This is a genomic window from Rhizobium sp. 268 (assembly GCF_036571585.1).
GTDB classification, from domain to species: Bacteria; Pseudomonadota; Alphaproteobacteria; order Rhizobiales; family Rhizobiaceae; genus Rhizobium; species Rhizobium redzepovicii.
In genome coordinates, this window is sequence record NZ_JAPPSO010000007.1 from 56,973 (window position 1) to 172,315 (window position 115,343).

The following is a 115,343-nucleotide window of genomic DNA, read 5'->3' on the forward strand; positions in this document are numbered from 1 at the left end:
CTCGGTTCCGCCGTGCCGATGCCGAGCGGCGATTGCGCATGGGCGAGGCTTGCCGCCGCCAGTAGCGCCAAGACCGAGGCGGCAAGGATGAACGGCAGGCGCTTCGTCAGCATGTGACCTCCAGCCGGGTGGCGAAGAGTTTGGACATGTTGGTGCCGGTGGGATCATTGAAGAAGGCGTCGGTCAGCGACTGTTTGTTCTGCGAGATCACCTGGTCGGCATCCGGCCGCACCACCTGATGCTTGCAGGCCTTGAAGCCGTCGCCGACGATTGCCAGTTCGTTGTCGGTGGGAAAGTCGATCGAGGTATACAGCGTCGGGTCGTAGACGCCGAAGCTGAGCCTGCCTTTCAGCGGCATCTTCTCCACCGGCTTGACCGCGAAGAACATCAGCAGCTGGCCATCCTTGTAGTCGACGTGGATGATGTCTGGCTTCTGAACGGTGACGTTCTTCCCGTCGATGGTCAGGTTCATGTAGTAATCATATTCGGCAAGCGACTGCTTTACCGTTTTTCCGACCTCGGCGAGCTCGTTCGGCTCCAGCTTCAGATCGGTGTTCTTGTCGAAATCCATGACGACCGAGGAGGAGAAAACCTCGTCGAAACGCCAGACATTGCGCAGTTCCTCGACGCTGCCATCCTTGCCGGCCACGACCTCGAGGCGCGCCTCCACGAAGATGTGCGGATGGGCAAGGGCGGCGGCCGGCGCCAGCGAAACAAGCGCGGCCATCAGTATCGTCGAATATCTCATTTGTTCCGCTGCCCTGTTCGGTGACCCTGACTTCTTGCCAGAAATTGGGACGGAATTGGGACCGGATTCCGCATTGGATTCAGAGAGCCGTGGGTTTGCGCGGGGCGCGATGTCGCAGCCGCAAGAGCGGCGCTAGGGATGTTTCTTGAACCAGTTGTTGAGATAATCGACGAAGATCCTCACCTTGGCCGGTAGGTAGCGGCGGTGCGGATAGACGGCATAGATGCCGCGGTCGGTCGGGAGATAATCATTGAACAGCGTCACCAGCTCGCCGCTCTCGATCGGCTTGCGGGCGATGAAATCTGGGATGAGGGCGATGCCGATGCCGGCGAGGGCTGCGCGCAAAGTCGCATGCGGACTGTTCACCTCCATCGGGCCGGAGACGGCGACGGTGAATGAGGTGTTGTCGGGATTGTGGAAGCGGATGCTCGCCTGGGTGCGCGAATTGGTATCGACGATGAAAGGGACGTTGGAAATGTCACTCGGATGGGCAAGATCGGGATGGCGTTCGAGGAAATCCGGGGTGGCGCAGAGGTGGACGCGAAAATCGGAGATTTTGCGGGCGATCATGCCGGAATCTTCGAGCTTGCTGATGCGAATCGCCACGTCGAAGCCTTCCTCGATCAGGTCGACAAACCGGTCGTCGGCGGCGATCTCCAGCGAAAGATCCGGGTTCTCCCTGGAGAAATCGATCAGCGACTGGCCGACATCGGCATCGACGAAAGTGCGGGGCACGGATATGCGCAGCCGTCCCTTCAGCTGCGCATTGTTTTCACGCACGAGGTCGGCAAGGTTATCGATCTCCTTGAGGATATCGGAGGCGCTACGGTAATAGGTGTGGCCGGCCTCGGTCATGGAGAACTGCCGGGTGGTGCGGTTGAGCAGCAGGGCGCCGAGTTCATCTTCCAGCTCGCGCACATATTTGGAGAGCAGCGCCTTGGAGCGGCCGGTGCGCCTGGCGGCGGCGGAAAAGCCTTCGGCCTCGACGACATCGATGAAGGCGCGTATGCGGGTCAAGGTATCCATGGCCATCCCTTAAACTGTTTCGGAATGTTGAACAAATCGGCTCCTCCTGTTCAATTATTTTTTTGACCCCAAGATCAAAAAAAACGCTTGATTATGAAGGCGAATATTCTTATTTCCACCTCAGCCCAAAGTCGCACGTGCCCATGGGTGTCCGCCGAACCCTCGAATTGGTGAGGAAATCGGTAAGGTACCTGGAATTAACCCCTCCAGTCGCTATTCCGGCCAACCGGAAAATGCGAGGACGCCTGAAGCAACGACGGTGCGGGCCTTTTTGTTCTCTCCCTGCTTTCCATCAGCGGGGGTTACTGAAGAGGCACACCATCATTGCCGGAAGTGCGGTTGGGATTCTCCCTCCAATCCATGGCAGACAAAGCCGAACTTACACCGCATCGCGGCGTTGGTTCACTATCTGCGCATCGAGCGCTTGCTATGGTTCCGGGGTCTCCACCGGCTGGTTCCAATGCGAGTTCTCGTATGCCCTTTGTCCTCCGGCTGATGCCGGAGCTCTGGAATTGGAAGAGGGAACGATATGACCACCCAGCGCATCCGCGACTTTCTCGCAACCCGACGTCCCGACGGTCCCTGCCTCGTGGTTGACCTCGATGTCGTTCGCGACAATTTCCATGCCTTCCGTCACGCCATGCCGGACAGCGCCATCTACTATGCCGTCAAGGCCAACCCGGCCCCTGAGGTGCTGAAGCTGCTCGCAGGGCTCGGCTCCAATTTCGATTGCGCATCCGTTGCCGAAATCGAAATGGCGCTGGAAGCCGGTGCGACCGCCGCACGCATCTCCTTTGGCAACACGATCAAGAAGGAACGCGACGTTGCCCGCGCGCACGCGCTCGGCGTCAGCCTCTTTGCCGTCGACAGCCACGAGGAAGTCGAGAAGATCTCGCGCGCCGCACCCGGCGCCCGCGTCTTCTGCCGCGTGCTCACCGATGGCGAAGGCGCCGAATGGCCGCTGTCGCGCAAGTTCGGCTGCGTTCCGCAGATGGCCGTCGACGTTCTCGTCTACGCCCATCAGCTCGGCCTTCAGTCCTATGGCGTCTCGTTCCATGTCGGTTCGCAGATGACCAAGGTCGATGCCTGGGATTCGGCGCTCGCCGATGCCAAGCGCGTCTTCGTATCGCTTGCCAAGCAGGGCATCCACCTGCAGATGGTCAACATGGGCGGCGGCTTCCCGACCAAGTATCTGCGCGACGTTCCGTCCGCAGAAGCTTACGGCAAGTCGATCTACCAGGCGCTGCGCACGCATTTCGGCAACCAGATCCCGCAGACGATTATCGAGCCGGGCCGCGGCATGGTCGGCAATGCCGGCGTGATCAAGGCGGAAGTCGTGCTGATTTCGAAGAAGTCGGACAATGACGATGCCCGCTGGGTCTTTCTCGACATCGGCAAGTTCGGCGGTCTCGCCGAGACGATGGACGAAGCCATCCGCTATCCGATCCGCACGGAGCACGACGGCGACGAGATGGAGCCCTGCGTCATCGCCGGCCCGACCTGCGATTCGGCCGATGTGCTCTACGAGAAGAACCTCTATCCGCTGCCGATCTCCCTTTCGATCGGCGACGAGGTCCTGATCGAAGGCACCGGCGCCTATACGACGACCTATTCGGCGGTCGCTTTCAACGGTTTCGAGCCGCTGAAGGCTTACGTCATCTAAGGTCGTTTCCGCCGGCCCCGTAACCAGCCGGGGCGGCAATTTCACAATTTTCGTTCATCGCCGCTGATAACGGTATTGGGTACGGGAGGCCAAGATGGCCGCTGTTCTTGATTCTGTCCGCGCATTCTTTGCGCCTACCACTTTCGCCATCGACGCCGAAAATCCGTCTGACGTCGTTGCCCGTGAAAACCTGCTCGACCGGGTCATGGGGCCTGACCGCCGCAAGAAGTCGTCGGAGAAGATCCGCCGTAACCGTGTTCCGGCCGAGGGGCTGGCGCTCGTCGCGCGCGATCGCGACGGTCATGTCATCGGCTCGGTACGGCTCTGGAACATCGAGGCCGGCGTCAATGACGAGGGCACACCGATTGATGCGCTGCTGCTCGGTCCGCTCGCCGTCGCGCCGCATCTTGGCGGCAAGGGCATCGGCTCGGCGCTGATGCGCGCGGCGATCCTCGAAGCCAAGAAACGCGGGCATGGCGCCGTCCTGCTCGTCGGCGACGCCGCCTATTACGAGCGTTTCGGCTTTTTTGCCGAGAAGGCCCGCCATCTTGTCATGCCAGGCCCGTTCGAACGCTCGCGCTTTCTGGCGCTCGAGCTCACGGAAGGCTGGCTTGACGGCGCGGCCGGCATGATCGTCCCCTCGGGACGCATGCTGGCCGGCGCGCCGCTTCGCCGCGCCGCCTAGCAATCGGCCGGCCGGGGTTGAGCGTCCTTACCCCGGCCGGCAATATCCGCGCCGCTTGACCATGGAGGCAGGCGGGCCTGCCGTGGTTGCGGCGCGGATTGTTTTTTCGGGTGGCGGGTGGATTCACCGGGATGCCTCACGCACTTAAAGCGCGTCGCGTCAAACTTGATTCATGCGACGCGCTTTAGCTCTTTGTTTCTACGCATATCGTTGCCGGAAAACGGCTGCACACTTTTGCGCGACATGCTTTAGCAACACAATCGCGTGAAATGTACTGCCGGCCCGCGACCATGCCAGGCTGATATCCTATCTTGCGCTGCATGATCCGCGTTCTCTCTCTTCTGGTTCTCTTCAGTTTGCCGCTTGCCGCGACGATGCCGGCCGCTGCCCAGAGCACGGCCCGCACCTTCACCGGGCTTAATCCCCTTCTCGATCGGGCGGCTGGTGACCCGGCGATGCGGCCTCTCAAGACGGTGATCGTCGCACGCGGCGGACGGTTGCTCGCCGAACGCGGCTTCCACGGCCATTCGCCGTCGGAATCCACCAATATCAAATCCGCTTCGAAGTCGGTCATTTCGGCGCTGGTCGGTATTGCCATCGGCAAGGGCCTGCTGGCAGGCCCCGATCAGAAGATCGCGCCAATCCTGAAGGCCGATCTCCCCGCGGCGCCGGATCCGCGCATCAACGATATCACCATCGGTCATCTTCTCTCCATGCAGGCCGGGCTCGATCGCATGTCGGGCCCGAATTACGGCCGCTGGGTCTCCTCGCGCAACTGGGTGCGTTTTGCGCTCTCCCAGCCTTTCGTCGATCAGCCCGGCGGGGACATGCTCTATTCCACCGCATCCACGCATCTGCTGTCGGCCATTCTCACCAGGGTTAGCCGGCGGTCGACGCTGGCGCTCGCGCGTGAATGGTTCGGCCCGGTCGACGGTTTCCGCATCGGCGCATGGGAGCGCGATCCGCAGGGCATCTATCTCGGCGGCAATCAGATGGCGATGAGCGCCCGGTCCCTGCTTGCCTTCGGCGAACTCTACCGCAATGGAGGGCGCACTCGGGAAGGGGAGCAGGTCGTGCCTGCCGACTGGATTTCCCAGTCGTGGCAGCACCACACAAACTCGCATTTTTCCGGCGACGAATATGGCTATGGCTGGTTCACTCGGCAGATCGGCGGTGAACAGGTGCATTTCGCCTGGGGTTATGGCGGGCAGATGCTCTACATCGTCCCGTCGCTGGATCTGACGGTCGTCATGACGTCGGAGGAAAGCGGCCCCTCGGCGCGAAACGGATACCGGGATCTGTTGCACACCCGTTGGCAGATATCATCGGCACGGTGCGGGCCGCCTGAAAAAACGGTGATCGTTAAATTTCTAGCGAAGCCCCCAATCAAACCGCAAAACGCTTGCTGTATGGTCCGCGAGAATTTCGGGAAAGCGTCATGCTGCTGGATCTCAGGACGATCTATTTCATTGTTGCCGTGAGCTGCTTCGTGCTGGGCATCCTCCAGCTCGCAGCCTATGCGACCGGCCGCTTCGAGAGATGGCCGCTCTGGTGGGGCTTGAGCAACCTGCTTGTCGGCGTCGGTTCCTTCCTCGTCGCGCTGCGCAACCTCGTTCCCTATTCGGTCTCGGTCGACGGCGGCAATATCGTGACCATTGCCGGCTACATGCTGATGTTCTTCGCGGTGCGGGTCTTTGCCGGCCGGGCCCTTGACCAGCGCTATTTCTGGCTGGCCATCCTTCTCGTCAGCGTGCCTGTCGCACTTATTGTCAGCGATCCCTCGGCGGTGTCGGCGAGGCTCCTCTATGTCTCCGTCATCTGCTGCCTCTGCGATCTTGCCGTCGCAAGGGAGGCAATCGGTATTGCCCGGCGTGAGAAGCTTTATTCGGCCGGCCTGCTCGTCGGCCTCTATGTCTGCACTGCGATGATCTTTGCGGCGCGCAGCGTTCTTGCGGCGACCGGCGAGATCGGCGGGCCGGATCCTTTCGGCGGCAGTGTGGCCCATAGCTGGATGGCGGTATCGGCGGTCGCATTCATCATGCTGCGCAGCATGGCTATGGTGCTGATGGCCGCCGAGCGCAGTCGAAATCAGCTGACCGAACTCGCCCACCACGATCCGCTGACCGGCGCGCTCAATCGCGGCGGCCTTGCCCAGCGCCTGCCGGCCCTCGGTTCTCAGCCGGTATCGCTGCTGATCATCGATATCGATCACTTCAAGCAGTTGAACGACCGGCATGGCCACGCCGCCGGCGACGATATCCTGCGGCTTTTCGCCAGCGTCTCGCGAGGCATCATGTCCTCCCACGATCTGCTCGCCCGTCAAGGCGGGGACGAGTTCCTGGCGGTGCTGAAAAACATTTCCCGGGAAGAGGCGGTGGCAATTGCCGAGCACATCCGTCTTGCCTTTGCCGCGGCCGTTATGCAGCGGCCGGATCTGGCCGTCTTTCCGACGCTGAGCATCGGCGTCGCCACGCGTGGGGAAAGCGGTGGAGATTTTGAACAGCTGGTAAAGAAGGCGGATGAGGCGCTCTATCGGTCGAAGCGCGAAGGCCGCAACCGGGTCGAAGCCTTCGGAGAAAATCAGCAGGCCGCGTAACGGACGGGGTTTGTTTTACGCAATTCCGGACGCAAAACCGCTTCACGCTTTTGCTGGAATGGCTCTAAATATTCTGGTCCATCGTCTCGGCGGGGATTTCGTCGGCGCGGTGGACACGCACCAGCGTTGCCGGCACGCCGGCGACCGTGCAATGTTCGGGAACCGGCTTCAACACGACGCTGCCGGCGGCTATCTTGCTGAAGGCGCCGATTTCGACATTGCCAAGGATTTTGGCGCCGGCGCCGATCATCACGCCATGGCGGATCTTCGGATGGCGGTCGCCGGTTTCCTTGCCAGTGCCGCCGAGCGTGACATTCTGCAGGATCGAGACTTCATCCTCGATCACCGCCGTTTCACCGATGACGATGCCCGAGCCGTGGTCGAGCATGATGGAGGCGCCGATCCGTGCGGCCGGATGGATATCCGGGCCGAAGACCAGCGAGGCGAGATTGGCGAGCCAGGTGGCGATCTCCGAGCGGCCGGCATTCCAGAGCGCGTGGGCGATGCGGTGCGTCTGCAGTGCATGAAACCCCTTGAGGTTCAGGAGCGCGTGAAGAAATGTCGTGCAGGCCGGGTCGCGTTGGCGCACGGCGACGAGATCGGCCTCGATCGCCCGCATGATATCGTCGTTGAGTGTGGACAGGATGAGATCGAACAGATCGCCCGTTTCCACCTGCGTCGCAACAAGCCGTGCGGCGAGCACGCGGGCGATGATCTCATTGCTGCCGGAGGTGGCCGTTATCTGCGCGGCGAGCAGCCGTTGCAGGATCGGTTCGCGCGCGGCAAGCTCGATTGCCTCGGCGCGGATCACCGCCCAGACGAATGCATTGTCCAAGGACTGCGGCTGTTGCGCGGCCAGACCAAGGCCGGTCGATTTCGGCATTCCTGTTTCCTCTGTCGGCGACTGCGCAGCCAATGCCTGCGCGGATTCATGTTTTGCCCGGGCAAGGCTTTTGACAAGCCCTGATTTTAGCCGCCAGATGGTCGCAGGCCAGGCGTCAACTCCGGAAGCCGACGCCAATGATAGCGCACATCAGCTTCTTTTTCCTCATTGTCGGCGCCGTCGGTCTCTTCCTCGATGGAAAAACCGTGCCGCTCGTAGAAAGCCCGGGCGCCGATATTGCGTTGGAACGTCCAGAGCCTGATTTCATCCATCTCCTCCTTGGCGCAGCCAAGAAGCAGGGAGCCGATGCCCATGCCCTGGAAGTCAGGCAGAACGTAAAGCTGCTCTATCCAGTCGTCGCCATAGGCGATGACGCCGACCAGCCGGTTTCCCATGGCGGCGCCGAGGATCGTGCAATTCGGCAGCAGATGCATACGCCAGTAATGCTCTTCTTCACCAGGTGTATGCAGATCCGGCAGCCAGGGCAGCCGCTGCCACAGCGCCACGCGCCTGATCGTTGCGGCCGCCTGCATGTGGTCGGCGCCGAGCACCACGATTGCCGCTTCCGTCACGATGTCGTCCTGGCCAGCAATAAGGCTCAAGCCGAAATATCGATGACGCCGCAATCGCCGGCTTCGGAGGCGAAGGCGAGCAGCTTGCCGTTTTTGCTCCAGCTCATCGCCGTGACCGCGCCCTTGCCGGGGCGGCGCAGCAGCGCCTCCTTGCTGTCGGCGATGCGCACGGCGAGGATCATGCCGTCGATGAAGCCGATGGCGAGGATATCTTCGAGCGGATGGAACTTCACCGCGGTCGCCATGATGTTGGCGCGGGTGCCGAGCTCGAGCGGCGCCTTGCCCATCGGCCCGTCCTTGCCCTGGAAGGGCCAGACGATCGCCGCCGGCGCGCCTGACGAAGCGAGCCATTTGCCCTTGACCGACCAGGAGAGTGATTTCACTTTGGTGGGGTAACCGGTCATGCGCATGTGGCGGGCTTCAGCGCCGGGCTTGCTGTCGAGTTTCCAGCCGTGCAGCGCGTTTTCCTGCATGGAGGTGACGAGGAAATTGCCATCGGGCGAGAAGGTGACGCCGGTATGCGCACCCTTCCATTCGAGGTCGATCGGCTTGGCGTTCATACCGATCCAGTGCAGCGACACGCCGTTATAGCGCGCGGCTGCGATGCGCAGGCCCTTCGGCGCGAAGGCAAGGCCTTCGACCGTGCGCTCCTCGGCAAATTCCTTGGTCGTGCCGTCAGCAAGGCGCACGAGCGAACTCTTGCCGTAGGAATAAGCAATGGCGCCTTGCGGGCCGGCCGCGACCTGCGAGATCCACTTGCGCGGCGCGCTGGCGAGTTCGCTGACGCTGCCGTCGGCTGAGGTGCGCAGCACCTTGCCATCCTCGCCGCCCGAGATCAGGCTCTCGCTATGGGGATCGCGGATGGCGGTGAGCATGCCTTGGTGGGCTTCTGAAACCCTGTCGCCGCCATCCAGCCGGTGAAACGTGCCGTTGGCGCTGGCAAAGAAGGGGACATCACCTAAAAATTCGACGGCCAGAACGTGGCCGTCGAGATCAAGCGGTGCAACTGTCGGCATCAGGCGACTGCCTCGCAGGCCTTGAAGGAGGTTTCGAGCTTTTCGCGGTCGAGATCGCGGCCGATGAAGACGAGACGGCTTTCATGCTTCTCGCCTTCCTTCCACGGCCGCTGGTGATCGCCCTCGATGATCATGTGCACGCCCTGGACGACGTAACGCTCGGGATCGTCCTTGAAGGCGATGATGCCCTTGAGGCGGAGAATGTTCGGCCCCTGCGTCTGGGTGATCTTCTGGATCCAGGGGAAGAAGCGTTCCGGGTTCATCTGACCGCCCCGCAGCGATACCGATTGCACCGTCACATCATGGATCGCCGACATGGCACCATGTTGATGGGCGCCATGGTGATGATGCTCGTGCCCGTGGTGATCATGCTCATGATCATGATGGTGGTGGTTGTCGTGATCGCAATCCGGGCCGCAGACATGGTCGTCATGGCCGTGCTCAAGGAAATGCGGATCGTTTTCCAGCGCGCGCTCCAGGTTGAAGGCGCCCTGATCGAGCACGCGGGCGAGGTCGACGCCGGAGCGGCTGGTCTTGTAGACACGCGCGGCCGGGTTGATGGCGCGGACGATGTCTTCGATCACATCGAGCTCTTCCGGGGTCACCAGGTCGCTCTTGTTGATGACGACGACGTCGGCGAAGGCGATCTGGTCTTCCGCCTCGCGGCTGTCCTTCAGCCGCAGCGGCAGGTGCTTGGCGTCGACAAGGGCGACGACCGCGTCGAGCTCGGTCTTGGCGCGCACGTCATCGTCCATGAAGAAGGTCTGGGCGACCGGTACCGGATCGGCAAGGCCCGTGGTTTCGACGATGATGCCGTCGAAGCGACCGGGACGGCGCATCAGGCCTTCGACGACGCGGATCAGGTCGCCGCGCACCGTGCAACAGACGCAGCCATTGTTCATCTCGTAGATTTCTTCGTCGGACTCGACGATCAGGTCGTTGTCGATGCCGATTTCGCCGAACTCATTGACGATGACCGCATATTTCTTGCCGTGATTTTCGGAAAGGATGCGGTTGAGCAATGTCGTCTTGCCGGCGCCGAGATAACCGGTAAGCACGGTGACGGGAATGGGCTTCAGCGTGGAGATCGCGTCGGTCATGAGAACCTCTAGGATTAGGCGTGCGGCCGAGCGGTTTGGATCGGCTGCTTCAAACGGTTGGTCTCATATAATGGCATGGGCGCGGCAGTTCAAAGGGTTTTATAATGTTATAAGATCACATCGTCTGCACCGCTCGGATGCCGATCTTTACCGGAACAGCGTGATGTCGAAGGCGTCGACATCACGCAGCAATTCCACTAGTCCTTTCACCGCATGGGCAATCAGCGCTTCGCCCTTTTCAGCCGTCGCAGCCGCGGCGTTTCCTGCCGCGCCCTGCGGATTGAGATCCGACATCTTCCAGCCGAAAGCATGCGGCCCGTAGGCGCGCAGATGTTTGAAGCGCCCGGCAAATTCGCTCTGTCGGGATGGGAAGTCCGCCGCCTTCGCCATATCGACCTTGTCGGGATGAAGCGCCAGCATCACCGAGGTTTCGATATCGCCGCCATGGATGCCGATCGTCTTTTCCTCCGGCGCGATCACGCCATCGGGCAGGCCGAAGCGGGTCCAGCTTGTCGCCACGGCAAGCATGGCGAAGCGGATCCGTGCCTCGGTGGCGACGATCGTCATCAGGGGCGAATTGCCGCCATGGGCGTTCAGCATCACAAGTTTGCGGATATCCTGCTCGGCCAGGCGCTTGGCGATGCCGAGCCAGCGGTCGACCGCTTCGTCGAAGGCGAGCGTCTTCGTTCCTTCAACATCCATATGCTCTATGGAATAGCCGACAGGTTCGGCGCGCAGGAAGGTGACCGGCAGGCCGGCTGATAAGGCCGCCTTCAATCGTCCGGCAATGCCTTCCGCAATCAGGGTGTCGGTTTCGAAGGGCAGGTGCGGGCCGTGCTGTTCGTAAGCGCCGAGCGGCAGTACGGCGATCGGGCGGCGCCCGCCGCGGGCGGAGACCGGGTCGCTATCGTCGAAGCGGGGCGAAGGCGTCATCATCCGGTCGTTGCCTCTTGTTTATGACGAGATCCTGGGCAATGTCATATCGCAGCGGCGCCAGCGCTTAAAGATCAAAGGGATGGCTATGGGAAAGAAGCATAAGGACGGTAAGAAGAACAAGTCCAAGAAGAAGGATCAGACCGAGTATACGCTCGTCGACCTTTCGCCGGCGCTAACCCAGGCGGCTCGTTCCATGCGCACGGTGCTCTCTCGCAACCTGCTCGAAAGCGGCCTCTATGCCGGCCAGGACGGTGTCATCCTCTCGCTTGCTGAGAGCGACGGCATGACGGCCGGCGGGCTTGCGCAAAAGCTCGGCGTCAAGGCGCCGACGATGACGCGCACGATCGGCCGCATGGAGGCGCAAGGTTTTCTCGAGCGCAAACCCGATGCCGAGGATGCGCGCCTTACCAAGGTCTATCTCACCGAGCTCGGGCGCGGCAGCGTGCAGGGGATAGAAATGGCGGCCTCGGCCTGCGACAGGCTGGCGACGCAGGCATTCTCCGAAAAGGAAATCCGCAATCTCGTCCGGCTGCTAAAGGCGATCGACGGCAATCTGCAGGCCGAAGCCCTTCATATCGAAGAACCGGACGAAGACTGAAAATACCCTGAAAGACGAATTGCTTCCGCCGGTTAAATCTTTTAATTAAACATTTTAAGGGGGCCGCGCCGGTTAGCCGGCGTGGTCTTGCTGTCTTGCGTGCTGCCTGGAGGAGGACACGTGGTCCAGAAGATCAAGCTTTCCACAATTGCCGAAACACTCGGCATTTCAACGGCGACGGTATCGCTTGCCTTACGCGACAGCCCGCTCGTCGCCGGCAATACCCGGGAAAAGATCAAAGAACAGGCGCGCGCGCTCGGCTATATCTACAATCGCCGCGCCGCCAGCCTTCGCACTTCGCGCTCCGGCATCATCGGCGTCGTCGTGCATGACATCATGAACCCGTTCTACGGGGAAATCCTGAAGGCGATCGAAAGCGAACTCGATCGCAGCCGCCACACCTTCATCCTTTCCAACCATTACGACAATGTCGAAAAGCAGCGCACCTTCATCGAGACGCTTCTGCAGCTCGGCGGCGACGGCGTCATCATGTCGCCGGCGATCGGCACGCCGCCTGAGGACGTGCAACTGGCGGAAGAAAACGGCATGCCGGCGATCTTGGTCGCCCGTTCGATGGAGGGCCAGGACCTGCCGACCTATCGCGGCGACGACAGTTACGGCATCTCGCTTGCCACCAACCACTTGATCGGCCTCGGCCACCGCTCGATCGCTATGATCGGCGGTACGGATCAGACATCCACCGGCCGCGACCGCTATCAGGGTTATGTGAACGCGCTACGCAAGGCCGGCATCGAGGTCGATCCGAACTTGCGCATCCCCGGCCCGCGCTCGAAACAGGGCGGCTTCGAGGCGGCGGTGCATTTCCTGTCGCTGCCGCAGAAGCCGACGGCCGCAGTCTGCTGGAACGACCTCGTGGCGATCGGGTTGATGAACGGGATTGCCCGTGCCGGCCTGGTGCCGGGACGCGATATTTCCGTCACCGGTTACGACGACCTCGAGGAGGCGTCGATCGCCACGCCAGCGCTGACGACCGTCTGGAACGGCCAGACCGAGGTCGGGCGCCTGGCGGCCCGGGCGCTGCTCGACCGGCTTGCCGGTAGCCACGAGCCTGACGGCATGCATCTGATCAAACCGGAAATGCGCATCCGCCAGTCGACCAGTCCCCATCGGCCCCGCGCCTGAATCAAGACCGTATCCAAGAGGAAAAGCCATGTCCCGCATCGCCATTCTCGTTCCTGGGAAGATACACGAGCGTGTTCTCGAAAGTTTGAAGGATCGTTTTGACATCATCGCCGTCGCGCGCGAGGAAAAGCTTGCGCTCGACGCCGAGACCGCCGGCCGCATCCGCGGCGTCGCTGTCTCCGGCGCTTTCCCGGGTGCGTGGATGGACCAGCTGCCTGCTGTCGAGGTGATTGCCAGTTTCGGCGTCGGCTATGACGGCATGGATGTGAAGCGCGCCGCCGAAAAGGGCATCGTCGTCACCAATACGCCTGATGTGCTGAACGACGAAGTCGCCGATACGGCGATCGGCCTGCTGTTGAACACGATCCGCGAATTGCCGCGGGCCGAGGCGTGGCTGCGCGCCGGCAACTGGAAGCCGGGCGCGACCTATCCGCTGTCGCGCTTCTCGCTCAAGGGCCGCCATATCGGGCTCTACGGCCTTGGCCGCATCGGGCTCGAAATCGCCAAGCGGCTGGAGCCGTTCAAGGTGAAGATCAGCTATCACACGCGCTCGCGCCATGCCGATGCACCCTATGATTATCACCCGACGCTGAAGGGGCTGGCGGAAGCGGCGGATACGCTGATCGCCATCGTTCCGAAGACGCCGCAGACCCATAAGACGATCGATGCCGATATTCTGGCAGCCCTTGGTCCTGACGGTATTCTCGTCAATGTCGGCCGCGGCTGGACGGTGGACGAGGAGGCGCTGAGTGCAGCCCTTGCTTCCGGCGCGCTCGGTGCCGCCGGTCTCGACGTCTTCTATGACGAGCCGACCGTGCCGGTCGGCCTGCTGGAACCGGCCAATGCGGTGCTCCTGCCGCACGTCGCCTCCGCCTCGGTGCCGACCCGCAACGCCATGGCCGATCTCGTCGCCGACAATCTCATCGCCTGGTTCGAGAAAGGTGCCGCGTTGACGCCGGTGCCCGAGACGCCGCAGAAGGCCTAGCGACTGTGCGCTCCGTCAGGCGATCGCCTGCGCGGGGGTGACCGGCAGCTTGCCGGCGGCGTAGGTGCGGACGGCGTCGCCGAAAGCTTGAAATAGCTGGTTCGAAGGCTTGTCGGTTTCGGCCCAATATTCCGGATGCCATTGCACGCCGACAGCGAAGGCCTTGGCGTCGATGACAGAGACGGCTTCCACCGTGCCGTCCTCGGCGACCGCTTCCACCTGCAGGCGTGGGGCGGTCCTGGCGATCGCCTGCCGATGCAGCGAATTCACGCGGACCTCTCCGGGGCCGAGAATGCTTGCGATGCAGGAGCCTTCCTTGACGTGGACGCTTTGGCGAATCGCATACATGCCGTCGCGGTCGACACCGTCCGGCCGGCGATGGTCCCAAATGCCGGGCTGCTCCTGGATCTCGCTTGCCAGCGAACCGCCGAGCGCGACGTTCAGCTCCTGGATGCCGCGGCAGATGGCGAGCAGCGGGATGGCGCGGTCGAGGGCGCGGCGGACCAGCGGCAGGCTGGTGGCATCTCGGGCGGGGTCGAAGGGGCCGTCCTTGTCATTAGCCTCGGCACCATAGAGCGAGGGGTGCACGTTGCTGGCCGAGCCGGAAACCAGGAGGCCGTCGACGCGGTCGAGGATCGCGTCGGTATCGTAGCCTGCCTCGAAAGCGGGGATGATGAAGGCCATCACGCCGGCCGCATTCAAGGCGGCACGCAGATATTGATGCTGCACGGCATGCCAGGTCGCGCCGTCAAAGCTGCGGATATCGGCAGGAATGGCAACGATCGGTTTCGTCATATCAACCCCGGTAAAAATCTTTCAGCACAGCGTTTCTGGCGCCAGAACGGCCCTTAAGTCAACGCTTGGCTGTGTCAGGTGGCCAAAATACGGCCGAAGCAGCCCCCTGGCTCCCGGCTTCGCTGCTAAGCCGCTGATTTTGATAGGCGCACTCGTATTCGCTAGTTGCCGTCTTGATGCCAAAGGCTAATAGACTAAAGCTTGAATCGCGGCCCCCGCCATGCTTAGGTTTGCGCCGGCTGCGGGTGGGGTGAAGATTGGCCGCGCAGTGCCATCCATACGGGAGGTTTTTGATGGATCGTCGTTCGTTTTTCAAGAAGGCGGGAACCGCCAGCGCCGGCGCGGTCGCCGCAACGGCATTGGCAGCGCCTGCGATCGCGCAGGAGAATCCAAAGATCGCGTGGCGTATGACGTCGTCGTTTCCGAAGAGCTTGGATACGATCTATGGCGGTGCCGAGGATATCGCCAAGCATGTCGCCGCTGCGACAGACGGCAATTTCACGATCCAGCCTTTCGCGGCTGGTGAAATCGTGCCCGGCCTGCAGGCCGTCGATGCGGTGGCCGCCGGCACGGTTGAGGCAGCCCACACGACCTCCTATTATTTCGTCGGCAAGGACCCGACCTATGCCATCGGAACGGCCATTCCGTTTGGCCTGAACAGCCGCCTGACCAATGCCTGGTTTTACGAGGGCAACGGCAACAAGCTGATGAATGAATTTTATGCCACACAGGGCATGTATGCGCTGCCTGCCGGCAATACCGGTGCGCAGATGGGCGGCTGGTTCCGCAAGGAAATCAATACGCTCGATGACCTCAAGGGCGTCAAGATGCGCATCGCCGGCCTTGCCGGCCGCGTCATGGAGAAGGTCGGCGTCATCCCGCAGCAGATTGCCGGCGGCGACATATATCCGGCGCTGGAAAAAGGCACGATCGATGCGGCCGAATTCGTCGGCCCCTATGACGACCTGAAGCTCGGCTTCCACAAGGTGGCGAAGTACTACTACTATCCGGGCTGGTGGGAAGGCGGCCCGACGGTGCATGGCTTCTTCAACCTTGAAAAATGGAGCAACCTGCCGAAGCATTATCAGGCAGCGCTGACTGATGCCTGCGCCTTCGCCAACACCAACATGCTGGCAAAGTACGACTCGAAGAACCCGACCGCGCTGAAGCAGCTCGTTGCGGAAGGTGCGACGCTGCGCCCGTTTAGCCAGGAGATCATGGAAGCCTGCTTCCAGGCGGCGACCGGCATCTACAGCGAAATCTCGGGCACCAACCAGTATTTCAAGAAGATCTACGACGACCAGACCGCCTTCAAGCGGGACGCCTATCTCTGGATGCAGCTTTCGGAATACACTTTCGATACGTTCATGATGATCCAGCAGCGGGCAGGAAAGCTCTGAGGGCTTCCATCGGCGCATGACATCTACGCATAGCAAAACCCCGGATCGCTTGATCCGGGGTTTTGTTTTGGCTCTGTTATTTGGCGGGGTTATTTGGCCGGTGGCGGCGGCGCTCCCGGCAAGCCGAGTGGGGGCAGGGTCAGGCCGGGGATCTGCGGCGAGCCGTTGCCGCCGCCGATCGGGGGAAGGCCGAGCTGGCCGCCGAAGCCCGGGACTTCGATCTTGATCGAGTTCGGGTCGACCTTCGGGCCGTGATCCAGCCAATAGGTCACCGATTGCGGCCAGAAGATCACGATCGCCACCAGGATCAGCTGCATGCCGACCCAGGGGAGGGCGCCCATGTAGATATCCGAGGTCTTGACGTCCTTGCTGGCGATCGAGCGCAGGTAGAACAGCGCGAAGCCGAAGGGCGGGTGCATGAAGCTCGTCTGCATGTTGACGCAGATCAGCACGCCGAACCAGATCAGGTCGATGCCGAGATGCGAGGCGACGGGGGCGAGCATCGGGATGACAATGAAAGCGATCTCGAAGAAATCGAGGAAGAAGGCGAGCACGAAGATGAAGATGTTGACGAAGATCAGGAAGCCGACCGGCCCGCCGGGAATGCCCGACAGCATGTGCTCGATCCAGCGCGAGCCATCCATGCCCTGGAAGACCAGGCTGAAACAGGTGGAGCCGATCAGGATCATCACCACCATTGAGGTGATGTGGGTGGTCGATGTCATCGCCTCGCGGATCAGCGGCCAGGTGAGGCGGCGATTCATGGCGGCGAGCGCCATGGCGCCGACGACACCAAGCGCACCGGCTTCCGTCGGCGTTGCAAGGCCCATGAAGATCGTGCCGAGCACCAGGAAGATCAGCACGATCGAGGGCACCATGCCCATCAGGACTTTGGCGAGCAGCGCCCAGTTGAAGTCGCCGCGCACCTCCTTTGGCAGCGGCGGCATCGATTTCGGCCGGAAGATCGACATCACCAGGATGAAGAGCACGAAGATCGACACCTGCAGGATCGAGGGGCCGATCGCGCCGAGATACATGTCGCCGACCGACCTGCCGAGTTGGTCGGCGAGTACGACGAGTACGAGCGAGGGCGGGATCACCTGGGTGATGGTGCCGGAGGCGGCGATGACGCCGGTGGCAAGGCGAGGGCTGTAGCCGTAGCGCAGCATGATCGGCAGCGAGATCACGCCCATGGTGATGACGGAAGCGGCCACCGTGCCGGTGATCGCGCCGAGGACCGCGCCGACGAGGATGACGGCATAGGCAAGGCCGCCGGGTATGCCGCCGAAGAGTTTGCCGGTGCCTTCGAGCAGGTCTTCGGCCAGCCCGCAGCGCTCCAGCACCGCCCCCATGAAGGTGAAGAAGGGGATGGCGAGCAGTAGGTCGTTGGAAAGGATGCCGAAGAAGCGAAGCGGCAGCGCCTGCAGGAAGACTTCGCCGAAATGGCCGGTGACGATGCCGATGATGCCGAAAAACAGGCCGACGGCGGCCAGCGAGAAGGCGACCGGAAAGCCGTAGAGCATGAAGATGACCATGCCCAGGAACATCGCCGGCGGGATGATACCGAAATCAAACAAATCCGTTTCTCCCCGGGAGCGCTATTGCAGCGGCTTTTCGTATGTCGTGTCGATCTGGATGTGGCCGGTCAGGGCGGCGATCCGCTTGATCAGCTCGGAAATGCCCTGAAGGGAGAGCAATGCGAAACCGGCGACCAGGATCAGCTTGACGGGCCAGCGGATCAGCCCGCCGGCATTGCCCGATATTTCTCCCTGCTGGTAGGACAGCGTGAAGAAGGGCCAGCAGATCCAGGTGAGGAAGACGCAAACCGGGATCAGAAAGACGATGAGGCCGACGATGTCGATCCAGATCTTCGCTTTGTCGGACACGGAACCATAGATCAGGTCGACGCGGACATGCTCATTGTTGCGCAACGCATGCGAGGCGCCGAGCATGACGACGAAGGCGAAGAGATACCATTGGATCTCGAGCCAGCCGTTCGAACTGTAGTTGAAGGCGTAGCGGACGATGGCGTTTCCGGCGCTGATCAGACAGCAGAACAGCACCATGTATTCGGAAAGTTTGCCCATGATCCGACTGACCGAATCGATCAGCCGGCTTGCCGCCAGAAGTCCCGACATTCGTTTCCCTTGTTCTTGTCCTGCCGTTTCTCCGGCAGCTTTCCCTCTTGCAATCGATGTAGACCACGGCCTTCGAAATTGGAAGGATAAATGCCGCGGCTTGGAGTATAGTCTTAGATGCGCTGACCGGACCGTGTGACCATATAATAATTAGACAACCCTGGCGTGGATAAAAAATTTCAATAATCTCGCCAAGAGGCTGCATTGACGCGTGTAAGCTGTAGGGTTCATCCTCTGGTTTTAGAAAATTTGACCAAATGTTTGATTCCATTGAAATCAATTTTTAAAGGGTTGGGCTTAGAATTCCCGCGCACAGGGAAAGTGTGGATGAAGCCAGATAACCCGAACAGGGTCCCTTTAGATGTGTATCTGTCGTTTGTGAGTTCCCTGTCCGGGAACCGCATGACGCTTCTTGCTGGCGTGATCGTGCACGTCGCGACATGCCTGGCCGTCGCCGCCAAGACCCAATCCTTCGTCTACATCCTGCTGGCCGCCGCCTTCCTCCTGGTCTTCTGCGTCCGCATGTTTGTCTTCCGGCGGTTCGACCAGGTCGACAAGGAGCGCCTGTCGCACGCCGGGATCGAGCGTTGGGAGCGGATCCTGGTTGCCGGTGCGGCCTGCACCACCGCTCTGCTCGGCCTCGCCAGCGGCTACGCCATCTTCGTCGTGCACGATTCCTTTGCCGAGCTTGCCTGCATTGCCGTCACCATGGCGACCATGGTTTCCGTCGTCGGCCGCAACTACGGTTCGCGCCTGGCGGTCGACCTGCAGACCTTCTCCTGCTGTCTGCCGATGATCGTCTGCAGCCTGATGGCGCTGGACTTCTATCGTGGCCTGCTGTCGATCTTCCTCATTCCCTTCTGGCTGACGACGCGGGCCATGGCGAACGGCGTGCGCGAGTTCCTTTATGAGAATGTCATCGCGCGCCGGGAGATCACCATTATCGCCGACCGTTTCGATACGGCGCTGAACAATATGCCGCATGGCCTCGTCATGGTCGATGCCGAAAACCGGATCCAGGTCGTCAATCGCAAGGCCTGCGAGCTTCTGAAGATCGGCGCGCCGGAGCGGTTAAAGGACCGCGACCTCGGCGCCGTCCTGCGTTACGGCGCGCGCTACAGCTTCATGGACGCCTCGCAGCCGGAGCTCATCCTGCGTCAGCTCACCCAGGTCGCCGAAGGTAACCTGTCGCGCACGCTCGTTCATTTTCCCGAGGGCCTGTCGCTGGAATTCTCCGCCAGCCGGAGAGCCGATGGCGGCGCCGTACTGATCTTCGAAGACGTGTCGAGCCGTGTCAAGGCGGAGCAGAAGATCATGCACATGGTCCGCTTCGATGCGCTGACCGGTCTGCCGAACCGGGAATATTTCGGGCAGCTGGTGCAGGACTATCTCGCCAAACATCAGAGGAAGTCCGGGCCGCTCGGCTTCATGGTTCTCGATATCGACGAATTCAAACATGTCAACGACATGCGCGGCCATGTCACCGGCGACCATCTGCTCTGCGCTATCGCCGCCCGCATCAAGCAGGCTTCCGGCAACGCCATTCTCGGCCGGCTGATGGGCGACCAGTTCATCCTGTTCTTCCCGCATGCGAAGGAGCCGGCCTCGCTCGACATCGAGATCCGCCGCGTACACGCGGCGATCCAGGGTCATTATGAGGTCGATGAGCTGACCTTCCTCGTTTCGCTCAGCGCAGGTTACGCCATCCTCGAAAGCACTGCCTTCGCGATGGACGAATGGAGCGTCAAGGCGGATCTTGCCCTGTTCGAAAGCAAGTCGCGCTTCAAGGGCGGCATATCAGGCTTCGAGCGGGAGATGGACGGCCGCTACATCGAACAGCAGAAGCTGAAGGCGGATCTGCGTGACGCGGTTTCCGCGCAGGCGCTGCATCTGGTCTTCCAGCCGATGTTCCGGGCCGACGGTTCACGAATCGAATGCGCCGAGGCCTTGGCGCGCTGGGTGCATCCGGAGAAGGGATCGATCCCGCCCGATGTCTTCATCCGGCTTGCCGAGGATATGGGCATCATCTCCGACATCACCCGCTTCGTCCTGTTCAAGGCCTGCAGCGAATGCATGAACTGGCCGGACCATATCGCGGTCTCGGTCAACCTCTCGGCTCGGGACCTCAGGGATGCCGACATCCTCCAGCTGGTCGCCGACGCGCTTGCTCATTCCGGCCTCGATGCGGCGCGGCTGCATCTCGAAGTCACAGAAAGCTGTCTGATCGACGAGCCGGCGGCCGTGCGTGCCATCCTGGCGGAGCTCAGGGCCCGCGGCATCACCATCGCCATCGACGATTTCGGGACCGGCTTCTCCAGTCTCAGCTATCTCGACACGCTGCCGCTTGATATCGTCAAGATCGACCGCTCCTTCGTCCGCAATATCGTCGAGGATACCCGCCGCCTCAAGCTGCTGCGCGGCACGGTCCATCTCGCCCGTGAACTGGGGCTGAAGATCGTCATCGAGGGTGTCGAGACCGAAGAGCAGCTCGCCCTGCTCAACAAACACCGCAGCACCGATCTGGTGCAAGGCTATGTTTTCTCTCAGCCGGTGCCTTCCCAGAATATCCCGCTCTTGCAGCAGGGCATCGGCCGCCGACCCGTTCAACGCCGACGCAACAAGGTCGCCTGAGCGCTCCGCTACGGCCGCTTTTCCACTGGCACTCCTCCGCGCCGTTAACCTTAATACTTTATAAACGGGCCGAATTATCGGATTTCCTTGCCTAAATCTCGCCGGCATATGATTAATGATCCGTTAACGAGCGGATCGAGAGAATGTCAGAGACACTGTTCAAGCGTAGCGATTTCAGCGCGAAAATTTTGGAAGTTTTGGATCATGTCGAGTATCGTCGCGTCGAAAGCAGCGAAGACATGGAGCAGGTGGAACGCCTGCGCTACAAGGCCTACAAGGCTCACGACGTGCTCGCGCTCGCCCCGAAAGGGCTGCTGGACGATAGCGATTTCGACAGTCACGCCTATATCTTCGGCCTGTACTATTATGGGGAATTGGTCAGCACCATCCGGGTTCATTATGTGACACCGGAGCATCGCCTCAGCCAATCCGGCGGCGCCTTTCCGGAGGCGATGGATGAGCTTCTGGATGCGGGGCTGACACTGATCGATCCGGCGCGTTTCGCCGCCGACCCCGAGCTCACCGCCGATCTGCCGTGGGTTCCCTATCTGACGCTGCGGCCGACCATCGTGGCAGCGGCGTATTTCCGCGCGGACCGCGTTCTTCAGTTTGTCCGGCCGCCGCATGCGGCCTTCTACAAGCGCGTCTTCTATGCCGATACGGTCGTGCCCGGCCGGCTGGCGAAGAATTACGGTATCGACATGACGCTGATGGCGACGAATGTGATCGAGGTCGGGCGCAAGCTGCTGACGCGCTATCCCTTCTTCATTTCCAGCGCCAGCGAGCAGCGCATGATGTTTTCACGCAATCCCAACGACACCTTGCCGCCGCTCACCATCATTCCGACAGCGCGCTTCGTGCCGCAAGGCGAACTCGGCACCGACCTGCCGCTCTGATTTCTGTTCTCTCACCGAGAGAGCATCAGAGTGAGAACAATGAGGGGCGACGACACTATCCGCAGTCGTCGTCCCTCATGCTTTTTTCGCCTGGGAATAGGTGGTTTTGAAGCCTAAAAGCGCGTCGCATCAAATCTGATTCATGCGACGCGCTTTAGCCCTTTGTTTTGATGCATGTCGTTCTTCCGGAACCGCTGCACACTTCCGGGCGACATGCATGAGCTGCGGCATTCTCATGGATTGCGCTTTCGGCTGTCATTGTGTAATTCCTGCAAGCAGGGATTTCCCTCGCCAGCCGAGGGAATCAGGCAGCGCAGAGGCATTTCAGGGAGACGATATTTTTATGGCCGAACATCATACCGGACCGGTCGAGACCGGCGCGCCGATGGATTACAAAGAACATGAAAAGACCTACGACATGTTCATCACTGCCACCAAATACGGCTCGATGCTTCTCATCGTCCTCCTGCTTGCGATGACCGCCGGTTTCTTTGGCGGCGCTGGCCTTCTCGGCGGCCTCCTCGTCTTCATCATTCTACTCGCTGTCGGCGTCTTCCTGTTCCGCTGAGCGCGGCAAAAGGGAGGGCTTCGCCGAAGCTTTGTGACTGAAGCGCGTTGCGATCTTTCAGATTGGCTCTTCGCGCTTCAGGTCTTTATTTTCTCGCATATCGTTATCGCAGGGCTGCCAGACAGTTTTGCACGACATGCTTTAGGTGCTTGGCCTGCGCAGGGAAGCCTGCGGCGGTCTGGCTGACCCGGAGGAGGGGGCAGTTGGGCAATATCGTTTTCGTTGCAAGGGAAATTGCGGGCGAGGAGACGCGTGTCGCGGCCTCCGCCGAGACCGTGAAAAAAATGAAGAGTTTCGGCTTCGACGTCGTCGTCGAAGCCGGTGCCGGTGCGGCGTCGCGCGTTCCGGACGGAGAGTTCGAGGCAGCCGGCGCCAGGATCGGCAGTTCTGCCGATGCAGCCTCCGCCGACGTCGTGCTGAAGGTGCGCCGCCCGACCGCACAGGAAATTTCAGGCTATAAAAGCGGCGCCGTGGTCATCGCCATCATGGATCCCTATGGCAATGACGAAGCGATCGCCGCTCTTGCCAGCGCCGGTCTTTCGGCTTTTGCGATGGAACTGATGCCGCGCATTACCCGCGCCCAGTCCATGGATGTGCTGTCGTCCCAGGCCAATCTCGCCGGCTATCAGGCCGTCATCGAGGCGGCGGCGGTTTATGACCGTGCCATGCCGATGATGATGACGGCTGCCGGCACCGTGCCGGCCGCCAAGGTCTTCGTCATGGGTGCCGGCGTCGCCGGTCTTCAGGCGATCGCCACGGCGCGGCGCCTGGGTGCTGCGGTTTCGGCCACCGACGTACGCCCGGCCGCCAAGGAGCAAGTCGCCTCGCTCGGCGCCAAGTTCATCGCCGTCGAGGATGAGGAGTTCAAGGCGGCGGAAACGGCCGGGGGTTACGCCAAGGAAATGTCCGCCGACTATCAGGCAAAGCAGGCAGCGCTGGTGGCCGAACATATCGCCAAGCAGGATATCGTCATCACCACCGCGCTGATCCCCGGCCGCGCGGCGCCTCGGCTCGTTTCGCGCGCCATGCTCGCTGCGATGAAACCCGGCGCGGTCGCCGTCGACCTTGCGGTCGAGCGCGGCGGCAATATCGAGGGCGTCGTTGCCGGCGAGATCGCCGATGTCGACGGCGTCAAGGTGATCGGTTTTGCCAACATGCCGGGCCGGGTCGCGGCCAGCGCTTCGGCGCTCTACGCCAAGAACCTCGTCACCTTCCTCGAGACCATGGTCAACAAGGAGGGCCGGAGCGTGGTCGTCAACCTCGACGACGAACTCGTCAAGGCGACGATGCTGACCTATGCCGGCGACGTGGTGCATCCCGCCTTCGGCGGCGCGAAGAAGGGAGATCTCTGATGGCCAGTGAAGCAATGGACAAAGCGCTGGAGCAGCTCGACCAGGCGGTCACCGCTGTCGTCACGGCGGCGGCCCATGCACCGGAAGCGGCCAGCGCTGCGACCGGCGGGGCGATCGATCCCTTCGTCTTCCAGCTGGCGATCTTCGTCTTGTCGATCTTCGTCGGTTATTACGTCGTATGGTCGGTGACGCCGGCGCTGCATACGCCCCTGATGGCTGTCACCAATGCGATCTCCTCCGTCATCGTCGTCGGCGCGCTTCTGGCGGTCGGCATCTCGACAAGCGGGCTTGCGACCGGCTTCGGCTTCGTCGCCCTCGTGCTCGTCTCGGTGAACATTTTCGGCGGTTTCCTCGTGACGCAGCGAATGCTCTCGATGTACCGCAAGAAAGACCGGTGAGGAACCGATGACCAATATCGCAGCCTTCCTCTACCTCGTCTCCGGAGTTCTCTTCATCCTGGCGCTTCGGGGTCTCTCGCATCCAGCCACCAGCCGCAAGGGCAATCTCTACGGCATGATCGGCATGGGGATCGCCATCCTGACGACGCTGGTGCTGGCGACGCCGAATTTCGGCGGTTTCGTGCTGATCATCCTCGGCCTTGCCATCGGCGGCAGCGTCGGCGCCTATGTCGCCCGCACCATCGCCATGACCTCGATGCCCCAGCTCGTTGCCGGTTTCCATTCGCTGGTCGGTCTCGCGGCCGTCTTGGTCGCGGCCTCGGCGCTCTATACCCCCGCCTCCTTCGGCATCGGCGAGATCGGCCAGATTCACACCGAAGCGCGGGTCGAAATGGCGCTCGGCGTCGCCATCGGTGCGCTGACCTTCACCGGTTCGATCATCGCCTTCCTGAAACTTGACGGGCGCATGTCCGGCAAGCCGATCATGCTGCCTTACCGGCATGTGATCAATGCGGCGCTGCTGGTGCTGATCGTGCTGTTCATCATCGGGTTGGCCGCCACCGAAAGCCATTTCGATTTCTGGGCCGTGGTGGCGCTGTCGCTGGCGCTCGGCGTTCTGTTGATCGTGCCGATCGGCGGCGCCGATATGCCCGTCGTCGTCTCGATGCTGAATTCCTATTCCGGCTGGGCTGCGGCCGGCATCGGCTTCACGCTCGGCAATCTCGCACTGATCATCACCGGCGCGCTTGTCGGTTCGTCCGGCGCGATCCTCTCCTACATCATGTGCAAGGGCATGAACCGTTCCTTCGTCTCGGTCATCCTCGGCGGTTTCGGCGGCGAGACGGCGTCCAGCGGCCCCGACACCTCAGACAAGACGGTCAAGCTCGGCTCGGCCGAGGATGCGGCCTATCTGATGGCCAATGCATCGAAGGTCATCATCGTGCCGGGATACGGTATGGCGGTCGCCCAGGCCCAGCATGCGCTGCGCGAACTCGCCGACAATCTGAAGAAGAACGGTGTCGAAGTGAAATATGCGATCCATCCGGTCGCCGGCCGCATGCCCGGCCATATGAACGTGCTGCTCGCCGAAGCCAATGTTCCCTACGACGAGGTCTTCGAGCTCGAGGACATCAATTCGGAATTTGCCCAGGCCGACGTCGCCTATGTCATCGGCGCCAACGACGTCACCAATCCGGCGGCGCGCGACGACAAGACCTCGCCGATCTACGGCATGCCGATCCTCGACGTCGACCGGGCAAAGACCTGCCTTTTCGTCAAGCGCTCGCTCGGCTCCGGTTATGCCGGCATCGACAATACGCTGTTCTATAAGGACGGCACGATGATGCTGCTCGGTGACGCGAAGAAGATGACCGAGGATATCAACAAGGCGATTTCGCATTGATCACCTCAGAACAGCCGCCCCTCGGGCGGCTGTTCCGTTCAGGTCGGACGGGGCCGCTTTGCTCAGGTCTCGCCCGGCACCAGCGTCATCTTTTCGACGCCGATGGCGAGATTCAGCCCTTCCTGCGCCTGGACATTCAGCGGCTGCAGCATGAAAGCTTTGTTGGTGCCCCCGGCAATCACCTTGGCTCCGGCCCCTGCACCGACGCTCGCATCCGCACCGATACCGTAATATTCGCCGGCCAGCGCGAATTGCGGTATATCCGTGCCGGTTTTCGCCAGCACCTGCCAGATCATCACGCTCTTGCCGGTCTGGCCGATGTCGAGACCGAACTTCTCGATTTTGCCGGCATAGACCGCTTTGGCGCCGCCTGACGCCGGCGTATAGGTGCAGATCAGGTTCTTCTGCGAGGTAATGATCAGGCCCTGGCCACCATCCGATCCGCAGACCAGGCGGCCAAGCGTCACATAACTTTCCGCGCCCGCCTGATCTGCCCAGGCAGCGGCCGTCAGAGCCGCGGCGGCGATCATCGTTTGCTTGAACATGGTCTTTCTCCTTGGGAACGACCTGTTCGAAACGGGTAGGGGTGGCGATTGTTCCTGACTTGGATGTTTAGTCCCGTTCCAGCATGGCGCGCTGCGCCGTCAGCACCCACAACAGGCCCTCGGGCCGGAAATCGACCTGCACCGTGCCGCGGAAGGCGGAGGCGGCATGGGCCTTGATAACGGTCGTGCCGAAACCTGAGCGGGTTGGCTCTGCCACAGGCGGGCCGCCGCGTTCCTCCCAGGTGAAGCGGAGCAGGGCATCCGGCTTGTCTTCCTCCCTGACATCGCGCCATTCGAAGCGGACACGGCCTTGCGGGACGGAAAGCGCACCGTATTTGACCGAGTTGGTGGCGAGTTCATGCAGGGCAAGGCCGAGATTTTGCACCGCATCCGGCTTCAGCACGAAATCTTCGCCGGTGATTTCAATCTGTTCGCGCGATTGCGGGAAGGCCTGCAGGTGGATGTCGACGACCCGCCGCAGCGACACGCCTCCCCATTGCTCGCTGGTCAGCAGCTCGATCGAACGTCCCAGCCCCTCGAGGCGGTCGGCGACGGCGGCCTGGAAGGTCTCGACGCTGTCGGCCTGTTTGGCGAGCTGGCGCATCATCGCCTGGGCAAGCGTCAGAAGGTTTTTGGTGCGGTGGACAAGTTCGTGCATGACGAAGCGCAGCCGGTCCTCGGTCTGGCTGCGATCGAAGGAGGCGTTCGAAAGCGCGATCGCCACCTGGTTCGCCTCGATGACGCTGGTCTCGACCGGCGAGACGATATGGCCTTCGCCCATACGGTTGGCCATTTCGGCAATATCGCGGATGGTGGTGCGCACCTGCCGTGCGACGGCATAGGCGCCGAGCACGGCGACGAGCACCAAGGCTACGCCGCCGATGATGAGGAAACGCCAGGTGCTGAGGATCGAAGCCTGGGCGATCGGTCCCCAGATCACAGTTTTCCACGACCAGCCGGGAATCCTGGCATAGCCAAGCAGCATGTGCGGCAGGATCTTCTCGTCCTGGAAGACGCCGCGTGACGCGGTGAATGCCGGCAGGATGCGCGGATCGAAGAGCGTGCCGGGTTCGAGATTGGCGGGGCCGGCACCAGCGACCACATGGCCGCTTTGATCGATGATCGCGGCCGACCAGCCGGGGGCAAGGCCCTCGGTCGTCACGAGCTTGCCCAAATCCTTGGCATCCTGGGTGATGATGAGCGCTGCGACGGGATCGTCTGCCCGCGGCAGGGTGACGTTATAGACCCATTCGCCGCTGGTCCGGCCGCGGAAGACGTCCGATGCCTCGATGCGACCGGAGGCCATGACCGCTTCGAGCGCGGGCAGGTTCGCCGTCTTTCCAAGCGGCGTGCCGAACGCCCGGCGCGTATTTAACAACTGCTGACCGGTGCGATCGACGGCGATGACGAACAGCGTATTGTCTCTGAGGGCCGTTTCCGTGCGCTCGTGGAAGGCGGCGAGATTGCCGTTTTCGAGCTCCGGCGAGCTCGAAAGCAGCCGCAGCGTCGTTGCCATATCCTGAAGCTGACGGTCGATGATGCGCGAAAGCGCAAGCGCATCCTGGGCCGTCTCGCGCCGCAGCGTCGAACGCTGGTTGTCCTCAAGCTGCAGCAGAAGCAGTGTTACAAAGGCGAAGATGGGCAGCGCGATCGCCACCGCCATGGCGACGAGATAGGTGCCTATGGAGGCCTTGGGAAAGAACAACGCGACGATCTTCATCTGTTTCGCCACGTCCCATGCGCTGGCCGGCAAGGGTTTTTGCGAGCGGTCAGGAAAGCAAAGATCCGCATCTCTCGCAAGCCGCCCTCAAACTGTTTCGAACACCTGATAGCAAGCTATCGAAGCAGCGCCATGTTAGGGGGAGCAAGAGCAGGTTGCAACATACTATGATATGTCATCGAGGACGACATACCGTGCGGCGGCCGATATTTCGGCCGCCCAACTGATATCCTTAGCCGGCTGAGGCGCCGACGCGAGCAAGGCCGTCGCGAGCCGGCTGATATTTGGGATCGAGGCCAACGGCGTGGCGATAGGACCGGGCGGCCTTCGCCTTGTCGCCGCGCCGCTCGTAAACCAGCGCCTGGTTGGCCCAAGATTCGGCAATGTTGCCGTTAAGTTCGATCGCATGGTTGAAGTCGGCAAAGGCGTTATCGTTGTCGTTCAGCGCGATATAGGAAATGCCGCGGCCGTTATAGGGCTCGGGCGAATTCGGCGCGAGCGAGATCGCCTTCGAGAAATCGTCGATCGCCTTATCCTGCTGATTGCGCTTCTGATAGATCAGGCCACGATTGTGATAGGCGCGGCCATCGGTGGTGCCAAGCTGGATCGCCTTGTCGAAATCGTTGAAGGCCTGGTCGTCCTGGCCGGCCATGCGATAGACGTTGCCGCGGCCGATATAGGCGACGTCGTAGCTCGGATTGATCTGCAGCGCGGCATTGTAATCACTGATCGCCTGGGCCTGCTGGCCCATGTTGCGATAGACTAGGGCGCGGTTGGCATAGGCCTGGAAAAACCGCGGATTGATCTGCAATGCGGTGTTGAAATCGTTCAGCGCCTGGCGGAACTGGCCGCCGCGGCCATAGGCGGAACCGCGGACGTTGTAGCCTTCCGGATCCTTGGGATTGGCGTTGATGACCGCCGTCAGAGAGGCGATATTCTCTTCCGAACCCTGCGCCTTGTCGATGCGGATCACGGCATCAGTTGTGTTTGTCGTCTCACAGCCGGCAAGGCCGAACATTGCCGCCAGCGCCAAAGCGGGCAGGAATGCGGTTTTCTGCAGGCGCCAGGCGCGGGACGGATTGAAGGTGTTGACAGCCATTCGGGCTCGCTTTCCCCATGCGGCATACCCGATACTGGGATATGCGATCTTCAGCGGCAAACTAAAAAAGGCGGTGGCGAACCCATCGCCCCCGCCACAATGCATCTGAAAACGTCGAAAAAACGACGGCAACGCTCAGCGTGCGACCAGACCTTCGCGCTGGGCGCGCTTACGGGCCAGCTTGCGAACGCGACGAACAGCTTCGGCCTTTTCGCGAGCACGCTTCTGCGACGGCTTCTCGTAGTAGTCGCGCATCTTCATTTCGCGGAAAATGCCTTCGCGCTGCATCTTCTTCTTGAGAGCGCGGAGAGCCTGATCGACATTGTTATCGCGGACAAGTACCTGCACGAGAATCACGTTCCTTTGGTTGGTTGATGCCGGCGGCGGCGCAGCGCCAGGGGCAAAAATATAACGTTCGCGCGGCCGCAGCCTTGCGATTGGTGATGCGGGATATCAGATCGGGTATAGGAAGTCCAGATGCATATGGAAAGCAGGTGGAAAAATCACGCTTGCCCCTGTCCGGTCACGATCCGGCTGCCCCGGGCGCGGTTTCATCAAGCGCGGCGATCGCCTCCTTGAGAGCCGTCCTGACCCGGAGGCGGTCGGCCGGCTCCAGCCTGCTCATATCCAGATGCAGGTCGAGGCCGGCGAGGTGTTCGCTGAGCACGCGGCTCTTGTGGTCCGCTCCGAGGGTCAGGCCATCCACCGCATAGGGCACGATCTCGCGCTGGATGCCCTTCATGGTGATTGGTGGCAGTGGGTGGGCGTCGACGATCTCGTTCACCAGCGCATAGGTTTCGTAGCTGATGACGATTTCTCCTCCCTGGGCGATCGATTGCAGCCGGGCTGCAAGATTGGCCTCCGCCCCGATGATCGTATAGTCCATGCGGTCGCTGCTGCCGAAATTGCCGACGTTGCAATAACCGCTATTGATCCCCATGCGGACGACGAAAGGCTCTTCGGTGCCGTTTCTGCGCCATCTGTCCTTGAGTTCGCCGAGACGGCGCTGCATGTCGACGGCCATGCGCAGACAGGCTTTGGCGTCTTCCTCCGGACCTCTGGTTTCCGGGTCGCCGAAAAACACCAGCATGGCGTCACCGATGAACTTGTCCACCGTGCCGCCATGTTCCAGGGCAATGTTCGACATCTCAGTCAGATATTCGTTGAGCATCGCCGTCAGCGCTTCCGGCTGCAGGCGCTCGGTGGTGGCGGTGAAATCCTTGATGTCGGAGAAGAAGATCGTCAGGCGTTTGCGCTCGGTATGGACGACAACATCCTTCTGCCCGCTGAAGATGCTTTTGTAGATCTGCGGCGAGAGATAGCGCGAAATCTTCAGGGAAACGCTGGCCAGAAACTCGTTTGCCGTTTCCAGATCCCGGTTGGCGCTATGGATCGCGCGCGCCTGCTGCCGCTGGAGGAGAATGAAGCTGATGCCGATGATGGCAACGAACAAAAAATAGCAGAGCAGGTATTTGAAGGCGAAGATGTTGCTCGCATAGGGCTGCCGGATGATGACTTCCTGAATGCCGCGCACATCGCCCACTTTCCAATCGGTCTTCGGGCTTTCGGGATGGGTATTGTGGCAGGCAACACAAGCCTGGCCCATGACGACGGGGGTGATGAAGCGCAAGGTATCGGTCAATCCGACACGAGTGAGATCGTTCAGCGTCTGCTGCGGATTGGCGCGCAGTGCGGCCAGCGCATTCTTTTCGAAATCGTCGAGCTCGTGGGATGCGCGACTCTTGAACGGCAGATCGGAAACGAAGCGGTAGGTGATGTTGGCCTGCTGCTCCTTGATGACATCGCCGAGCTCCAGGGAAAGCGTCGCCGGCAGCGGGATGGCGCCAGGAATATTCGCGTAGTTGTGGGAGACGACCGTGCCTTCGGTCAGGCCGCTGGCATGCGCGGCCAGGACGCGCCCGACGACATTGGCGGAATAATAGGAACGGATGCTCGAGATCAGCGAGCTCATGTCGCGTGCTTGACGCCGCAGGGTATTTCCCGAGAGATCGCTGATATCGAGCCAGACGGCCAGCGGCAGTCCTGCGAGCATTGCCAGCACGACGACAATCAGCCAGTAGCCGCTCCGACGCGCGGCGGTTTCGGAAATCACGGCGACCCCTCGTTCTTCTCTGGAAGGCATTCGACTTTCGATCGCTACAAGAACATTTCGCCGGCTGCCCGGCAAGATCGAAGCCCTGCCATATAGCCAAAAGCCGGCCCAATCTGGATGTGTAGTGCGGCCCATCGAAAGAGAGGATCCGGACGGCATGTGCGAATGGCGTTTGGACCGAAAGCGGCGTAGCCTGCGGCAGGTGCAGGCCGTTTCTGCGGGCCGTGGAGGGACACCGGTGAGATCATGACGCGCGTCCAGCAAATCGGTGTCGTTATCGGCCTCGCGATCGTGGCTCTGCTCACGATCCTGCGGGCCGACGATCCCGGGATTTTCAAGCTGATCCGCGGCGTGACCTTCGATGAATATCAGCGGCTCGTTCCGAGGACCTTCGAGCCGATGCCGGTTCGCGTGGTCGACATAGACGAGACATCCTTACGCGAATTCGGCCAATGGCCCTGGCCGCGGGACCGGATGGCGCTGCTGGTGGACCGGCTTTCCGCGATGGGCGCTTCGGCCATCGCCTTCGATATTCTTTTTGCCGAGCCGGACCGGCTGTCGCCGCGCAACGTTGTCGCCGAGGTCGAAGGCGTCGATCCTTCGCTGGCCGAGAAACTGCCTGACAATGATGAGATATTCGCCCGCGCGATTGCCGAGAAGCCCGTCGTGCTCGGCTTCGGCCTTTCCAACGTGGGCAATTACCGGCCGCCTGTGAAGGCGGGTTTTGCCTTCACAGGCGAAAGCCCCGTTTCCGCGCCGCCCTATCTCGGCGCCTCAACACCGCTCAGGCCGCAATTGGAGGCGAATGCGGCGGGGCTCGGCCATATCAGCCTTAACCCTGGCAATCCTTCGCCGGTGGTGCGGGCGGTTCCGCTGTTTTTGACCGACGGAGAGCAGCTCTATCCAAATCTCGCCATCGAGGCGCTGCGCGTTGCGCAGGGGGCGTCGACCTATGTGCTGTCGGGCGCGCCAGATCGCGCCGGCATCATGACATCGGCGAAGATCGGCGATTTCGTCGTGCCGCTGACGGCGGCGGGCGAACTCTGGCTCTATGTCAGCCCCGATCGGGCCGAGCGGTACATATCCGCCCGGCAGGTGCTTGCGGCCGAAGGGGCCTCTCCCGAGGTTGCGGCTGCCATTAACGGCAGCATCGTCTTCGTCGGCACATCGGCCGCCGGCCTGCAGGACATCCGCGTCACGGCGCTCGGCGAGAACGTTCCCGGCGTGTCGCTGCATGCCCAGGCCGTCGAGCAGATCCTGTCCGGCCATTTCCTGTCGCGGCCTGACTGGGCGGACGGGCTGGAAATCCTGACGATTGCCGTGCTCGGAAGCCTGCTCGTCGTCGTGACGACCTTCGTCAGTCCCGCCGTCGCCCTGATCTGCGGCCTGCTGATCACGGCGATGGCGCTCGTAGCCTCCTGGTCGTCGTTTCTGTATGCCGGGCTTCTTTTCGATCCGCTGGCGCCGATCGTCAGCGGATCGATCATCCATTTTGCCGCAACCTCGTTCAAAATCCTGGTGATCGACCGGGAGCGGCGGGCAGTGCGGCGCGCCTTCGGGCATTATCTTTCGCCATCGCTGCTCCATCGTATCGAGCATACCCGTGATCCTTTACGCCTCGGCGGTGACGACCGCGAACTGACGGTCATGTTCGTCGATGTCCGAAACTTCACCGAGATCAGCGAGCGGCTGGCGCCGACGGATGTCGTGGCCTTCCTGAACACGCTGCTCGATGCGCTGAGCCGCCACGTGGTGGCCAATGAAGGCACGCTCGACAAGTTCATCGGCGATTCGATCATGGCGTTCTGGAATGCGCCCGTCGATGTGGCCGATCATGAAACCAAGGCGGTTCGCGCAGCACTTGCCATGCGCGAGACGCTCGCCGAATTGAACGCCGGCGACGCTTTCGGCTTCGGACCCGGACAGCAGGTCGGGATCGGCATCGGCATCCATACCGGCCTTGCCTGCGTCGGCAATATGGGCGCCAAGACGCGCTTCAACTATTCGGCGGTCGGCGATGCCGTCAATGTCGCGGCGCGCCTGGAATCATGCTGCAAGGAAGTCGGTTTCGATATTCTGATATCCGACAGTACGGCAAGGTCGGTGCGGGGCATGGCGCTGCTCGAGGCCGGCGCCATTCCGCTCAAAGGAAAGAGCAGCCGAACGCAGATCCTTGCCGTCGTCGGCGACGAACGGGTTGCCGCATCGGCCGAATTTTCAGCCCTTGTCGTTACTCACCAGCAGCTGATGCAGGCCCTGTTTGCGCATTCGAAGAACACCCGCAAGCTCATCGGCACGGCAAAGCTCAGGGCGGCGGGAGTGATCGACGGCCTGGCGGAATTCTATCAGCGGGTATCCGGCAGGACCGATCATTTTCGCGAGGCGAATGATCGATTCGAGAAGAGCGCGGCCGACTGAACGGGTCAGCGGTTGTGATTGAAACCGTCGCGCCTGTTGTGGTGCCGATCCTTGTCGTGATCACGATCGCCATCGTGGTCGCGATCGTGTTCTTGATGATCCCGGTCATTTCCGTGATGCTGGTCGTGGTGGCCGGTCCGGTCGTGATCATCATGCCCGTCATGCTTGTCGGGACGATCCGGCTTATCATGATGCGGCCTGTCGTGATCTGGCCTGTCGTGATGGGGCCTGTCATGATGCGGTTTGTCGTGATGCGGCATGTCCGGCTTGTTCGGCCGCTCCTTCTTCGGCTCGGCCCGCCTCTGAGGCGGATCCTGCCTTTGCGGAACAGGTGTAATCGCCGGCGGAGGCGGTTTTCTATCTTTTCTTTCCGGCGCGGCCGACGCCATATTGCAGCCGCCGATCATGCCAATGCCGCCTGAAAACCGCTGATTGCCGGAGAGAAAGGGCAGCGCGCGGGGATTTCCGAGCGTATCGAGAATGCTGGGATCGACCCGGCGCGCCGCCGACATATTGCCATTCGGCTTGGCGACCACGCAATCGCAGCGCTGCTGCAATTGCCGGCAGCCGCCCGGGCCGCAAAACCGGGCCGCGCCATTCAGCAAGACGACGGCGGTCGTGCCATCGGGGCCGACATAGAAATCGAAAGCGGTGCCGCGCACGCCGATCGTGCCGGCGGGCGTCAGGATCTGGTAGGCGGAGGAATTGGAGTTGCCGCTTACCCAGCGGAACGTCCCCTTTGCCGCTCTGATGGTCAGCTTCTTCACCGATTGGGAATCATCGAAGACATATTTGTCGATCACGACCGACGAGCCCCAGCCCACCGCGAGTTTCGTGCCGTCACGAAACAGGAATTGGCCAAGCCCCGATGGGGATGTCTTGATGCGTTCGTTGCGATGGACGCTGCTGTCGACTTCGATTGGGCCGCTCTGTCCCGTCACCTCCGTCTTGATGACGACAGCTTGGCCGACTGGCTCGGCGGCGAGAGCCGGCTGCGCGACGGCAACCACAATGCAAAGTGCTTGGAGTAATGAACGCCGACCCCACATGATACACGGACCCCGGAAACACGGGGAGAATTAACATTTTAGTAACTGCTTGTCTTCTCGCCCACTTGGGCTACGACCGGGCGGCGGCCCCTGGGAAAGGCCGATTTTGCCTCGTCCTGCCGAACGGCCTCGGAAGCAGCGGACGATGTCGCGCGAATACTGCGCAGTTTTCGGCATCATGTCGCTGAGTGTCAAAAGCAAAGCGCTCGACTGTCGCAAAAGAACCGTTGTGCCGCATTTGGATTTGCGATTTGTATGGGCGCGGAGAACAGCCCTTTCCCATAGGAGAACAAGGCGGATGCGGAAATATTCGGTTTTTGCCGTGGCGAGGGAGGCCCTTCGGGGCCATAAGGGCTGGGAGAAGCAGTGGACTTCGCCTGAGCCGCGCGCCGAGTACGACGTCGTCATCATCGGCGCCGGTGGTCATGGGCTGGGTGCAGCCTATTACCTCGCCAAGGAGCACGGCATTACCAATGTGGCGGTGATCGAAAAAGGCTGGCTTGGCGGCGGCAATACCGGGCGCAACACCACCATCATCCGCTCGAACTATCTCTATGAAGAGAGCATGCACATCTACGAGCATTCGATGAAGCTCTGGGAAGGGCTTTCTCAGGAGCTCAACTACAATGTGATGTATTCGCCGCGCGGCGTGATGATGCTCTCGCACAATATTCACGACCAGCAGTCGTTCAAGCGGCATATCCATGCCAACCGGCTCTACGGCATCGACAATGAATGGCTGACGCCGGAGCAGGCCAAGGCTTATTGCCCGCCGCTCGACATTTCGGCGAGCGCCCGCTACCCGATCAACGGCGCGGCGCTGCAGCGGCGCGGCGGCACGGCGCGGCACGACGCGGTTGCCTGGGGCTATGCCCGCGCCGCCTCGGACCGCGGGGTGCACATCATCCAGAATTGCGAAGTGACCGGCATCCGCCGCGGCCCCGATGGACGCGTGACCGGGGTCGAGACCTCGCGCGGCTTCATCGGCGCCAAAAAGGTCGCCGTGTCGGCCGCCGGCCATACGTCGACCATCATGAAGATGGCCGATGTGCGTGTGCCGCTGCAATCGAGCCCGCTGCAGGCGCTGGTCTCCGAGCCGCTGAAGCCGATCTTTCCGTGCGTCGTCATGTCGAACACGGTGCATGCCTATATCTCCCAGTCCGACAAGGGAGAGCTCGTCATCGGCGCCGGCACCGACCAGTACAACTCATACTCCCAGACCGGCGGGCTGCAGATCATCACGCACACGCTCGATGCCATCTGCGAGCTCTTCCCGATGTTCCGGCGCGTCAAGATGATGCGGCAATGGGGCGGCATCGTCGACAATACGCCGGATCGTTCGGCGATCCAGTCGAAGACGCCGGTTCCCGGGCTCTACGTCAATTGCGGCTGGGGCACCGGCGGCTTCAAGGCGACGCCGGGCTCGGCCAATCTCTTCGCGCATCTGATTGCCCGCGACGAACCGCACAAGTTCAATGCCGGGCTGACGCTGGAGCGTTTCCGCAGCGGCCGGCTGATCGACGAGGCGGCGGCGGCGGCGGTGGCGCACTGATGATGAATGCTATTTGGATGTTCGCACCTTTCGTCGCTCACCCCCTCATCCGCCTTTCAGGCGCCTTCTCCCCATTGGGGAGAAGGGGAGGAGAAGGAAATCACACATGCTGCTGATCCATTGCCCCTACTGTCAGGAAGAGCGCTCGGAGCTTGAATTCCGCGGCGCCGGTGACGCGCATATCGTGCGGCCTGCCGATATCGCCTCGGTTTCGGACGAGGAATTCGAGGCCTATTTCTTTCTGCGCGACAATCCGAAAGGCCTGATCTTCGAACGCTGGCGGCACATCCATGGGTGCGGGCGCTTCTTCAACGCGGCGCGCGATACGGTAAGCGACAAGTTCATCGTGACCTACAAGGCGGGTGAGCCGAAGCCTGAGATTGGCGCGGCGGCCGAGAAGCACGCGCCTGTCGAGACATATGAAGCCGTGGAAGGAGAGGCGCAATGAGCGGCGTGAACCGTATCGTCGGCAAGGGGCGCCTGACGCCGGCCAAAACCGCGCGCTTCAGCTTCGACGGCGAGACCTATACCGCGCTGGAAGGCGATACCGTCGCCTCGGCGCTGATCGCCCACGGTGTGCATCTTTTGGGACGTTCGTTCAAATACCACCGGGCTCGCGGTATTCTGTCGGCCGGCGCCGAAGAGCCGAACGCGCTGATCGACGTCGCCCGCGACAAGGCGCGCAAGCAGCCGAACGTGCGCGCCACCGTGCAGGAAGTCTTCGACGGCATGATCGTCAACTCGCAGAATCGCTGGCCGTCGCTTGCCTTCGATGTCGGCGCGGTCAACAATCTGATGTCGCCGTTCTTCGCCGCCGGCTTCTACTACAAGACCTTCATGTGGCCGCGTGCCGCCTGGAAAAGCGTCTACGAACCGCTCATCCGTCGCGCCGCCGGCCTCGGTGTCGCGCCGACGGAAGAAGATCCGGATCATTATGCCAGCCGTTATGCCCATTGCGACGTGCTGGTGGTCGGCGCCGGCGTTGCCGGACTTTCGGCGGCCCTGGCCGCGGCCGGGACCGGTGCCAAGGTGATCCTCTGCGATGAGCAGGCGGAAGTCGGCGGCGCATTGCGCTACGATGCCGGCGTGACGATCGACGGCCAGGAGGGTTATGCTTGGGCGCAGAAGGCCGTGGCGCGGCTGAAGGCGATGGACAACGTCGAAGTGCTGGTCCGCACGACCGCCTTCGGCTACTACAACCACAATTTCGTCGGTCTCGCCGAGCGCGTGACCGATCATATCGCCAAGCCTTCTCAAGATCTGCCGCGCGAGCGGCTCTGGCAGGTGCGGGCCAAGCGAGTAATCCTCGCCAACGGCGCGATCGAGCGGCATATGGTATTTCCGAACAACGACCGGCCGGGCATCATGCTGGCTTCGGCGGCGCGGATGTATCTCAATCACTACGGCGTCGCCGTCGGAACCAAGGTCGGCATCTATACGGCGCATGACTCGGCCTATGAGGCGGCTTTCGATCTGAAACGATCAGGTGTTTCGGTCGCTGCCATCGTCGATTGCAGGCAGGCGCCGGGAGCGGCGGTGCTGGAGGAGGCACGTGCGCTCGGCATCGACGTCCTGACCGGGCAGTCGGTGATCAACACGGCGGGGCGGCTGCGCATCTCGTCGATGACGGTGGCGCGCAACGGCGGCGGTTCGCCGCGCAAGATCGCAGTCGATGCTTTGCTGGTTTCGGCCGGCTGGACGCCATCGGTGCATCTGTTCTCGCAGTCACGCGGCAAAGTGGCCTTCGATGCCGAAAGTCAGCGTTTCCTGCCTGGCTCCTATGCACAGGACTGCCTTTCGGTCGGCGCCTGCAACGGCACCGACGATCTGCAGCGGACGATCGAAGAATCGCTTGCCGCGGGCGAGCTGATGGCGCAGGCCACCGGCAGAAGCAGCGGCGAGAAGATCGCCATTTCGGCCGAGCAGGCCTATGACTGGACGGGCGGCATGATCGGTGCTGCCGAAGGCGCCGGCCCGAAGACCAACGCCAAGGCCTTCATCGATTTCCAGCACGACGTCTGCGCCAAGGATATCCGTCTTGCCGTGCGCGAGGGCATGCATTCGATCGAGCACATCAAGCGCTTCACGACCAACGGCATGGCCTCGGACCAGGGCAAGCTTTCCAACATGCACGGCCTGGCGATCGCCGCCGAAATGCTTGGCAAGGAAATCCCGCAGGTCGGTCTCACCACCTTCCGCGCGCCCTATACACCGGTTACCTACGGCACGCTGATCGGCCATTCGCGCGGAGAGCTGTTCGACCCGACGCGCAAGACGCCGCTGCACAACTGGGAAGAAGCGCATGGCGCCGTCTTCGAGGATGTCGGTAACTGGAAGCGTGCCTGGTTCTATCCGCGGGCGGGTGAGAGCATGCACCAGGCGGTCGCCCGCGAATGCCGCACAGCCCGAGAGTCGGCCGGTATTTTCGACGCTTCGACGCTCGGCAAGATCGAGGTGGTGGGGCCGGATGCGGCGAAGTTCCTCAACCTCATCTATACCAATGCCTGGGACACGCTGAAGCCGGGCAAGGCCCGCTACGGCATCATGACCCGCGAAGACGGCTTCGTTTATGACGACGGCGTCGTCGGGCGCCTGGCCGAGGACCGTTTCCATGTGACGACGACGACCGGCGGCGCGCCGCGCGTTCTTCACCACATGGAAGATTATCTGCAGACGGAATTCCCGGATCTGAAGGTGTGGCTGACCTCGGTGACCGAGCAATGGGCGGTGATTGCCGTGCAGGGCCCGAAGGCGCGCGAGATCGTCGCGCCCCTCGTCGAAGGGCTCGACCTCTCGAACGAGGCCTTCCCGCATATGAGCGTTGCCGAGTGCACGGTCTGCGGCGTGCCGGCGCGGCTGTTCCGCGTCTCCTTCACCGGCGAAATCGGTTTCGAAATCAACGTGCCCGCCGATTATGGCCAGTCGGTGCTCGAAGCCGTCTGGGCCAATGCCGAGCCGCTTGGCGCCTGCGTCTACGGCACAGAGACGATGCACGTGCTGCGCGCCGAGAAGGGCTACATCATCGTCGGCCAGGATACTGACGGCACGGTTACCCCGGATGACGCGGGCGTTGCCTGGGCCGTTTCGAAGAAGAAGAAGGACTTTGTCGGCATTCGCGGCCTGCAGCGGCCGGATCTCGTCAAGGAAGGGCGCAAGCAGCTCGTCGGCCTTGTCACCAAGGATCCGAAGCTGGTGCTCGAGGAAGGCGCGCAGGTCGTCGCCAACCCGAACGAGCCCAAGCCGATGACAATGCTCGGACACGTCACCTCGTCCTACTGGTCGGAAAACTGCGGCCGGTCGATCGCTTTCGCGCTTGTCGCCGGCGGTCGGGCGAGGATGGGCGAAACGCTCTACGTGCCGATGGCGGACCGGACGATCGCCGTCGAGGTGACGGATCTGGTATTCTTTGACAAGGAAGGAGGCCGCATCCATGGCTGATGTCGCAATTCGCAAACCGGCGCTTGCCGGCCGTCTCGGCGGCTCCGCAACAGTACGGCTGACGACGGCGCCGGCAGCGAGCCGTGTGGCGCTACGCGCCCCGGCGGAATCGCTTGCAGCACTTTCCTCCGCGCTCGGTCTGTCCGTGCCGACCGCCCCGAAAACATCGGGCCGGGCCGGCGCCCGGTCGGTGCTCTGGATCGGGCCGGACGAATGGCTTGCCATCGACGAGGACGGCGCCGATCTGATGACGGTGCTTTCGGGCGTGGGCGCCGTGCATTCGGCGACCGACGTTTCTCACCGCAATCTGGCGATCATCGTCTCGGGACCGGGTGCGGAAAAGACGCTTGCCGCCGGGTGCCCGCAGGATCTGTCCTTGTCTTCGTTTCCGGTTGGAGCCGCGTCGCGCACGATCCTCGGCAAGGCGGAAATCGTGCTTCTGCGCACCGATAAAGACACGTTCCGGGTGGAGTGCTGGCGGTCGTTTTCCGATTACGTCTTCGGGCTGCTCGACGAGGCGGCTCATGATGCCGGCCATTGAAGCCGGACCAATCCGGCTGCGTAAGTCTCATTCGAGGAATAGGTGAATGCTGCACCATGCCTCCCTCGGCGTTTCCGATATCGAACGATCGGCGGCATTTTACGATGCCGCCCTAGCCGCGCTCGGTTATGTCAGGGTCTGGGATGACATCCGGCCGGGGCAGACGGGACAAGCCGTCGGCTACGGTCTTCCCGGTGGCGGCGACAAGCTGGCGATCAAACATAGACCGGAGGGCCAGCGCCCGGCCGGCCCGGGTTTTCATCTGGCGTTCGCCGCTCCGAGCCGCCAGGCGGTCGATCGGTTTCATGCCGCGGCGATCGCCCATGGCGGCGGTGACAATGGTGGTCCAGGCTTACGCCCACACTACGGCGAACATTATTATGCGGCGTTCGTGATGGATCCGGACGGACACGCACTCGAAGCCGTCTGCAAGTCGGCCGCGTAGCAAGCGGCGTTTTGCTCAAACGTCCTCGGGACGGTCCTTCGGGTCGAATTGGATGATGGTGATCCATTTTGCCGTGAGGGCCGGCTTCTTCTCGTTCTCGATCTCGATCGATACATCATAGGTGGTCATCAGCATGCCGCCGCCGCGGAAGCGGGCGTCGGAGAGCAGGAAGCGGCCGCGGACGCGGGCGCCGCTCTTCACCGGCGTCATGAAGCGGACGCGATCGAAACCGTAATTGATGCCCATGGTCTGCTCGCGCACTTTCGGCAGGCAGTTGTAGTTCATCGTCGACAGCAGAGACAGCGTCAGGAAGCCATGGGCGATGGTGCCGCCGAAGGGGCTTTCGGCCGCGCGCTGGGGATCGACATGAATGAACTGATGGTCGTCGGTCGCCCCTGCAAAGGCGTCAATCATCGTCTGGTCGACGGTGATCCAGTCCGAAAGGCCTGTTTCCATGCCGATCAGTCCCCGCACGTCGGAGAGTGAAATTTCCGTGACCATGAATTCCTCGTGAAATGGGCCGCCGGCCAAAGCCTTATCGTGCATTAATGACGATTGCGACAAGGATTTGCGCAAGCGAGGGGAGGCGGTCACTTTTCTACGAAAAAGGCGACGGAGCGTGGCTCGACGGTGACGCGGGCGCCGGTTTTCTTTGCTCCTTCCGGTGTCAATTGACGCCAGCCCGGTTCGGTTCCGGACGGGAGCGTGAAAAATTGGCGGTCGCCCGAACGGTTGAAGAGCACGGCAAGGCGGGTCTGCCTGCCGCGCGCCGAGCGGTCACCTGTGGAAAGCAGCATGCCGAGGGTCGAAAGCGACGGTGTCTCCCATTCGGAAACGGTCATCGGCTCGCCGGAGAGCGAAATCCATTCGACATCGCCGTTGCCTGCCAGGAAGCCGGTTTCGGAAAAGACCGTGAAGCGGCGGCGCAGCCCGGCGACGAAGGCGGTATGGGCGATGAGATCCTCGTTCAGCGCCTTCCAGTCCAGCCAGGTGATCTCATTGTCCTGGCAATAGGCGTTGTTGTTGCCATGCTGGCTACGGCCGCCCTCGTCGCCCGCCGTCAGCATGATGCTGCCGCGGGTGGCAAAGAGTGTCGATATCAACGCCATCACATCCTCACGGCGACGCTTGCGGATCGTCGGATAGACGGTCTCCCCCTCGACGCCGTTGTTCCAGGAGTGGTTCTCATTATGGCCGTCACGATTGTGCTCGCCATTGGCGTCGTTGTGCTTTCCCGCATAGGAGACGAGATCGGTCAGCGTGAAGCCGTCATGGGCGGCGAGGAAATTGACGCTGCGCGTCTCTTTGCCGTCGTTGCGGGAGAAGATGTCGGATGAGCCGGCGAGTGCGGTGGCGAGCGCCCCGGTCTTCCAATCGTCGCCGCGCCAGTAGCAGCGCAGATCGTCACGAAGCCGGTCGTTCCATTCGAGGAAAGGCGGCGGGAAATTGCCGAGCTGATAACCACCCGGGCCGATATCCCAGGGTTCGGCAATCATGATCCGGTCGGCGAGCACATTGTCGGCGAGGATCGCGGCTAGCGTTCCGCCATCGCGCTCGAAGCCTGTCGCGGTGCGGCCGAGCACCGGGGCGAGATCGAAGCGGAAACCGTCGACGCCTGAATTGAGCACGAAATGGTGCAGGCTGTCGATGACGAGACGCCGCACCTCGGGATGATCGCAGGCGAGCGTGTTGCCGGTGCCGGTGTCGTTGACGAGTTCGCCCGGCATATTCCGGGCGTGGCGATAATAATGCAGGTTGTCGAGGCCGCGCAGCGATAGAGTCGTGCCGTAACGGTCGCTCTCGCCGGTATGGTTGAAGACGAGATCGAGGATGACGGCGATGCCTTCGGCATGGAGGGCCGCGACCGTCTGGCGCAGTTCCGTCATGCCGCCCGGCGCCAGCCGCGGATCGAGGGCCATGAAGGCGACCGGATTGTAGCCCCAGCCGTTGGTGAGGCCGAGCGGCGGCAGGTGGCGTTCGTCGATCCAGGCGGTGATCGGCATCAGTTCGACGGCGTCGACACCGATGCGCTTCAGATGCGCGATAACGGAGGGATGGGCAAGGGCGGCGATCGTGCCGCGCTGAACGTCCGGCACGTCGGGATGGAGGATTGTGAAGGGACGGACAGCGACCTCGTAGATGAAGCCGCCCGGTTTGAAGAGCGGCTTGCCGATTTCGGCGCGCGTATCGGTGGTGACAATCGCCTTCGGCATCAGATCCTGGCTGTCCTCGCCATAGATGCCGAGGCGGGGATTGTAGCGGAACGGCCTATCGATCTCCTTGGCGTAGGGATCGATCAGCAGTTTGGAGGGATCGTACCAGAGGCCGCTGTCGGGAGCGTAGATGCCGTCGGCGCGATAACCGTAGCGGGCGCCCGCCTTCAGACCGTCGACAAACAGACGGTGGAAGTGATTGCTGTCGCGCGCCATGGGCAGGCGCGCGAATTCCCTGTTGCCGTCATCCTCGAAAAGGCAGAGTTCGATCTGTGCGGCGTGATGCGACCACACGGCAAATTCGACACCGGTTTCGAAGACGATCGCGCCGCTTTGCGCCGAACTCTCTCCCCGCATGTTCCCCCCGGATCAGGTGATCACGGTTGGCGCATCGCGTCCCGTGCGTTCACGAATGCTGGCAATGCTTTCGGCGGCCGCGATCAGATCGGCGAGCGCTTCCTGCGTTTCGATGTTGTGGCGAGTCGAATCCGGCTCGTAGCGCTCGATATAAACACGCAAGGTTGCGCCAGAAGTGCCGGTGCCGGACAGGCGGAAGACGACGCGGGAGCCGCCCGCAAAGAGCACGCGCACACCCTGATGCTCGCTCACCGATTTGTCGATCGGATCGTGATAGGCGAAGTCGTCGGCCTTTTCGACCTTCAGGCTTCCGAAGCTCTTGCCGGGCAGAGTGGATAGCTGGCTGCGGAGGTTGTCCACCAGGCCGTTCGCCGCATCGGTGTCGAGACCTTCGTAGTCATGGCGCGAATAATAGTTACGGCCATAGGTCTGCCAGTGCTGGGTGACGATATCGGCGACGCTCTCGCCACGGACGGCAAGGATGTTCAGCCAGAGCAGCACGGCCCACAGGCCGTCCTTTTCGCGGACGTGACTAGAGCCGGTGCCGGAGCTTTCCTCACCGCAGATCGTCGCCATGCCGGCGTCGAGCAGATTGCCGAAGAATTTCCAGCCGGTCGGCGTTTCGTACATGCCGATGCCGCGCTTTTCGGCGACGCGGTCGGCGGCGCCCGATGTCGGCATCGAGCGGGCGATGCCGGCCAGGCCGCCGGAATAACCGGGAGCGAGATTGGCGTTGGCGGCAAGGATCGCCAGGCTGTCGGAAGGGGTGACGAAAATGCCGCGGCCGATGATCAGGTTGCGGTCGCCGTCGCCGTCGGAAGCAGCGCCGAAATCGGGCGCGTCATCGCCCATCATCTCATCGAAGAGTTCCTTGCAGTGAACCGGGTTCGGGTCCGGGTGATGACCGCCGAAATCCGGCAGCGGCATGAAATTGCGCACCGAACCCAGGGGAGCGCCGAGGCGATTTTCGAAAATTTCCTTGGCATAGGGGCCAGTGACGGCGCTCATCCCGTCGAAGGCAATGCGGAAGCCGAGGCTGATCAGATTGCGGATGGCGCCGAAATCGAACAGCTCTTCCATCAGCGCGGCATAGTCCTCGACCGGGTCGATGACCGAGAGGATCATGCCGCCCGGCAGCTCGTCCTTGCCGATGCGGTCGAGATTGACGTCGGCGAAATCGGCGATCTTGTAGCTGTCGATCGTCTTCGAGCGCGCATACATCGCGTCGGTGATCTTTTCCGGCGCCGGGCCGCCATTGTTGATGTTGTATTTGATGCCGAAGTCTTCGGTCGGGCCGCCGGGATTGTGGCTGGCTGAGAGAATGATGCCGCCGAAAGCCTTGTACTTGCGGATGATGTGGGAAGCGGCTGGCGTCGACAGGATGCCGCCCTTGCCGACCATGACCTTGCCGAAGCCGTTGGCGGCGGCCATCTTGATGGCCTTCTGAATGACTTCGCGATTGTAGTAGCGTCCGTCGCCGCCGATGACGAGGCACTTGCCCTGATAACCTTCCAGCGAATCGAAGATCGACTGGATGAAGTTCTCGGCGTAGTTCGGCTGCTGGAAGACCGGAACCTTCTTGCGCAGACCCGACGTGCCGGGTTTCTGGTCCAGATAGGGTGTGGTGGGTACGGACTTGTTCATTTTAGTTCACATGCCTTTCGAGACGAGGCTTGAATAGAGGGCAGCGTAGCGTTCGGCGCTCTTCTCCCAGGAGACATCCGATTTCATGCCCTGCTTTTGCAATTGGGTCCAGAGTTTTCGGTCCGCGTAAAAATGCATCGCACGGCGGATTGCCTGTAGCATGCCCGCTTCCGTCACGGGTGAGAATTGTATGCCGGTTGCCACTTTCGCCGCAAGTGCGGCGTGATTGGCGTCGATCACCGTGTCGTTCAGCCCGCCCGTGCGGGCGACGATCGGCACGCAGCCGTAACGTAGGCCGTAAAGCTGGGTGAGGCCGCAGGGTTCGAAACGCGACGGGATGATGATGGCATCGCAGCCGGCCTGCATCAGGTGCGACATCGGCTCGTTATAGCCGATCGAGACGCCGATGCGGCCGGGATGGCGGCTGGCAGAGGCAAGCAGTGCGCCTTCAAGTGCGGCTTCTCCGGAGCCGAGCACGACGAGCTTGCCGCCCATGGCGACGATTTCGTCGGCGACATTGGCGACGATATCCATGCCCTTCTGCCAGGTCAGGCGGCTGATGACGCAGAAAATCGGGGCGTCGTCATTGTCGAGATGGAAGAATTCGGCGATCGAACGGCGGTTCTCCTCGCGGTTCTTCAGCGTCGTCGGGCCATAATGGGTGTGGACGACGGGATCGGTCGCCGGGTTCCAGATATCCGTATCGATGCCGTTGACGATGCCGTGCAGATTGTCGATGTGGCTGGCGATGACGCCCTCGAGGCCCATGCCGAATTCCGGCGTCAGAATCTCGTCGGCATAGGTCGGGCTGACCGTGGTGATCGCGTGGGCGGTCTGCAGGCCGCCCTTGAGGTAGCCGATGGTGCCGTAATATTCGATGCTGTCGGTGGCGAAGGCATGGGCTGGCAGGCGCAGGCCGGGAAAGATCTCGGGACCGAACTGGCCTTGGAAAGCGATGTTGTGGATGGTCAGCACGCTCGGCAGTTCCGGCGTCGGATAGTAGCGCATATAGACCGAGGTCAGCGCCGCCTGCCAGTCGTGGGTGTGGACGAGATCCGGCCGCCAGCCGGGCAGGAGTCCGGCAGCGATCTCGGAGGCGGCGAGCGACAGCGCGGCGAAGCGCCGCCAATTATCGGGATAGTCCTTGCCGAGCGGATCGACATAGGGGCCGCCCGGCCTGTCGTAATAGGCCGGCGCATCGAGGACGAGCAGATCGAGGCCCTCATGCTGGACCTCAAGCACAGCAGCCGGCTCGCCGAGCAGGTCGGGGAATTCGAGCCTGACGATCGGGTCGCGAATGACCTTCATGACGGCGGGATAGCCAGGCAGAAGGGTCTTGCTCTCGACCCCGAAGGCTTTAAGAGCAATCGGCAGGGCGCCTGACACATCGGCCAGGCCCCCTGTCTTGATCAAAGGGAAGACTTCGGACGAAACCGAAAGAACTTTCATAAGTCAGATATCCAGCTTGTCGATCATCGGTTGGGTGATCAGGCAGATGCCGCTTTCCGTCCGCCGGAAGCGTTTGGCGTCGAGTTTGGGATCCTCTCCGACGACCAGGCCTTCCGGAATGACGACGCCATGGTCGATCACCACATTCTTGAGCTGCGCCCGCCGGCCGATCTTGACGTTCGGCAGGATGACCGCGCCTTCCAGTTTGGAGAAGGAGTTGGCCCTGACGCCGGTAAAGAGCAGGCTGTTGTTGAGGCTGGCGCCGGAGATGATGCAATCGCCGGAGACAACGGAGGAGGTGGCCGAGCCGCGGCGATCCTCGTCGTCATGGACGAATTTCGCCGGCGGGGTGATCTCGGCATAGGTCCAGATCGGCCAGGACTTGTCGTAGATGTCGAGTTCGGGAACGATCGCCGTCAGGTCGATATTGGCCTGCCAATAGGCATCGATCGTGCCGACGTCGCGCCAGTAGGGCTCGTGCTCGAAATCGGAGCGGACGCAGGATTTGGCGAAGCGGTGGGCGACCGCCTTACCATTCTTGACGATATAGGGGATGATGTCCTTGCCGAAGTCGCGGCTGGAGTTCGGATCGGCAGCGTCGCGGCGCAGCGCGTCGAGCAGGAACTTGGTGTGGAAGACGTAGATGCCCATCGAGGCGAGAGCGAAATCCGGCTTGTCGGGAATGGGCGGCGGATCGGCCGGCTTCTCGACGAAGGCGATGATCTCGTCCTTGTCGTTGACATGCATGACGCCGAAGCCCACCGCCTCCATGCGCGGCACTTCCAGGCAGCCGATGGTGACGTCGGCGCCGGAATCGACATGCTGCTGCAGCATCCACTCATAGTCCATCTTGTAGACATGGTCGCCGGCGAGAATGACCATGTATTCGACACCGTAATCCTCGATGATGTCGATGTTCTGGTAGACGGCGTCGGCGGTGCCTTCATACCACTGCGTTTCCGAGACGCGCTGGCTGGCAGGCAGGATGTCGAAGCTCTCGTTACGCTCTGGGCGGAAGAAGTTCCAGCCGCGCTGCATATGGCGGATCAGCGAATGCGCCTTGTATTGCGTGGCAACGCCGATGCGTCGGATGCCTGAGTTCAGGGCGTTCGACAGGGCGAAATCGATAATGCGGGCCTTGCCGCCGAAATAGACGGCAGGCTTGGCACGCCGGTCGGTCAGTTCCTTGAGACGGCTCCCCCTGCCGCCGGCCAGAACATAAGCCATTGCATCGCGGGCAAGTGGCTGAACACGCTTTTCTACCATTTTCTCCTCCCACCAGTCACTAATTTTCAGGTTCAAGCATGATTGTCGCCAAGGGCGGCAAGGTGATCGAGCAGGTGATGTTGCCGCCGGCATCGACGGCCTGCACGCGCCCGCCATTGCCCTTGCCGCTGCCGCCGTAGATGTCGGCATCGGTGTTCAGGATTTCCCGCCAGCGGCCTGCGGACGGCAGGCGGATCGTATAGTTCTCGCGATAGACGGGGGTGAAATTGGTGATGACGGCGACCGGTTTCTGGCCCGGCGCCTTGCGCAGCCAGGCAAAGACGGAATTCTGGTGGTCGTCGGCGACCAGCCATTCAAATCCCTCGCCCTCGCAGTCACGCTCATGCAGCGCCGGCTTGCTGCGGTAGGTGAAGTTGAGGTCGCGCACCAGGCGCCGCATGCCCTCATGCATGCGGTATTGCAGCAGGTTCCAGTCGAGCGATTTCGCCTCGCTCCACTCGCTCCACTGGGCGAATTCCTGGCCCATGAACAGCAGCTTCTTGCCGGGATAGCCCCACATATAGGCGTAGTAGGCGCGCAGATTGGCGAATTTCTGCCAGTCGTCGCCCGGCATCTTGGCGATCAGCGAGCCCTTGCCATGGACAACCTCATCATGCGAGAGCGGCAGGACGAAATTTTCCGAATAGGCGTAGAGCAGGCCGAAGGTGAGTTCGTTGTGATGGTGTCCGCGGTATATCGGATCGCGGCTCATATAGCTCAGCGTGTCATGCATGAAGCCCATGTTCCACTTGAAGCCGAAGCCGAGACCGCCTTCATGCACGGGCTGGGAGACCTTCGGCCAGGAGGTCGATTCCTCGGCGATGGTCATAACATTGGAATGATTGCCGTAGATGCGGGTGTTGAGGTCCTGCAGGAAGCGGACCGCTTCGAGGTTCTCGTTGCCGCCATATTCGTTCGGGATCCATTCGCCGTGCTTGCGGGAGTAATCGAGGTAGAGCATCGAGGCGACGGCGTCGACGCGCAGACCGTCGAGATGGAATTTCTCGGCCCAGTAAAGCGCGTTGTTGACGAGATAGGAAACGACTTCGGTCCGGCCGAAATTGTAGATCGCCGTGCTCCAGTCCGGGTGGAAGCCCTTGCGCGGATCTTCGTGCTCGTAGAGCGCCGTGCCGTCGAACCAGCCGAGGCCGTGCTCGTCGGTCGGGAAATGCGCCGGCACCCAGTCGAGGATGACGCCGATGCCGACCTTGTGGCAGCCGTTGACGAAACGGGCGAAACCTTCCGGCTCGCCGAACCGGGCGGTCGGCGCGTAGAGGCCTGTCGTCTGATAACCCCAGGAGGGGTCATAGGGGTACTCGGTGATCGGCAGGAATTCGATATGGGTGAAGCCCATGTCGGCGCAATAGGGGATGAGGCTGGAGGCGAGCTCGTCCCAGGACAGCATCGTGCCATCGTCGCGGCGCCGCCATGAGCCGGCATGCACCTCGTAGATCGAGATCGGCTGGCGGCGTTTGTCGGTTTCGCGCCAGTGCTTCAGATGGGCTTCGTCTTCCCACTCCTGTTCCAAATCGGCGGCGGCGATCGAAGCGGTTTTTGGTCGGAGCTCGCTGCGGCGGGCGAAGGGATCGGCCTTCAGCGGCAGCAACACGCCGTCCTGGCCGCGGATCTCGAATTTGTAGGCAACGCCGATCGGCACGTCAGGGGCAAAGATTTCCCAGATGCCGCTGTCGGAGCGGAAGCGCATGACGTGGCGGCGGCCGTCCCAATTGTTGAAATCGCCGACGACGGAAACGCGCTGCGCATTCGGGGCCCAGACGGCGAAGTGGATGCCCTGGGCGCCGTCATGCTTGATGAGGTGGGCGCCCATCTTGTCGAACAGGCGCAGGTGCGAGCCCTGGCGGGCGAAATAATCGTCCATCGGCCCGAGCACCGGACCGAAGCTGTAGGGGTCGGTGACAGCCCATTCGGCATCGCCGCGCCGAGCGCGGTAACGCACCGGCTGGAGCTTGGTGAGGGAAACCGGGCCGGCGAAGAAGCCGTCGGCATGGAGCTGTTTCAATTCGCCGATGACGCTGCCGTCGAGCGTCATGGCGGTGACTTCCTCCGCGCCCGGGATGAAACAGCGAGCGACGAAGGCGTCGCCTGCCTGGTGCACCCCTAGAACGGCAAAGGGATTGGAATGCGAGCCGGCAAGGATCGCCGCGATTTCATCTGCCGAAATTTCCCAGGAAAGCTTTACTTCAGGGACGTTTATCGGCGTTTTCATCCGGCTCTCCAGATTTCGTCTGCATATTGCCTGATCGTACGGTCGGACGAGAACCAGCCCATCCGCGCCGTGTTGTTGATCGTCTTGGTGTACCAGGCGGACTGGTTGGTCCAGATCTGATCGACCTCGCGCTGGGCCTGGGCGTAGGCGTCGAAATCGGCCGCGACCATGAACCAGTCGTGCGAATAGATGCCGTCGATCAGCGAGGTGTAACGGTTGCGGTCATCGGGCGAGAAAACGCCGGAGCCGATGGCGGCGAGCGCCTGAGCGAGTTCGCGCGAGCCCTCGATGATGGCGCGGGGATTGTGGCCATCGCTGCGGACCTTGGCGACCTCGTCGGCCTTGAGGCCGAAGATGACGATGTTGTCCTCGCCGACATTGTCGCGCATCTCGACATTGGCGCCATCGAGCGTGCCGATGGTGAGCGCACCGTTGAGGCCGAACTTCATGTTGCCGGTACCGGATGCTTCCATGCCGGCGGTCGAGATCTGTTCGGAGAGGTCGGCGGCGGGCACCATGACTTCGGCGAGCGAGACATTGTAATTCGGCACGAAGACGACCTTCAGCAGGCCGCGCACCGACGGATCGTTGTTGATCGTGCGGGCGACGTCGTTGATCAGCTTGATGATCAGTTTGGCGTTGTAATAACTCGGCGCCGCCTTGCCGGCGAAGAGTTTCACGCGCGGCACCCAGTCGAGTTCGGGATGCGAGCGGATCTGGTCGTAGAGCGCGACGGCCTCGATGATGTTCAAAAGCTGGCGCTTGTATTCGTGGATGCGCTTGATCTGGATGTCGAACATCGCCGATGGATCGAGCTTGACGCCCATGCGGCTGGCGACGAGGTTGGACAGCGCCATCTTGTTGGCGCGCTTCACCGCTGCAAACTTCTGCTGGAAGCTCGGATCCGAAGCATGCGCCTCGAGCGGCCTTAGCTTCTCGGCATCGTCTAGGAATTCGTCGCCGATCGCCTCGCGGATCAGGCCGGTGAGACCTGGATTGCACTGCTGCAGCCAGCGACGCGGGGTGATGCCATTGGTCTTGTTGTTGATGCGGTCGGGATACAGCTTGTGCAGGTCGGCAAAGACCGTGACCTTCATCAGGTCGGTGTGAAGGGCGGAGACGCCGTTGATCGAATGCGAGCCGACGAAAGCAAGGTTGCCCATGCGCACGCGGCGGTCGCCACTTTCATCGATCAGCGAGATCGAGCGGATTTCCCCATCGGAGAAGTTCTTGCCCTTGCGCGCGTCGATCAGAATCTTGGCGTTGATTGCATAGATGATTTGCATGTGGCGCGGCAGCAGACGCTCGAACAGCGGTACCGCCCAGCTTTCCAGCGCTTCCGGCAGAAGCGTGTGGTTGGTGTAGGAGAAGGTATGGCGGGTGATTTCCCAGGCCTGGTCGAAATCCATGCCGTGCACGTCGCAGAGCAGACGTACGAGTTCGGCCACCGAGACGGCCGGATGGGTATCGTTCAGCTGGATCGCCACCTTGTCCGGCAGCGAGGTGAAATCGTCATATTGCTGCAAATGGCGGCGCAGGATGTCCTGCAGCGAGGCCGACGAGAAGAAGAACTCCTGGCGCAGGCGCAGTTCCTGGCCGGCCGGGGTCGCGTCGGCGGGATAGAGAACCCGGGTCAGGCTTTCGGCCTTGTTGCTTTCGCGCAGCGCTCCGATGTGGTCGCCGGCGTTGAAGGCATCGAGCAGGATCGGATCGATCGGCTGCGCCGACCAGAGACGCAGCGTGTTGACGCGCTTGCCGCGCCAGCCGACGGCCGGCGTGTCGAAGGCGGCGGCGATGACGCGCTCGGCCGGTTTCCAGACGTAGCGCGGCTGGTCGTCATGGGTAGTGATGAATTCGACGGCGCCGCCGAAACCAATTTCATAGGCGCTTTCGCGGCGCTCGAACTCCCAGGGATTGCCGTGGGCGAGCCAGTTTTCCGGCAGCTCCACCTGCCAGCCGTCGGCCAGTTGCTGGCGGAACAGCCCGTGCACATAGCGGATGCCGTAGCCGTAAGCGGGTACGTCGACCGTTGCCATGCTCTCCATGAAACAGGCAGCCAGGCGGCCGAGGCCGCCATTGCCGAGGGCGGCATCGGGTTCCAGGCCGGCAATGACGTTGACGTCAACGCCGAGCGAGGAAAGCGCATCGCGCACCTCCTCCATCAGGCCGAGGTTCGAGACGGCGTCTCGCATCAGGCGGCCGATCAGGAATTCCAGGGAAAGATAATAGACGCGCTTGGCGCCGGTCGCATACACCTCGCGGGTAGAGGCCATCCATCTGTCGATAATGCGGTCGCGCACCACCAGGATCGTCGCCGTCAGCCAGTCATGCGGCTTTGCCACCTTGGCATCCTTGCCGATGCGGTAGGTCAGGCGCTCGATAATTTCTTCGGCGAGAATTTCCGGCTTCGAGCTGCGCGGGGCGGGGGAGGGGATAATCGGCTTGGAAACGGTGTTCATTGTCAGGTCTCGCCAATTTTAATTTGGATTCAGGATGTTATCCCTGATTCAATCAATTTGTCGCTTGTGCCGACGACAGTTTATGCATCGTTACTAAGCACTTGCAACAAAGGATTTGGACAAACGAAAAATTTGCGAAACCTTCGTATTCACCCGGCTCAAGGGGATTGATTTCAATCGCTTTTCCCGATCAGATGGGTGGGACAGCGATAACGAAAAGCCGCGCCGGTTTGTTCCGGCGCGGCTTTTCGTTTTACGTTTCCCGGGCCTTAATCAGTTCGTCAGACGTGTCATCTGAGCAGAGGCCTTCGCTCCGATCGCTTTGAACGCGGCGAGCAGGTCTTCCATTTTTTCCGCCTGGAAATAGTGGGAGTCATCGGAGGCGCAATAATGCAGCAGCGTTTGTCCCCCCGCCGGGGCCATGAAGGCGATCGTATAGATCTCGATGCCCTTGGATTTGGCCGTGTCGCATGTTGCCTTGGTCAGCGTATCATATGAACGGCCGCCGCTGCTATCGTCGTTATTGTCGCCGTCCGTCATGAGGACGATGTACTTTTTGGGTGTTTGCCCGGTCTTCAGCTTGTGGGCGGAGTCTTCGGCGTCGTTCCCCGCAGCATTCTTCGCGGTCAGGGACGAATAGGCGGTGCTCATTGCGCCGCTCGAATTCGTGCCGCCATTCGCCTGAAGTGCGTTGACATAGCTGGTAACACCGGTGGTTCCCCAGGCGAGATTGCTCGGAGTGTATTGGTTGATATCATAGGACACGGCGCCGGTGCGCACGTACTCCGCATTGGGATCGGCGCTGTTCAGTTGGCCGAAGAGATTGCCGGCGGCGATCTTAAGCGCCTCGATCTTGGTGTAGTAATTTGTGCGGCTGCCGGTGCATTTGTCGTAAACCCACTTATTATTCTTGCTATTGTAATGGAGGTTGCAATCGTAGGTGTACGATTCCGTTGGGTCGTCCGCATTGACGGTCGCGGTAGCCTCCCCCATCGATCCTGATTTATCGAGCGCGAGAAACATCGAGATCGAGCCTTGGGTCTGTGAGTGCCCGCCGACCGTCGTGCCGGAGGTCGAGAGATGCTGCGTCTTGAAGCCGACCGCCTGCATGAGCGGATTGACCGTAAGGTCGTAACTCGGTGAAACCGTTACCTGGTAGGATGTCGATTTGCCCGATGTGCTTGTCTGCACATTGACGCTCGTCCCGCTCTTGATATCGACGCCGCTCTGCACGTAATTCGCCATCTGGCCGGCGACGAAATTCTGCGCGAAGGCCTCGGCTTGCGACGTTTGGATCGTGCCGTTCGCTAGCGCCGTAGCGGTCGCCAGCGCCGCTGAATCGGCGGCCTCCTGCAACTGCTGCTTCGAGAGCATCATATCCCCGACCTGGATCGCTACGCCGGCAACCCCGAGGAGAACCGGCGCCATAATCGCAGTCATGATACCGAAGTTGCCGCCTCGATCGCTGAACATGCGACGCAGGCAGAGATGCAAAAAGGAGGTGCTCATCATGTTCACCCAACTGGAAACTCTGTGAGGTGATTAACGCACGCTGCTTCTTTACGCCTGACTTACGACGTCAATAGGATTTTAACGAATCGGCGGATTTTTCCAGTTTTGGGATTATTTCAGCGGGATTACGTCGACGGCCTGGACGGCGCGCTGGCCGCCATAACTCTTCAACACGCCGATGACGGGAACGACGTCGGAATAGTCGCGGCCGTAGGCAACGACGATGTGGTCGGTGCCGGCGGGGATGTTATTGGTCGGGTCGAGTTCGATCCAGCCGATCGTCTGGCCGCACCAGATCCTGACCCAGGCATGCATGGCATCCGCCCCTTCGAGGCGTTCCTTGCCGGGCGGCGGGATGGTGCGCAGGAAACCCGAGACATAGCCGGCCGGAATGCCGAGGCTTCGCAGCCCCAGGATCATGATGTGGGTGAAATCCTGGCAGACGCCGCGCTTCAACCTAAATGCCTCAAGCGGCGTCGTGTCGACTGTCGTCGCGTCGGCGTCGTAGGTGAAATCCTTGTGGATGCGGGCACAGATCGCGTAGGCGATTTGCATCGCCGTCAGATCGGGCATGGCGCAGCTTCGGGCAAAGTCGCTGATCTCGCGCGCCTGGGTCAGGCGCGGGCTTTCGCCGAGAAAGTGGTGCGGCGAATCCGCCGCCAGCGACCAGACGCCTGACAGTTCCTCCGGCAAGTCGGCCAGCAGCGGCGAAAAATCGGCGGCGATCGGCTGGCTTTCCACCTGCACGCGGGCCTGCATGCGAATGTCGAGCGTCTCGTGCGGCGCCCGCAGCATGAAGGCGGTTGCGGGATGATCGAAGAAATCGACGAAATGCGACTGCTCGTCCGGCGTCGGCGAAATTGTGATCGAGCCGGCGACCAGGCGCTGCCTGTTGGTCAGCGACAGCGGCATCAGGCGCATGATGTGGCGAGCGCCGGAGGCCGGCACGTCGTAGCTGTAACCCATGCGCAGCGAAAGATCGTAAAGCATCGCCGTCACCCGAGATAGGTTTGAGCGAGCAGATCGGAAAGCTGCTCCAATTCGCGTTCGAGCCGCTGATAGACCTCTGGCCCCATGCCCTCCGGCGTCATCACCGCCAGGCCCGAATGAAGCCGCATCGCCTCACGGTAGAAGGGCGACATCTGGCCGTTGATCAAGGCGTTCGGCAGTTGCTCGACCTCGTGGTGGATCTCGTTGACCTGGAAGAGGACCGAGCGGGGGTTGAGGGGATCGAGCGCCAGCAGGTCGGTGACGGTCAGCCGCGCCGTGTTGACGTTGTAGCGGCGGCGGTGGGTCATGACGCTGTCGCCGATTTCGAGCAGCATGTCGAGCGCGCCGTCGGGCGCTTCCGGGCCGGACATGTGGCCGAGCAGCCGGGTCATGTGCAGGCCGCGCTCGATATAGCGGCCGAGCGAGAGGAAGCGCCAGCCCATGAAACGGTACATGTTCTCGTGCACAAGGCCGGCAAAGCCCGCAAGCTTGCGCAGAAGGATCGTCATCGCGTGGCTGGCGTCGTCGCCGGCTGCGACGGTGACATGGAAGCGGCGGGCGGTCTTGGCGAGATCGTTGAGCGCCAGCCAGCCATCCGGCGAAAAACGGTCGCGAATATTGCTGGCCGAATAAACGGCGCTGTCGATGTTGCGCAGCAGCGTTTCCGGCACGGGTTCTGCGGTGTCGATATCGACGGCTGAGAGATAGGCGGAGACGTCGGCGAGCAATGGCTGGCTCGGATCGGCGGCTTCGGCGTAACGCGCATGCCAGGCGCGCAGGATGCGCAGCGCCCCTTCGGCGCGCTCGATGTAGCGGCCGAGCCAGAACAGATTGTCGGCCGCCCGGCTCGGCAGGCTGCCCGGCATGTTGCGGGTAAAGCTGCCCTCGGCCGGGAGCAGCGTGTGGCGCTCGACCGGCTTGTCGCTGACGATCCAGACGTCAGCGGCCGCGCCGCCCGACTGCATGGCGATCGCCGCGACATCGGCGCCGGAGCCGATCCGGGCAAAGCCGCCGGGCATGATCTGCCAGCCGTTCGCCGTGCGGGCGGCGAAGACGCGCAGCGACATCGGCCGCGGCACCAGCTTGCCGTCCACCCAGGCGGGCGTCGTCGAGAGCGTCACCACCTCCTGTCCCACCAGTTTCGGGCCGTCCGAACTCAGCCAGTCGGTGATGGAATCCTTGGCGGTCGCCCGCAGCGACGATCCGAGCACGGATTCGCCGTCATCGTCGAAGAAGGGGGCGCGGGAATAGGCCGGGCCGATCACCATCTTCTCGATATTCTTGGCGACGTGCTCGCGCTCTTCCTCCTGGCCGCACCACCAGGTGGCGATCGAGGGCAGCTGCAGATCCTGCCCCAGCAGACGGCGACAGATGGTCGGCATGAAGGCCAGCAGCGCCCTTGTCTCGAGAACGCCGGTACCGAGCGCATTGACGATGGTGACGCTTTCGGCGCGCAGCGCTTCGACGAGGCCGGGCGTGCCGATATGCGAATTCTGGTTCAGCTCGAGCGGGTCGGCAAAGGCCGAATCGAGACGGCGCCAGAGCACGCCGATCGGCTTCAGGCCGGCGACGGTGCGCACCATGACGCGGCCCTTGACGACGGTGAGATCCTCACCCTCGAGCAGCATGAAGCCGAGATAGCGGGCGATATAGGCGTGTTCGTAATAGGTCTCGTTGGCGGGGCCGGGCGTCAGCACGGCGATGCGGTCGTCGCCAGAATGTTTCATTCCCTGCAGCGCATCGCGGAAGGCGCCGAAGAACGAGGCGAGGCGGTGGACCGGCGTTTCGGCATAGATATCCGAGAAGGCACGGGTGGTCGCGACGCGGCTTTCCAGCGCGAAGCCGGCGCCTGATGGCGCCTGCGTCCTGTCGGCCAGCACCCACCAATTGCCATCCGGCCCGCGGCCGATCTCGAAGGCGCAGAAGTGCAGATAATGACCGGAGGCCGGCCGGATGCCGGCAAGCGGACGTTGGAATTCGGGATTGGCGGCCATCAGCGCCGGCGGCAGGACGCCTTCCTCCACCAGCCGGTTGTCGCCGTAGATGTCGGCGACGATCGCCTCCAGCAGGTCGGCGCGCTGGACGAGGCCGGCCGACAGCGTCTGCCATTCTCGCTCGTCGATCAGTACCGGGATATGGGAGATCGGCCAGGCGCGTTCGCCGGTGCCCTTGCTGCCATAGGCACGGTAGAAGACACCGGCGTCTCTGAGGTAGCGGTCGGCGCGAGCAAATCGCTCGGCAAGATCCTTTTCCGGCATTGCGCTCAGATGCGAGAGGAAATGCTGCCAGACCGGGCGGACCCTGCCTTTGTTGTCAACCATCTCGTCGGCGGTGCCGGGAAGCGGCGCATAGTCGAAGGCCGCACGTTTGCCGGTGCGGTCCTCCGTCTCTTCCCTGCGCTCTATTGCCGGCCTCTTACCCATCAAAACCCAAGCTATCCCCCAACCCCGGCATCAAATTCCAGCGGGCCGCCGCAGATCCAGCGTCAGCGGGAATTCCAGCGAGCCCGTCTCGGCGCGCGGGATATAACCGCCCGCCGTATGTCCCCACGGCTCGAAGCGGGCGAGCCGCCTTGCTTCCGCCTCGTTGCCGTTGACCGGGAAGGTGTCATAGGTCCGGCCGCCCGGATGGGCAACATGATAGATGCAGCCGCCGATCGAACGCTTCGACCATGTATCATAAATGTCAAAAGTCAAAGGCGTGTTGATCGGCAGCACAGGATGCAGACCGGAGGCCGGCTGCCAGGCCTTGTAACGGACGCCGGCGACCGACACGCCCGCCGTGCCGGTCGGCGTCAGCGGCAGCGTGCGGCCGTTGCAGGTGACGGTATAACGCGCCGTATTGCTGGTTTCGAGCCGCACCTGAAGCCGTTCGACGGACGAGTCGACATAGCGGACGGTGCCGCCCGGCGCGCCTTCTTCGCCCATGACGTGCCAAGGCTCCAGTGCCTGGCGCAGTTCCAGTTTCGAGCCCTCGTATTCGACTTCGCCGCAGAAGGGGAAGCGGAATTCGAGCTGGGCCTTGAACCATTCCGGGCTGACGTCGAAGCCGTTTTCGCGAAGGTCGGCAAGCACGTCGAGGAAATCGGCCCAGACGAAGTGCGGCAGCATAAAACGGTCGTGCAGGGTCGTGCCCCAGCGGACGAACTTGCCGTCGACCGGGTTGATCCAGAAGCGGGCGATCAGCGCGCGCACCAGCAATTGCTGGGCAAGCGACATGCGAGCGTTCGGCGGCATCTCGAAGCCGCGGAACTCGATGAGGCCGAGCCTTCCGGTCGGGCCGTCGGGCGAAAACAGCTTGTCGATGCAGATCTCGGCGCGGTGGGTGTTGCCGGTGACATCGGTCAAAAGGTTGCGGAACAGCCGGTCGACCAGCCAGGGAAGCGGCTGCTGGCCGCGACCGGGGGCAGCGATCTGCGCCATGGCGATCTCCAGCTCGTACAAGCTGTCGTGACGGGCCTCGTCGATGCGCGGCGCCTGGCTGGTCGGGCCGATGAACATGCCGGAGAAGAGGTAGGACAGCGAAGGGTGGCGCTGCCAGTGGAGGACGACGCTCTTCAAGAGGTCGGGACGGCGGAGGAACGGGCTGTTGTTCGGATTGGCGCTGCCGACGACGACATGGTTGCCGCCGCCGGTGCCGGTATGACGGCCGTCGATCATGAACTTGTCAGCGCCGAGCCGGGTGGCCCGCGCCTCCTCATAGACCGCAGTGGTGATGTCGACGCATTCCTTCCAATTCGAGGCCGGATGAATGTTGACCTCGATGACGCCGGGATCCGGAGCGACGCGGATGACGTTGATACGCTCGTCCGGCGGCGGCGGGTAGCCTTCGATATGAACGGGAAGCTTAAGTTCGGCCGCAGCGTTTTCGGCCGCGGCGATCAACTCCAGATAATCCTCGATGCGCTCGACCGGTGGCATGAAGACGCAGAGCCTGCCGTCGCGCGGCTCGACCGACATGGCGGTGCGCACGGCGCCGCCGATCTCACCGAGCGTCTGTTCGATCCGGCCGCGATTGCTCTCGCCAGCCTGGAAGGAGGCTTCCGGCATGGCGCGGCCAGCCGGCACGAAGACATCGGGCAGCGGTCCGCGCGGGATCGTCGGATCGGCAGGGTGGATATAGGGATAACGTGCCGGGGGAACATAAGGCAGGGTGCCGAGCGGTAGGCGGTAACCGATCGGGCTGTCGCCCGGGACGAGGAAGATCCGGCCGCGGCGGCTGCGCCATTTCTCGCTGATCCAGACGCGGCTTTCGGCCGCCTTGGCGTTCCATGCCTGAACCGGGAGGACGTAACCTGTGGCGACGGTAAGGCCGCGGGCAAAGACCCGGGCGATGCGGTTACGCTCTTCGGGATCCTTCAGCTTCGAATTCGCCGGATCGACGTTTTCGGGAAGATTGCCTTCCTTGATGATCCAGTCGGCTGGATCCTCGTAGGCCGGCTGCACCATGTCGGGCTTGATCGCCAGTTCTCTTGCGATTGCCGTCAGCAGTTTCTCGGCATCCTCGGCGGTAACGCCGGTATCCTTGCCTTCGGCCGCGACCAGATCGAGGTTCTGCCAGACCGGCTTGCCGTCGCGACGCCAGTAGAGCGAGAATGTCCAGCGCGGCAGGCTTTCGCCCGGATACCATTTGCCCTGGCCGTAATGCAGGAAGCCGCCGGGGGCGAAGCGTTCCTGCAGCCTGCGGATCAGGCTGTCGGCCTTTTCGCGCTTGGTCGGGCCAACGGCGGCGGTGTTCCATTCTTCGGACTGGAAATCATCGATCGAAACAAAGGTCGGCTCGCCGCCCATCGTCAGGTGCACGTCCTCGGCCTCGAGGACACGGTCGACCGTCTCGCCGAGTTCGTTGAGCTCCTCCCAGCTTTCGTCGGAGAAAGGCTTGGTGATGCGCGGATGTTCGGCGACGCGCGACACCTTCATGTCGAAGGCGAATTCGGTTTCGGCCTCGCCGAAATAACCGCCGGAGATCGGAGCGGCATTGCGGTAGTGCGGGGTGGCGGCAAGCGGGATGTGGCTTTCGCCGGTCAACAGGCCGGAGGTCGGATCGAGGCCGACCCAGCCGGCGCCGGGCAGATAGACCTCGGCCCAGGCATGCAGGTCGGTGAAATCGACTTCGGTGCCGGAGGGGCCGTCGAGCGCCTTCAGATCTGGCGTCAGCTGGATGAGATAGCCGGAGACGAAGCGGGCGGCCAGGCCGAGATGACGAAGGATCTGGACGAGCAGCCAGCTGGTGTCGCGGCAGGAGCCCTTGGCACTTTCCAGGGTTTCCTCTGGCGTCTGCACGCCGGTTTCCATGCGGATGACATAGCCGATCTGCCGCTGCAGGCGGGCATTCAACCCGACGATCATATCGACCGTCGGCTGGCCGGGCGACCAGTCGAGCGTCGGCAGCAGCGCCTTCAGCCGCGGGCCGGCCGGTTCCGGCGTCATATAGATCGACAGATCTTCTTGGATCGTTTCCGGATAGCCGAAGGGCCATTTGGTCGCCTCTTCCTCGACGAAGAAGTCGAAGGGATTATAGACCGTCATGTCGGCGACGAGATCGACCTCGATCTTGAACTCGGTCACCGGGTCCGGGAAAACGTAGCGGGCGAGGTAATTGCCGTAGGGGTCCTGCTGCAGGTTCACGAAGTGGTTTGAAGGCGTGACCTTCAGCGAGTGGCTGAGCACCCTCGTCTTCGAATGCGAGGCAGGTTTCAGCCGGATGATCTGGGGGCCGAGGCGGACCGGCTTGTCATAAGTGTAATGCGTCAGATGATAGATACTGGCTTTGATCGACATATTTCTCTTTTTATCCGGCTCGCATCGTCGTGCGGCTTGCTGTTCCCGACATCAGTGTGTGCAATGCAGCGAAATAAAGCAAGGAGGGCAGAAGGCTTTTAAGCCGCCTTGGCAAAGGTGACGACCGCCTTCAGACCCTTTCCGTTCAGGCCTGGCTCCAGCGTCAGGTCGGCGTTGAAAAGATTGGCGATTTCCTCGACGATCGGCAGGCCGAGGCCAGTGCCTTGCGCACCAGTTTGATTGCCGCGCGAAAAACGCCCGCGCACTGCCTCCAGTTTATTGCGGGGAATACCGGGGCCGTTGTCCTCGACTTCGAGGCGGATCGTCTCCGTGGCTGCAATGATGCGGACGGTGACCTCCGCCCCTTTGCCGGCATAGGCGATGGCATTTCCGGCAAGGTTGCGCAGCATTTCGCCGATCAGCAACGGTTCGGCGCGGATCATCGCCGGGCTCTCGCCCTCGAAGCCGAGATCGATACCGGCGACGGCAGCGGTCGGGATCTGTTCGCCGGTGATTTCCTGGGCGATGGCGGCAAGATCGATGGCGGAGGCGGTCAGCGCCTCCTTGGCGGTAGCGGCGTCGATCTTTGCCATCAGCAGAAGCTGCGCGAGGATGCGTTCGGCATGCGCCACGGCCTGATCCCCCTTCAGCGCTGCCGCCTGGGCCTCCGTAAGCGAGCCGGCGCGGGCGGAAAGGGCGAGCTGAGTGCGGATGATCGCCAGGGGCGTGCGCAGCTGATGGCTGGCATTGCCGGTGAAATGGCGCAGCGCATCGAGCGCCGATTGCAGGCGGACCATGAAGCTGTTCACCGTATCGACCAGCGGCTCGACCTCGCTCGGCACGGTCTGCTCGATCGGGTGCAGGTCATCGGGGCTGCGTTCGCCGATGGCATCGCCGAGTTTGTAGAGCGGGCGCAGAGCCACGGTGACCGAGATCCAGACGATGACGGCGGCACCGGCGATCATGAAGGCGAGGCGCAGTGCCGAGCGCACGAGGATCGCTTGCGCCAACTGCCGTCGGGCGATCGTGGTTTCGGCGACCGTCACCACGAAGGGCACGGAGCGAATGCCTGTCGAGGCGGAGCGTTCGAGCGTGGCGACGCGGATCGGCTCGCCGCGGAAGGTGTCGTCGGCGAAAGCGGCAGCATTGGCTGGCGTTTTCTTTAGGACCGGCAGCGACTGGTAGCCGGTGATGAATTTGCCCGGCGGACCGTCGACGCGGTAGAAGACGCGGTCCTGCGCGGCCGAGGTCAGCATTTCAAGCGCGACATAGGGGATATCGACCTGCAGCGAGCCGTCCTCGGCAACGACGACACGTTCGGCGATCGCCAGCGCCGAGCCGGCGAGAACACGGTCGGAGACGATGTTCGAGGTCTGCACAGCCTCGCGATAGGTATCGGCAAGCGCCAGCGTGCCGATGACGGCCGTGGAGACGAGCAGCCAGAAGAGAAGCCGGCGCCTGAGGGAATAGGCTGATCTCATGAGGCCTCAGGGAGCTTGTCGAGATAATAGCCGATGCCGCGGGCGGTCTTGACCGTCAGGCCGTGCGGCGAGAGACGTTTCCTCAGGCGGCTGACATATTGCTCGATGGCGTTCGAGGAAATGTCGTCGTCGAAGGCCGTCAACGACTGAATGATCGCTTCCTTGGCGACGACCTTGCCGGCCCGCATGAAAAGAATTTCGAGCAGCCCGAGCTCGCGGGCGGGAATATCGAGCGGTGTGGCGCCGGCCGAAAAAGCGCGGGAATTGAGATCGAAGGAGATGCCGCCAAAACTGACGGTCGCCGAGCGCAGGCCCGCCTGGCGGCGCAGAAGCACGCGCACGCGGGCCTCGAATTCAGCTATGTCGAAAGGTTTGATCAGATAGTCGTCGGCGCCGAGATCGAGGCCCTTCACCCGTTCTTCCGGCGTGCCGCGCGCGGTCAGGATGAGGACGGCCGCCTGGTTCTGCCGGGCGCGCATGGCACGCAACACGTCGAGCCCGTCCATCTCGGGCAGGTTGAGGTCGAGAATGACAAGATCGAAATTTTCCGCGGCGATGACCGCATTGGCGGATGCGCCGTCATGGACGACATCGACGGCATGGCCCGTGCCGCGCAAGATCGCCGACAGGCCGTCGGCCAGCGCGATATTGTCTTCGGTAAGCAGGATGCGCACGGATGTCCCCTGTTTTTCAAGGGAGATTACAGAGGTGAGGGAGCGATGTCACAGCGATTTTGAAGATTGGTGAACGGCCGTGGGAAAGCCGATTTCAGCTCCCGGTCCTTTCGATCCGTTCGCGCTGCATCATTGCGGCGGCCAGTAGTCTCCGGAAGCGGGGATCGTCGCGGATGTTGTCGAGATCGGAATCATTGTTGAACCATTTGATGTGGTAGACGGAGCTGTGCGGCAGCAGCCTCTCAAGGAGATCGATCGCCTGGTCGACATCGCCGAGGACGGAATAGACGCAGGCGAGATTATACTGCGCGACGATGTCGTCGGGATCGATGGCGATGGCGCGGGCGGCCCAGTCGCGCGCTCTCTTGGTATCGCCCATATGCGCAAGCGCCAGCGCGCCGCGATGGGCCGGGCCGGAATTTTCCGGATTGAGGTTCAGCGCGCGTTCGGCGCGCAGCAGACCGAGACGCGCCCAGTTTTCCGTATCCAACACACGGCCGAGCGATCGGTAGGCCGACATCAGATGGATCGGCGAGACGTAGTCGTCAGGGCGGATCGCGGCGGCGCGGGTGAAATATTGAACCGATTCGGCAAAGTTGCCGTGCATGAAGAAGAACCGGGCATAATGGAAATTCGCCTCGAACAGGTTCGGGTCGAGCGCCAGGGCACGTTCGAAGGCCGCCGCCGCTCTGTCATCAAAGCCGCTCTGATGCAGGGCCAGACCGTGAGAGGCATGGGCCTCGGGAAGGTCGGGATCAAGTGCCAGCGCGCGGGCGCTCATCTCGAGGATGCGCCGCAGCGGCACGTCGTCAGGAGCCCAGTCGCGGATCGCCGCGTCACAATCGGCGATGCCGGCATAGGCGCGGGCATAATCCGGGTCGAGCTCGACCGCCTTGCAGAACATCCGCCTTGCGAGCTGGAGATAGGATTTGGTCCAGGTGTGGGAGAGCTGGCGGCCGCGGAGATAATAAGTATAGGCCTCGACATTGGCGGTCGGCTCATTGGCGATCGCCTTCTTCTCCTCCGGCAGCAGACGCACCTTCAACTGGCCGACGATCGCATGGGTGATCTCATCCTGGATGGCGAAGATGTCGGTCAGGTCGCGGTCGTAACGTTCGGCCCAGAGGTGATCGCCATTGGCGGTGTCGATCAGCTGGCCGGAAATGCGAACGCGATTGCCGAAAATGCGCACACTTCCCTCGAGCACGTAGCGCACGCCAAGTTCCTGGGCGAGCCGTTTCACCTTCACCGATATGCCCTTGTAGGTGAAGATGGTATTGCGCGGCACCACGTGCAGGCTGGAGATCTTGGAGAGATCGGTGATGATGTCTTCGGTGATGCCGTCGGAGAAATAGTCCTGGTCGGCATCGCCGCTCATATTGGTAAAGGGCAGCACGGCGATGAAGCAGGTATTGCGGTTCTGCGCGACCAATTTCGCCGAGGAGGGCGGCGCCAGGGTGACGGTATAGACCTGAACCGGCTGCCGGATGTTCTTGAGCATATGCTCGCCGATGAACTCGAAGCCGAGATTGAGGCGCGCGCCGACCTGATCGCGTACCGAGGCCGAGACGGCGATGCCGCCCGGCGCTGCGATACGCTCAAGCCTGGCGGCAAGATTGACGCCGTCTCCGAAGATATCGCCGTCCTCGACCACGACATCACCGAGATTGATGCCGATACGAAATTCGACGCGTTCGTCCTTGGGCACGTTCTCGTTGCGGGCCGCCATGCTGCGCTGGATTTCGGCAGCACAGGCGACGGCATTCACAACGCTCTGGAATTCGGCAAGGATGCCGTCGCCGGTAAGTTTGACGATCCGGCCCTTGTAGTCCGAAATCCGAATGTCGACCAGTTCGCAGCGGTGGCGGTTCAGCGCCTGCAGCGTGCCGGCCTCATCAATGCCCATCAGTCGGCTATAGCCAACGACATCCGCAGCGAGAATAGCGCTCAGTCGTCGTTCCATGACCCCTCCCATGGATCTTCCCAGAATAGTCCTAGCTTTTTATAGAGTTTTTGTCGCGTAGAGTCGTCCCACGAATAACAAAATTCGGGCGGTTTCGACGGTTTGACACGGCAGCGCGACCATATAGCGTCGCCGATCTTCATCAATACTCTGAATGGGTGAAGGATGGCGTTCGACGCTAATCCTTTGTGGTGAAATGGCGATCATAATCGGAGAAAGCGGAGTGATGTGCTTTGGACGATGCTTCGGGGTCGGTATTCGATCGAGTGGCCCTTGATCGGTTTGGAGGCGTGAACCATGTGCACGGCCGGGAGGAAGATGGCCAGGGTATGCAACACCGTCGACAATGTGATTCGCGGTTGCTGCGAGACCGGCGCCGGCTATTGTGGGCGGCGTTTGTGCGCGACGGAGATTTTGAATGACAGGTTCGGCCCGGCATTTTCTGGAGTTTCATGATATTCCGGAGGCCGGGCTTCGATCGATTGTCGCTCGCGCGGGCAAGCTCGCCGAAGCCTGGGATGAGCGTGCAATGCCGCAGAGCCTTACGGGAAAACGCGTCGCGCTGATTGTCGACGACGGCGGCTGGCGCAATACGAGTGCCTTCGATCTCGGCGTCCAGGCGATGGGCGGTATCTGCGTGCATGTGCCGATCGGCTTCAATACCAGGGAGGAAACCGGCGATCTTGCGGGTTATCTCGGCAACTGGTTCGACATGCTGGTGATCCGCACGAAGGAGCTTAATACATTGAAGGCGGTGGCGATAGCCGCGCCGGTGCCTGTCATCAATGCACGCACACGCTCCAACCATTCTTGCGAGACGCTCGGTGATCTTGCCTATATTATGAGCCGGCGCGGCTCGATCGACGGGTTGAAGGTCGTTGGCGTGGCGGCGGACGCAAATATCCTCCGCTCCTGGGTCGAGGCGTCGATCGCATTGCCGATCAAGGTGGTGCAGGTCTATCCCGAACGCTGGCACATAAGTGATGCGGCCCTGCTCAACGAGCGGTTTCGCGCGAGCACCGATATGGGCGAGCTATCGGATGCAGGCGTCGTCATCACCGATTCATGGCCGGGGGATTCCGTCTCGGAGGCGCTCGCCGGCTACCGGATCGGGACCGATATTCTCGACCGCTTGCCAGAGGATGCGATCTTCCTGCCGTGTCCACCGGTGACACGCGGCCAGGAGGTGACGGCGGAGGCGATGGAGCATTCGCTTTGCCAAAGTCGCGCCGCCAAGGCCTTCCTGCTGCACGCACAAAATGCGCTGATGGAATGGGTCGTCGCCTAGCTCCACCGCCCTTGCTCCCCTCGGCATGCTGAGGCATTGTTGCGGCATGAGGAGAGTTTTCATCTTGCTGCTGGCGTTCTGGCCGGGCTTTGCGCTGGCCGATCAGGCTTTCTATGCGGCGAAATCCGGCAATGCGGATGCGCCGGTGTTGACGGTTTATTCCTCGCTCGACGAGCCGTTGGCGCAGCCGATGATCCGGGGTTTCCAGGAAGCCAATCCCGACGTCGCGGTCAAATACGAGGACATGCTGACCGGCGATATCTACGACCGGATCGTCCGTGAGACGGATGCCGGCAAGAAGACGGCGGACTTTGCCTTTTCCTCGGCGATGGACTTGCAGGTGAAGCTGTCCAATGACGGATATGCGCAGGTCAGCAACCTGCCGATGAGTGCTGCATGGCCGAAATGGGCGAACTGGCGCAACACCGCCTATGCGCTGACCTTCGAGCCGGCGGTGTTCGTCTATCACAAGCCGAGTTTTGTGCATGAGCCGGTGCCGAGCTCGCGGGCGGAATTCGTCGGTTACCTGACCCGCAAGGGCAACGAGGTCTATGGGCGGATCGGCACCTACGATATCGAGCGCTCCGGCGTCGGTTTTCTGTTCATGGCGCGTGACCAGGAGCAGTTCGGCGATATCTGGTCGGTGATCGGAGCGATGGGGGCTGCCGGCGTCAAGCTCTATTCGACGAGTTCGGCGATCCTGGAGCGTGTTGCCGACGGGCGCTTCGTGCTCGGCTACAATATTCTCGGCTCCTACGCGGCCGACTGGGCCTCGCGCTATCCGGATGTCGGCATCGTACTGCCGAAGGACTATACCGTGGTAATGTCGCGGATCGGGCTGGTGCCGCAGGCGGCGGCCGAGCCGGAGCTCGGCCGGCGCTATCTCACCTTCTTCATGTCGAGGGAAGGGCAGACGATCATGGCGCGCGAGCTGCAGATCCCAGCCGTCAGCCCCGAGGTGGCTGGCGAAAATACCGCCAATACGCTGCAGGAACTGCTCGGCGCCCAACTGCGGCCGGTGCCGGTCAGCCCCGGGCTGATGGTCTATCTCGACCAGGTGAAACGGGCGCGGCTGATCGCACACTGGAACGAGGTGTTGCGGGCGCAGTGAAGCGTTTCAGGGGTCGGCCGGTCCACACAGAGGACCCCAGTTTAGACCGGCGCCCGGCAATTACGGCAAAAAAGTGGCCCCTTCTCCTGGATATCTCACCGATGTCAGCTAAATGACAGCTTGTTGTGGTGGCTTTGGCTACTTCTTCTCCGTGGAGGCGGAGAGCTGAAGCCTTGGGAGGTATTCTGCTCGTCATTCAGGACGCTTGCGTCCGCTGGCCAGCCGTTCCTCCCGATTCCTAAAGAATAACAGGCGGTTTGCTCAGCCGCCCACGGAGGACACATCGTGAAGCACACATTCATCGCAACCCTTCTTGCCGCGACCATCGCGCTGCCGGCCTATGCGGCCGACTACACCATCATCGCGCCGGCTGCGCCCGGCGGCGGCTGGGACCAGACGGCCCGTTCGCTGCAGACGGCGCTGCAGCAGGAGAAGATCGCCGGCAACGTGCAGGTCCAGAATGTTCCGGGCGCCGGTGGCACCATCGGTCTGGCACAGTTCAGCAGCCAGGCTGCCGGCAATCCGAATTCGCTGATCGTCGGCGGCTATGTCATGGTCGGCGCGATCCTCACCAACAAGTCGCCGGTGACGCTCAAGGACGTCACGCCGATCGCGCGTCTGACCGGTGAATATGAAGCCGTCGTCGTTCCTGCCTCTTCCGAGATCAAGACGATGGCCGATCTGGTTGCGGCGCTGAAGAAGGATCCGGGCGCGGTTTCCTGGGGCGGCGGTTCGGCCGGCGGCACCGACCACATCACGGTCGGCCTGATCGCCAAGGCTTCCGGCGTCGATCCGACGAAGATCAACTACGTTGCCTTCTCCGGCGGCGGTGAAGCGCTCGCCGCCATTCTCGGCGGCCAGGTCACAGCCGGCGTCTCGAGCTACAGCGAGTTCGAATCGCAGGTGAAATCCGGCACGCTCCGTCTTCTCGCCGTCTCCAGCGACAAGCGCATCGACGGCGTCGATGCCCCGACGCTGAAGGAAGCCGGCACCGACGTCACCATCCAGAACTGGCGCATGGTTGCCGCAGCCCCGGGCTTGTCGGCAGAGCAGGTGGCAGGCGTCACCGCCGATTTCGAGAAGCTGCATAGCTCGGCCACTTGGCAGGAAACTCTGAAGACCAAGGGCTGGGCCGACACCTATCTGTCAGGCGACGCCTTCAAGGCGCAGCTCGAAAAGGATGTCTCCGCCACCGAAGGCATTCTCAAAGATATCGGACTTGTTCAATGAGCGAGGATAACACCTCCTCGGCAACCACACGCCGCCCTGATTGGGCGGCGTTCATCATTGCCGTTTTCCTCTTCGTCGTCGCCGGCGTAATGGCCTGGGATGCCTCGCATCTGAAGACGATCGCGCAATACGACCGCATCGGCCCGGCGACGGTGCCTCAAGTGGTGGCGTTCGGCCTCTTCTGTCTCGGGGTCTGGACCGTCGCCGAAGCCTGGCGCGGCGAGTTTCCGGAGCGCGACCGGCAGGAAGTGGCGCCCGTCATCTGGATCGTCGCTGGTCTTGCCGGCCAGATGCTGCTGCTGCGTGTCGCCGGTTTCTCGATTGCCACCGGCATCCTCTTCGCACTGACGGCTCGCGGTTTCGGCAAACGCAAGCTCTGGTTCTCGCTGCCGCTTGGCATCGTCCTCAGCTTCGTCGTCTGGGCGATTTTCTCGCAGCTGCTGCAGTTGACGCTGCCGGCCGGCCCGCTCGAACATCTGTTCTTCTGATCGCGCGGACGCGCTGTCAGCTCTTTTGATTTTACGCGGCGCCTGACCTCGAAATCACATGGTCGGGAACGCTGCTTGGGACACCAAGATGAGCACATTCGAATTCCTATGGCAGGGTATCCTGGTTGCGATGCAGCCGATGAACCTGGTTTATGCGCTGGTCGGCGTGACGCTCGGCACCGCCGTCGGCGTGCTGCCCGGCATCGGCCCGGCACTCACCGTGGCGCTGCTGTTGCCCGTCACCTACAAGCTCGATCCCGGCGGCTCGCTGATCATGTTCGCCGGCATCTATTATGGTGGCATGTATGGCGGCTCGACGACCTCGATCCTGCTCAACACGCCGGGTGAAAGCGCCTCGATCGTCACGGCGCTCGAGGGCAACAAGATGGCGCGCGCCGGGCGCGGCGGACCGGCGCTGGCGACAGCGGCGATCGGCTCCTTCGTCGCCGGCCTGATTGCGACGCTGGGGCTCGCCTTCATTGCTCCTTATATTGTCAAGCTGGCGCTGGTCTTCGGGCCGCGCGAATATTTCGCGCTGATGGTGCTTGCCTTCGTCACCGTCTCCTCGGCCTTCGGCGATTCAGCCCTTAGGGGTTTGACGGCGCTGTTCATCGGCTTCGCGCTCGCCATGGTCGGCATCGACCAGCAGACGGGGCAGGCGCGGCTTTCCTTCGGCATTCCCGACCTGCTCGACGGTGTCGAGGTGACGACGCTTGCGGTGGCGATGTTTGCGATCGGCGAGACGCTTTATATCGCCGCGCAGGGCAACCGCATCGCCGAGAAGGTCGAGGCGGTCAAGGGTTCGTTGTGGATGACGGCTGAGGACTGGGCGCGGTCCTGGAAGCCCTGGCTGCGCGGCACCTTGATCGGCTTTCCGATCGGCGCGATGCCGGCGGGCGGCGCTGAAATCGGCACTTTCCTCTCCTATGCCACCGAAAAGCGGCTGGCGAAGAACCCGGAGGAGTTCGGCCATGGCGCGATCGAAGGCGTGGCCGGTCCAGAGGCTGCCAACAACGCGTCGGCCGCTGGCACGCTGGTGCCGCTTCTGACCCTCGGCCTGCCGACGACGGCGACCGCGGCCATCATGCTTGCCGGCTTCCAGCAATACGGCTTGCAGCCGGGGCCGCTGCTGTTTGCCACCAATCCGCAGCTCGTCTGGGGGCTGATTGCCAGCCTGCTCATCGCCAATGCGATGCTGCTGGTCTTGAACCTGCCGATGATCGGGCTCTGGGTAAAGCTGCTGACGATTCCGAAGCCTTGGCTTTACGCGGGCATCCTGCTGTTTGCGACACTTGGGACGATCGGCGCCAATCCGTCGGTGTTCGAACTCGGCATGCTGCTCGCCTTCGGCTTGCTCGGCTATCTCATGCGGCTCTTCGGCTATCCGATTGCGCCTGCCGTCGTCGGCCTGATCCTCGGGCCGCTGGCCGAGCAGCAGCTGCGCCGTGCGCTGGCGATCAGCCAAGGCGACGTCACGACGCTGGTGATGTCGCCGATCGCCGCCGGACTGCTGATCGTTGCGGCGGCTGCCTTTCTCATCCCGCTGATCCTGCGGATTCGCGGTCGCGGCCAGGTGCTGTCGCAGCTGGCTGCAAACGAAGACTAAAAAGACGACATTACCCCTCCCTCAAGGCTGGCCATGGAAACATGCGCCGGCCTTCTGTTTTTGCATGGCTGCGGTGATTTTCTGAGCATTGTGGGGCGACCTGCGCGATATCATCTATAAGGGGTCAATCAAAACAAGAGGAAATGGACAATGTCCGCCATCCGCAATTCAGTCCGCACAGGTTTCTTCGGTCGCGCATTTGCAGTGCTTGGCGCCGCAAATGCTGTCAGCGCCGCCGTTGAAGCCGGCCGCCGGCCGCGTGCCAGCGACCTGAGGGAACTCCGCATCAACCCGGTCTCCTTCGGTCATGTTTCCCGCTAACAAGCTGGAAGCGATGCATGAATGAATTAGCCCGCAACCGATTGGTCGCGGGCTTTATTTTTGTCCAAAGGGAAGGCCGCAACGCCAAGCGCTGCGGCTCTGTTTCTAAATGCATTGCAATCGTCAGGCGTGAAGCTCTTCCTGCCGGTTGGCATGATCCTCCACCCGCTCGCGCCTGTTGTGGCGAATGGAAGACCAGAGCGACAGACCGATCAGCGTCGCGCCGCCGAGCCCGGTGATAACCTCGGGGATGTGCACCAGGGTCTGCGCATACATGATTACCGAGAGGATCAGGATGGCGTAGAAGGCGCCGTGCTCGAGATAGCGGTATTCGGCAAGTGTCCCCTTCTCCACCAGCATGATCGTCATCGAGCGCACATACATGGCGCCGATACCGAGGCCGATCGCAATGACGAAGAGGTTCTGCGTCAATGCAAAGGCGCCGATGACGCCGTCGAAGGAGAAGCTGGCATCCAGCACCTCGAGGTAGATGAAGGCGCCGAGGCCGCCCTTGGCGGCAGCACTCATCGTCTGTTGCGAGGCATCGAGCAGTTCACCCACCACCTCGACCGCCAGGAAGGTGAGCAGCCCGTAGATGGCGCAATGGACAAAGACGCTCGCCTGCTCGCCGCCGATCAGCCAGGAGAAAACCAGCATCAGCGCCAGAACGAAAGCGATCTCGATGCCCCTGATGGTGGCTGAGCGCGCCATCACCTTTTCCAGGCCTCGGAACCAATGGATTTTCTTCTCGTGGTCGAAGAAGTAGCTGAGGCCGACCATCATCAGGAAGGTGCCGCCGAAGGCTGCGATCGGCAGATGCGCGTCATTCATGATGCGGGCATATTCTTCCGGCTCACGGGCGGCAAGCACAAGCGCATCCCAGGGGCCGATCCGTGCCGCGATCGCAACGATCGCCAGCGGAAAGACAATGCGCATGCCGAAGACGGCGATGATGATGCCCCAGGTGAGGAAGCGCTTCTGCCAGGCCGGTGTCATCTCCTTCAGCTTGTTGGCGTTGACGATGGCATTGTCAAAGGAGAGCGAGATCTCAAGGACCGCAAGCACGGTGCAGATGAAGAAGACGGTCGCCATGCCGCCGATCGTGCCTGTCGTCTGCCAGCCGAGCACGGCGCCGAGAAGTAGGCCGAGGGCAGTGACGATGAAGGCCCAGCGGAAATAGCTGAGCGAGGAGTGGTGGGTCGCGGGCTGGTTCATGGCCGCACCTCGCGGCCGCAAATCATGGCGGAGAGGGAGGAGCGCGGCATACCACAACGGGCATGCGGATAAGGCATGGTGATCTTGTTCATCGATGAAAAATCCGCCGGCTAAGCTGCAGGCGGTACCGACATCACGAGAGCGCCGTAAAAACTCTCGCCAGAGGGGCCCGGCACCAAACTTACCCGCAGCCGATGTCTGGAAGGCTGGGGACAGGCCATAGGTAATCAACTTCGCGAGGCAGTCAAGGCCGGCGGCCGCACGGAGACGAAGTGTTTTTTTGGAACCATCCCGGTGCCTGCTCGTTAGACACTGGTTGAGCTTAAAAAGGAGGCCGATGATGCACACTTCGACCCATGTTCCCGACAAACGCACGGAGGCGTCCGACCGCATGAAGCGGGCGAAGCCGAACCGCATGCAGAAGGCGCAGGTGCTGCCGCCGCATCATGTCGACCTGACTCTGACCCCGGGCGTCTACCACGACATCCACGTGCCAGCCCACGTTACCGGTGCGGATCTTTCCAAGGGTGGTCCCGACATCAAGGGTAATGCAGAAAGCAAGAAATAACCGGCATTGCGCAAGCCTGCTTGGCGCGGCTTACCGCAGAATTGAAACAGGGTGAGAAACAATATGACGATCAACTTTGTGCCCCGCGAGATTTTTATCCGGCACGAAAACGAATGGCAGGCCGTGCGCGAGGCGGCGGACGAGCGCATTGATATCGGCAAACGCCAGAAGCCGCTTACCGCCTCCGGCGGCCCGGCGCCGGTTGGGACAAGCGATGCTCCGGCCGCACGCTCCGAATGACGAATCAGACAGGCGCAATGATATACGCCCGGCATATGCCGGGCGTTTCGTTTTCTACTGCTCTTTGTCCCGATCGGCGCGCCGGGCGGAATTGTAGCCGAATCGGTGTTCGAGCTTGCCGAAGGCGAAGAGCACGCAAATGGCAGCCAACGTCGTGAAGAAGGCGATCGGCCAATATCCGAAACCCATGGCAAGGCCGATTGCGCCGGAAAGCCACATGCCGGCCCCCGTCGTCAGCCCGTGCACCCGGCCCCTGGCAAAGACGATCATGCCGGCGGCAAGGAAGGCGACGCCGGCGGTCACGGCTTCGATGACGCGCAGCGGGTCGATCCGCACCTGCTCGTCATCGGCAAACCCCGGCATGTGCACCGCCTCGATCGAAATGATGGCGAAGAGGGCAGCAGCAAGACTGATCAGAATATGGGTGCGGAAGCCTGCCGGGCGGTCGCGTGCCTCACGCTCGAAGCCTATCAACCCGCCGAAGACGATGGCACCGAGCAGGCGGGCAAAGATGATGGGATAGTGGATACGCGACGCCGGTATCATGTCGGCGATGATCAGATCCATGGATTTTCCTACAACGGATGAATTTTTCGCTGGCTAACGTCTGAGCGCTAGATTTGTTCGGCTTTTTTCACTCATTCGCGTGGATTCCACGCAGCGCTTCTCCCAAGCCGGCTGGTATTCGCATGAAAGATCGGCGAACCCGGCATCGTCGTGCCGCGGCGCCAACCTTTCAGAAAGGATTGGGCGGCGATAATCCCGGCCTCACGGGATTCGGACAGATGGCCAAGACAGCGACACGCGGCCGCCGCAAGGCGCCGGCGAGAGGAAAGAGCAAAGCGCGCAGCAGCGGTGGCGGATTGCTGCCCTGGGCGGTGATCGGCATTGCCGCGATCGGCGGCATCGTCGCCCATGACCATTGGAGGAGCATCCAGCCGATGTTTGCCCGGCAATCGGCGCCGGTGGCGCGCGAAACGGCGGAGCGTAGACCTGCCGCCAGGAAGGACGTGCCGCCGAAGCAGGTGGCGCTTGCCACACCCACGCCGAAAGCCGTACCGCCGGCGCCGCAATCGCAGCTGCTGCCGCCGGCGACCATCCCGACGCCAGCCGTCCAGCCGGGCAAGGCGGTGCCGTCTCCACTTACCCCCGCCAATCCGGAAACCGGGACAATCGCTTTTGGTTATTGCGGGCAAGGCGCCCATATCAACTGCGTCGGCGATGGCGGCGTCTTCTGGTACAAGGGGGAGAAGATCGTGATCGCCGATATGGCAAGCCCGGTCGTCTACCAGGCGCGATGTGACGGCGAACGTAGGGTGGCCTTTGCCGCAAAGTCTCGGCTGCTGGCCCTTCTGAACGCCGGTCCCTTCACCATAAATGCTGCGGGCAAGGCTGAGCCATCCGGAGCGCCGCGTGTTGTCTCGCGCGACGGGCGCTCGTTCGGCGCGCAGCTGATCAATGAAGGGCTGGCGCGCAAGCCAGGCGCTGCCGGCGGTGCGTGGTGCGCCTGACGGCTAGAACATTTTCACACAATCCCGGACGCTAAACCGCTGCGCCCTTTTGCCGGGATTGCTCTACTTTCCCTTTTTCACCAGCTTGCCGCCGGTGCGGAAGCTGCCGGTAAACGAGGAATCCTTGCTTTCGGCCGTACATTCGATCGCAATCGGCTTGCCGGCATAGGGATTGCCGAAGGTGCAGAAGCCAGCGACCTTAACCTCCCCGGTCATCTTATTGCCGACGCCTGTGGTGACGAGGCTGAGCGGCAGGCGGGCATTGCCGTTGGAAGCGGGCTTGATGCCGCTGCCATCGCCCTGAAAGCCGAGCGCCTTGCCGTCCGACGTGAAGATGAAGGTCACCAGGCCATTGACCAGCGTGACGCTGGCGAGTTCGTTCTTGCAGCCCTTGGTGGCGTCGAACTTGGCGACGACAAGCTTGGCGCATTTGCCGGAGAGCGTGATGACGCCGGGCGCGCCTGGAAACGTCTCGGCAGGAGACGCTGGCGCTGCAGCGGCCGGCAAGGCGAGGGCGGCGGAAAAAATTGCGGCGGCAACAGGCGCGGATAATTTCATTTCGATCTCAAACCCCATGTGCTGGCGAGGCGAATCACCACCTCATCCTCGGTTCGGCCATGGCACGGCTCTGTGTCCGAAATTTGGTTCTGTTGTTCCCCGAGGCGGAAAGTTTCCATCGGCGGCCGGGCTGGCTCGGGAAGCGGTCACAAGGGTCGGCGATGGGTTGGGATGCGGAGCATCGACAACGAACAGATGCGGCATGGCGGTGGCAAGGCGCTGATAGAGCGCCTGCCGTCTTGGACACATTCTGGTCAAGGGGAATGGGCCTAGGCAGGGAAGTCCAGGCCCATTCTTTCCCGATCGGAGGTCAGTCGGATCAGGAATTTGTAGCTGCCGGCACACAGCGCCGTAGCAAGTCGCCAGCAGCCCTTTTATTAGAACGCGCGCTGCAGGCGGAAGTAGCCCGAGGTTACGTCAGCAGCATTGTCCGGATCGAGGTACTGAACCGAGACCTTGGCTGCGAGGTTGTCGACGATCTGGTAGTCGATCGTTACGCCGGCCTTCCAGGCGCTGACGTCGTCGTTGAACTCGCCGGCAGTGACACCGTAGTTGTCGTAGTACTGAACAGCCGGGGTGATCTTCAGCTTGTCAGTCGCCTTGATGGCGTATTCGGCAGCGATTGCCCATTCAGCCTTGTTGTAATAGGCGTTCGGGTTCGTTGCGTAGACAACTGCGAGGCCGAGCGTGCCCGGGCCGACAGCAACCGTACCCATGGCCCGGATGGCGCCTTCTTCGTTGTCGGTGTCGTAACCGGCAGTGATCTGGTAGCTGAAGGCACCGGCCTTGCCGCCGAGACCGACGGCAACGCCGACGTTGTTTGCGGTTTCGCCGTTGTAGAACGGGCTGTCTTCCAGCTCGTCGACGCTGATGCCGGCGTAGAAGGCGTCGGTTTCGTACTGATAACGGATGGAGTTATGCAGCGTGACCGGCGAGCCGATGTCGTCGGTTTCGCCGGAGAGGCCGTCGTCCCACCAGCTGTAGAACAGACCAGCGCGGAAGCCGGCGATGTCGAGGTAAGCGGAGTCGAGCTGAGCCTTCTGGGCAGAGGCGTTGTCAGCATTGAACTGCATGACGATGACGCCGGTCAGCGGACCGTATTCGGTGTCGCTCTTGGCGGTGAACTGAACCTGGCCGCGCGTACGGGCGTCCCAATCCGAGTCGTTGGCGACAGAACCGCCGCCGCTGGCGCCGATCGAGCTGGCGTTCGGAGCGACGTCAACCTGGAAACGGATATAGCCGTTGATCTTGAGGCAGGTTTCGGTGCCCGGGATGTAGAAATAGCCGGTGCCGTAAGCGTCGCAGACGCGAACATATTCAACCGGTTCCGGCTCGGCAGCAACGATAGCGTCAGCAGCCTGGGCGCCGGATACTGCTGCGAGAGCAGCAGCGGAGCCGAGAAGAAGGCTCTTGATGTTCATGGAATAACCTCCAGTTCAGATGCAAGAGGATGAAGACCGTTGCCATCGGCAGTCCCTACGGATCTTCACCCCGTGTGAGCGAAGCGGCGCCTTTTGGCTTGGCGCCTGCCTCGCCGCGGAACTTACATAGGGGATGCTGCGCCGCAACAACGATATCAATCATGACAGCAGGCCGGCATGGTTATGTTGCTGAAATAACACGCGTTTTGTCACAAACTCGTCATCTGTCCGTCACAAACAACGAAGGGCTGAGGGCTCGTGAGTGGTATGCAATTGATGCTCGAATGAGCGCGTTCTTATATGCGAGCGCAGATAATCGCAATCTGCGTGAATCGGCTCAACCTGACCAGCGCGCTTTGTGCGGACGTGCGGATGTCGGGCTCAAAGTCTCACTGGCAGCGGACCAGCGATCGACGCTATGTCGCATGCGCCAGAAGCGACGAAGATCCGGCATCGGCAGTGGTAAAGAAGATAACCGGGAACAATTCACCAATCAGCGGTTTGGCGAAAACCCCTCGTGGGGCAAGGAGATCGGATGGTGGGCGTGACAGGGATTGAACCTGTGACCCCTACGATGTCAACGTAGTGCTCTCCCGCTGAGCTACACGCCCATCCGATGGCGGCGCATAGATCACAAAACCTTCGGAGCCGTCAATAGGCTTTTTTCAGTTTTGTGACACGCCACCCGGCAAGCCTTATGCGGCAAGCATTTTGTTGACCTCGTCGACGAGATCGCGCAGGTGGAAAGGCTTAGAAAGGACCTTGGCATCCTTCGGCGCCTTCGAATCAGGGTTCAGCGCCACGGCCGCAAAGCCGGTGATGAACATCACCTTCAGGTCGGGGTCGAGTTCGGTGGCGCGGCGCGCCAGCTCGATGCCGTCCATCTCGGGCATGACGATATCGGTCAGCAGCAGGGAAAACGGCTCCTCGCGCAGCCGGTCGTAGGCGCTGGCGCCATTGTCATAGGAAAGGACCTTGTAACCGGCCTTTTCGAGCGCTTTCACCAGGAAGCGGCGCATGTCGTTGTCGTCTTCTGCGAGAAGTATCTTCTGAGTCATCAATCCAGACCGCTGATCAATAAGTTTTGGTGGGCTGCCAAGCGTTTACACTAGTCTTGACCCGGTAAACAACCGGTGAATTGCCTGTGCGCGGCCGCATCCCTCCTACATAGTATGGACTTGGGGCCGGGCAACTGGCAACATGGGCACAGCAGCCAGTTCATGACATGGTAAAGAGGGCCGAAAGTGCCGGAGATACGCGAATACGAGCTTTTTGAGGTTCATGAGCCCGTGTCGCAGACCATTCCCTTCGTCTACAACTCCCCGCATAGCGGCCGTATTTATCCACCGGAATTTATCGCCCAGTCCAGGCTCGAGGGCATCGCCATCCGCCGTTCCGAGGATCATTATGTCGACGAGCTCTTCGGCTCGGCCGTGGCACTCGGCGCACCGCTTCTCGCCGCCAACTTTCCGCGCGCCTATCTCGACGTCAATCGCGAGCCCTACGAGCTCGACCCGCGGATGTTCGACGGGCTACTGCCGCCCTATGCCAATGTCAATTCGCTGCGGGTCGCCGGCGGGCTCGGCACCATTCCGCGTATCGTCGCCGAGAACATGGAGATCTATGCGCGGCGGCTGCCGGTGCAGGAGGGGCTCGACCGGGTCGAAGCGGTCTACAAGCCCTATCATGCGACGCTCCGGCGGCTGATCGCGCGGACGCATGTGCAGTTCGGCTTCGGCGTGCTGATCGACTGCCACTCGATGCCCGGCAATGTGCGTGTCGCCGGCTATACCGCACGGCCCGATTTCATCATCGGCGATCGCTACGGCACCAGTGCATCGGCCGAACTTTCGCGCGCCGCCATCGCCATCCTCGAGGAAATGGGTTTCGCGGCAATCCGCAACAAGCCCTATGCCGGCGGCTTCATCACCGAACATTACGGCCGGCCCTCGCGCGGGCTGCATGCGCTGCAGATCGAAGTGAACCGGGCGATCTATGTCGACGAGGTGACGCTGGAAAAACGCGCTGACTTCGCCGCGGTGGCCGAGGCGGTCACGGGTTTCATGCAGCAGATGGCGGATTATGTCGAGAAATTCGCCGGCGATCGGGCGCTGGCCGCCGAATAGCCTGCGTCGATTTCACCGATATTATCCGGCCGGTCTTCGCCGCCAAAAAAAACCGCGCTTGTAAGCGCGGCTAAGTCTAGGGAGGAAACACCCAAGGAGGGTATTTACAGTCAGAAGACTGTACGAAGGAGGCTACTATTGCGTTGCACAAATGTCAAGCAATATATTGCGCTGCGATATCTTTGGGCAGTTCAGCCGAACGGCCCGCGTTTGCATTCCCGCTGCTTTTCGCTATGAAGGCACCACGCCCGCCAGCAAACGGATCGACCATGCTTCCTGACCGCTCGTTCTTCAACCGTCTGGCGGAGGCCGCCAAGGCCGAGACGCTGCCGCGTTTCCGCTCCGGCCTCGACGTCACCAACAAGCTTTCCTCCGGATTCGATCCGGTGACGGAGGGTGACCGGGCGGCCGAACTTGCCATCCGGGCGCTGATCGAAGAGAGTTTTCCCGACCATGGCATTCTCGGCGAGGAGCACGGTAATATCGGGCTCGACCGCGACTATGTCTGGGTGATCGATCCGATCGACGGCACGCGCGCCTTCATATCAGGCCTGCCGGTGTGGGGGACGCTGATCGGTCTGCAGAAAGAGGGCCGAGCGATCATGGGCATGATCGAACAGCCCTTTACCGGCGAGCGTTATTTCGCCGATCAGAATGGTTCGATCTATAGCGGGCCGGAGGGCGAACGGCGGCTGATGACGCGCCAGTGCGAGACGCTTTCGAACGCCATCCTGTTCACCACCTCGCCGCATCTCTTCGCCGGCACGGAGATGGAAAAATACCGGGAGATCGAGGGCCAGGTGCGGCTCTTCCGCTATGGATGCGACTGCTATGCCTATGCGCTGCTTGCCGCCGGCCATATCGATCTCGTCATCGAAAACAGTCTGAAGCCCTATGACGTCGGCGGTATCATTCCGGTCATCGAAGGGGCGGGCGGCATCATCACCACCTGGGACGGCGGGCGGCCTGAGAACGGCGGCTCGATCATCGCCGCCGGCAGCCGGGCCGTCTACGAGCAGGCGATCGCCATCCTGCAGCGTTGATCCGGATCCGCAGGGCTAAACCCATTCATGTGCCGAGGGCGGCGACATCCTGGTTTTCCTCGGCGTCACTGCCGGGAATGAAGGCGTGGAAGGCGGCAAGGGCGGCCGCGCGGTAGGTATCCCGTTCCTGGAGAATCTCGTGGCGGGCGCCGTTGATCGGGATCAGCTGGCCGGCGCGGAAATAACGCGAGAGCCGCTCCTGCGCTGTGTAGGGCACGACACCGTCACGCGTCGGAGCGATGACGATGGTCGGGATGGTGATCGAGAAGAGATGGTAGGGCGAGGTGACCCGGTCCATCGTGCGGAAAGCCTCGGTCAGCCAGCGGGCCGTCGGCGGCCCGAGCGTCAGCTCGGGATGCGCCTTCATCATCGCGACATTGCGCTCAAAGCGGGTTTCGTCCGAGGTCAGCGGGTTGTCGCGGAAATCCGGTTCCTTCAGCTTCGAGGTCAGCGGCAAGGAACCAAGACCGATTGCCGTCAACGCGCCGGCCAGGGCGCGGATGACGCGGGGCGAGGCCGACTGGCCGGTCAGGCCGATAAAGGGCGCCGACAGCACCATGCGATCGATACGGGTGTTGAGATAGGGCGCGGCCGAGAGCGCGATCAACCCGCCTGTGGAATGAGCGAGCAGGTAGAAGGGCAGGCGGGTATCCGGCAGCACCACCTTTTCGAGGAAGGTGTCGAGATCACGTTCGTAATCGCCGAAGCGGCGGATGTGGCCGTGGTTGCGCCGCTTCAGGAGCCGTCCAGAACCGCCCTGGCCGCGCATATCGAAGGTGGCGACCCAGAGACCTTTGGCCGTCAGGTCGCGGATCGTCTCGAAATATTTCTCAATATATTCGTTGCGGCCGTGCAGGATGACGACCGTGCCCTTGGCGACCTGGGCGCCGGAGCGAAAAACGGCATAACGCAGCCGGTGGCCGTCATGGGTTTCGAAGAACCCTTCCGTGCGGTTTTCCGGGGCGGGATTGTCGGGCGTCGAATAGAGAACCTGATCCATGACTTTGCCAATGCGCCGCTGCTGAGTGCTTCGCATCAGGGATAACGCATGGCACCCGGCTTGGAAAGCGGCGGCGTCCGCAAGTCTGCAAAGCGCGAAAAGGGCCGGCAGGAGCATGAGGGTGCTCACAGCCGGCCGAGTTTGAGGCTGAAGAAGAAGGGACGATGCACTTCAGCCATCGGGACCAGATTCACCCGACGCTGCGATCTCTAGGCGCCGGCGCCTGAATGCGCTCCGAACCGGCCGTTCATGCGGGGTTCACGGGCCGGCCGGGCAATTTCGGGAGGGTCTTGAACTCGTCAAATCCCATCACCATCTCCTTTTTGCGGGTGCCGAAGAGGGCCCGCGCAACCGTCCCGAGACCGCCAAAGATGGGGTTTCAGGGGCATTTTATCGCAACACGTCGCTTCCACAGGAGGACATCATGCGTCACGTAGACTTCTCTCCGCTCTATCGCTCGACCGTCGGTTTCGACCGGCTCTTCACCATGCTCGACAGCCTCGCCCAGCCGGAGCAGGCCCAGACCTATCCGCCCTATAATATCGAGCGCACCGGTGAAAACACCTATCGGATCACCATGGCGGTTGCCGGTTTCGACGAGACCGAACTTTCGATCGAAGCCCACGCCCATGTGCTGTCCGTGAAGGGTGAAAAGGCCGAGGAACCTGCCGAAAATGGCGAATTCCTCTATCGCGGCATCGCCAAGCGCGCCTTCGAGCGCCGCTTCCAGCTTGCCGACCATGTCGAGGTGACTGCCGCTTCGCTGAAGAACGGCCTGCTGCATATCGACCTTCTGCGCAACATTCCCGAGGCCATGAAGCCCCGCAAGATTGCGATTGCCGCAGAGCCGGTCGAGGCTCCGAAGGCCATCGAAGCGCAAGTCATCAACGGCTAATCACATCCGTTAAGAAAAAAAACGGCGCTCCGATCGGGGCGCCGTTTTTTATTGCGGCAATAGGTTCAGGCCGGACTGGCGGCTTCGTCTATTTCCTTTTCCGTTGCGCGGCGGGCCGCGGCGGCGGCGTATTTCTGGGCGATGAGGGCGCAGACCATCAGCTGGATCTGATGGAAGAGCATCAGCGGCAGCACGATCGCGCCGATCGACTGGCCTGAAAAGATGACGTTTGCCATCGGCACACCGCTTGCAAGGCTCTTCTTCGAGCCGCAGAAGGTGATGGTGATCTCGTCGGCCTTGTTGAAGCCGAGCCGGCGGCTGCCGAACATTGTCAGCACCAGCACGATTCCGAGGAGAACCATATCGGCGATAATGACGACGGCGATGTCGGTGATCGAGAAGGTGTGCCACAGGCCCTCCACCACCGCCGTCGAGAAGGCGAGATAGACCACCATCAGGATCGAGCCGCGGTCGACGGGCATCAAAATCTTCTTCTTGGCGCGAATCCAGTCGCCGATCCAGGGCTGCAGGATTTGACCGACGATGAAGGGGGCAAGCAGCTGCAACAGGATCTGCTGCAATGCGTCGAAGGAAAAGCCGCCATGGCCGCCGACGGAAAAGAGCAGGCCGACCAGCAGCGGCGTCAGGAACATGCCGAAAATGTTGGAGGCCGAGGCGGAGCAGATGGCAGCAGGCACATTGCCGCCGGCCATCGAGGTGAAGGCGATCGACGACTGCACCGTCGACGGCAGCACGCAGAGGAAGAGAATGCCGCGGTAGAGCGGCTGCGGCAGGATCGTGTCGGGGATGAAGCCGAGGCCGAGACCAAGCAAGGGGAAGATGCCGAAGGTGGTCAGCAGGATGACGAGATGCAGGCGCCAGTGCAACAGGCCTGCTATGACGACATCACGCGAAAGGCGGGCGCCGTGCAGAAAGAACAGGGCGGCGATGGCAAGATCGGTGGCGATGCCGAAATAACCTGCGAATGTGCCGCTCGCCGGAAATAGCGAGGCGAGAATGACGGTGCAGACCAGCAGGGTCGTAAACGTATCAGGCAAAAAGCGGCGCATGGCGGTCTCGCGGCGTGACAGATAGTCATTGTTTTGTCGTCCATTATGATCCACGATGCAAGAAATAACAGTTATCAAGAAGCTGGATCATGCTGGACCTTTCGCAACTGCGCAGTTTCGTCGCCGTCGAACAGATGGGCAGCTTCACGCTGGCTGCGGAAAGGCTCGGTCTCGGCCAGTCTACGGTCAGCCAGCACATCCAGCGGCTGGAGGCAGCACTCGGCCGCAAGCTCCTGGCACGTGACACGCATAAGGTCATTTTAACAGGCGATGGCGAGGCACTGCTGTCGCATGCGCGCAGCATGCTTTCGATCGAAGGGCAGGTGCAGTCGCTGTTTCGGGGCAACAGCCTGCGCGGCCGCCTGCGGCTCGGCGTGTCGGAGGATTTCGTCACCAGCCAGCTGCCGGCCGTGCTGGAGGATTTCGTTCGGTCGCATCCCTCCGTCGATCTGGAACTGACGGTGGCGCTATCCGGCGTCCTCTACGAGATGCAGGACAATGGCGAAATCGATCTGGTGCTCGCCAAGCGCCGGCTCGGCGATGCCCGTGGAAAACTGGTCTATCGCGAACCGCTCGTCTGGCTGGCGCGCGATCCTGAACGTGTGCTGGCCTCCGGCCCTTTGCCGCTGATCGCCTTTCCGCCGCCGAGCGTCACACGGGCGATCGCGCTGGAAGCGCTGGCGCGAAACGGCGTGGCGTGGCGGATCGTCTGCACCTGTGGGAGCCTCAGCGGGCTGACGGCGGCGGCGCGGGCCGGGATGGGCGTGCTGGTGCAGCCGCGCAGCATGGCGCCTTCGGGGCTGAAAGAGATCGCTGCGGCAAAGCTTCCGCTGCTGGAGGACGTGGAATTCGTGCTGGTGCCGCGCAAGGGGGCGGATCAGGCGCTGGTCGCCGCCCTTTCGGACGATATTCTGCAGAAAGTGAGAGGGCTGAGGTCGGCGTGAGCCACTGCGTCGCCGAAAGGCCTGCGGCAGGCAGGCTCGGAGGCGGTCAGGCGGCCAGGCACTTCAGAAAGCCATCCACGTCCGCTTCCGTCGTCGCGAAGCTGGTGACGAGGCGGATCAGGGTTTCGTTCTCGGAAACCAGTTCGGGCGTTGCCGCCGGGACCGGCCACTCGTAGAATTTTGCGCCCTTTTCCTCGGCGGTTTTTGCCGCATGTTTGCTGACGACGGCGAAGACTTCGTTGGAAGCGGTCGGCCAGGCAAGGCGGGCGGCGTTGCTGGCGCCGATACCGGCGCGCAGGCGGCTGGCCATGCCGTTCGAATGACGGGCGAGATCAAGCCAGAGGCCGTTTTCGAAATAGGCATCGAACTGGGCGGCGATGAAACGCGACTTGGAAAAGAGCTGGGCGGCGCGCTTGCGGATGAAGGGCATTTCCCGGGCGCGATCCGGATCGAAGAAGACGATCGCTTCCGCACACCAGCAGCCATTCTTGGTGCCGCCGAAGGACAGCATGTCGACGCCGCGCTTCCAGGTCATTTCGGCCGGCGTCGCGCCAAGGGCGATCAGCGCGTTGGCAAAACGGGCGCCGTCCATGTGGAGCGGCAGGTTACGTTTCCTTGCTATGGCGGCGATCTCGCCGATCTCGGGAAGGGAATAGACGGTGCCGATCTCGGTTGCCTGGGTGATGGTCACGGCGCTGGCGCGTCCTTGACGGAGGGCGTCCTCCGGAAAGTGTGCGATTTTTGCGGAAAGCTTGGCCGGATCGATCTTGCCGGCCTCGCCGTCGACGGCGGCGAGGCGGGCGGAGCCGGAGAAAAATTCCGGCGCGCCGCATTCATCCTCGATCACATGCGCCTCCGAATGGCAGAAGGTGATACCGCCGGGGCGCTGGACGCTTGCCAGCGACAGTGAGTTGGCGGCGGTGCCGGTGGCGACGAAGAATACCGAAACCTCGCGCTCGAAGACCTCGGAGAAACGAGCCTCGACCTTCTTGTCGAGATCGCCCGCGCCATAGGCGGCGGCAAAACCGGCCGATTCCGCCAGCAGACGTTCGGCAATGGATCTATGGGCGCCGGCCCAGTTATCGGAAGCAAAGAACATGAGGGGAACCGATGCAAAGGAAGGGTTTGGCAGGGCCGAGGCGGAGATTACGCCAAAGCTTCACAGGATCAAGGCTGTTGCCCATGACACATCACAGAAATTGAACTACGCAATCAATAAACAAAATGATCATCTTTTTCGTAATTTTATTTCGCAGTGGCGACCGATCCGGTAATCTTCCGTCGCAAAATGACGTTTTTTGAGGACGCGCTCTTGCGGACCCGAATGCTTTCTGGCATAGAGCAGATGAATTAGGACAGTGTTGCTGTCCTATTTTGGCCCGAACGGCCGAAGAGGCGCCGAAAGCCCTGGAACGGACGGCTTTTCACGCTATAGTTCTTCCGAGCGTCAAGCCTCAAGGGCGTTGCGCGGAGGGCGAATGGCAGGCGCGGAACGCGACGGTTTGCTTTCCTTGATAAGCAGATGTCTGCGGCCGATCTTCACCATGCAACAGCGCTGTCATGCGCCGGACCTATTTTGGTTGCGGCACAGGACGAAAAGCCGCCCGCGGCTCCGCGGGCTTCGACAGGAGGAAAGATGATGACGAAGACGCCATCCATGGAATTTGACCGGTTCGCTGCTGCCAATGTGCGCGCCACGGCCAATATGTCCAAATCCGCCTCCGGCCTGCCGAAGAAACAAGGTCTTTACGACCCGCGCAACGAACATGATGCCTGCGGCGTCGGCTTCGTCGCCCATATGAAGGGCCAGAAGTCGCACCAGATCGTCAAGGACGGCTTGTTCATCCTCGAGAACCTGACGCATCGCGGCGCCGTCGGGGCCGATCCGCTGATGGGCGACGGCGCCGGCATCCTGGTGCAGATCCCCGACCGGTTCTTCCGCGAGGAAATGGCCGCGCAGGGCATCACCCTGCCGCCGGCCGGCGAATATGGCGTCGGCCACATCTTCATGCCGCGCGATGAAAAGCAGATCGAGCACTTCAAGAAGGTGATCAAGGATGTCGTCACCGAGGAAGGCCAGGTCCTTATCGGCTTTCGTGACGTGCCGGTCGACAATTCCTCGCTGTCCAAGGCGCCGGCGATTGCCGCCACCGAGCCGCATCACGTGCAGGTCTTCATCGGCGCCGGCGAGGATGCCGAAAACAACGACGAGTTCGAGCGTCGGCTGTTCACCCTGCGCAAGGTGATCTCCAATCGCATCTATGACGAGTTCGACGGCGAAGAGAGCAATTTCTATCCGGTGTCGCTGTCGTCGGGGACGGTGGTCTACAAGGGCATGTTCCTGGCCTATCAGGTCGGCGCCTATTACAAGGATCTGACGGACCCGCGTTTCGAAAGCGCGGTCGCCCTGGTGCACCAGCGTTTCTCGACCAACACCTTCCCGTCGTGGAAGCTCGCGCATCCCTACCGCATGGTCGCCCACAACGGCGAAATCAACACGCTGCGCGGCAACGTCAACTGGATGGCGGCGCGCCAGGCCTCGGTCTCCTCGCCGCTATTCGGCGAGGATATCTCCAAGCTCTGGCCGATCTCCTATGAAGGACAGTCCGACACGGCCTGTTTCGACAATGCGCTCGAATTCCTCGTGCGCGGCGGTTATTCGATGGCGCATGCCGTGATGATGCTGATCCCGGAGGCCTGGGCCGGCAATCAGTCGATGGCTCCAGAACGCAAGGCCTTCTACGAATATCACGCCGCGCTGATGGAGCCCTGGGACGGACCGGCTGCCGTTGCCTTCACCGACGGCAAGCAGATCGGCGCGACGCTCGACCGCAACGGCCTGCGGCCGGCGCGCTACCTCGTCACCGATGACGACCGTGTCATCATGGCGTCGGAAGCCGGGGTCTTGCCGGTTCCGGAGGAGAAGATCATCCAGAAGTGGCGTCTGCAGCCCGGCAAGATGCTGCTGATCGATATGGAAGAAGGCCGCATCATCTCCGACGACGAGGTGAAGTCGAAGCTTGCGACGGCGCATCCCTATCGCAGCTGGCTCGGCCGCACCCAGCTGATCCTCGAAGAACTGAAGCCGGTGGAGCCGCGGGCGCTGCGCCGCGACGTGTCGCTGCTCGACCGTCAGCAGGCCTTCGGCTACACGCTCGAAGATACCCGCATCCTGATGTCGCCAATGGCGACGACGGGCCAGGAGGCGATCGGCTCGATGGGCACGGACACGCCGATCTCGGCGATGTCGGAAAAGCCGAAGCTGCTCTACACCTATTTCAAGCAGAACTTCGCGCAGGTGACGAACCCGCCGATCGACCCGATCCGCGAGGAACTGGTCATGAGCCTCGTCTCCTTCATCGGCCCGCGGCCGAATATTCTCGACCACGAAGGCATGGCGAACGCCAAGCGGCTCGAAGTGCGTCAGCCGATTCTGACCAATGGCGACCTCGAAAAGATTCGCTCGATCGGCCATACCGAGGACCGTTTCGACACCAAGACGCTCGATTTCACCTATGACATCGAGCGCGGCGCGGCGGGCATGCCTGAGATGCTCGACCGGCTCTGCGAGCGCGCGGAAGCGGCCGTCAAGGGCGGCTACAACATCATCGTGCTCTCCGACCGCCAGATCGGGCCAGATCGGATTGCCATTCCGGCGCTGCTGGCAACGGCGGCCGTGCACCATCACCTGATCCGAAAGGGGCTTCGCACCTCGGTCGGTCTCGTCGTCGAGACCGGCGAACCGCGTGAAGTGCATCATTTCTGCCTGCTCGCCGGCTACGGCGCCGAAGCGATCAACCCCTATCTTGCCTTCGACACGCTGCTCGATATGCATGCCAAGGGTGAGTTCCCGAAGGAAGTGGATGCTTCCGAGGTCGTCTACCGCTACATCAAGGCGGTCGGCAAAGGCATCCTCAAGGTCATGTCGAAGATGGGCATTTCGACCTATCAGTCCTATTGCGGCGCGCAAATCTTCGATGCGATCGGCCTGTCGTCGGAACTTGTCGACAAGTATTTCTTCGGCACCGCGACGATGATCGAAGGCATCGGCCTTGAGGCGATCGCCGAAGAGACCGTCGCGCGCCATAACGCAGCCTTCGGCACCGATCCGCTGCTGGCGACGACGCTCGATATCGGCGGCGAATACGCCTACCGCATGCGCGGCGAAAGCCATGCCTGGACGCCGGATGCGGTTGCCGCCCTGCAGCATGCCGTGCGCGGCAATGCCGAGGACCGCTACCGCGAATTCTCCGAGATGGTCAACGATTCGGCGCTGCGGATGAACACGATCCGCGGGCTATTCAACATCAAGAGCGCCGAGGCGCTCGGCCGCAAGCCGGTGTCGATCGACGAGGTCGAGCCGGCGGCCGATATCGTCAAGCGCTTCTCGACCGGGGCGATGTCCTTCGGCTCGATCTCCCGCGAGGCGCATACGACGCTGGCGATTGCCATGAACCGGATCGGCGGCAAGTCGAACACCGGCGAGGGCGGCGAGGAATCCGACCGCTACATGCCGCTCTCCGATGGTTCGAGCAACCCGGAACGATCGGCAATCAAGCAGATCGCGTCGGGCCGCTTCGGCGTCACGACCGAATACCTGGTCAACGCCGACGTGCTGCAGATCAAGGTGGCGCAGGGCGCCAAGCCCGGCGAAGGCGGCCAGCTGCCCGGTCACAAGGTCGATGCGACGGTCGCCAAGACCCGTCACTCGACGCCGGGCGTCGGCCTGATCTCGCCGCCGCCGCACCACGATATCTATTCGATCGAGGATCTGGCGCAGCTGATCTACGATCTGAAGAACGTCAACCCGACCTCCGATGTCTCGGTCAAGCTGGTCTCCGAAGTCGGCGTCGGCACGGTTGCCGCCGGCGTCGCCAAGGCGCGCGCAGACCATATTACGGTCGCCGGCTTCGACGGCGGCACGGGTGCGTCGCCGCTGACCTCGCTCAAGCATGCCGGCAGCCCCTGGGAGATCGGCCTTGCCGAAACCCAGCAGACGCTGGTGCTGAACGGCCTGCGGTCGCGTATTGCACTGCAGGTGGACGGCGGCCTGAAGACCGGCCGCGATGTCATCATCGGGGCGCTGCTCGGCGCCGACGAATTCGGCTTCGCCACCGCGCCGCTGATCGCCGCCGGCTGCATCATGATGCGCAAGTGCCATCTCAACACCTGTCCGGTCGGCGTGGCGACCCAGGATCCGGTGCTGCGCAAGCGCTTCAAGGGCACGCCGGAGCATGTCATCAACTACTTCTTCTTCGTTGCCAACGAAGTGCGCGAAATTCTCGCCTCGCTCGGGGTCACCCGGCTCGACGAGATCATCGGTGCCTCGGAGCTGCTGGAGAAGGACGAGATGCTGGCGCATTGGAAGGCCAAGGGGCTCGACTTCAGCCGCATCTTCCACAAGGTCGATGCCGCCAAGGAAGAGACTTTCTGGACGAGCCGGCAGCAGCACCCGATCGACGATATTCTCGACCGCGCGCTGATTGCGCAGGCTGAGCCGGCGCTGACCGACAAGACGCCCGTCGCCTTCGAGGTCGGCATCAAGAACGTCGACCGTTCGGCAGGTGCGATGCTGTCCGGCGAGGTCGCCAAGCGTTACCGCCATCGCGGGCTGAAGGAAGACACGATCAATGTGACGCTGCGCGGCACGGCGGGTCAGAGCTTCGGCGCCTTCCTGGCGCGCGGCATCACCTTCAACCTGATCGGCGATGGCAACGACTATGTCGGCAAGGGGCTTTCGGGCGGCAAGATCATCATCCGGCCGCCGGAAAATTCGCGGATCGTCGCCGAGAACTCGATCATCGTCGGCAACACCGTGCTTTACGGCGCGACCGAGGGCGAATGCTACTTCCGCGGCGTGGCGGGCGAACGGTTCGCCGTCCGCAACTCGGGAGCGATCGCCATTGTCGAAGGTGTCGGCGACCATGGCTGCGAATACATGACCGGCGGCGTCGTCGTTGTGCTCGGCGCGACCGGCCGCAACTTCGCAGCCGGCATGTCCGGCGGTGTCGCCTATGTGCTCGACGAAACCGGCGATTTCGCCAGCCGCTGCAATATGGCGATGGTCGAACTCGAGCCGGTGCCGGAGGAGGACGACATGCTGGAGAAGCTGCATCATCACGGCGGCGATCTCATGCACAAGGGACGCGTCGACGTCTCGGGCGACATGACCCGCCATGACGAGGAGCGCCTTTACCAGCTGATCTCCAACCATCTGCACTATACGGGCTCCACCCGCGCCAAGCAGATCCTCGACAGCTGGGCCGACTACCGCCCGAAGTTCCGTAAGGTCATGCCGGTCGAATACCGTCGTGCGCTCGAGGAAATGGAGCGCAGCCGGATGGGCATCGCTGCCGAGTGAATTGCACCGGGATATTCGCCACGTGCTGATTGCAGGTGGCGAATATCGGAAACGTCTCGATGATCCGTGACGATCACGCCGATGGCCGATGGCCGTCGAGATCGCCCGGAAGTTTCAGGGGATATGTTCCAATGACGGTCAAGAGAAGCAACCCGCCCGGAATGCCGGGACTGACGACAGACAATTGGCCGCGGATGAGGCGGTCATGAGGGTAAGGGACGAAGATATGGGTAAGGTAACAGGGTTTCTGGAAATCGACCGGCAAGTGGCGAAGTACCAGCCGGCGTCGGATCGTATCCGCCATTTCCGTGAGTTCACGATCCCGATGTCGGACCCGGAAGTGCAGAAACAGGCCGCGCGCTGCATGGACTGTGGCATCCCCTATTGTCACGGCCCGACGGGCTGCCCTGTGCACAACCAGATCCCCGACTGGAACGACCTTGTCTACAACAACAACTGGGAAGCGGCGATCCAGAACCTGCATTCGACCAACAACTTCCCGGAGTTCACCGGCCGCGTCTGCCCGGCGCCCTGCGAGGAAGCCTGCACTTTGAACCTCGAAGATGCGCCTGTTGCCATCAAGACGGTCGAACAGGCGATCGCCGACAAGGCCTATGAGCTCGGCTTCATCCGGCCGCAGCCGGCCACGGTTCATACCGGCAAGAAGGTTGCGGTGATCGGCTCCGGCCCCGCCGGCATGGCGGCTGCCCAGCAACTCGGCCGCGCCGGCCACGAGGTGCATGTCTATGAGCGCGAGACCAAGCCGGGCGGCCTGCTGCGCTATGGCATTCCCGACTTCAAGATGGAGAAGAACTTCATCGACCGCCGCGTCGAGCAGATGAAGGGCGAGGGGGTCACCTTCCATTGCGGCGCCAATGTCGGCGTCGACGTCATGGTCGAGCAACTGCTCGCCGATCACGACGCCGTCCTTTATTGCGGCGGCTCCGAGACACCGCGCGAAGCGGGCATTCCGGGCACGGATCTTGCCGGTGTGCATGATGCCATGCCCTATCTGGTGCAGCAGAACCGCCGTGTCGGGCGCGAGAACATCGACAGCGTCGGCTGGCCGTCGGACCCGATCCTTGCAGGCGCCAAACATATCGTCGTCGTCGGCGGTGGCGACACGGCTTCGGACTGCGTCGGCACGGCGTTTCGCCAGGGCGCCGTCAAGGTCACCCAGCTCGACATCCGGCCGCAGCCGCCTGAGAAGGAAGACAAGCTCGCCGTCTGGCCCTTCTGGGCGACGAAGATGCGCACCTCTTCCTCGCAAGCCGAAGGCGCCGTGCGCGAGTTCCAAGTGGCAACACTCGAATTCGTCGGCGAAGACGGCGTGCTGACCGGGGTCAAGTGTTGCGAGGTCGACGAGCGCCGGCGGCCGGTTCCGGGCACGGAATTCATCATCCGCGCCGATCTGGCCTTCATCGCCATCGGTTTCCGCGGCCCGTTCACAACAAGCGTGCTGAAGGAACTCGCAGGAAAGCTGACGCTCAACACCGACAAACGCGGCTCGACCAATGTCGTCGCCAACGACCGCGACTACAAGACGTCGGTCGACAAGTTCTGGACGGCGGGCGACGTGCGCCGCGGCCAGTCGCTGGTGGTCTGGGCAATCCGCGAAGGCCGCCAGGCGGCGCGGGCCATCGACGAGGCCTTGATGGGCTCAACTGTTCTGCCGAACTGACTGCAGGCCGCATAGAGATCCCGAGAGAAAACTCCGCCCTTCCGGCGGAGTTTTTTATTGGGAAAAGGCTCTGGGTGCCACCGCTTGACGCGCCGGTATCCGACGCAAGCCTCTAAGCAATGCTGGGAAGCTGGCCGCAGGTGGCGGTGACGCAAACGGAACGGTGCGGAAGGCTGCCGCGCCGACTTTTCATTTCACCGAGACTTCAGCCGGCGTCTTTGCCGCAGGCAGGCGGTAATCGTCGACGCGGCCGGGCGGCGCGGGCGTCATTTCGCCCTGCTCGACCAGGAGGTCGCGGGGCGACCTGGTCAAAGTAATTGGCGGGGGCCTCGCGCCGAGAAGCTCGGCGCCGCCGTCGAGATTGGGATCCGAGAGGCTGATCGGCACGGTGTGTTCGACCGGATTGGTGGGAAGGCCGAGGCCCGGCAGATTGCTTTCGTCCAGGCGGACCAAATCCGGGCTTGCCTGGGTGCCGAGAATGCGGCGGGCAGGCTTTTCGACATAGAAGGCGAGCTTGCGCCGGCCGGCCTGCGTCAGGTTGATGCCATCGGAGGTGCGCAGGCGCACCTGCTGGCCGTTCACATCCGAGCCGGTGACGATGAAGTTGCTGTTTTCATCGACGAAACCATCCCAGATATCGACGAATTCGCCACCGATGCTTTCGACCTGGTTGCGGTAAAGCTGGTTCATCTGGACGGCATCGGCCGTCATCTGATCGGATTCGAAGGCGGGAAGACCGACCCAGAGCAGCGGGATCTTGCGGTCGGTAACTTCTTTGCCGAAGGAAAGGACGCGGCGGCGGTATTCGCTAAACCAGCCGTCGGTGCGGAACTTCTCCTTGGCGGTATCGGTCACCATCTGTTGGCGGTCGTTGGCGCCGATCATGACGACGACCATGGCTGGCTTCAGCTCGTCGATCATCGCCGGCAGCTGTTCCGGCCAGTCGTAATAATCGTCGCGGACAAGACCGGATGAGACGTTGCCGCGGGCTTCGACGACGACCCCCGGCGAAGTCTCGAAGGCCGCAGTCAGGCCGTCGCCGAGGCCGCTGGCCAGGAAATCGCCGACGATCAGGATCTTCTTGGCGTCGCTGAGCTTTTGCACGACCGGCTCCTCCTGCACGGGCGCGCGGATCGGCGGCGCGGTGCGGGTGTTGACGATGGCTTTCTGCGGCGGCGGGCGCTTGCGTTGCTGGCGCCTCGGCTGCGGGACATCAGGCGCCTGCGGCCCGTCGTCGAGGTAGCGCCGGCCGAGGAAGAAATCGAGGATCGAGCGGCGCTGGTAGCGCTGCTCCTGGGCTTCCGCCATATGCACTGGCGCAAGCGCGCCAAGGCATAGCGAAACCGCCGCCAGGGCGAGCGCGATCCAACGGATTGGGGTCCGGTCAGTTTTCTTCGTCATGGGCAGTTCCGCATCTGCCGGCACCTTGCACGCAGGACAGGCCAGCGTCCACACCCGCTCTTATCTAGGTCACGATTCCGCCGCTTCTAGCGACGAAGGGCGTTCAGAAGCGGCAATGAGGGCTCGCCGTCCGGCTGCATGCCGATGCGAGACTGCACCGCCGATATCGCCGCTTTCGAACCCGAGCCGAAATTGCCGTCGACCTCGCCATTGTAATAACCGAGCGTCTTCAGACGGGTCTGCAGCTCGAATTTCTCTGTGATGTCGAGGGCGCCGTCCGGGCGCGGCCAGCGCTGTTGCATGCCGCCGTAGCCGGCGATCTGATCGGCAAGCAGGCCGACGGCAAGTGCATAGCTGTCCGACGCATTGTAGTTCTTGATGGTGAAGAAGTTGGCGGTCATCAGGAAGCCCGGGCCACTGGGCCCAGCCGGCATTTTCAGCACCGCCTTGGTACCGCTCTCACGGAAGGCCTTGCCGTTCGGGCGGGTCAGGCCGAGGGCTGCCCATTGGGCGAGCGTATGGGTCTTGCCGATCTGCTTGGCGGCTGCAGCGGGAACGACAACCTCGTAGCCCCAGGTCTTACCGGTGTCCCAGCCGTTCTTCATCAGCAGATTGGCCGAGGTGGCCAGCGCATCGGGCACCGAGTTCCAGATGTCGCGATGGCCATTGCCGTCGGCATCGACGGCATACAGCAGGTAGCTTGTCGGAATGAACTGGGTGTGGCCCATGGCGCCGGCCCAGGAGCCGGTCATCTCGCGTGCCGGCACGTCGCCGTTCTGCAGGATTTTCAGCGCAGCGATCAGCTGCTTCTTGGCGAATTTGGCGCGGCTCGGATCGGCGTAACCGAGCGTTGCCAGAGCGCGCGGCACGTAATGCAGCCGGTCGTCCTTATCAAGGATGGCGCCGTAATTCGATTCCATCGACCAGATGGCAAGCAGAATGGTCTTGTCGACGCCGAATCGCTGTTCGATCGCAGCCAGCGTCCTGGCGTGCTTGGCGGCCATCTCGCGGCCGATCTTGACCGTATAGGGATTGACGCGGGAATCGACGTAGTCCCAGATTTTCGAAGTGAATTCCGGCTGGTAGGCCGCCTTCTCGAGCACGGTCGGATCGGGCTCGCTCACCCCGGAAAAGGCCTTTTGATAAGTTGCCTTACTGATGCCACTCTGAGCGGCTGTTTGGTAAAAATCCGCGATCCATTTCTGGAACCGGGAATCGGCTTTCGCGTTGTCGGGGACCAGCCCCACCTGGGCGGCGACAATGAAGGCGAGAGCAAGACCACGAAGGGAGTATTTGTGATTCTGGGTCATCGACAGTCGTATCCGTCATCTTCAGTTTCTGGCGCAACGGGGCATCATGTCCGCCCAGACCCGAGACTACAGGAACGGAGTCAACAAATTCTTTACCATGGCGATCCGCTGCGGTCACCATTTGCAAAACAGTAGCAATTCTATACTAGTTAAAGCTAAAAAGCTCCATTTCCAAAGCGATATGATCGAAGCAGGAGGCCGGGTGTGGCTCAACACAACAAAGTTCGTAAAGCAGTATTTCCGGTTGCCGGGTTGGGAACGCGATTCCTGCCTGCAACCAAGGCTGTTCCGAAGGAAATGTTGACCGTCGTCGACAAGCCAATCATTCAATATGTCGTCGATGAGGCGATCGAGGCCGGGATCGAACATCTGGTTTTCGTCACCGGGCGCAACAAGCACGTCATCGAAGATTATTTCGACATCCATTTCGAGCTGGAGCAGACGCTCAAGGAGCGTGCCAAGAAGGCCGAGATCACTCTTCTAGCCCAGCAATTGCCGAAGGCCGGCACGGTGAGCTTCACCCGCCAGCAGGAGCCGCTCGGCCTCGGCCACGCGGTCTGGTGCGCCCGCGAGATCGTCGGCGACGAGCCGTTCGCGCTGCTGCTGCCCGATATGATCATGAAGGGCGACAAGGGTTGCATGAAGGGCATGATCGACCTTTACGGCCAGAGCGGCGGCAATATCATCGCCGTCGAAGAATGTGCGCCCGACCAGGCCCATAAATATGGCATCGTCGGTGTCGGCGAAGCGATCGGCGAGGGCTTCCGAATCACCGGCATGGTGGAAAAGCCCGCCAAGGGAACGGCGCCTTCCAACTTCTTCATCAACGGCCGCTACATCCTGCAGCCGGAGATTTTTCGGATCCTCGAAACCCAGGAGCGCGGCGCCGGCAATGAGATCCAGCTCACCGACGGCATGCTGAAGCTGCTGAAGGAACAGGATTTCGCCGGTTATCACTTCCGCGGCACGACCTATGACTGCGGCGCCAAGGACGGCTTCATTCTGGCCAACGTCGCCTACGCTCTTGAACGCGCCGATATCCGCCCGACCGTCGAAGGCGGCTTCAAGGAATTGCTTGCCGGCCTGAGGTAAGTTTTCCGCACATTATATCAATGTTAGAGCGCCGCGCCTCCCATCGGATGCGCGGCGCTTTTTATCAAGTGTTGTACCCTGATGCCGAAACCGCTGACACTTTTCGGCGTCAGGCTTAGCGTTTCAGCTTGAGACCAACGCCGGCGCGCCATTGCTGCGAATCGGTGCCTTCCTTGCGCGCGGTCAGCTCGTAGCCGAGCGTGCTGGTCAAATCGAGATAGCGGTTGATGTTCCAGGTCAGCCCGGTCGCCGCGGTATAGACGAGTTCGTCGTTGATGGTGCTGTCGGTGGGATAGTCGCGCCACGTCACGCCGCCGATCATGGTGCCAACCAGATTGTCGCGCAGCTGGTGGGTGACCGTCGTCGTCAGCGCGTGCGAGACGTAGCCGCTTTCGCCCGCCGTGGTCGAGGGCTGGATGCTCGTCTGCAGGTCGAGATTGACATCGGTACCGCGGATCGGGGACCAGAGCAGGCTCGCATCGAGTGTCGCGGTATCGATCGACGACAGGCGGCTGTCTTCGAAATCAGCCATTTCGTAGCCGACGCCGACTTCACCTTTCAGCTTTTCGCCGAGGTCGACCTCGACGCCTGCCTTGGCGCCGTAGCTGTGGCCCGAACGCTCGTAACCGGCCGAATCGCGCGTCTCGTCATAGAGGGTCCGGCCGATCGTCGCCTCGATGAAGGGGATGAGTGCGGGGGACAGCTCGTAACCGACGCGGCCGCGCAGCGTGCCGGTCGTCTGATTGCGGTCGCTGAGCTCAACGGTCGTGCCATTGGCAAGCGTGGCGTCGGAATAGATCGAGCGGGTCAGTGCCAGCGCCGTCGTGCCGCGCAGGACGCCGAAATCGCGTTGGACGGAAGCGCCAGCCGAAAATTCCTGCACGTCTGACTGCTGCGTGGCGTCGGCGATCGCATCGGGGTCGTCCGTATCCTCGCGATAAAAATTGTAACCGGCGGTGAGATGCGCGACCGTATCGTCGGGAAGATCCAGCCGGAGGTCACCGTTGACCTTGAAGGACGGCTGCTCCTCACCCTCGCCGCTGATATTCCGCTGCCAGGCGCCCTCCGAGGTGACGCTCAGCTGATGCCGGCCCCAGCCGGAGGTGAGCGTCGCGGCTGCATCGGTTTCGAGGAAGGCGCGCCGTTGCGTGGTGCTGCCGTCCTTGGTGGTCTCGGTGTTGATGCTCTGGGTGACGCTCGGGCGGAGCACGAAGGTGCCGATCGGAATGCCCGGCGTTTCGGCCGTCGAGGCGCTTTCGGCAGCCCGCCGCCGCGGCAGTGTTTCGTCGATCGGTGCTTCGCGGGTGTTCAGCCGGCGGATATCCTCATCGAGGATGGAGCCGGTCACGTCGTCGCCGGCCTGCGCATCCGGTATGGCCGGCCTCTGGCCGGTATCATCCGGGTTTGCGGTCGTGCCGTTTGCCGCCGTCGTGGCGCTATCGTCGGTGCCGTCATCGAAAGCGGCGGCGGCGTTCGTGGTGCTGTCCTGAGAGACCGTAGAGCGGCTATTTGCCGTCGTTGACGGCTGTTGCGAAGCGGACTCCGCCAGGGCTGCCGTCTGGCTGAGAAGCAGGCCACTGAACGCAGCAAAAGAGACGGCACGGCTTATGGCGCGGAGCGGCGTCACTCTGCTCGTCTGTTTTGGCTGGCCCATGCAATTCGCGCCTGACATGCTTTCGGTTCTTACCCAAAGGTAAAGCCTCGTGGTTAATCATTCGTTGCCGACGGCGGGCGCCGTTCACATTTCGGAAAGAGTGCGGGGTGGACTTGGAAAGTGAAAAGGTCTAACGCAGCTTCATGAACAGAAGAGCGATAAACCTCGTTGAAAACAGCGTGCTCGAATCGGCAAAACGCACGATAGAGACCGAAAGACGCGGCCTTGAAGCGCTCGAACAGGCCTTCGACAATGGATTGGCCGGTCCTTTCACCCGCGCCGTCGAAACCATCGGAGATATCTCCGGGCGTGTCATCGTCACCGGCGTCGGCAAAAGCGGGCATATCGGCGCCAAGCTCGCGGCGACGTTCGCTTCAACGGGGACTCCTGCCTTTTTCGTGCATGCGGCGGAGGCCAATCATGGCGATCTGGGTATGATCGCGACCGACGACGTCGTGTTGGCGATTTCCAAAGGCGGCGAGAGCGCCGAGCTTAAGAGCATCATTTCCTTCACGCGGCGGTTCTCCATTCCGCTGATCGCGATCACTTGCAGCGACCGTTCCTCGCTTGCAACAGCCGCCGATATCGTCCTTCTCGTGCCGAACGAGCAGGAGGCCTGCCCGAATGGGCTGGCGCCGACGACCTCGACACTGATGCAGCTTGCGATCGGTGATGCGCTGGCCGTGGCGCTGTTGGAGGCGCGCGGCTTTACCGCCACGGATTTCCACGTTTTCCATCCCGGCGGCAAGCTGGGTGCGAGCCTGATGCATGTCGCGGATATCATGCATACCGGCGAGCGGCTGCCGCTCGTGGCCAAGGGCACGGCGATGCCGGAGGCGATCACGGTGCTGTCGCGCAAGCATTTCGGCTGCGTCGGCGTGCTCGACGGGGATGGGCGGCTCTGTGGCATCGTCACCGAAGGCGACATGGCGCGCAACCTGACCCGCAATCTTTCAGAGCTTGCCGTCGACGACATCATGACGCGGACGCCGAAGACGGTGAAGCCGACGATGCTGGCGACCGCTGCGCTGGCGCTGCTCAACCAGCATCACATCGGCGCGCTGATCGTCATCGACGACGACCACAGGCCGGTCGGACTGGTGCATTTCCACGATCTGCTGCGGATCGGCGTCGCCTGATCAGGGTCATCTGATCAGAGCTGATCCATCAGACGGGCTCGACTGTCAGGTCGCGGCCGTTGCTCGACACCACCTTCACCTGCGTTCCCGCCGGCAGGTCGGGTCCCATCACCTGCCATAGCGTATCGTCGAGGCGGATGCGGCCGCGGCCCTCGCGGATCGGTTCGTGCAGCGTCGCCGTGCGGCCGACGAGGCTCGCGCCGCGCTGATTGAGGAAGGGCTCGTCGGTCGTCGAATTGCGCAGCGTCAGCCGGCGGCCGGCGAAGGTCGTGGCGACGGCAAGCAGCGCAAAAAGGATCGCCTGCAGTTCCCAGACCCAGAAAGCGCTGTCCCAGAAGATGAGCGACAGCGCGCCGACGATCAAGGCGGCAAGGCCGATCCAGACCAGGAAGAAGCCTGGCACGATCATTTCCGCGGCGAGCAGCACCAAGCCTGCGACCCACCAACTCCATGCACCAAGTTCGGCGACGATCTTCGCCAGCATGGCTTAGCGCTCCTGATCGGGATTGAAAGGATTGGGGGTCGACGGGTTGATCGGCGGCGTCGAGCGCACCGGCGCCGGGCGGGGACGCGGCACGGGTGGCGGCGTTGCCGGGCTGTTGCCGGCATCGCCGAACACTTCGCGGGCGATGGCGCCGATGCCGCCGAGCGAGCTCAGGATGGAAGAGGCTTCCATCGGCATCATCACGATCTTGGAATTGGATGCCGAACCGATCGAGGTGAGTGCCTCGGTGTATTTTTGCGCGACGAAATAGTTGATTGCCTGAATGTCGCCGGCGGCAATCGCTTCGGAAACCATCTTCGTCGCCTTGGCTTCGGCCTCGGCCAGGCGCTCCCGGGCCTCAGCATTGCGGAAGGCGGCCTCGCGCTGGCCTTCGGCCTGGAGAATGGCGGATTGCTTGGCGCCTTCGGCCCTGAGGATCTGTGCGTTGCGTGAGCCTTCGGCTTCCAGTACCTGCGCGCGTTTTTCGCGCTCGGCCTTCATCTGCCGGGCCATCGCATCGACGAGGTCTCGCGGCGGCTGGATGTCCTTGATTTCGACGCGGGTGACCTTGATGCCCCAGGGCTGCACGGCCTCGTCGACGACGCGCAGCAACCGGTCGTTGATCGCATCGCGGTTGGAAAGCAGTTCGTCGAGATCCATCGAGCCCATGACCGAGCGAATATTGGTCATGGTCAGATTGAGAATGGCGTTTTCAAGATTGGCGACCTGATAGGCGGATTGGGCAGCGTTCAACACTTGATAGAAGGCGACGGCATCGGCCGAAACCGAGGCATTGTCCTTGGTGATCACCTCCTGGGTCGGCACGTTCAGCACCTGCTCCATCACGTTCATCCGGGCGCCGACACGCTCGATGAAGGGGGTGATGAGGTTGAGGCCCGGCTCCAGTGTGCGGGTGTAGCGGCCGAAGCGCTCGATCGTATAGCGATAGCCCTGCGGCACGGTCTTGATCCCGGCAAAGAGTACCAGGATGACGAAGATGACCAGCACGATCACGACGATGTCGAAGCCGCCGAACAGCATGAATTCCTCCTATCGGCGCATGCATGCGCGCCTCACAACTGATGTGGTGAGGTAGCATGTTCTTTGCGAGGAAGAAATGACCCACGAAGGTCCCGTCTCCAAGGAAAAGAAGGATGAGTCAGGGCGGATTTTTCAGGGTGGGATCTCTCAGATCCAGCCCTGCAATTCGCGGCGGACGACCTTTTCCAGCACCTTCATGCCGTCCTCGCCGTCGTTGAGGCAGGGGATATGTGCGAACTTCTCGCCGCCATTCTCGTGGAAGGAATGGGCCGCCTGTTCGGCGATCTCTTCCAGCGTTTCCAGACAGTCGGAGACGAAGCCCGGATTGATGACGGCGATGCGCTTGACGCCGTCCTGGGCGAGCTTCTCTACCGTCTTGTCGGTATAGGGTTGCAGCCATTCCTCCGGCCCGAAGCGGGACTGGAAGGTAACCATGAAATTTTCCTTCGTCAGCCCCAGCCGCTCGCGCAGCAGCCGGCCGGTCTTCTGGCATTGACAGTAATAGGGATCGCCCTGCTTGAAATAGGACATCGGAATGCCGTGGAAGGAAGCAAGCAACATGTCCGGTTTCCAGTCGAGCGTCGCAAGATGCCTTTCGACGGAGTTTGCGAGCGCTTCGATATAGGTCTCGTCGTCATGATAGTCGGGCACGGTGCGCAATGCCGGCTGCCAGCGCATTGAAAGCAGCTTCTGGAACGCCTTGTCGTTGACGGTGGCGGTCGTTGCCGCCGCATATTGCGGATAAAGCGGGAAGAGCACGATACGGTCGCAGCCTTCCTGCTTCAGCGCCTCGATGCGCGAGGCGATCGACGGCGTGCCGTAGCGCATCGCCCAATCCACTTTGACCGTCGCCAGGTCCTTCAGGCGCTCGGCCATCAGCTCGGACTGGTTGCGCGTATAGGTGCGGAGATAACTTTCGTTCTTCTCCTTGTTCCAGATCAGCTCATAGGCCTTGCCGACCTTCTGCGGGCGGGTGTTGAGCACGATGCCGAATAGGATCGGATACCACTTCCAGGGCGACCATTCGATGACGCGGCGATCGGTCAGGAACTCCCGGAGATAGCGGCGCATCGACGTGTAATCGGTGCCATCGGGCGTGCCGAGATTCACCAGCAGGACGCCGACCTTGCCTGACTTGACGGCCGGATGGTCTGCCGGGCGGAGTGAAGTATCTGCTGTCATTCTGGTCCCAACGCTCTTTTGTCTCGTCGGCTCATACGCAGCCCCGAAATCGTGGTTCACCCTATAGAAAGAAAAACCGGCCCGGGAAAGCCCGGGCCGGCCGTGGAAATCGGGACAAATCGTCTACTTGGCGGGAACCTCGATCTCTTTGCCGACCGCCAAGTGACGCGGGCTCGGACTGCCGTTGGCCTCCGAAAGCTTCCGCCACAGCGTGCCGTCGCCATAGAAGGTCACGGCCAGATCCCAGAAGGTGTCGCCCGCGGCGATGACATGGGTCGAAGGCGTCGTTTCGGCAGGCGCGGAGGCTGCCGGTGCGGGTTCCGCAGCGGGCGCGGGTGTTGCTGGCGTTGCTGGGGCCGCCGGGGCAGGCTCGGTGGCTGGTGCCGGTGCTGCAGGTGCAGCGGGGGCGGGAGCAGGTTCGGTGGTCGGTGCGGGGGCTGCCGGCGTTGCCGGTGCTGGAGCGGCCGGTTCGGCAGCCGGTGCCTGCGCAACAGCCGCACCGTTTTCGGTGACGCGGCCGTCGGTATAGGGCTTATACGGCGAGTGGGCTGCCAGATATTCGGCAGTCACGTCGGCAAGATCCGGACCGAAATCATAGGCGTTCTTGCCTTCCTTGAAGATCGAATAGCCGTCGCCGCCGGCCCGCATGAAGTTGTTGGTGGCGACTTTGTAAGTCTTGGATTGGTCGATCGGAGCGAAGTTGTCGCCCTCCTTCACCTGGACATCGCTAACGCGGCTGCCGACAGGCTTGGACTGGTCGAAGGAGAATTTCAGGCCGGCGACCTGCGGGAAGCGGCCGGCGCCCTGATCGATTTGGCTGACGCCGTTTTCGAGCGCCTTGACGATATCCGCGCCGGTGGCCTCGAAAGTGGCGAGCGTATTCTGGAAGGGCAGGACGGTGATGACTTCACCCTGGGTGACCTCACCGCCGTCGATCGACGCGCGCAGGCCGCCACCGTTCTGGAAAGCGATAGCAACACCCTGGTTCTTCGTGCGGTCGAGCATGGCATCGGCCACCAGATTGCCCATCGAGCATTCCTTGACGCGGCAGACCTTGCGGTCGCCGTCGATCGGGGCTTCGGAGGAGCCGATGACCTTCTTGCGCAGTTCCTCGATCGGTTTGGCGAGTTCCGCGATGCGGGCAACGACGGCGGGATCGGGCGTGAAGCTGGAATCGATCAGGATCGGATCGCCCTTGGCATCCTTGACGACGCCGCTATCGTCGAAATTGACGACGAGATCGCCGAGATACTTGCTGTAGGAAGCTGCCTGGACGACCGGCACCTTGTAGCCGCCCGGATTGTCGACCATCGTCGGATAGGGGCCCTCGGCTTTGGGGTCGGTGTTCGAAAGCAGACTATGGGAGTGGCCGCCGACAACGACGTCGACATCCGGGATCTTGGCGATCAAGGCGAGATCGCGGGGGTAGCCGACATGGGTCAGCGCGATGATCTTGTTGACGCCCTGGCCCTTCAGATCCTGAACGGCCGAGGTGATCGCCTGGACGTCGTCGGCGATGGTGACGTTCGGGCCGGGGGATGACAGTTCGGCCGTGTCATTGGTGACGGCGCCGACGATGCCGATCTTCTGGCTGCCGACATCGAGCACCAGCGAGGGCTTGATGCGGTCGCCGAGCTTGGAGGCGGCGGCCGCCTTGACGTTCGCGGTGACGACAGGGAACTGCACCTTGTCGAGGAAGGTCGCAAGCCCGTCCTCGCTGTCGTCGAATTCATGGTTGCCGACGGTCATGGCGTCGAACTTCATCAGGTTGAGGAATTCGGCTTCGGCCGCGCCTTTATAGGTCGTGTAGAACAGCGAGCCCTGGAAATTGTCGCCGGCATTCAGCAGGAGGACATTCTTGCCGGAGAGCGCCTGGCGGCGCTGGTCGATCGCGGTCTTCAGGCGGGCAGCACCCCCGAAGCATTCCTTCTTGCCTTCTTCCTCGGCTGAGCAGGTGGAGTCGAACTTGTTGATCGATTCGATGCGCGAATGGAAATCGTTGATATGAAGAATATTGAGTTCGTAATCCGCAAAAGCGGCGCCCGTGCCAAGCGCCAGCATGGACGCGGTCAAAAGACCGAAGCTGAAAGACTTCGTCATCCCTGTTCTCCTGATTGAGGCGAGAGATCCCCCTGATCCTCGCCGATCCCTTCCTAATCCGCCGGGGCGGTTCCCGGCCTGCGGATGTTCCATCAGACGATGGACGACCGCAAGAGAAAGCTGGGCCAGGCCGGGCGCTTTCCAAGGGGGCGGGGCAAAAAAGCGGCTGGCTACTACAGGCATTCGCCGTCGGCGGCGTTTCGATAGAGTTCGTGCACGGCCTCCGCGATATTCAGAACGGTGGCGAGGGCGATGACCAGACAAAGAAGAAAAACGAGGCGGTGAAAGCGCCGACCAGCCCGATAGGCAAAGAGCGCGCCGGCGCCATAGATCAATATTGTCGGCACGGCCAACATCAGCACCTGGCCCGGTCCGTCGCAATCGAGAGCGGCGATGCCCTGGGCACGATAGACGTTGGCCGGAAAAAGGATGGCAAGCGTCGCAAGCGGCAGCGCGAGCAGCAGGGCGAGGTAAACGGCGAGGGCGCGCATGGTGTGCTTAGCCTATCGCCTTATCTTCAGCCTCGGCGGGAAAGTGTGAACTGCGCGCCGGAATCGGAGGTGCAATTGAGCTGGCTTGGGTTGACGAGGGCGCAATTGACCTTGGACTGGGTCTTGCGCACTAGCGAGGTCATGTTGATCTCGACCAAGGTCGGCGAGGTATTGATATAGGTGCCCGAGGCAAGAAGCTGGTTACTGTCGGTCGTGCGGGTGGTGAAGCTACCGCCCTGGAAGGTGGAGACGATGCCGTTCGGATCGCTCCAGTTGCCTTCGACGCCGGTGGCGGCCGGTGCTGTTGCAACCGGCAGGCTGCGCGGCTCTGGCGAAACGCAGGCGGCAAGCGCGGCGGCGGCACCGACAAGAACGAGACCAGTTCTGATTTTCATAAGGCTTCTCCCGGCGATTCGGCGTGGCGGTCACCCGCCAAGTTCGGGCAAAACATGGCGCGCGCCCGCCGCGAAGGCAAGCCTTGGCGGGGTGCTGGGCGGCATTTAGACAGCAGGCGTTACAAAAATGCCCGCCTTGCGGCGGGCATCTTCAAACTCGCGCGAGCGATCTCAGCGAACGAGAATGTTCCTGAACTGCCACGGATCCTTGGTGTCGATATCCTCAGGGAAGAGGCCCGGGCGGCCATCGAGCGGGGTCCAGTCGGTGTAATGCCCCTCGACCGGGCCGAGATAAGGCATCTGCACTTCGAGGCAGCGCTTGTAGTCGATCTCGTCGGCTTCGACGATGCCGGCCTTCGGGTTTTCCAGAGCCCAGACCATGCCGGCGAGAACGGCTGATGTGACCTGCAGGCCGGTGGCGTTCTGATAAGGTGCGATGCGGCGCGTTTCCTCAAGCGACAGACGCGAGCCAAACCAGTAGGCGTTCTTCTCGTGGCCGTAGAGCAGGACGCCGAGTTCGTCGATGCCGTCCTCCAGCTCGTCTTCATCGAGAACGTGATGGACCGGCTGCGGCGTGCCGCCATTGCCGAACATTTCATGCAGCGAGAGCACGGCGTCGTTGGCCGGATGGTAGGCATAATGGCAGGTCGGGCGGAAGGTCACTTCGCCGTCCTTGTCGCGAACCGTGAAGTAGTCGGCGATCGAGATCGACTCGTTATGGGTAACGAGGAAGCCATATTGCGGGCCGGGTGTCGGGCACCAGGTGCGCACGCGGGTGTTGGCGCCCGGCTGCTCCAGATAGATCGCCGCCTTGTTGCCCTTCTTGTGCTTCTTGGCGTTCTTCGGCATCCACTCTTCATGCGTGCCCCAGCCAAGTTCGGCCGGCTGCATGCCTTCGGAGATGAAGCCTTCGACCGACCAGGTGTTCCAGAAGACGTTGAGCGGCTTCGGGTGCTTGGTGCGCTGGGTGTCGCGCTCGGCGATGTGGACGCCCTTGACGCCGAGCTTCTTCATCAGCTTGGCCCAGCCTTCGCGATCGTGCTGGTCCGGTTCGTCGAACTTTAGGCCGGTGTCGTTGGCGAGGTTGACGAGCGCCTGCTTGACGAACCAGGAGACCATGCCCGGATTGGCGCCGCAGGTGGAAACGGCGGTGGCGCCGCCCGGGTTCTTTGCCTTTTCCTTGCGCACGGTTTCGCGCAGCGCATAGTTAGTGCGGTCGGCATTGCTCATGCCCTTATCGAAATAGAAGCCGAGCCAGGGTTCGACGACGGTGTCGACGTAGAGCACGTCATGCTTGCGGCAGAGCTTGATAAGGTCGAGCGAGGAGGTGTCGACCGAGAGGTTGACGCAGAAACCCTGGCCTTCGCCTTCGGTCAAGAGCGGCTTCAGCAGCTCCTTGTAATTGTCCTTGGTGACATATTCCTTGATATGACGAACGCCGTGCTTCTTGAGGATTTCCATGTCGGAGGGCTCTTCGCGCGGGTCGATGACGACCATCCGGCTCTTGTCGAATTTGAAGTGGCGCTCGATCAGGGGCAGGGTGCCGCGGCCGATGGAGCCAAAGCCGATCATCACGATCGGACCGGTAATTTCGGCATATACCGGATAGTTCTGTTCCGTCATTCTTTTCTCCTGTGGAAGAGGACGAAGGCGTTCAGCCTGAAGAATTCTTTTGAAATTGCCGCAGAAATTGCGAGGTGACCGGCTCTAACCACAAATCGGCGTCACAATAAAGAGTGTTGAGGGGGAAAGCTCAAATATCGGGCGGGCGAGAGGTCGGCGAGGTCATCTGACCGGCCTCCTGCAAAATCAGCGTTTGAGGATTTCCAGTCCTGCGACCGTCGTCGTCACGGCAAGCTCGGTGATGTCGTATTCGGCGACGCCGTGGAGGGTGAAGGGATCGGCGGCGACATAGGCCTCGATTGCGGCGCGGTCGCCGATTGCGAGGATCGCGCCGCCGGTGCGCGGCACCTTGCGGCCAGAGGCGAGGAACCAGCCCTTGGCCTAACCCTCCTTCACCCAGGCCATATGCGGCTCCATGTGCTTGTCGGCTTCGTCGTTGGATTTGAGATAGGTGAGGGAGAGAATGAACATGGTCAGTTCCTCAGAAGGTCGGCGCGGATCAGGCCGCGCAGCGAGTTGCCGGTATAAAGCGTGCCTGCATTGAGATCGGCAAGGGTGAGGCGGCCGACACGAGCCTTGCGCGCGCAGATGAGTTCGGTGCGCAGCACGCCGGCGAGCAGGCCGCAAGAAGTCGGCGGGGTGCGCAGCATGCCGTTCCCGTCGTCGAGGAAGATGGAGGTGATGGTACCCTCGCAGACTTCGCCGCGTTCGTTCAAGAGGATGACGTCATCGGCCTCGGCAGAGGTATATTCGGCGCGCGCGGCCTCGTAGACGGCGCGTCGCGTCGTCTTGAAACGCAGCAGCTTGTCGGTGGAGTCGAGACGGGTCTCGGCGATGCGGACGGTCCAGTTGGTGTCGGGCGCCAGCGGGACGAAAGCCGCGCTTGTCACCTCGATGCGGCCTTGGGCGTCGAAGGTCAGGCGGACGCGCAGCGGACCCGCGGCATTTGCAACGGCTGCGTCAAGCCTGGCCACCGCATCGATCGGTTGCTGGAAGCCGAGGCGACGGGCGGAGCGGGAAAGCCGGGCGAGATGCAGCCGCAGGCGGATGAAGCCGTCGCCGGGCTGCCAGCGCAGCGTTTCGATCAGCGAAAAATCGATCATCGCGCAATCCACTGGTCGCCGACGGCGAAGCGGGCCTTGAGCAGGCATTCCTCATATTCGGCCTCGGCTGTGGAATCAAAGACGATGCCGCCGCCGACGTTGAAGACGGCCCTGCCGCCGTCAAAAAGCGTGATGGTGCGGATGGCGACGGAAAAGCGCATGACGCCGCTTGGCGAGATCATGCCGATCGCACCGCAATAGGCGTCGCGGGGAGCATTCTCGAGCGCGTGCAGGATTTCCATCGCCCGCATCTTCGGCGCGCCGGTGATCGAGCCGCAGGGAAAGAGGGCGGCAAAGATGTCGCGGATCGAAAGGCCGGGGCCCAGCCTTGCCTGCACATGGCTGACCATCTGGTGGACGGTCGGATAGGTCTCGATGTCGAAGAGCTTCGGCACATCGAGCGTGCCGACTTCGGTGATACGGGAGATATCGTTGCGCAAGAGATCGACGATCATGCGGTTTTCCGCCTGCGTCTTGATATCGCGGCGCATGGCTTCGACGATTTCGGCATCTTCGGCGGCAGTGGCGCCGCGTTTCGCCGTGCCCTTCATCGGATGGGTCTCGATCCAGCCCTCCTCATCTGTGCGGAAGAAGAGTTCCGGTGAACGCGACAGGATGAGCGGACCGCCGAGATCGACCAGCGCGCCGTATTTGACCGGCTGGCGTTCGATCAGCGACCAGAAGGCGGCACGGGGATCGCCGTTCCAGCGGGCCTCGACCGGCATGGTGAGGTTCGCTTGATAGGCGTCGCCGAGCCGCAGATGCTCATGCAGGCGGTCGAAGCGCTCTTTATATAGAGGGAAATCCCAGGCGGCCTTCGGGGCGGTGAGGAATTCCTCGTTCTCAAGGCGCTGTTTCGCTTGGGCAAGCGGGTGTGTGTCCGGCTTCGGAGCATTGAAGACGCCGAAGGAGAGGAGCGGGGTTTCGCGGTTCTCGTTGGCGAAGGAGGCGAGTTTCTCCTCGAACAGATATCCGGCCTCGTAGGCCATGTAGCCGGCAAGCCATTTGCCCTCGGCCTTGGCCTCTTCCATCCTGAGAAGGCCGGCAAAGAATTCGTCGCGCGTTCGCGCGACGATGATCTCTGCCGGTTCGGTGAAAAGCATCACCTGGCCTGATGTGTCGTCGCGGAAGAGAATATAGGGGTCAGACATGATTGCGCCGCATCTTGCTTGGTTATCCGATGCTTGCGACGGTTCTGGGCTTTGACATGGCTGGCGATGCGAAGACTGCAGCAACACCCACTTCCCTCATTCCTGTGCTTGTCACAGGAATCCAGCCACGGCGCGTCTGCGCCGTGAATGACTCACTTCCGACAGACAAAGAGCCTCCCGCGCCCAATGACTTGGGCGCGCTGGATTCCTGTGACAAGCACAGGAATGAGGCAGAGGGGGCTGCTGTCATGGTTCCTCGTGGACGTTGCAGAATGCGGCCTGATAACTCACAACGACACTCGTTCGTTTCAAGTCTGGCCGAGCCTTACGCCCTATCCAAAGCCTCCAACTCATCGATTAGCCCCTCGATCATCGACAGGCCCTGGCTCCAGAACGACGGATCGGTGGCGTCCAGGCCGAAGGGCTTCAAAAGTTCCGAATGATGCTTGGTGCCGCCGGCCCTCAGCAGTTCGAAATACTTCTCCTGGAAGCCGGTCTCGGCCTTCTGGTAGACGGCGTAGAGCGAATTCACCAGGCAATCGCCGAAGGCATAGGCATAGACATAGAAGGGCGAGTGGATGAAGTGGGGGATATAGGCCCAATAGGTCTCATAGCCTTCCGAAATGCTGATCGCCGGCCCGAGGCTTTCCGACTGAACGGAGAGCCAGAGTTCGCCGATGTCGTCGGCTGTGAGTTCCCCTGCCTTGCGGGCGGTGTGCAGCTTGCGCTCGAACTCATAGAAGGCGATCTGGCGGACGACCGTATTGATCATGTCCTCGACCTTCTGGGCGAGCATCGCCTTGCGCTCGCGCTTGTCGCTGGTCTTTTCCAGAAGCGCGCGGAAGGTCAGCATCTCGCCGAAGACCGACGCCGTTTCGGCAAGTGTCAGCGGCGTCTGGCACATCAGCGCCCCTTGCGCGCCGGCGAGAACCTGGTGCACGCCGTGCCCGAGTTCATGGGCAAGCGTCATCACGTCGCGCGGCTTGCCCATATAGTTGACGAGCACATAGGGGTGGGCCGAGGGAACCGTCGGATGGGCGAAGGCGCCGGGCGCCTTGCCGGGGCGGACGGGTGCATCGATCCATAGTTCGTCGAAGAAGCGCCTGGCGATATCAGCCATCTCGGGGGCGAAATTGCCATAGGCCGAAAGCACCGTGTCCTTCGCCTCGGGCCAGGGAATAACGGCGCTGGAGGTTTCCGGCAGCGGCGCGTTGCGGTCCCAGAAATTCATCTGCTCCATGCCGAGCCATTTCGCCTTCATCTTGTAATAGCGGTGCGAAAGGCGGGGATAGGCTTCGCGGACGGCCGCGGCCAGCGCATCGACGACCTCGCGCTCGACACGGTTTGCGAGATGCCGGGAGTCGGCGATATCCTCGAAGCCACGCCAGCGGTCGGAAATATCCTTGTCCTTGGCAAGCGTATTGGTGATCAGCGTGAAGATGCGGATATTGGCCTTGAAGGTTGCCGCAAGCGCCATGGCCGCCTTGCGGCGGACGTCCGGATCCTTCTCCTGCAGCATGTTCAGCGCCACTTCGAGCGGCACTTTTTCGCCATCGATCTCATAGCGCAGTTCGGCCATGGTTTCGTCGAAGAGGCGATTGAAGGCGGCGGCCGATGTCATCGACTTTTCGAGGAAGAGCTGTTCCAGCCGGTCGTCGAGCTGGTAAGGCTTGTCTTTCCTGAGGTCGACCAACCAGGGGCGATAGTGGCCGGCGGCGGGGTCGTTGGCCATGCTCGCATCGATCACCGCGTCATCGATGCGGTTGAGTTCGAGTGCGAAAAACAGCAGGTGCCCGGAAAATTCGGTGATCTTGGTCTGCACGTCGCCGTAGAGCTTGCCGTTTGCCGGATCGGTGGTGTCGGAGAAATAGGTAAGGCCGGCGAAGGAACCGAGGCGGCCCATGATATCGTCCAGCGCCTCATACTCCTTCAGCGCCGCGCCGATGCCCTCAGTGCCGGTCTTCGTCGCGGCCTCGGCGAGTTTGCCCTTCCACTTCTCCTCAAAGGCGATAGCAGCCTTGCCGGCCTTTTCCATGTCAGCGACAAAGGCGGTCGAGGTGGCGGAGGGATAAAGATCCTGCAGCTTCCAGACCGGCAGATCGCCGAGCGCGGGATTGGCTGCCCCGGCTGGCGCTGCTGCCGACAAAAGAAGGCGGGCGTGCGGGAGCTCGATTTTCATGGGGCAATTCCTCTCCACTTTCATAACAGGTCTGTTTGAATAAGCGTGAGAAGGCGCCGCATCAAGGGCCTTTCGGCGCATGAAAGGCCTCGCTTCGGTACGAAAACGACCCGTTCCAATCGTTAAAATGCAATTATTTCTCAAAACAGGATGTTCAAGCCTTTCTGTCAGAGTGCGCTTCATGGTTTCGCATGAAGTGAGGCGACAATGACCGGTTACAATGAGCTCAAGGGAGCAGGGCAAATTCTCGTGGTCGAGGACGACCCCGTGCAGCGCCGCCTGCTCAAGAACGCAATCGAGCGTCACGGCCATGTCGTGCACCAGGCGGAAAACGGCCGCATCGGCCTGGAAATGGTCAAACGCGACAGCGGCCTTTTCAACGTCATCGTGCTCGACCTGATGATGCCGGAGATGACCGGCCTCGAATTCCTCGACGCACTTCATGAATTCGGCACACAGATCCCGGTCATCGTTCAGACCGGCCAGGGCGGCATCGAGACCGTGGTGCAGGCGATGCGCGCCGGCGCCTTCGATTTCGTCGTCAAGCCGGTTTCTCCCGAACGCATCGCCACATCGATCTCGAATGCGATGAAGCTCGATCAGCGCGAGGTGAAGGCGCGGGCCGGACGCCGGTCGCGGTCGGGCTCGGTCGGCTTCGACGACATCGTCTCGGCAAGCCCGGCGATGATCCGCGTCATCGATCTCGCCCAGCGGGCGGCGCAGTCCAACATTCCGGTCGTGCTCGAAGGTGAATCCGGCGTCGGCAAGGAACTGGTGGCGCGTGCCATCCAGTCCGGCGGCGACCGCGCGAACAAACCCTTCGTCACGGTCAATTGCGGAGCGATCCCGCACAATCTCGTCGAGAGCATTCTGTTCGGCCACGAGAAGGGCGCGTTCACAGGCGCGACCGAGCGCCATATCGGCAAATTCATGGAAGCCGACGGCGGCACCATCTTCCTCGACGAGATCGGCGACCTGCCGCTCGAGGTGCAGGTGAAGCTGTTGCGCGCCGTGCAGCAGGGCGAGATCGAGACCGTCGGTGCGCGGACCGCGCATAAGGTCAATGTCCGGCTGATCTCCGCGACGAACAAGGATCTGATCGAGGAGGTCAAGAACGGCCATTTCCGCGAGGATCTCTACTATCGCCTCAACGTCTTCCCGATCACGATCCCGGCGCTGCGCAAGCGCAAGGAAGATATTCCGCATCTGGTGCGCGTCTTTGCCGAACGCTTCTCCAGCGAGCAGAAGAATGGCCGCCGCATGACGGTCAACGCCGGCGCACTGGCGCTGCTGACCGCCTATGACTGGCCGGGCAACATCCGCCAGCTCGAAAATGCGATCTTCCGCGCAGTCGTTCTGGCCGAAGGGCCGGAGCTGACGGAAGGGGACTTCCCGCAGATCGCCGCCCAGCTTCCGGAATACGAAGTCGTGGATCACCTGGCGCTGGTCGCCGACAATACCGGCCTCGATCCCGACGACAGCTATGGGGAGGAGTTCAGGGCGTCGATCTCGGGAGAGGTGCACCACCGTCTGTCCGAAGTCTCCGAAAACGCGATCGCCAGCGTCAATCCGGCCGGCGATGTGCGCAGGCTTGCCGATGTCGAGGAGGAGCTCATCCGATTCGCGCTCAAATTCTATCGCGGGCAGATGAGTCAAGTGGCGCGCAAACTTGGCATCGGCCGGTCCACACTTTATCGCAAGCTCAAAGATTACGGCATAGACCCCGATAATCCCCAGAAAGATGCGGCTTAAGCGCTTTTTATTAAGACTAAGGCAACCACGATTTGTTACTGATCATAAACCACTTGTTAGTGGCTCGTTCACTATGTAAAGAAAAGGTTGATCATGTGTGGCATTTTTGCCATCGTGTGACCGCATTTGACAGTCATCTGAGACAGTACGGGACATTGTCTGTCTGACGGGGATCGAGTTGCCGAATCTGAATGGGAATTCCAAGCCTTCGCGCTTGAGCTGGCGTATGTTGTGCGCCGACATCTGCGGAAAGGCAGCAAGGACGGCAGCGGCCGCCCTTCTTGCGCTCGCGGTTTCCTCACCGGTATTCGTTAGTACACCTTCCGAGGCAGCGGGCGACACCCGCAGCCTCAAGCTTTATTTCATCCATACCGGCGAAAAAGCCGTCATCACGTACAAGCGCAACGGCAAGTTCGATCCCAAGGGTTTGGAGCAGCTGAACCGCTTCCTGCGCGACTGGCGCAAGAACCAGCCGACGAAGATGGACCCGCGCCTGTTCGACCTGATCTGGGAAGTTTATCGCCAGAGCGGTTCGCGGGATTATATTAACGTCGTCTGCGGTTTCCGTTCACCGGGTACCAACGAGATGCTCCGCGGCCGCTCGCGCAACTCGGGCGTTGCCGAAAAGAGCCAGCATATGCTCGGCAAGGCGATGGACTTCTTCATTCCGGACGTCAAGCTTGCGACATTGCGCGGGATCGGCATGAAAATGCAGGTCGGCGGCGTCGGCTTCTATCCGAAATCGGGCTCGCCCTTCGTGCATATGGATGTCGGCGGCGTCCGCGCTTGGCCGCGCATGAGCCGCGACGAATTGGTCCGGCTTTTCCCGAACGGCAACACCATTCATATCCCGGCTGACGGCAAGCCGCTGCCCGGCTATCAGCAGGCAATGGCCGACTATAAGCGCCGCGTCAGCGGTACGCAGATAGAAATCGCCAGCGCTTCCGAATCGGCGCCGAAGCATAAGACGCTGTTTGCTGCGCTGTTTGGCGGCGGAGCGGACGAGCAGGAAGACGATTCGGACGATTCGACGCCTGTTGCCGTCGCCAAGGCAACGCCGCCGAAGGCAGCGCCCGAGCCTGCTCCTGTCGAGCCGCAGCAGACCGAAGTCGCCGATCTGAACGCGCCGGTGCCGCAGGTTCGCCCGGCATTCAGCAATCAGCCGGCCGGCAGCGACGTGGCGAGTGCGCTCGTCGCACCGCCTTCGGGTAATGCCGCGCAACAGGCCCTTGTCGCGGCGCTTCCGGCCGATCAGGCCCAGCCGCAGCAATTCGCCGATCTCAGCGCCTATAGCATTCCGGTCCCCTCACTACTCGGCCAGCGCCGCGCGCCGGGCGATGCTGAGCTCGCATCGACCGATCCTGACATGCTGACCGGAATGCCGGTTCCGACGCCGGTCGAACGCCCTGCCGTCGCCGAGAACCTTCTGGCTGCGGCCAATGCCGATCCGGAAGCAGAGGCCGACGAGGCAGATCAGGACGGCGGACTATCTCCCGCCGTCGCCGATGCGCTCGACCAGCAGAACAAGGGTGGAGAAAACCAGGTCGCCGGGCATGCGCCTGAGATGACGGTGGAGCAGGCAATCAACGCCGCGATGACGCAAAAGGCGCCTGCCGCAAAACCGCCGCTTGAGCTCGCAGCCTTGGCGCCCATGACCAAATCGGCAAGCTTCGGCGACGGCTTTGATGAACCGGCCGCCGAAAACGCCGTGGCGCAGGGCCTGCCCACCAAGGGCGGCCGCCCGACGCACAAGGAAGCCGCCGCGGCGGACGCCAGCCGCGCGACGGTTCGCACCGAGCCGAAGCTGACGCAGAAGATGATTTCGCAGTGGGCGCTGACCAATGCCCGTCTGGAAATGGCCTCCAAGCAGGTGAAGGCGCCACGTTTCGTCAGCCAGACGATGCGCGCGCAGCCGACTACCGTTTATACCGAAGGTTTCAACGTCAAGACCGCTTCGGTCGACCCGGCCCGCTTCAGTGGCACGGCTGTTAACTTCATGGAAGTGCGCAAGTTCAACACAAACTGAGCCGGCCATCATGAAATATCGAAAACCGTCGGGGCGATCCGGCGGTTTTCCTTTTTGGCTGCTTCGACCAGCGGCGGACAGCCATTATGGCTGTGCAGCCTAAAGCGCGTCGCAGCAAACTTGATTCATTCGACGCGCTTCAGCTCTTTGTTTTGATGCATATCGTTATCCCGGAACCGCTGCACACTTCCGGGCGACATGCATTGGGCAAAAGAAAAGCCGCCGGGCGGTCCGGCGGCTTGTCGACATATCAGCAATGAAGGGCGGATCAGCCTTCCGGCGGCGACTCGATCATGCCGAGTGCGTGCAGGTAGGTGTCGAGGATCGCTTCCTCTTCCATGCGCTCCTGCTCGTCCTTCTTGCGCAGCGCCACGACCTTCTTCAGAATCTTGGTATCGAAGCCCATTCCCTTGGCTTCGCCATAGACGTCCTTGATGTCGTCGGCGATGGTCTTCTTTTCTTCTTCCAGCCGTTCAATGCGCTCGATGAAAGCGCGAAGCTGGTCGCGGGCGACGCCATGAGCATCAGACATCGTGTTCTCCTGATTGGGGATGATCAATTTGAAGGCACGTGACTGCCGCGAAGCGGCGTCACGGTCAAGCCTGTTCGGGGTCGGCCAGGCTATTTGTTTGGGTTGTTCAGTTCAAAAGCAGCCTTTTGCACAGGTGAGGCCTCGTTCTGGTGGAGTTTTTTCCAGTCCTCGTAGGGCATGCCGTAGACCATCTCGCGCGATTCGTCTTTGGTGACGGGCGCGCCGTCGGCCTCGGCTGCCTCGCGATACCAGTTCGACAGGCAGTTGCGGCAAAAGCCGGCGAGGTTCATCAGGTCGATATTCTGCACGTCGCTGCGCTCGCGAAGATGCGCGACAAGGCGGCGGAATGCGGCGGCCTCGAATTCGGTCTGCTGTTGTTTGCTGAGCGCGGTCATCTCGCTCTCCTTTCAATAGGGGCCTGTGCGCGAGACGTGGACGTCGTATTCGTGCAAGGCGGGATCAGCGTTCATTGCCGCAAAGATCGGCGCGAGGCGCTCGGCCCATGCCGCTATGCCGGCCTCGTCTGCAATCAGGTCCTGACGGACTTCGAGCAGCGCATGCGGAATGCCGGTGATCATGCAGTGGCGGTACATGGTATCGCCCTTCAGTGCGCCATCATAGGGTTCGTTGTCGCCGACGATAAGATCGGGATCGGCGCGCAGCATGTTCAGTAGCGGGCCGACGGCGCGATGATCGCTGTCCCAAAGCACGGCGGCGTGCCAGGGGCGGGGAATACCTTTCCAGGCGGGCGTGAAGGAGTGCAGCGACAGCACCAGCGGCGCCTTCCCGGTGGCGTTCGCCACCCTGTCGATCGTTGCGGCGACGGCGTGGTGATAGGGGCGATGGAAGGTTTCGATGCGGTTCTCCCACTCCTGCGGCGTGATCGGATGATTGCCGGATATGACGGCGCCGTCGGAGATTTTCATGATCAGGGTCGGATCGTCTTCGCCGCGGTTCGGGTCGATCAGCAGGCGCGAGAAGCCGCCGAGCACCGCGGGTACGCCGAGGCTTTCCGAAAGCTGCCGCGTCAGGCCCTCGATGCCGATGTCATAGGCGATGTGGCGGGTGAAGGCCGCCTCCGGCAGGCCGAGCCGGCCATAGTGTGCGGGAAGGCGGTTCACCGCGTGATCTGCGAGGATCACCATGCCTTTGTCATGTTTGCCGGATAGGATTTCGAAGGATTGGAAGTCGTCCATCAGGAATTGCCGTTCGTCATTGCGCAGTCGGGCAGTGATCGCATGCGTCCGCGCCAGGTTCAAGCGCCGCAGGCGGACAGAGGTTGAGCCGACCCTCGACGGGCGGTTTGTGAAAGGAAATATAATCGATTAGCATTGCGTTGACTTTCGCTTGACGGCGGCGCAAGAAGACAAGCATACGAATAACCGTGGAGCTATTTGGGAGCCGTGTTGATCCAAGCCGCGCCAAGTTTCCTCACGCGGTCCGGACCGCTGGTCCGTCTCGCTCTGTTTGCACTTGCAGCCTTTATGCCGTTCTTCATCGCAGATGCCGCGCGCGCCGATTTTCGCGTCTGCAACGGAACGCAAA

General features: G+C 62.0%; 95 protein-coding genes, 1 tRNA gene and 2 pseudogenes (2 of these 98 cut by a window edge). 41 read left to right on the top strand and 57 right to left on the bottom strand.

The annotated features are described in order from the left end of the window. The 3 genes from OS035_RS15110 to OS035_RS15120 all read right to left on the bottom strand — a co-directional run. A protein-coding gene (locus tag OS035_RS15110) for a nickel/cobalt transporter (protein ID WP_310805948.1) crosses the window boundary here: on the bottom strand, positions 1–113 show its 5' portion. It extends 964 nt beyond the left edge of the window; 113 of the gene's 1,077 nt are visible here — the first part of the coding sequence; its start codon is at positions 111–113; its stop codon lies off the left edge, out of view. After that, on the bottom strand, positions 107–748 hold the full coding sequence (locus OS035_RS15115) for a DUF1007 family protein (RefSeq protein WP_131711054.1): 642 nt from the start codon (positions 746–748) through the stop codon (positions 107–109). The genes OS035_RS15110 and OS035_RS15115 overlap by 7 nt, the downstream gene beginning before the upstream one ends. Positions 749–880: 132 nt before the next feature. Next, on the bottom strand, positions 881–1,774 hold the full coding sequence (locus OS035_RS15120; RefSeq protein ID WP_097628793.1) for a LysR family transcriptional regulator: 894 nt from the start codon (positions 1,772–1,774) through the stop codon (positions 881–883). Between the two features lie 529 nt (positions 1,775–2,303). Between OS035_RS15120 and odc2 the strand changes: the two genes are divergently transcribed. The 4 genes and pseudogenes from odc2 to OS035_RS15140 all read left to right on the top strand — a co-directional run bounded on the left by odc2 (position 2,304) and on the right by OS035_RS15140 (position 6,718). Further along, positions 2,304–3,437 (top strand): ornithine/lysine decarboxylase, encoded by a 1,134-nt coding sequence (gene odc2, locus OS035_RS15125; protein ID WP_038691369.1) that lies wholly within the window; start codon positions 2,304–2,306, stop codon positions 3,435–3,437. A gap of 94 nt (positions 3,438–3,531) precedes the next feature. Then, a complete protein-coding gene (locus OS035_RS15130; RefSeq protein ID WP_097628698.1) occupies positions 3,532–4,122 on the top strand; it encodes a GNAT family N-acetyltransferase in 591 nt (196 codons plus the stop codon). Positions 4,123–4,442: 320 nt separating this feature from the next. Next, positions 4,443–5,470 (top strand): annotated as a pseudogene (locus OS035_RS15135) (serine hydrolase domain-containing protein). 90 nt (positions 5,471–5,560) lie between these two features. Further along, entirely contained in the window at positions 5,561–6,718 is a 1,158-nt protein-coding gene (locus OS035_RS15140) for a GGDEF domain-containing protein (protein ID WP_331813844.1), read from the top strand. A 64-nt stretch (positions 6,719–6,782) separates the two neighbouring features. Here the strand turns inward: OS035_RS15140 and cysE are convergent, their stop codons facing one another. The 5 genes from cysE to OS035_RS15165 all read right to left on the bottom strand — a co-directional run bounded on the left by cysE (position 6,783) and on the right by OS035_RS15165 (position 11,225). Further along, positions 6,783–7,601, bottom strand: a complete 819-nt coding sequence (cysE, locus tag OS035_RS15145) for a serine O-acetyltransferase (protein WP_331813845.1) — start codon at positions 7,599–7,601, stop codon at positions 6,783–6,785. Between the two features lie 86 nt (positions 7,602–7,687). Beyond that, positions 7,688–8,134 carry a GNAT family N-acetyltransferase gene (locus OS035_RS15150; protein WP_183855058.1) on the bottom strand — a complete coding sequence of 149 codons (447 nt, stop codon included), beginning with the start codon at positions 8,132–8,134 and terminating at the stop codon, positions 7,688–7,690. A gap of 65 nt (positions 8,135–8,199) precedes the next feature. Then, positions 8,200–9,189, bottom strand: a complete 990-nt coding sequence (locus tag OS035_RS15155; RefSeq protein ID WP_331813846.1) for a WD40 repeat domain-containing protein — start codon at positions 9,187–9,189, stop codon at positions 8,200–8,202. After that, positions 9,189–10,289, bottom strand: coding sequence for a CobW family GTP-binding protein (locus OS035_RS15160; RefSeq protein ID WP_331813847.1), 1,101 nt, complete (start codon positions 10,287–10,289; stop codon positions 9,189–9,191). Before OS035_RS15160 ends, OS035_RS15155 begins: the two co-directional genes overlap by 1 nt. Positions 10,290–10,436: 147 nt before the next feature. Beyond that, positions 10,437–11,225, bottom strand: a complete 789-nt coding sequence (locus OS035_RS15165) for a creatininase family protein (protein ID WP_331813848.1) — start codon at positions 11,223–11,225, stop codon at positions 10,437–10,439. 85 nt (positions 11,226–11,310) lie between these two features. Here OS035_RS15165 and OS035_RS15170 point away from each other — a divergent pair, with 85 nt between their 5' ends. The 3 genes from OS035_RS15170 to OS035_RS15180 all read left to right on the top strand — a co-directional run bounded on the left by OS035_RS15170 (position 11,311) and on the right by OS035_RS15180 (position 13,951). Beyond that, positions 11,311–11,823 (top strand): MarR family winged helix-turn-helix transcriptional regulator, encoded by a 513-nt coding sequence (locus tag OS035_RS15170; RefSeq protein WP_003590237.1) that lies wholly within the window; start codon positions 11,311–11,313, stop codon positions 11,821–11,823. Positions 11,824–11,943: 120 nt separating this feature from the next. Beyond that, a complete protein-coding gene (locus OS035_RS15175) occupies positions 11,944–12,966 on the top strand; it encodes a LacI family DNA-binding transcriptional regulator (protein ID WP_003590238.1) in 1,023 nt (340 codons plus the stop codon). Positions 12,967–12,994: 28 nt separating this feature from the next. Next, entirely contained in the window at positions 12,995–13,951 is a 957-nt protein-coding gene (locus OS035_RS15180) for a 2-hydroxyacid dehydrogenase (RefSeq protein WP_097628705.1), read from the top strand. 15 nt (positions 13,952–13,966) lie between these two features. Here OS035_RS15180 and OS035_RS15185 read toward each other — a convergent pair whose 3' ends face one another. After that, positions 13,967–14,746, bottom strand: a complete 780-nt coding sequence (locus OS035_RS15185) for a gamma-glutamyl-gamma-aminobutyrate hydrolase family protein (protein ID WP_331813849.1) — start codon at positions 14,744–14,746, stop codon at positions 13,967–13,969. A gap of 293 nt (positions 14,747–15,039) precedes the next feature. On the opposite strand from OS035_RS15185, the gene OS035_RS15190 reads away from it, so the two are divergent. Further along, positions 15,040–16,146: a TRAP transporter substrate-binding protein gene (locus tag OS035_RS15190; protein ID WP_097628711.1), complete on the top strand. Its 1,107-nt coding sequence runs from the start codon at positions 15,040–15,042 to the stop codon at positions 16,144–16,146. Positions 16,147–16,235: 89 nt separating this feature from the next. Here the strand turns inward: OS035_RS15190 and OS035_RS15195 are convergent, their stop codons facing one another. Further along, a complete protein-coding gene (locus tag OS035_RS15195) occupies positions 16,236–17,723 on the bottom strand; it encodes a TRAP transporter large permease (protein ID WP_097628712.1) in 1,488 nt (495 codons plus the stop codon). A gap of 21 nt (positions 17,724–17,744) precedes the next feature. Continuing rightward, positions 17,745–18,284, bottom strand: a complete 540-nt coding sequence (locus OS035_RS15200; RefSeq protein WP_097628713.1) for a TRAP transporter small permease subunit — start codon at positions 18,282–18,284, stop codon at positions 17,745–17,747. A gap of 327 nt (positions 18,285–18,611) precedes the next feature. Here OS035_RS15200 and OS035_RS15205 point away from each other — a divergent pair, with 327 nt between their 5' ends. The 6 genes from OS035_RS15205 to OS035_RS15230 all read left to right on the top strand — a co-directional run bounded on the left by OS035_RS15205 (position 18,612) and on the right by OS035_RS15230 (position 25,531). After that, on the top strand, positions 18,612–20,915 hold the full coding sequence (locus tag OS035_RS15205) for a putative bifunctional diguanylate cyclase/phosphodiesterase (protein ID WP_097628714.1): 2,304 nt from the start codon (positions 18,612–18,614) through the stop codon (positions 20,913–20,915). 143 nt (positions 20,916–21,058) lie between these two features. Beyond that, positions 21,059–21,811 (top strand): N-acyl amino acid synthase FeeM domain-containing protein, encoded by a 753-nt coding sequence (locus tag OS035_RS15210; RefSeq protein WP_007631761.1) that lies wholly within the window; start codon positions 21,059–21,061, stop codon positions 21,809–21,811. 343 nt (positions 21,812–22,154) lie between these two features. Next, complete coding sequence (locus OS035_RS15215; RefSeq protein WP_003590250.1) at positions 22,155–22,379, top strand: aa3-type cytochrome c oxidase subunit IV; 225 nt, start codon at positions 22,155–22,157, stop codon at positions 22,377–22,379. Positions 22,380–22,582: 203 nt separating this feature from the next. Further along, positions 22,583–23,731, top strand: a complete 1,149-nt coding sequence (locus OS035_RS15220) for a Re/Si-specific NAD(P)(+) transhydrogenase subunit alpha (protein WP_097628716.1) — start codon at positions 22,583–22,585, stop codon at positions 23,729–23,731. Beyond that, positions 23,731–24,129, top strand: a complete 399-nt coding sequence (locus OS035_RS15225) for a proton-translocating transhydrogenase family protein (RefSeq protein WP_003590253.1) — start codon at positions 23,731–23,733, stop codon at positions 24,127–24,129. Before OS035_RS15220 ends, OS035_RS15225 begins: the two co-directional genes overlap by 1 nt. A 7-nt stretch (positions 24,130–24,136) precedes the next feature. Beyond that, a complete protein-coding gene (locus tag OS035_RS15230; protein ID WP_183778596.1) occupies positions 24,137–25,531 on the top strand; it encodes an NAD(P)(+) transhydrogenase (Re/Si-specific) subunit beta in 1,395 nt (464 codons plus the stop codon). Positions 25,532–25,593: 62 nt separating this feature from the next. Here OS035_RS15230 and OS035_RS15235 read toward each other — a convergent pair whose 3' ends face one another. The 5 genes from OS035_RS15235 to OS035_RS15255 form a co-directional block, all read right to left on the bottom strand. Beyond that, positions 25,594–26,076 (bottom strand): DUF992 domain-containing protein, encoded by a 483-nt coding sequence (locus tag OS035_RS15235; protein WP_183778598.1) that lies wholly within the window; start codon positions 26,074–26,076, stop codon positions 25,594–25,596. A gap of 67 nt (positions 26,077–26,143) precedes the next feature. Further along, positions 26,144–27,796 carry a sensor histidine kinase gene (locus tag OS035_RS15240; RefSeq protein WP_097628719.1) on the bottom strand — a complete coding sequence of 551 codons (1,653 nt, stop codon included), beginning with the start codon at positions 27,794–27,796 and terminating at the stop codon, positions 26,144–26,146. A gap of 232 nt (positions 27,797–28,028) precedes the next feature. Further along, positions 28,029–28,895, bottom strand: coding sequence for a tetratricopeptide repeat protein (locus tag OS035_RS15245; protein ID WP_097628720.1), 867 nt, complete (start codon positions 28,893–28,895; stop codon positions 28,029–28,031). A gap of 135 nt (positions 28,896–29,030) precedes the next feature. Beyond that, positions 29,031–29,243, bottom strand: a complete 213-nt coding sequence (gene rpsU / locus OS035_RS15250; RefSeq protein ID WP_003585885.1) for a 30S ribosomal protein S21 — start codon at positions 29,241–29,243, stop codon at positions 29,031–29,033. A 175-nt stretch (positions 29,244–29,418) separates the two neighbouring features. Beyond that, the gene (locus tag OS035_RS15255) at positions 29,419–31,038 is read right to left on the bottom strand and encodes an adenylate/guanylate cyclase domain-containing protein (RefSeq protein WP_183778600.1); all 1,620 of its coding nucleotides are present in this window, start codon (positions 31,036–31,038) and stop codon (positions 29,419–29,421) included. Between the two features lie 216 nt (positions 31,039–31,254). Between OS035_RS15255 and OS035_RS15260 the strand changes: the two genes are divergently transcribed. Further along, positions 31,255–33,426 carry a CHASE2 domain-containing protein gene (locus tag OS035_RS15260; RefSeq protein WP_183778602.1) on the top strand — a complete coding sequence of 724 codons (2,172 nt, stop codon included), beginning with the start codon at positions 31,255–31,257 and terminating at the stop codon, positions 33,424–33,426. A 5-nt stretch (positions 33,427–33,431) separates the two neighbouring features. On the opposite strand, the gene OS035_RS15265 is transcribed toward OS035_RS15260, so the two are convergent. Beyond that, positions 33,432–34,475: a FecR family protein gene (locus tag OS035_RS15265; protein WP_183778604.1), complete on the bottom strand. Its 1,044-nt coding sequence runs from the start codon at positions 34,473–34,475 to the stop codon at positions 33,432–33,434. Positions 34,476–34,773: 298 nt separating this feature from the next. On the opposite strand from OS035_RS15265, the gene OS035_RS15270 reads away from it, so the two are divergent. The 5 genes from OS035_RS15270 (at position 34,774) to OS035_RS15290 (ending at position 40,451) form a co-directional block, all read left to right on the top strand. After that, positions 34,774–36,027 carry a sarcosine oxidase subunit beta family protein gene (locus tag OS035_RS15270; protein ID WP_049734738.1) on the top strand — a complete coding sequence of 418 codons (1,254 nt, stop codon included), beginning with the start codon at positions 34,774–34,776 and terminating at the stop codon, positions 36,025–36,027. A gap of 106 nt (positions 36,028–36,133) precedes the next feature. Continuing rightward, positions 36,134–36,475, top strand: a complete 342-nt coding sequence (locus OS035_RS15275; protein WP_049734737.1) for a sarcosine oxidase subunit delta — start codon at positions 36,134–36,136, stop codon at positions 36,473–36,475. After that, positions 36,472–39,465 (top strand): sarcosine oxidase subunit alpha, encoded by a 2,994-nt coding sequence (locus OS035_RS15280; protein WP_097628724.1) that lies wholly within the window; start codon positions 36,472–36,474, stop codon positions 39,463–39,465. Before OS035_RS15275 ends, OS035_RS15280 begins: the two co-directional genes overlap by 4 nt. After that, complete coding sequence (locus OS035_RS15285; protein WP_097628725.1) at positions 39,458–40,006, top strand: sarcosine oxidase subunit gamma; 549 nt, start codon at positions 39,458–39,460, stop codon at positions 40,004–40,006. The genes OS035_RS15280 and OS035_RS15285 overlap by 8 nt, the downstream gene beginning before the upstream one ends. Positions 40,007–40,052: 46 nt before the next feature. Then, positions 40,053–40,451, top strand: coding sequence for a VOC family protein (locus tag OS035_RS15290; protein WP_183778606.1), 399 nt, complete (start codon positions 40,053–40,055; stop codon positions 40,449–40,451). 15 nt (positions 40,452–40,466) lie between these two features. On the opposite strand, the gene OS035_RS15295 is transcribed toward OS035_RS15290, so the two are convergent. The 14 genes from OS035_RS15295 to OS035_RS15360 all read right to left on the bottom strand — a co-directional run bounded on the left by OS035_RS15295 (position 40,467) and on the right by OS035_RS15360 (position 64,466). Further along, the gene (locus tag OS035_RS15295) at positions 40,467–40,952 is read right to left on the bottom strand and encodes a MaoC family dehydratase (RefSeq protein ID WP_097628795.1); all 486 of its coding nucleotides are present in this window, start codon (positions 40,950–40,952) and stop codon (positions 40,467–40,469) included. An 89-nt stretch (positions 40,953–41,041) separates the two neighbouring features. Further along, positions 41,042–43,021 carry a glycogen debranching protein GlgX gene (glgX, locus tag OS035_RS15300; protein WP_183778608.1) on the bottom strand — a complete coding sequence of 660 codons (1,980 nt, stop codon included), beginning with the start codon at positions 43,019–43,021 and terminating at the stop codon, positions 41,042–41,044. Between the two features lie 12 nt (positions 43,022–43,033). Then, positions 43,034–44,665, bottom strand: a complete 1,632-nt coding sequence (locus tag OS035_RS15305; RefSeq protein ID WP_003585862.1) for an alpha-D-glucose phosphate-specific phosphoglucomutase — start codon at positions 44,663–44,665, stop codon at positions 43,034–43,036. A gap of 6 nt (positions 44,666–44,671) precedes the next feature. Continuing rightward, positions 44,672–46,114, bottom strand: a complete 1,443-nt coding sequence (glgA, locus tag OS035_RS15310) for a glycogen synthase GlgA (protein WP_331813850.1) — start codon at positions 46,112–46,114, stop codon at positions 44,672–44,674. A 3-nt stretch (positions 46,115–46,117) separates the two neighbouring features. Beyond that, positions 46,118–47,380, bottom strand: coding sequence for a glucose-1-phosphate adenylyltransferase (gene glgC, locus OS035_RS15315; RefSeq protein ID WP_097628730.1), 1,263 nt, complete (start codon positions 47,378–47,380; stop codon positions 46,118–46,120). A 19-nt stretch (positions 47,381–47,399) separates the two neighbouring features. Then, on the bottom strand, positions 47,400–49,607 hold the full coding sequence (gene glgB, locus OS035_RS15320; RefSeq protein ID WP_183778609.1) for a 1,4-alpha-glucan branching protein GlgB: 2,208 nt from the start codon (positions 49,605–49,607) through the stop codon (positions 47,400–47,402). Next, positions 49,604–52,066: a glycogen/starch/alpha-glucan phosphorylase gene (locus OS035_RS15325; protein WP_183778611.1), complete on the bottom strand. Its 2,463-nt coding sequence runs from the start codon at positions 52,064–52,066 to the stop codon at positions 49,604–49,606. Before OS035_RS15325 ends, glgB begins: the two co-directional genes overlap by 4 nt. A 273-nt stretch (positions 52,067–52,339) precedes the next feature. Then, positions 52,340–53,575, bottom strand: a complete 1,236-nt coding sequence (locus OS035_RS15330; RefSeq protein WP_331813906.1) for a vWA domain-containing protein — start codon at positions 53,573–53,575, stop codon at positions 52,340–52,342. Between the two features lie 114 nt (positions 53,576–53,689). Further along, a complete protein-coding gene (locus tag OS035_RS15335; RefSeq protein WP_183778613.1) occupies positions 53,690–54,568 on the bottom strand; it encodes a transglutaminase family protein in 879 nt (292 codons plus the stop codon). Positions 54,569–54,573: 5 nt separating this feature from the next. Beyond that, positions 54,574–56,991, bottom strand: a complete 2,418-nt coding sequence (locus tag OS035_RS15340; protein WP_097628734.1) for a circularly permuted type 2 ATP-grasp protein — start codon at positions 56,989–56,991, stop codon at positions 54,574–54,576. Positions 56,992–57,021: 30 nt separating this feature from the next. Then, a complete protein-coding gene (locus OS035_RS15345) occupies positions 57,022–60,348 on the bottom strand; it encodes a transglutaminase family protein (protein WP_183778614.1) in 3,327 nt (1,108 codons plus the stop codon). Between the two features lie 98 nt (positions 60,349–60,446). Beyond that, a complete protein-coding gene (locus OS035_RS15350; RefSeq protein WP_097628736.1) occupies positions 60,447–61,829 on the bottom strand; it encodes a sensor histidine kinase in 1,383 nt (460 codons plus the stop codon). After that, a complete protein-coding gene (locus tag OS035_RS15355) occupies positions 61,826–62,503 on the bottom strand; it encodes a response regulator (RefSeq protein ID WP_054184216.1) in 678 nt (225 codons plus the stop codon). Before OS035_RS15355 ends, OS035_RS15350 begins: the two co-directional genes overlap by 4 nt. Positions 62,504–62,597: 94 nt before the next feature. Further along, positions 62,598–64,466 (bottom strand): adenylate/guanylate cyclase domain-containing protein, encoded by a 1,869-nt coding sequence (locus OS035_RS15360; protein ID WP_097628737.1) that lies wholly within the window; start codon positions 64,464–64,466, stop codon positions 62,598–62,600. Between the two features lie 418 nt (positions 64,467–64,884). On the opposite strand from OS035_RS15360, the gene OS035_RS15365 reads away from it, so the two are divergent. The 6 genes from OS035_RS15365 to OS035_RS15390 all read left to right on the top strand — a co-directional run bounded on the left by OS035_RS15365 (position 64,885) and on the right by OS035_RS15390 (position 70,510). Then, positions 64,885–65,754 carry an ornithine carbamoyltransferase gene (locus OS035_RS15365; protein ID WP_331813851.1) on the top strand — a complete coding sequence of 290 codons (870 nt, stop codon included), beginning with the start codon at positions 64,885–64,887 and terminating at the stop codon, positions 65,752–65,754. Positions 65,755–65,818: 64 nt separating this feature from the next. Beyond that, the gene (locus tag OS035_RS15370; protein ID WP_097628739.1) at positions 65,819–66,865 is read left to right on the top strand and encodes an ABC transporter substrate-binding protein; all 1,047 of its coding nucleotides are present in this window, start codon (positions 65,819–65,821) and stop codon (positions 66,863–66,865) included. A gap of 285 nt (positions 66,866–67,150) precedes the next feature. Beyond that, complete coding sequence (locus tag OS035_RS15375; RefSeq protein WP_097628740.1) at positions 67,151–68,095, top strand: Bug family tripartite tricarboxylate transporter substrate binding protein; 945 nt, start codon at positions 67,151–67,153, stop codon at positions 68,093–68,095. Next, positions 68,092–68,583, top strand: a complete 492-nt coding sequence (locus OS035_RS15380) for a tripartite tricarboxylate transporter TctB family protein (RefSeq protein ID WP_012558939.1) — start codon at positions 68,092–68,094, stop codon at positions 68,581–68,583. Before OS035_RS15375 ends, OS035_RS15380 begins: the two co-directional genes overlap by 4 nt. 88 nt (positions 68,584–68,671) lie before the next feature. Further along, positions 68,672–70,189 (top strand): tripartite tricarboxylate transporter permease, encoded by a 1,518-nt coding sequence (locus OS035_RS15385; protein ID WP_003585833.1) that lies wholly within the window; start codon positions 68,672–68,674, stop codon positions 70,187–70,189. Between the two features lie 150 nt (positions 70,190–70,339). Further along, complete coding sequence (locus tag OS035_RS15390; RefSeq protein ID WP_331813852.1) at positions 70,340–70,510, top strand: hypothetical protein; 171 nt, start codon at positions 70,340–70,342, stop codon at positions 70,508–70,510. Positions 70,511–70,633: 123 nt separating this feature from the next. On the opposite strand, the gene OS035_RS15395 is transcribed toward OS035_RS15390, so the two are convergent. Beyond that, complete coding sequence (locus OS035_RS15395; protein WP_183778618.1) at positions 70,634–71,725, bottom strand: DUF475 domain-containing protein; 1,092 nt, start codon at positions 71,723–71,725, stop codon at positions 70,634–70,636. A 337-nt stretch (positions 71,726–72,062) separates the two neighbouring features. Between OS035_RS15395 and OS035_RS15400 the strand changes: the two genes are divergently transcribed. Beyond that, complete coding sequence (locus OS035_RS15400; RefSeq protein WP_097628743.1) at positions 72,063–72,293, top strand: hypothetical protein; 231 nt, start codon at positions 72,063–72,065, stop codon at positions 72,291–72,293. Positions 72,294–72,356: 63 nt separating this feature from the next. Further along, positions 72,357–72,533, top strand: a complete 177-nt coding sequence (locus OS035_RS15405; RefSeq protein ID WP_183778620.1) for a hypothetical protein — start codon at positions 72,357–72,359, stop codon at positions 72,531–72,533. A 54-nt stretch (positions 72,534–72,587) separates the two neighbouring features. Here OS035_RS15405 and OS035_RS15410 read toward each other — a convergent pair whose 3' ends face one another. Continuing rightward, on the bottom strand, positions 72,588–73,100 hold the full coding sequence (locus OS035_RS15410; protein WP_097628744.1) for an MgtC/SapB family protein: 513 nt from the start codon (positions 73,098–73,100) through the stop codon (positions 72,588–72,590). A gap of 218 nt (positions 73,101–73,318) precedes the next feature. Between OS035_RS15410 and OS035_RS15415 the strand changes: the two genes are divergently transcribed. After that, positions 73,319–74,044 (top strand): hypothetical protein, encoded by a 726-nt coding sequence (locus OS035_RS15415; protein ID WP_097628797.1) that lies wholly within the window; start codon positions 73,319–73,321, stop codon positions 74,042–74,044. 63 nt (positions 74,045–74,107) lie between these two features. Here the strand turns inward: OS035_RS15415 and OS035_RS15420 are convergent, their stop codons facing one another. Beyond that, positions 74,108–74,620, bottom strand: a complete 513-nt coding sequence (locus OS035_RS15420) for a hypothetical protein (RefSeq protein ID WP_097628745.1) — start codon at positions 74,618–74,620, stop codon at positions 74,108–74,110. A gap of 359 nt (positions 74,621–74,979) precedes the next feature. After that, complete coding sequence (locus OS035_RS15425; RefSeq protein WP_097628746.1) at positions 74,980–76,023, bottom strand: porin; 1,044 nt, start codon at positions 76,021–76,023, stop codon at positions 74,980–74,982. Between the two features lie 161 nt (positions 76,024–76,184). Here OS035_RS15425 and OS035_RS15430 point away from each other — a divergent pair, with 161 nt between their 5' ends. Further along, complete coding sequence (locus OS035_RS15430; RefSeq protein ID WP_183778622.1) at positions 76,185–76,571, top strand: hypothetical protein; 387 nt, start codon at positions 76,185–76,187, stop codon at positions 76,569–76,571. On the opposite strand, the gene OS035_RS15435 is transcribed toward OS035_RS15430, so the two are convergent. After that, positions 76,560–76,634, bottom strand: a tRNA-Val gene (locus OS035_RS15435). The genes OS035_RS15430 and OS035_RS15435 overlap by 12 nt on opposite strands. An 84-nt stretch (positions 76,635–76,718) precedes the next feature. Then, positions 76,719–77,081 (bottom strand): response regulator CpdR1, encoded by a 363-nt coding sequence (gene cpdR1 / locus OS035_RS15440; RefSeq protein WP_003542883.1) that lies wholly within the window; start codon positions 77,079–77,081, stop codon positions 76,719–76,721. A gap of 186 nt (positions 77,082–77,267) precedes the next feature. On the opposite strand from cpdR1, the gene OS035_RS15445 reads away from it, so the two are divergent. Together OS035_RS15445 and hisN are read left to right on the top strand one after the other, a co-directional pair. After that, complete coding sequence (locus tag OS035_RS15445) at positions 77,268–78,149, top strand: N-formylglutamate amidohydrolase (RefSeq protein WP_003585818.1); 882 nt, start codon at positions 77,268–77,270, stop codon at positions 78,147–78,149. Positions 78,150–78,418: 269 nt separating this feature from the next. Further along, entirely contained in the window at positions 78,419–79,192 is a 774-nt protein-coding gene (hisN, locus tag OS035_RS15450; RefSeq protein ID WP_183778624.1) for a histidinol-phosphatase, read from the top strand. Between the two features lie 25 nt (positions 79,193–79,217). Here the strand turns inward: hisN and OS035_RS15455 are convergent, their stop codons facing one another. After that, entirely contained in the window at positions 79,218–80,192 is a 975-nt protein-coding gene (locus OS035_RS15455) for an alpha/beta fold hydrolase (RefSeq protein ID WP_097628798.1), read from the bottom strand. Between the two features lie 424 nt (positions 80,193–80,616). Here OS035_RS15455 and OS035_RS15460 point away from each other — a divergent pair, with 424 nt between their 5' ends. Further along, positions 80,617–81,087, top strand: coding sequence for an Hsp20 family protein (locus OS035_RS15460; RefSeq protein ID WP_037073833.1), 471 nt, complete (start codon positions 80,617–80,619; stop codon positions 81,085–81,087). A gap of 65 nt (positions 81,088–81,152) precedes the next feature. Here OS035_RS15460 and OS035_RS15465 read toward each other — a convergent pair whose 3' ends face one another. Continuing rightward, positions 81,153–82,157 carry a bile acid:sodium symporter family protein gene (locus tag OS035_RS15465; RefSeq protein WP_183778625.1) on the bottom strand — a complete coding sequence of 335 codons (1,005 nt, stop codon included), beginning with the start codon at positions 82,155–82,157 and terminating at the stop codon, positions 81,153–81,155. Positions 82,158–82,246: 89 nt separating this feature from the next. Between OS035_RS15465 and OS035_RS15470 the strand changes: the two genes are divergently transcribed. After that, positions 82,247–83,101, top strand: coding sequence for a LysR family transcriptional regulator (locus tag OS035_RS15470; protein WP_183778627.1), 855 nt, complete (start codon positions 82,247–82,249; stop codon positions 83,099–83,101). 46 nt (positions 83,102–83,147) lie between these two features. Here the strand turns inward: OS035_RS15470 and OS035_RS15475 are convergent, their stop codons facing one another. Beyond that, positions 83,148–84,200, bottom strand: a complete 1,053-nt coding sequence (locus tag OS035_RS15475) for a threonine aldolase family protein (RefSeq protein WP_003585809.1) — start codon at positions 84,198–84,200, stop codon at positions 83,148–83,150. A 537-nt stretch (positions 84,201–84,737) separates the two neighbouring features. On the opposite strand from OS035_RS15475, the gene gltB reads away from it, so the two are divergent. Both gltB and OS035_RS15485 read left to right on the top strand, forming a co-directional pair. Beyond that, positions 84,738–89,462, top strand: a complete 4,725-nt coding sequence (gltB, locus tag OS035_RS15480) for a glutamate synthase large subunit (RefSeq protein WP_179867170.1) — start codon at positions 84,738–84,740, stop codon at positions 89,460–89,462. 226 nt (positions 89,463–89,688) lie between these two features. Next, positions 89,689–91,143 (top strand): glutamate synthase subunit beta, encoded by a 1,455-nt coding sequence (locus tag OS035_RS15485; RefSeq protein WP_097628750.1) that lies wholly within the window; start codon positions 89,689–89,691, stop codon positions 91,141–91,143. Positions 91,144–91,332: 189 nt separating this feature from the next. Here the strand turns inward: OS035_RS15485 and OS035_RS15490 are convergent, their stop codons facing one another. Continuing rightward, a complete protein-coding gene (locus OS035_RS15490) occupies positions 91,333–92,544 on the bottom strand; it encodes a DUF459 domain-containing protein (RefSeq protein ID WP_097628751.1) in 1,212 nt (403 codons plus the stop codon). Between the two features lie 86 nt (positions 92,545–92,630). After that, entirely contained in the window at positions 92,631–93,854 is a 1,224-nt protein-coding gene (locus OS035_RS15495; protein ID WP_097628752.1) for a lytic murein transglycosylase, read from the bottom strand. Positions 93,855–94,058: 204 nt separating this feature from the next. Between OS035_RS15495 and galU the strand changes: the two genes are divergently transcribed. Next, positions 94,059–94,946, top strand: a complete 888-nt coding sequence (galU, locus tag OS035_RS15500; protein WP_097628753.1) for a UTP--glucose-1-phosphate uridylyltransferase GalU — start codon at positions 94,059–94,061, stop codon at positions 94,944–94,946. A 115-nt stretch (positions 94,947–95,061) separates the two neighbouring features. Here the strand turns inward: galU and OS035_RS15505 are convergent, their stop codons facing one another. Further along, positions 95,062–96,600: an outer membrane beta-barrel protein gene (locus tag OS035_RS15505; RefSeq protein WP_097628754.1), complete on the bottom strand. Its 1,539-nt coding sequence runs from the start codon at positions 96,598–96,600 to the stop codon at positions 95,062–95,064. Between the two features lie 143 nt (positions 96,601–96,743). Here OS035_RS15505 and OS035_RS15510 point away from each other — a divergent pair, with 143 nt between their 5' ends. Continuing rightward, complete coding sequence (locus OS035_RS15510; RefSeq protein WP_097628755.1) at positions 96,744–97,739, top strand: KpsF/GutQ family sugar-phosphate isomerase; 996 nt, start codon at positions 96,744–96,746, stop codon at positions 97,737–97,739. Positions 97,740–97,767: 28 nt separating this feature from the next. Here OS035_RS15510 and OS035_RS15515 read toward each other — a convergent pair whose 3' ends face one another. From OS035_RS15515 to OS035_RS15565, 11 genes and pseudogenes are all read right to left on the bottom strand, one after another. After that, positions 97,768–98,223 (bottom strand): NfeD family protein, encoded by a 456-nt coding sequence (locus OS035_RS15515; protein WP_097628756.1) that lies wholly within the window; start codon positions 98,221–98,223, stop codon positions 97,768–97,770. A gap of 3 nt (positions 98,224–98,226) precedes the next feature. After that, the gene (locus OS035_RS15520; RefSeq protein WP_097628757.1) at positions 98,227–99,264 is read right to left on the bottom strand and encodes an SPFH domain-containing protein; all 1,038 of its coding nucleotides are present in this window, start codon (positions 99,262–99,264) and stop codon (positions 98,227–98,229) included. Between the two features lie 147 nt (positions 99,265–99,411). After that, positions 99,412–100,446: a ferrochelatase gene (hemH, locus tag OS035_RS15525; protein WP_097628758.1), complete on the bottom strand. Its 1,035-nt coding sequence runs from the start codon at positions 100,444–100,446 to the stop codon at positions 99,412–99,414. A 123-nt stretch (positions 100,447–100,569) separates the two neighbouring features. Beyond that, on the bottom strand, positions 100,570–102,546 hold the full coding sequence (locus OS035_RS15530; RefSeq protein ID WP_331813853.1) for a 5'-nucleotidase C-terminal domain-containing protein: 1,977 nt from the start codon (positions 102,544–102,546) through the stop codon (positions 100,570–100,572). Positions 102,547–102,719: 173 nt separating this feature from the next. After that, positions 102,720–103,037, bottom strand: a complete 318-nt coding sequence (locus OS035_RS15535) for a hypothetical protein (protein WP_097628760.1) — start codon at positions 103,035–103,037, stop codon at positions 102,720–102,722. A 26-nt stretch (positions 103,038–103,063) separates the two neighbouring features. Continuing rightward, positions 103,064–103,432: an outer membrane lipoprotein Omp10 gene (gene omp10, locus OS035_RS15540; RefSeq protein ID WP_071090891.1), complete on the bottom strand. Its 369-nt coding sequence runs from the start codon at positions 103,430–103,432 to the stop codon at positions 103,064–103,066. 171 nt (positions 103,433–103,603) lie between these two features. Beyond that, entirely contained in the window at positions 103,604–105,055 is a 1,452-nt protein-coding gene (locus OS035_RS15545; protein ID WP_097628761.1) for a homospermidine synthase, read from the bottom strand. Positions 105,056–105,241: 186 nt separating this feature from the next. After that, positions 105,242–105,526 (bottom strand): annotated as a pseudogene (locus OS035_RS15550) (YciI family protein). 2 nt (positions 105,527–105,528) lie between these two features. Further along, positions 105,529–106,158 carry an aminotransferase class IV family protein gene (locus tag OS035_RS15555; RefSeq protein WP_183778635.1) on the bottom strand — a complete coding sequence of 210 codons (630 nt, stop codon included), beginning with the start codon at positions 106,156–106,158 and terminating at the stop codon, positions 105,529–105,531. Then, complete coding sequence (locus tag OS035_RS15560) at positions 106,155–107,309, bottom strand: aminodeoxychorismate synthase component I (protein WP_331813854.1); 1,155 nt, start codon at positions 107,307–107,309, stop codon at positions 106,155–106,157. The genes OS035_RS15555 and OS035_RS15560 overlap by 4 nt, the downstream gene beginning before the upstream one ends. Positions 107,310–107,634: 325 nt before the next feature. Continuing rightward, positions 107,635–109,488 carry a M3 family oligoendopeptidase gene (locus OS035_RS15565; RefSeq protein ID WP_183778639.1) on the bottom strand — a complete coding sequence of 618 codons (1,854 nt, stop codon included), beginning with the start codon at positions 109,486–109,488 and terminating at the stop codon, positions 107,635–107,637. A 207-nt stretch (positions 109,489–109,695) separates the two neighbouring features. Here OS035_RS15565 and OS035_RS15570 point away from each other — a divergent pair, with 207 nt between their 5' ends. Both OS035_RS15570 and OS035_RS15575 read left to right on the top strand, forming a co-directional pair. Then, on the top strand, positions 109,696–111,240 hold the full coding sequence (locus OS035_RS15570; RefSeq protein WP_183778641.1) for a sigma-54-dependent transcriptional regulator: 1,545 nt from the start codon (positions 109,696–109,698) through the stop codon (positions 111,238–111,240). Positions 111,241–111,418: 178 nt separating this feature from the next. Further along, positions 111,419–113,266: a DUF882 domain-containing protein gene (locus tag OS035_RS15575; RefSeq protein WP_097628767.1), complete on the top strand. Its 1,848-nt coding sequence runs from the start codon at positions 111,419–111,421 to the stop codon at positions 113,264–113,266. A 268-nt stretch (positions 113,267–113,534) separates the two neighbouring features. Here OS035_RS15575 and OS035_RS15580 read toward each other — a convergent pair whose 3' ends face one another. The 3 genes from OS035_RS15580 to OS035_RS15590 all read right to left on the bottom strand — a co-directional run bounded on the left by OS035_RS15580 (position 113,535) and on the right by OS035_RS15590 (position 114,994). Then, a complete protein-coding gene (locus OS035_RS15580) occupies positions 113,535–113,798 on the bottom strand; it encodes a DUF2312 domain-containing protein (protein ID WP_003585771.1) in 264 nt (87 codons plus the stop codon). Between the two features lie 89 nt (positions 113,799–113,887). Next, positions 113,888–114,193, bottom strand: a complete 306-nt coding sequence (locus OS035_RS15585; RefSeq protein WP_097628768.1) for a DUF1244 domain-containing protein — start codon at positions 114,191–114,193, stop codon at positions 113,888–113,890. A gap of 12 nt (positions 114,194–114,205) precedes the next feature. Further along, on the bottom strand, positions 114,206–114,994 hold the full coding sequence (locus OS035_RS15590; protein ID WP_183778645.1) for an N-formylglutamate amidohydrolase: 789 nt from the start codon (positions 114,992–114,994) through the stop codon (positions 114,206–114,208). A gap of 198 nt (positions 114,995–115,192) precedes the next feature. Here OS035_RS15590 and OS035_RS15595 point away from each other — a divergent pair, with 198 nt between their 5' ends. Next, on the top strand, positions 115,193–115,343 hold the 5' end (the start) of the coding sequence (locus OS035_RS15595) for a DUF1036 domain-containing protein (RefSeq protein ID WP_088930282.1). The gene runs 335 nt beyond the window's last position; 151 of the gene's 486 nt are visible here — the first part of the coding sequence; the start codon lies at positions 115,193–115,195; its stop codon lies off the right edge, out of view.

Coding starts and splice junctions, on each gene's coding strand:
- OS035_RS15115 (WP_131711054.1), bottom strand. CDS start 748: ATGAGATATTCGACGATACTGATGGCCGCGCTTGTTTCGCTGGCGCCG.
- OS035_RS15120 (WP_097628793.1), bottom strand. CDS start 1,774: ATGGATACCTTGACCCGCATACGCGCCTTCATCGATGTCGTCGAGGCC.
- odc2 (WP_038691369.1), top strand. CDS start 2,304: ATGACCACCCAGCGCATCCGCGACTTTCTCGCAACCCGACGTCCCGAC.
- OS035_RS15130 (WP_097628698.1), top strand. CDS start 3,532: ATGGCCGCTGTTCTTGATTCTGTCCGCGCATTCTTTGCGCCTACCACT.
- OS035_RS15140 (WP_331813844.1), top strand. CDS start 5,561: ATGCTGCTGGATCTCAGGACGATCTATTTCATTGTTGCCGTGAGCTGC.
- cysE (WP_331813845.1), bottom strand. CDS start 7,601: ATGCCGAAATCGACCGGCCTTGGTCTGGCCGCGCAACAGCCGCAGTCC.
- OS035_RS15150 (WP_183855058.1), bottom strand. CDS start 8,134: ATGCAGGCGGCCGCAACGATCAGGCGCGTGGCGCTGTGGCAGCGGCTG.
- OS035_RS15155 (WP_331813846.1), bottom strand. CDS start 9,189: ATGCCGACAGTTGCACCGCTTGATCTCGACGGCCACGTTCTGGCCGTC.
- OS035_RS15160 (WP_331813847.1), bottom strand. CDS start 10,289: ATGACCGACGCGATCTCCACGCTGAAGCCCATTCCCGTCACCGTGCTT.
- OS035_RS15165 (WP_331813848.1), bottom strand. CDS start 11,225: ATGATGACGCCTTCGCCCCGCTTCGACGATAGCGACCCGGTCTCCGCC.
- OS035_RS15170 (WP_003590237.1), top strand. CDS start 11,311: ATGGGAAAGAAGCATAAGGACGGTAAGAAGAACAAGTCCAAGAAGAAG.
- OS035_RS15180 (WP_097628705.1), top strand. CDS start 12,995: ATGTCCCGCATCGCCATTCTCGTTCCTGGGAAGATACACGAGCGTGTT.
- OS035_RS15185 (WP_331813849.1), bottom strand. CDS start 14,746: ATGACGAAACCGATCGTTGCCATTCCTGCCGATATCCGCAGCTTTGAC.
- OS035_RS15190 (WP_097628711.1), top strand. CDS start 15,040: ATGGATCGTCGTTCGTTTTTCAAGAAGGCGGGAACCGCCAGCGCCGGC.
- OS035_RS15200 (WP_097628713.1), bottom strand. CDS start 18,284: ATGTCGGGACTTCTGGCGGCAAGCCGGCTGATCGATTCGGTCAGTCGG.
- OS035_RS15205 (WP_097628714.1), top strand. CDS start 18,612: ATGAAGCCAGATAACCCGAACAGGGTCCCTTTAGATGTGTATCTGTCG.
- OS035_RS15210 (WP_007631761.1), top strand. CDS start 21,059: ATGTCAGAGACACTGTTCAAGCGTAGCGATTTCAGCGCGAAAATTTTG.
- OS035_RS15215 (WP_003590250.1), top strand. CDS start 22,155: ATGGCCGAACATCATACCGGACCGGTCGAGACCGGCGCGCCGATGGAT.
- OS035_RS15225 (WP_003590253.1), top strand. CDS start 23,731: ATGGCCAGTGAAGCAATGGACAAAGCGCTGGAGCAGCTCGACCAGGCG.
- OS035_RS15230 (WP_183778596.1), top strand. CDS start 24,137: ATGACCAATATCGCAGCCTTCCTCTACCTCGTCTCCGGAGTTCTCTTC.
- OS035_RS15235 (WP_183778598.1), bottom strand. CDS start 26,076: ATGTTCAAGCAAACGATGATCGCCGCCGCGGCTCTGACGGCCGCTGCC.
- OS035_RS15240 (WP_097628719.1), bottom strand. CDS start 27,796: ATGAAGATCGTCGCGTTGTTCTTTCCCAAGGCCTCCATAGGCACCTAT.
- OS035_RS15245 (WP_097628720.1), bottom strand. CDS start 28,895: ATGGCTGTCAACACCTTCAATCCGTCCCGCGCCTGGCGCCTGCAGAAA.
- OS035_RS15255 (WP_183778600.1), bottom strand. CDS start 31,038: ATGCCTTCCAGAGAAGAACGAGGGGTCGCCGTGATTTCCGAAACCGCC.
- OS035_RS15260 (WP_183778602.1), top strand. CDS start 31,255: ATGACGCGCGTCCAGCAAATCGGTGTCGTTATCGGCCTCGCGATCGTG.
- OS035_RS15265 (WP_183778604.1), bottom strand. CDS start 34,475: ATGTGGGGTCGGCGTTCATTACTCCAAGCACTTTGCATTGTGGTTGCC.
- OS035_RS15270 (WP_049734738.1), top strand. CDS start 34,774: ATGCGGAAATATTCGGTTTTTGCCGTGGCGAGGGAGGCCCTTCGGGGC.
- OS035_RS15275 (WP_049734737.1), top strand. CDS start 36,134: ATGCTGCTGATCCATTGCCCCTACTGTCAGGAAGAGCGCTCGGAGCTT.
- OS035_RS15280 (WP_097628724.1), top strand. CDS start 36,472: ATGAGCGGCGTGAACCGTATCGTCGGCAAGGGGCGCCTGACGCCGGCC.
- OS035_RS15285 (WP_097628725.1), top strand. CDS start 39,458: ATGGCTGATGTCGCAATTCGCAAACCGGCGCTTGCCGGCCGTCTCGGC.
- OS035_RS15290 (WP_183778606.1), top strand. CDS start 40,053: ATGCTGCACCATGCCTCCCTCGGCGTTTCCGATATCGAACGATCGGCG.
- OS035_RS15295 (WP_097628795.1), bottom strand. CDS start 40,952: ATGGTCACGGAAATTTCACTCTCCGACGTGCGGGGACTGATCGGCATG.
- glgX (WP_183778608.1), bottom strand. CDS start 43,021: ATGCGGGGAGAGAGTTCGGCGCAAAGCGGCGCGATCGTCTTCGAAACC.
- OS035_RS15305 (WP_003585862.1), bottom strand. CDS start 44,665: ATGAACAAGTCCGTACCCACCACACCCTATCTGGACCAGAAACCCGGC.
- glgA (WP_331813850.1), bottom strand. CDS start 46,114: ATGAAAGTTCTTTCGGTTTCGTCCGAAGTCTTCCCTTTGATCAAGACA.
- glgC (WP_097628730.1), bottom strand. CDS start 47,380: ATGGTAGAAAAGCGTGTTCAGCCACTTGCCCGCGATGCAATGGCTTAT.
- glgB (WP_183778609.1), bottom strand. CDS start 49,607: ATGAAAACGCCGATAAACGTCCCTGAAGTAAAGCTTTCCTGGGAAATT.
- OS035_RS15325 (WP_183778611.1), bottom strand. CDS start 52,066: ATGAACACCGTTTCCAAGCCGATTATCCCCTCCCCCGCCCCGCGCAGC.
- OS035_RS15330 (WP_331813906.1), bottom strand. CDS start 53,575: ATGAGCACCTCCTTTTTGCATCTCTGCCTGCGTCGCATGTTCAGCGAT.
- OS035_RS15335 (WP_183778613.1), bottom strand. CDS start 54,568: ATGCTTTACGATCTTTCGCTGCGCATGGGTTACAGCTACGACGTGCCG.
- OS035_RS15340 (WP_097628734.1), bottom strand. CDS start 56,991: ATGGGTAAGAGGCCGGCAATAGAGCGCAGGGAAGAGACGGAGGACCGC.
- OS035_RS15345 (WP_183778614.1), bottom strand. CDS start 60,348: ATGTCGATCAAAGCCAGTATCTATCATCTGACGCATTACACTTATGAC.
- OS035_RS15350 (WP_097628736.1), bottom strand. CDS start 61,829: ATGAGATCAGCCTATTCCCTCAGGCGCCGGCTTCTCTTCTGGCTGCTC.
- OS035_RS15360 (WP_097628737.1), bottom strand. CDS start 64,466: ATGGAACGACGACTGAGCGCTATTCTCGCTGCGGATGTCGTTGGCTAT.
- OS035_RS15365 (WP_331813851.1), top strand. CDS start 64,885: ATGACAGGTTCGGCCCGGCATTTTCTGGAGTTTCATGATATTCCGGAG.
- OS035_RS15380 (WP_012558939.1), top strand. CDS start 68,092: ATGAGCGAGGATAACACCTCCTCGGCAACCACACGCCGCCCTGATTGG.
- OS035_RS15385 (WP_003585833.1), top strand. CDS start 68,672: ATGAGCACATTCGAATTCCTATGGCAGGGTATCCTGGTTGCGATGCAG.
- OS035_RS15390 (WP_331813852.1), top strand. CDS start 70,340: ATGTCCGCCATCCGCAATTCAGTCCGCACAGGTTTCTTCGGTCGCGCA.
- OS035_RS15395 (WP_183778618.1), bottom strand. CDS start 71,725: ATGAACCAGCCCGCGACCCACCACTCCTCGCTCAGCTATTTCCGCTGG.
- OS035_RS15400 (WP_097628743.1), top strand. CDS start 72,063: ATGATGCACACTTCGACCCATGTTCCCGACAAACGCACGGAGGCGTCC.
- OS035_RS15405 (WP_183778620.1), top strand. CDS start 72,357: ATGACGATCAACTTTGTGCCCCGCGAGATTTTTATCCGGCACGAAAAC.
- OS035_RS15410 (WP_097628744.1), bottom strand. CDS start 73,100: ATGGATCTGATCATCGCCGACATGATACCGGCGTCGCGTATCCACTAT.
- OS035_RS15415 (WP_097628797.1), top strand. CDS start 73,319: ATGGCCAAGACAGCGACACGCGGCCGCCGCAAGGCGCCGGCGAGAGGA.
- OS035_RS15420 (WP_097628745.1), bottom strand. CDS start 74,620: ATGGGGTTTGAGATCGAAATGAAATTATCCGCGCCTGTTGCCGCCGCA.
- OS035_RS15425 (WP_097628746.1), bottom strand. CDS start 76,023: ATGAACATCAAGAGCCTTCTTCTCGGCTCCGCTGCTGCTCTCGCAGCA.
- OS035_RS15430 (WP_183778622.1), top strand. CDS start 76,185: ATGACAGCAGGCCGGCATGGTTATGTTGCTGAAATAACACGCGTTTTG.
- cpdR1 (WP_003542883.1), bottom strand. CDS start 77,081: ATGACTCAGAAGATACTTCTCGCAGAAGACGACAACGACATGCGCCGC.
- hisN (WP_183778624.1), top strand. CDS start 78,419: ATGCTTCCTGACCGCTCGTTCTTCAACCGTCTGGCGGAGGCCGCCAAG.
- OS035_RS15455 (WP_097628798.1), bottom strand. CDS start 80,192: ATGGATCAGGTTCTCTATTCGACGCCCGACAATCCCGCCCCGGAAAAC.
- OS035_RS15460 (WP_037073833.1), top strand. CDS start 80,617: ATGCGTCACGTAGACTTCTCTCCGCTCTATCGCTCGACCGTCGGTTTC.
- OS035_RS15465 (WP_183778625.1), bottom strand. CDS start 82,157: ATGCGCCGCTTTTTGCCTGATACGTTTACGACCCTGCTGGTCTGCACC.
- OS035_RS15470 (WP_183778627.1), top strand. CDS start 82,247: ATGCTGGACCTTTCGCAACTGCGCAGTTTCGTCGCCGTCGAACAGATG.
- OS035_RS15475 (WP_003585809.1), bottom strand. CDS start 84,200: ATGTTCTTTGCTTCCGATAACTGGGCCGGCGCCCATAGATCCATTGCC.
- gltB (WP_179867170.1), top strand. CDS start 84,738: ATGATGACGAAGACGCCATCCATGGAATTTGACCGGTTCGCTGCTGCC.
- OS035_RS15485 (WP_097628750.1), top strand. CDS start 89,689: ATGGGTAAGGTAACAGGGTTTCTGGAAATCGACCGGCAAGTGGCGAAG.
- OS035_RS15490 (WP_097628751.1), bottom strand. CDS start 92,544: ATGACGAAGAAAACTGACCGGACCCCAATCCGTTGGATCGCGCTCGCC.
- OS035_RS15495 (WP_097628752.1), bottom strand. CDS start 93,854: ATGACCCAGAATCACAAATACTCCCTTCGTGGTCTTGCTCTCGCCTTC.
- OS035_RS15505 (WP_097628754.1), bottom strand. CDS start 96,600: ATGGGCCAGCCAAAACAGACGAGCAGAGTGACGCCGCTCCGCGCCATA.
- OS035_RS15510 (WP_097628755.1), top strand. CDS start 96,744: ATGAACAGAAGAGCGATAAACCTCGTTGAAAACAGCGTGCTCGAATCG.
- OS035_RS15515 (WP_097628756.1), bottom strand. CDS start 98,223: ATGCTGGCGAAGATCGTCGCCGAACTTGGTGCATGGAGTTGGTGGGTC.
- OS035_RS15520 (WP_097628757.1), bottom strand. CDS start 99,264: ATGCTGTTCGGCGGCTTCGACATCGTCGTGATCGTGCTGGTCATCTTC.
- hemH (WP_097628758.1), bottom strand. CDS start 100,446: ATGACAGCAGATACTTCACTCCGCCCGGCAGACCATCCGGCCGTCAAG.
- OS035_RS15530 (WP_331813853.1), bottom strand. CDS start 102,546: ATGACGAAGTCTTTCAGCTTCGGTCTTTTGACCGCGTCCATGCTGGCG.
- OS035_RS15535 (WP_097628760.1), bottom strand. CDS start 103,037: ATGCGCGCCCTCGCCGTTTACCTCGCCCTGCTGCTCGCGCTGCCGCTT.
- omp10 (WP_071090891.1), bottom strand. CDS start 103,432: ATGAAAATCAGAACTGGTCTCGTTCTTGTCGGTGCCGCCGCCGCGCTT.
- OS035_RS15545 (WP_097628761.1), bottom strand. CDS start 105,055: ATGACGGAACAGAACTATCCGGTATATGCCGAAATTACCGGTCCGATC.
- OS035_RS15555 (WP_183778635.1), bottom strand. CDS start 106,158: ATGATCGATTTTTCGCTGATCGAAACGCTGCGCTGGCAGCCCGGCGAC.
- OS035_RS15560 (WP_331813854.1), bottom strand. CDS start 107,309: ATGTCTGACCCCTATATTCTCTTCCGCGACGACACATCAGGCCAGGTG.
- OS035_RS15565 (WP_183778639.1), bottom strand. CDS start 109,488: ATGAAAATCGAGCTCCCGCACGCCCGCCTTCTTTTGTCGGCAGCAGCG.
- OS035_RS15570 (WP_183778641.1), top strand. CDS start 109,696: ATGACCGGTTACAATGAGCTCAAGGGAGCAGGGCAAATTCTCGTGGTC.
- OS035_RS15580 (WP_003585771.1), bottom strand. CDS start 113,798: ATGTCTGATGCTCATGGCGTCGCCCGCGACCAGCTTCGCGCTTTCATC.
- OS035_RS15585 (WP_097628768.1), bottom strand. CDS start 114,193: ATGACCGCGCTCAGCAAACAACAGCAGACCGAATTCGAGGCCGCCGCA.
- OS035_RS15590 (WP_183778645.1), bottom strand. CDS start 114,994: ATGGACGACTTCCAATCCTTCGAAATCCTATCCGGCAAACATGACAAA.